At 40.9% G+C, this 115343-nt stretch carries 101 protein-coding genes, 9 pseudogenes and 3 riboswitches; of the genes and pseudogenes, 39 read left to right on the top strand and 71 right to left on the bottom strand.

The window, feature by feature from the left end; genetic code table 11:
• Nucleotides 1-163 precede the first annotated feature (163 nt).
• The 7 genes from V7K79_RS04015 to V7K79_RS03985 all read right to left on the bottom strand — a co-directional run bounded on the left by V7K79_RS04015 (nt 164) and on the right by V7K79_RS03985 (nt 8350).
• Nucleotides 164-286 (bottom strand): hypothetical protein, encoded by a 123-nt coding sequence (locus V7K79_RS04015; RefSeq protein ID WP_335044929.1) that lies wholly within the window; start codon nt 284-286, stop codon nt 164-166.
• A 159-nt stretch (nt 287-445) separates the two neighbouring features.
• Complete coding sequence (locus tag V7K79_RS04010; RefSeq protein WP_335044927.1) at nt 446-1585, bottom strand: NAD(P)/FAD-dependent oxidoreductase; 1140 nt, start codon at nt 1583-1585, stop codon at nt 446-448.
• 18 nt (nt 1586-1603) lie between these two features.
• Nucleotides 1604-2497: an isopenicillin N synthase family dioxygenase gene (locus tag V7K79_RS04005; protein ID WP_335044924.1), complete on the bottom strand. Its 894-nt coding sequence runs from the start codon at nt 2495-2497 to the stop codon at nt 1604-1606.
• A gap of 4 nt (nt 2498-2501) precedes the next feature.
• The gene (locus V7K79_RS04000) at nt 2502-4538 is read right to left on the bottom strand and encodes a bifunctional metallophosphatase/5'-nucleotidase (protein ID WP_335044922.1); all 2037 of its coding nucleotides are present in this window, start codon (nt 4536-4538) and stop codon (nt 2502-2504) included.
• Nucleotides 4539-4686: 148 nt separating this feature from the next.
• On the bottom strand, nt 4687-7716 hold the full coding sequence (locus tag V7K79_RS03995) for a UPF0182 family protein (protein ID WP_335044920.1): 3030 nt from the start codon (nt 7714-7716) through the stop codon (nt 4687-4689).
• A gap of 11 nt (nt 7717-7727) precedes the next feature.
• Entirely contained in the window at nt 7728-8132 is a 405-nt protein-coding gene (locus V7K79_RS03990) for a type II toxin-antitoxin system VapC family toxin (RefSeq protein WP_335044958.1), read from the bottom strand.
• Nucleotides 8133-8134: 2 nt separating this feature from the next.
• The gene (locus V7K79_RS03985; protein WP_335044918.1) at nt 8135-8350 is read right to left on the bottom strand and encodes a hypothetical protein; all 216 of its coding nucleotides are present in this window, start codon (nt 8348-8350) and stop codon (nt 8135-8137) included.
• Nucleotides 8351-8589: 239 nt separating this feature from the next.
• Between V7K79_RS03985 and V7K79_RS03980 the strand changes: the two are divergent.
• Nucleotides 8590-8766 (top strand): annotated as a pseudogene (locus tag V7K79_RS03980) (IS4 family transposase); the annotation flags it as partial.
• Nucleotides 8767-8862: 96 nt separating this feature from the next.
• On the opposite strand, the gene V7K79_RS03975 reads toward V7K79_RS03980, so the two are convergent.
• From V7K79_RS03975 to V7K79_RS03935, 9 genes and pseudogenes are all read right to left on the bottom strand, one after another.
• Nucleotides 8863-10641 carry a TonB-dependent siderophore receptor gene (locus V7K79_RS03975; RefSeq protein ID WP_335044917.1) on the bottom strand — a complete coding sequence of 593 codons (1779 nt, stop codon included), beginning with the start codon at nt 10639-10641 and terminating at the stop codon, nt 8863-8865.
• Between the two features lie 301 nt (nt 10642-10942).
• Nucleotides 10943-11188 carry a hypothetical protein gene (locus V7K79_RS03970; RefSeq protein ID WP_335044915.1) on the bottom strand — a complete coding sequence of 82 codons (246 nt, stop codon included), beginning with the start codon at nt 11186-11188 and terminating at the stop codon, nt 10943-10945.
• A 78-nt stretch (nt 11189-11266) separates the two neighbouring features.
• On the bottom strand, nt 11267-11521 hold the full coding sequence (locus tag V7K79_RS03965) for a hypothetical protein (protein WP_335044912.1): 255 nt from the start codon (nt 11519-11521) through the stop codon (nt 11267-11269).
• Nucleotides 11522-12185: 664 nt separating this feature from the next.
• Complete coding sequence (locus V7K79_RS03960; protein ID WP_335044909.1) at nt 12186-12449, bottom strand: hypothetical protein; 264 nt, start codon at nt 12447-12449, stop codon at nt 12186-12188.
• Nucleotides 12450-12571: 122 nt separating this feature from the next.
• A complete protein-coding gene (locus tag V7K79_RS03955; RefSeq protein WP_335044906.1) occupies nt 12572-12823 on the bottom strand; it encodes a hypothetical protein in 252 nt (83 codons plus the stop codon).
• Nucleotides 12824-12901: 78 nt separating this feature from the next.
• Nucleotides 12902-13162, bottom strand: coding sequence for a hypothetical protein (locus V7K79_RS03950; protein WP_335044903.1), 261 nt, complete (start codon nt 13160-13162; stop codon nt 12902-12904).
• A 399-nt stretch (nt 13163-13561) separates the two neighbouring features.
• Nucleotides 13562-13788 (bottom strand): annotated as a pseudogene (locus V7K79_RS29920) (IS5/IS1182 family transposase); the annotation flags it as partial.
• Nucleotides 13785-13964 (bottom strand): hypothetical protein, encoded by a 180-nt coding sequence (locus V7K79_RS03940; protein WP_335044899.1) that lies wholly within the window; start codon nt 13962-13964, stop codon nt 13785-13787. The pseudogene V7K79_RS29920 and the gene V7K79_RS03940, both read right to left, overlap by 4 nt.
• 797 nt (nt 13965-14761) lie before the next feature.
• The gene (locus tag V7K79_RS03935; protein WP_335044898.1) at nt 14762-14905 is read right to left on the bottom strand and encodes a hypothetical protein; all 144 of its coding nucleotides are present in this window, start codon (nt 14903-14905) and stop codon (nt 14762-14764) included.
• Between the two features lie 34 nt (nt 14906-14939).
• Here V7K79_RS03935 and V7K79_RS03930 point away from each other — a divergent pair, with 34 nt between their 5' ends.
• On the top strand, nt 14940-15485 hold the full coding sequence (locus V7K79_RS03930; protein ID WP_335044896.1) for a hypothetical protein: 546 nt from the start codon (nt 14940-14942) through the stop codon (nt 15483-15485).
• 100 nt (nt 15486-15585) lie between these two features.
• Here V7K79_RS03930 and V7K79_RS03925 read toward each other — a convergent pair whose 3' ends face one another.
• Nucleotides 15586-15705, bottom strand: coding sequence for a hypothetical protein (locus V7K79_RS03925; protein ID WP_335044895.1), 120 nt, complete (start codon nt 15703-15705; stop codon nt 15586-15588).
• Nucleotides 15706-15738: 33 nt separating this feature from the next.
• On the opposite strand from V7K79_RS03925, the gene V7K79_RS03920 reads away from it, so the two are divergent.
• Nucleotides 15739-15876: a hypothetical protein gene (locus V7K79_RS03920; RefSeq protein WP_335044893.1), complete on the top strand. Its 138-nt coding sequence runs from the start codon at nt 15739-15741 to the stop codon at nt 15874-15876.
• 258 nt (nt 15877-16134) lie between these two features.
• On the opposite strand, the gene V7K79_RS03915 is transcribed toward V7K79_RS03920, so the two are convergent.
• From V7K79_RS03915 to V7K79_RS03890, 6 genes are all read right to left on the bottom strand, one after another.
• Nucleotides 16135-16902, bottom strand: coding sequence for a phosphatase PAP2 family protein (locus V7K79_RS03915; protein WP_335044891.1), 768 nt, complete (start codon nt 16900-16902; stop codon nt 16135-16137).
• Between the two features lie 35 nt (nt 16903-16937).
• The gene (locus V7K79_RS03910) at nt 16938-18179 is read right to left on the bottom strand and encodes a hypothetical protein (RefSeq protein WP_335044957.1); all 1242 of its coding nucleotides are present in this window, start codon (nt 18177-18179) and stop codon (nt 16938-16940) included.
• Nucleotides 18180-18737: 558 nt separating this feature from the next.
• A complete protein-coding gene (locus V7K79_RS03905; RefSeq protein ID WP_335044889.1) occupies nt 18738-19478 on the bottom strand; it encodes a glutathione peroxidase in 741 nt (246 codons plus the stop codon).
• Nucleotides 19479-19555: 77 nt separating this feature from the next.
• Nucleotides 19556-20485, bottom strand: a complete 930-nt coding sequence (locus tag V7K79_RS03900; RefSeq protein ID WP_335044887.1) for an alpha/beta fold hydrolase — start codon at nt 20483-20485, stop codon at nt 19556-19558.
• Between the two features lie 22 nt (nt 20486-20507).
• Complete coding sequence (locus tag V7K79_RS03895) at nt 20508-21332, bottom strand: SDR family oxidoreductase (protein ID WP_335044886.1); 825 nt, start codon at nt 21330-21332, stop codon at nt 20508-20510.
• A 109-nt stretch (nt 21333-21441) separates the two neighbouring features.
• The gene (locus V7K79_RS03890) at nt 21442-21927 is read right to left on the bottom strand and encodes a glutathione peroxidase (RefSeq protein ID WP_335044884.1); all 486 of its coding nucleotides are present in this window, start codon (nt 21925-21927) and stop codon (nt 21442-21444) included.
• 789 nt (nt 21928-22716) lie between these two features.
• Between V7K79_RS03890 and V7K79_RS03885 the strand changes: the two genes are divergently transcribed.
• A complete protein-coding gene (locus V7K79_RS03885; protein ID WP_335044882.1) occupies nt 22717-23172 on the top strand; it encodes a DUF2141 domain-containing protein in 456 nt (151 codons plus the stop codon).
• Nucleotides 23173-23261: 89 nt separating this feature from the next.
• Here the strand turns inward: V7K79_RS03885 and V7K79_RS03880 are convergent, their stop codons facing one another.
• Both V7K79_RS03880 and V7K79_RS03875 read right to left on the bottom strand, forming a co-directional pair.
• Entirely contained in the window at nt 23262-24392 is a 1131-nt protein-coding gene (locus tag V7K79_RS03880; protein ID WP_335044880.1) for a peptidoglycan-binding protein, read from the bottom strand.
• A gap of 193 nt (nt 24393-24585) precedes the next feature.
• Complete coding sequence (locus V7K79_RS03875) at nt 24586-25653, bottom strand: DMT family transporter (protein ID WP_335044878.1); 1068 nt, start codon at nt 25651-25653, stop codon at nt 24586-24588.
• A 768-nt stretch (nt 25654-26421) separates the two neighbouring features.
• Between V7K79_RS03875 and V7K79_RS03870 the strand changes: the two genes are divergently transcribed.
• The 3 genes from V7K79_RS03870 to V7K79_RS03860 are packed head-to-tail and all read left to right on the top strand — an operon-like array spanning nt 26422 to nt 29889.
• Entirely contained in the window at nt 26422-27327 is a 906-nt protein-coding gene (locus tag V7K79_RS03870; protein WP_335044876.1) for an amino acid ABC transporter substrate-binding protein, read from the top strand.
• A gap of 42 nt (nt 27328-27369) precedes the next feature.
• The gene (locus tag V7K79_RS03865) at nt 27370-28521 is read left to right on the top strand and encodes an MGDG synthase family glycosyltransferase (protein ID WP_335044874.1); all 1152 of its coding nucleotides are present in this window, start codon (nt 27370-27372) and stop codon (nt 28519-28521) included.
• A 24-nt stretch (nt 28522-28545) separates the two neighbouring features.
• A complete protein-coding gene (locus tag V7K79_RS03860) occupies nt 28546-29889 on the top strand; it encodes a cytochrome P450 (RefSeq protein ID WP_335044872.1) in 1344 nt (447 codons plus the stop codon).
• Between the two features lie 69 nt (nt 29890-29958).
• On the opposite strand, the gene V7K79_RS03855 is transcribed toward V7K79_RS03860, so the two are convergent.
• From V7K79_RS03855 to V7K79_RS03835, 5 genes and pseudogenes are all read right to left on the bottom strand, one after another.
• Nucleotides 29959-30702 carry a hypothetical protein gene (locus tag V7K79_RS03855; protein WP_335044871.1) on the bottom strand — a complete coding sequence of 248 codons (744 nt, stop codon included), beginning with the start codon at nt 30700-30702 and terminating at the stop codon, nt 29959-29961.
• Between the two features lie 130 nt (nt 30703-30832).
• On the bottom strand, nt 30833-32101 hold the full coding sequence (locus tag V7K79_RS03850) for a bifunctional sterol desaturase/short chain dehydrogenase (RefSeq protein WP_335044869.1): 1269 nt from the start codon (nt 32099-32101) through the stop codon (nt 30833-30835).
• A gap of 384 nt (nt 32102-32485) precedes the next feature.
• Nucleotides 32486-32824, bottom strand: a pseudogene (locus V7K79_RS03845) (Uma2 family endonuclease); the annotation flags it as partial.
• Nucleotides 32825-33353: 529 nt separating this feature from the next.
• Nucleotides 33354-34694, bottom strand: coding sequence for a M10 family metallopeptidase (locus V7K79_RS03840; protein ID WP_335044867.1), 1341 nt, complete (start codon nt 34692-34694; stop codon nt 33354-33356).
• A 116-nt stretch (nt 34695-34810) separates the two neighbouring features.
• Nucleotides 34811-36253, bottom strand: coding sequence for an MFS transporter (locus V7K79_RS03835; RefSeq protein ID WP_335044866.1), 1443 nt, complete (start codon nt 36251-36253; stop codon nt 34811-34813).
• Between the two features lie 309 nt (nt 36254-36562).
• Between V7K79_RS03835 and V7K79_RS03830 the strand changes: the two genes are divergently transcribed.
• Nucleotides 36563-37084, top strand: a complete 522-nt coding sequence (locus V7K79_RS03830; RefSeq protein WP_335044864.1) for a phosphoribosyltransferase — start codon at nt 36563-36565, stop codon at nt 37082-37084.
• Nucleotides 37085-37097: 13 nt separating this feature from the next.
• Here the strand turns inward: V7K79_RS03830 and topA are convergent, their stop codons facing one another.
• Nucleotides 37098-39266 (bottom strand): type I DNA topoisomerase, encoded by a 2169-nt coding sequence (gene topA, locus V7K79_RS03825; RefSeq protein ID WP_335044955.1) that lies wholly within the window; start codon nt 39264-39266, stop codon nt 37098-37100.
• A 167-nt stretch (nt 39267-39433) separates the two neighbouring features.
• Between topA and V7K79_RS03820 the strand changes: the two are divergent.
• The 4 genes and pseudogenes from V7K79_RS03820 to V7K79_RS03805 form a co-directional block, all read left to right on the top strand.
• A pseudogene (locus tag V7K79_RS03820) lies at nt 39434-39638 on the top strand (pentapeptide repeat-containing protein); the annotation flags it as partial.
• Nucleotides 39639-39872: 234 nt separating this feature from the next.
• On the top strand, nt 39873-40898 hold the full coding sequence (locus V7K79_RS03815; RefSeq protein WP_335044863.1) for an AAA family ATPase: 1026 nt from the start codon (nt 39873-39875) through the stop codon (nt 40896-40898).
• Nucleotides 40899-40943: 45 nt separating this feature from the next.
• Nucleotides 40944-41162 carry an AAA family ATPase gene (locus tag V7K79_RS03810; protein ID WP_335044861.1) on the top strand — a complete coding sequence of 73 codons (219 nt, stop codon included), beginning with the start codon at nt 40944-40946 and terminating at the stop codon, nt 41160-41162.
• Nucleotides 41155-41817: an RloB family protein gene (locus tag V7K79_RS03805; protein WP_335044859.1), complete on the top strand. Its 663-nt coding sequence runs from the start codon at nt 41155-41157 to the stop codon at nt 41815-41817. Before V7K79_RS03810 ends, V7K79_RS03805 begins: the two co-directional genes overlap by 8 nt.
• 369 nt (nt 41818-42186) lie before the next feature.
• Here V7K79_RS03805 and ftsH read toward each other — a convergent pair whose 3' ends face one another.
• Complete coding sequence (ftsH, locus tag V7K79_RS03800; RefSeq protein WP_335044857.1) at nt 42187-44097, bottom strand: ATP-dependent zinc metalloprotease FtsH; 1911 nt, start codon at nt 44095-44097, stop codon at nt 42187-42189.
• Nucleotides 44098-44438: 341 nt separating this feature from the next.
• On the opposite strand from ftsH, the gene V7K79_RS03795 reads away from it, so the two are divergent.
• Entirely contained in the window at nt 44439-44984 is a 546-nt protein-coding gene (locus tag V7K79_RS03795; RefSeq protein ID WP_335044855.1) for an NADPH-dependent FMN reductase, read from the top strand.
• Nucleotides 44985-45854: 870 nt separating this feature from the next.
• Here the strand turns inward: V7K79_RS03795 and V7K79_RS03790 are convergent.
• The 8 genes and pseudogenes from V7K79_RS03790 to V7K79_RS03755 all read right to left on the bottom strand — a co-directional run bounded on the left by V7K79_RS03790 (nt 45855) and on the right by V7K79_RS03755 (nt 50648).
• Nucleotides 45855-46750: pseudogene (locus V7K79_RS03790) on the bottom strand (IS630 family transposase).
• Between the two features lie 277 nt (nt 46751-47027).
• Entirely contained in the window at nt 47028-48143 is a 1116-nt protein-coding gene (locus V7K79_RS03785; protein WP_335044853.1) for a ferrochelatase, read from the bottom strand.
• Between the two features lie 345 nt (nt 48144-48488).
• Nucleotides 48489-48680, bottom strand: coding sequence for a DUF3137 domain-containing protein (locus V7K79_RS03780; protein WP_335044953.1), 192 nt, complete (start codon nt 48678-48680; stop codon nt 48489-48491).
• A gap of 271 nt (nt 48681-48951) precedes the next feature.
• Entirely contained in the window at nt 48952-49134 is a 183-nt protein-coding gene (locus tag V7K79_RS03775; protein WP_335044851.1) for a hypothetical protein, read from the bottom strand.
• Between the two features lie 307 nt (nt 49135-49441).
• Nucleotides 49442-49765, bottom strand: coding sequence for a type II toxin-antitoxin system HicB family antitoxin (locus V7K79_RS03770; protein ID WP_335044849.1), 324 nt, complete (start codon nt 49763-49765; stop codon nt 49442-49444).
• Nucleotides 49752-50036 (bottom strand): type II toxin-antitoxin system HicA family toxin, encoded by a 285-nt coding sequence (locus tag V7K79_RS03765; RefSeq protein ID WP_335044847.1) that lies wholly within the window; start codon nt 50034-50036, stop codon nt 49752-49754. The genes V7K79_RS03770 and V7K79_RS03765 overlap by 14 nt, the downstream gene beginning before the upstream one ends.
• 66 nt (nt 50037-50102) lie before the next feature.
• A complete protein-coding gene (locus V7K79_RS03760; RefSeq protein WP_335044846.1) occupies nt 50103-50243 on the bottom strand; it encodes a hypothetical protein in 141 nt (46 codons plus the stop codon).
• Nucleotides 50244-50474: 231 nt separating this feature from the next.
• Nucleotides 50475-50648 carry a hypothetical protein gene (locus V7K79_RS03755; RefSeq protein ID WP_335044844.1) on the bottom strand — a complete coding sequence of 58 codons (174 nt, stop codon included), beginning with the start codon at nt 50646-50648 and terminating at the stop codon, nt 50475-50477.
• 209 nt (nt 50649-50857) lie between these two features.
• Here V7K79_RS03755 and V7K79_RS03750 point away from each other — a divergent pair, with 209 nt between their 5' ends.
• The 3 genes from V7K79_RS03750 (at nt 50858) to ilvB (ending at nt 54869) form a co-directional block, all read left to right on the top strand.
• A complete protein-coding gene (locus V7K79_RS03750) occupies nt 50858-51430 on the top strand; it encodes a hypothetical protein (protein ID WP_335044843.1) in 573 nt (190 codons plus the stop codon).
• A 154-nt stretch (nt 51431-51584) separates the two neighbouring features.
• Nucleotides 51585-52847, top strand: a complete 1263-nt coding sequence (locus V7K79_RS03745; RefSeq protein ID WP_335044841.1) for an MFS transporter — start codon at nt 51585-51587, stop codon at nt 52845-52847.
• A 126-nt stretch (nt 52848-52973) separates the two neighbouring features.
• A complete protein-coding gene (ilvB, locus tag V7K79_RS03740; protein WP_335044839.1) occupies nt 52974-54869 on the top strand; it encodes a biosynthetic-type acetolactate synthase large subunit in 1896 nt (631 codons plus the stop codon).
• A 1042-nt stretch (nt 54870-55911) separates the two neighbouring features.
• Here ilvB and V7K79_RS03735 read toward each other — a convergent pair.
• The 3 genes and pseudogenes from V7K79_RS03735 to V7K79_RS03725 form a co-directional block, all read right to left on the bottom strand.
• Nucleotides 55912-56175: a hypothetical protein gene (locus V7K79_RS03735; protein ID WP_335044838.1), complete on the bottom strand. Its 264-nt coding sequence runs from the start codon at nt 56173-56175 to the stop codon at nt 55912-55914.
• A 142-nt stretch (nt 56176-56317) separates the two neighbouring features.
• On the bottom strand, nt 56318-57352 hold the full coding sequence (gene egtD / locus V7K79_RS03730; protein ID WP_335044836.1) for an L-histidine N(alpha)-methyltransferase: 1035 nt from the start codon (nt 57350-57352) through the stop codon (nt 56318-56320).
• 365 nt (nt 57353-57717) lie between these two features.
• Nucleotides 57718-57798, bottom strand: a pseudogene (locus V7K79_RS03725) (ergothioneine biosynthesis protein EgtC); the annotation flags it as partial.
• A gap of 1 nt (nt 57799) precedes the next feature.
• Between V7K79_RS03725 and V7K79_RS03720 the strand changes: the two are divergent.
• Entirely contained in the window at nt 57800-58561 is a 762-nt protein-coding gene (locus V7K79_RS03720) for a nucleotidyltransferase domain-containing protein (protein WP_335044834.1), read from the top strand.
• A gap of 136 nt (nt 58562-58697) precedes the next feature.
• Here the strand turns inward: V7K79_RS03720 and V7K79_RS03715 are convergent, their stop codons facing one another.
• The 3 genes from V7K79_RS03715 to bchM form a co-directional block, all read right to left on the bottom strand.
• Nucleotides 58698-59078: a DUF423 domain-containing protein gene (locus V7K79_RS03715; protein WP_335044951.1), complete on the bottom strand. Its 381-nt coding sequence runs from the start codon at nt 59076-59078 to the stop codon at nt 58698-58700.
• Between the two features lie 80 nt (nt 59079-59158).
• Nucleotides 59159-59638: a hypothetical protein gene (locus tag V7K79_RS03710; RefSeq protein ID WP_335044832.1), complete on the bottom strand. Its 480-nt coding sequence runs from the start codon at nt 59636-59638 to the stop codon at nt 59159-59161.
• Between the two features lie 204 nt (nt 59639-59842).
• Nucleotides 59843-60529, bottom strand: a complete 687-nt coding sequence (bchM, locus tag V7K79_RS03705) for a magnesium protoporphyrin IX methyltransferase (protein WP_335044830.1) — start codon at nt 60527-60529, stop codon at nt 59843-59845.
• A gap of 326 nt (nt 60530-60855) precedes the next feature.
• Between bchM and V7K79_RS03700 the strand changes: the two genes are divergently transcribed.
• A complete protein-coding gene (locus tag V7K79_RS03700) occupies nt 60856-60990 on the top strand; it encodes a hypothetical protein (RefSeq protein WP_335044829.1) in 135 nt (44 codons plus the stop codon).
• A gap of 49 nt (nt 60991-61039) precedes the next feature.
• On the opposite strand, the gene V7K79_RS03695 is transcribed toward V7K79_RS03700, so the two are convergent.
• Both V7K79_RS03695 and V7K79_RS03690 read right to left on the bottom strand, forming a co-directional pair.
• Nucleotides 61040-63700, bottom strand: a complete 2661-nt coding sequence (locus tag V7K79_RS03695) for a TonB-dependent siderophore receptor (RefSeq protein WP_335044949.1) — start codon at nt 63698-63700, stop codon at nt 61040-61042.
• 241 nt (nt 63701-63941) lie between these two features.
• On the bottom strand, nt 63942-64910 hold the full coding sequence (locus V7K79_RS03690; RefSeq protein WP_335044828.1) for a helix-turn-helix transcriptional regulator: 969 nt from the start codon (nt 64908-64910) through the stop codon (nt 63942-63944).
• Between the two features lie 143 nt (nt 64911-65053).
• Here V7K79_RS03690 and V7K79_RS03685 point away from each other — a divergent pair, with 143 nt between their 5' ends.
• Nucleotides 65054-65287: a hypothetical protein gene (locus tag V7K79_RS03685; protein ID WP_335044825.1), complete on the top strand. Its 234-nt coding sequence runs from the start codon at nt 65054-65056 to the stop codon at nt 65285-65287.
• Nucleotides 65288-65486: 199 nt separating this feature from the next.
• On the opposite strand, the pseudogene V7K79_RS03680 reads toward V7K79_RS03685, so the two are convergent.
• From V7K79_RS03680 to V7K79_RS03660, 5 genes and pseudogenes are all read right to left on the bottom strand, one after another.
• Nucleotides 65487-66860: pseudogene (locus tag V7K79_RS03680) on the bottom strand (TonB-dependent siderophore receptor); the annotation flags it as partial.
• 12 nt (nt 66861-66872) lie between these two features.
• Complete coding sequence (locus V7K79_RS03675; RefSeq protein WP_335044822.1) at nt 66873-67298, bottom strand: TonB-dependent siderophore receptor; 426 nt, start codon at nt 67296-67298, stop codon at nt 66873-66875.
• A complete protein-coding gene (locus V7K79_RS03670; RefSeq protein ID WP_335044820.1) occupies nt 67270-68040 on the bottom strand; it encodes an AraC family transcriptional regulator in 771 nt (256 codons plus the stop codon). The genes V7K79_RS03675 and V7K79_RS03670 overlap by 29 nt, the downstream gene beginning before the upstream one ends.
• A 108-nt stretch (nt 68041-68148) precedes the next feature.
• Entirely contained in the window at nt 68149-68325 is a 177-nt protein-coding gene (locus tag V7K79_RS03665; protein WP_335044818.1) for a hypothetical protein, read from the bottom strand.
• A gap of 96 nt (nt 68326-68421) precedes the next feature.
• The gene (locus V7K79_RS03660) at nt 68422-69657 is read right to left on the bottom strand and encodes an ABC transporter substrate-binding protein (RefSeq protein ID WP_442938886.1); all 1236 of its coding nucleotides are present in this window, start codon (nt 69655-69657) and stop codon (nt 68422-68424) included.
• Nucleotides 69658-69679: 22 nt separating this feature from the next.
• A riboswitch (cobalamin riboswitch) is annotated at nt 69680-69822 on the bottom strand.
• Between the two features lie 226 nt (nt 69823-70048).
• Here V7K79_RS03660 and V7K79_RS03655 point away from each other — a divergent pair.
• Nucleotides 70049-71194: a PepSY-associated TM helix domain-containing protein gene (locus V7K79_RS03655; protein ID WP_335044816.1), complete on the top strand. Its 1146-nt coding sequence runs from the start codon at nt 70049-70051 to the stop codon at nt 71192-71194.
• A 543-nt stretch (nt 71195-71737) separates the two neighbouring features.
• Here the strand turns inward: V7K79_RS03655 and katG are convergent.
• Nucleotides 71738-74104 (bottom strand): catalase/peroxidase HPI, encoded by a 2367-nt coding sequence (gene katG, locus V7K79_RS03650; protein ID WP_335044814.1) that lies wholly within the window; start codon nt 74102-74104, stop codon nt 71738-71740.
• Nucleotides 74105-74214: 110 nt separating this feature from the next.
• Here katG and V7K79_RS03645 point away from each other — a divergent pair.
• From V7K79_RS03645 to V7K79_RS03615, 7 genes and pseudogenes are all read left to right on the top strand, one after another.
• A pseudogene (locus V7K79_RS03645) lies at nt 74215-74437 on the top strand (IS4 family transposase); the annotation flags it as partial.
• A gap of 475 nt (nt 74438-74912) precedes the next feature.
• Nucleotides 74913-75302 (top strand): hypothetical protein, encoded by a 390-nt coding sequence (locus V7K79_RS03640; RefSeq protein ID WP_335044812.1) that lies wholly within the window; start codon nt 74913-74915, stop codon nt 75300-75302.
• A gap of 289 nt (nt 75303-75591) precedes the next feature.
• On the top strand, nt 75592-76617 hold the full coding sequence (locus tag V7K79_RS03635; protein WP_335044810.1) for a helix-turn-helix transcriptional regulator: 1026 nt from the start codon (nt 75592-75594) through the stop codon (nt 76615-76617).
• Nucleotides 76618-76715: 98 nt separating this feature from the next.
• Nucleotides 76716-79283, top strand: a complete 2568-nt coding sequence (locus tag V7K79_RS03630) for a TonB-dependent receptor (RefSeq protein WP_335044807.1) — start codon at nt 76716-76718, stop codon at nt 79281-79283.
• 272 nt (nt 79284-79555) lie between these two features.
• The gene (locus tag V7K79_RS03625) at nt 79556-80521 is read left to right on the top strand and encodes a helix-turn-helix domain-containing protein (RefSeq protein ID WP_335044806.1); all 966 of its coding nucleotides are present in this window, start codon (nt 79556-79558) and stop codon (nt 80519-80521) included.
• A gap of 111 nt (nt 80522-80632) precedes the next feature.
• A complete protein-coding gene (locus V7K79_RS03620; protein WP_335044803.1) occupies nt 80633-83326 on the top strand; it encodes a TonB-dependent siderophore receptor in 2694 nt (897 codons plus the stop codon).
• 267 nt (nt 83327-83593) lie between these two features.
• A complete protein-coding gene (locus tag V7K79_RS03615) occupies nt 83594-84217 on the top strand; it encodes a Uma2 family endonuclease (protein WP_335044801.1) in 624 nt (207 codons plus the stop codon).
• Nucleotides 84218-84293: 76 nt separating this feature from the next.
• On the opposite strand, the gene V7K79_RS03610 is transcribed toward V7K79_RS03615, so the two are convergent.
• Both V7K79_RS03610 and V7K79_RS03605 read right to left on the bottom strand, forming a co-directional pair.
• Nucleotides 84294-85166 carry a (2Fe-2S) ferredoxin domain-containing protein gene (locus V7K79_RS03610; RefSeq protein ID WP_335044798.1) on the bottom strand — a complete coding sequence of 291 codons (873 nt, stop codon included), beginning with the start codon at nt 85164-85166 and terminating at the stop codon, nt 84294-84296.
• A gap of 43 nt (nt 85167-85209) precedes the next feature.
• On the bottom strand, nt 85210-87324 hold the full coding sequence (locus V7K79_RS03605) for a TonB-dependent receptor plug domain-containing protein (protein ID WP_335044796.1): 2115 nt from the start codon (nt 87322-87324) through the stop codon (nt 85210-85212).
• Nucleotides 87325-87633: 309 nt separating this feature from the next.
• Nucleotides 87634-87783, bottom strand: a riboswitch (cobalamin riboswitch).
• A gap of 82 nt (nt 87784-87865) precedes the next feature.
• Between V7K79_RS03605 and V7K79_RS03600 the strand changes: the two genes are divergently transcribed.
• The 3 genes and pseudogenes from V7K79_RS03600 to V7K79_RS03585 all read left to right on the top strand — a co-directional run bounded on the left by V7K79_RS03600 (nt 87866) and on the right by V7K79_RS03585 (nt 90899).
• Nucleotides 87866-88834, top strand: coding sequence for an AraC family transcriptional regulator (locus V7K79_RS03600; protein WP_335044794.1), 969 nt, complete (start codon nt 87866-87868; stop codon nt 88832-88834).
• A gap of 397 nt (nt 88835-89231) precedes the next feature.
• Nucleotides 89232-90688, top strand: a pseudogene (locus V7K79_RS29915) (TonB-dependent receptor domain-containing protein); the annotation flags it as partial.
• Nucleotides 90689-90731: 43 nt separating this feature from the next.
• Nucleotides 90732-90899 carry a PepSY-associated TM helix domain-containing protein gene (locus V7K79_RS03585; RefSeq protein WP_335044791.1) on the top strand — a complete coding sequence of 56 codons (168 nt, stop codon included), beginning with the start codon at nt 90732-90734 and terminating at the stop codon, nt 90897-90899.
• Here V7K79_RS03585 and V7K79_RS03580 read toward each other — a convergent pair.
• Nucleotides 90896-91036 carry a hypothetical protein gene (locus V7K79_RS03580; RefSeq protein ID WP_335044789.1) on the bottom strand — a complete coding sequence of 47 codons (141 nt, stop codon included), beginning with the start codon at nt 91034-91036 and terminating at the stop codon, nt 90896-90898. The genes V7K79_RS03585 and V7K79_RS03580 overlap by 4 nt on opposite strands.
• 1 nt (nt 91037) lies before the next feature.
• On the opposite strand from V7K79_RS03580, the gene V7K79_RS03575 reads away from it, so the two are divergent.
• Nucleotides 91038-91178, top strand: coding sequence for a hypothetical protein (locus V7K79_RS03575; protein ID WP_335044788.1), 141 nt, complete (start codon nt 91038-91040; stop codon nt 91176-91178).
• A gap of 76 nt (nt 91179-91254) precedes the next feature.
• On the opposite strand, the gene V7K79_RS03570 is transcribed toward V7K79_RS03575, so the two are convergent.
• The 8 genes from V7K79_RS03570 to V7K79_RS03535 form a co-directional block, all read right to left on the bottom strand.
• Nucleotides 91255-92664, bottom strand: coding sequence for a serine hydrolase (locus V7K79_RS03570; RefSeq protein ID WP_335044786.1), 1410 nt, complete (start codon nt 92662-92664; stop codon nt 91255-91257).
• A 252-nt stretch (nt 92665-92916) separates the two neighbouring features.
• Nucleotides 92917-93258, bottom strand: a complete 342-nt coding sequence (locus V7K79_RS03565) for a hypothetical protein (protein WP_335044784.1) — start codon at nt 93256-93258, stop codon at nt 92917-92919.
• A complete protein-coding gene (locus tag V7K79_RS03560; protein ID WP_335044783.1) occupies nt 93255-93710 on the bottom strand; it encodes a hypothetical protein in 456 nt (151 codons plus the stop codon). Before V7K79_RS03560 ends, V7K79_RS03565 begins: the two co-directional genes overlap by 4 nt.
• A 181-nt stretch (nt 93711-93891) precedes the next feature.
• The gene (locus V7K79_RS03555; protein WP_335044780.1) at nt 93892-94740 is read right to left on the bottom strand and encodes a class I SAM-dependent methyltransferase; all 849 of its coding nucleotides are present in this window, start codon (nt 94738-94740) and stop codon (nt 93892-93894) included.
• Between the two features lie 18 nt (nt 94741-94758).
• Nucleotides 94759-95223 carry a hypothetical protein gene (locus V7K79_RS03550; protein ID WP_335044778.1) on the bottom strand — a complete coding sequence of 155 codons (465 nt, stop codon included), beginning with the start codon at nt 95221-95223 and terminating at the stop codon, nt 94759-94761.
• Nucleotides 95207-96265 carry a cobalamin biosynthesis protein CobW gene (cobW, locus tag V7K79_RS03545; RefSeq protein WP_335044775.1) on the bottom strand — a complete coding sequence of 353 codons (1059 nt, stop codon included), beginning with the start codon at nt 96263-96265 and terminating at the stop codon, nt 95207-95209. The genes V7K79_RS03550 and cobW overlap by 17 nt, the downstream gene beginning before the upstream one ends.
• 415 nt (nt 96266-96680) lie before the next feature.
• Nucleotides 96681-96824, bottom strand: a riboswitch (cobalamin riboswitch).
• A gap of 504 nt (nt 96825-97328) precedes the next feature.
• Nucleotides 97329-98729 (bottom strand): AtzE family amidohydrolase, encoded by a 1401-nt coding sequence (locus V7K79_RS03540; protein WP_335044773.1) that lies wholly within the window; start codon nt 98727-98729, stop codon nt 97329-97331.
• Nucleotides 98730-98829: 100 nt separating this feature from the next.
• Nucleotides 98830-99018, bottom strand: a complete 189-nt coding sequence (locus V7K79_RS03535; RefSeq protein ID WP_335044771.1) for a DUF4089 domain-containing protein — start codon at nt 99016-99018, stop codon at nt 98830-98832.
• Between the two features lie 294 nt (nt 99019-99312).
• On the opposite strand from V7K79_RS03535, the gene V7K79_RS03530 reads away from it, so the two are divergent.
• Nucleotides 99313-99477 carry a hypothetical protein gene (locus V7K79_RS03530; protein WP_335044770.1) on the top strand — a complete coding sequence of 55 codons (165 nt, stop codon included), beginning with the start codon at nt 99313-99315 and terminating at the stop codon, nt 99475-99477.
• A gap of 294 nt (nt 99478-99771) precedes the next feature.
• Nucleotides 99772-100215: a hypothetical protein gene (locus tag V7K79_RS03525; protein ID WP_335044769.1), complete on the top strand. Its 444-nt coding sequence runs from the start codon at nt 99772-99774 to the stop codon at nt 100213-100215.
• Between the two features lie 549 nt (nt 100216-100764).
• Here V7K79_RS03525 and V7K79_RS03520 read toward each other — a convergent pair.
• The 3 genes from V7K79_RS03520 to V7K79_RS03510 form a co-directional block, all read right to left on the bottom strand.
• Complete coding sequence (locus tag V7K79_RS03520) at nt 100765-101151, bottom strand: hypothetical protein (protein ID WP_335044767.1); 387 nt, start codon at nt 101149-101151, stop codon at nt 100765-100767.
• A 536-nt stretch (nt 101152-101687) separates the two neighbouring features.
• Nucleotides 101688-102881, bottom strand: coding sequence for an MFS transporter (locus V7K79_RS03515; RefSeq protein ID WP_335044765.1), 1194 nt, complete (start codon nt 102879-102881; stop codon nt 101688-101690).
• Between the two features lie 64 nt (nt 102882-102945).
• A complete protein-coding gene (locus V7K79_RS03510) occupies nt 102946-104295 on the bottom strand; it encodes an MATE family efflux transporter (protein ID WP_335044762.1) in 1350 nt (449 codons plus the stop codon).
• Nucleotides 104296-104468: 173 nt separating this feature from the next.
• Between V7K79_RS03510 and V7K79_RS03505 the strand changes: the two genes are divergently transcribed.
• Nucleotides 104469-104963 carry a DUF6174 domain-containing protein gene (locus tag V7K79_RS03505; protein ID WP_335044759.1) on the top strand — a complete coding sequence of 165 codons (495 nt, stop codon included), beginning with the start codon at nt 104469-104471 and terminating at the stop codon, nt 104961-104963.
• A 230-nt stretch (nt 104964-105193) separates the two neighbouring features.
• Here the strand turns inward: V7K79_RS03505 and V7K79_RS03500 are convergent, their stop codons facing one another.
• Nucleotides 105194-105649 (bottom strand): DUF4288 domain-containing protein, encoded by a 456-nt coding sequence (locus V7K79_RS03500; RefSeq protein ID WP_335044757.1) that lies wholly within the window; start codon nt 105647-105649, stop codon nt 105194-105196.
• Nucleotides 105650-105698: 49 nt separating this feature from the next.
• Between V7K79_RS03500 and V7K79_RS03495 the strand changes: the two genes are divergently transcribed.
• The 3 genes from V7K79_RS03495 (at nt 105699) to V7K79_RS03485 (ending at nt 109549) form a co-directional block, all read left to right on the top strand.
• The gene (locus V7K79_RS03495) at nt 105699-105962 is read left to right on the top strand and encodes a hypothetical protein (RefSeq protein WP_335044755.1); all 264 of its coding nucleotides are present in this window, start codon (nt 105699-105701) and stop codon (nt 105960-105962) included.
• Nucleotides 105963-106292: 330 nt separating this feature from the next.
• Nucleotides 106293-106661, top strand: coding sequence for a hypothetical protein (locus V7K79_RS03490; RefSeq protein WP_335044754.1), 369 nt, complete (start codon nt 106293-106295; stop codon nt 106659-106661).
• A gap of 296 nt (nt 106662-106957) precedes the next feature.
• Nucleotides 106958-109549 carry a chloride channel protein gene (locus V7K79_RS03485; RefSeq protein WP_335044752.1) on the top strand — a complete coding sequence of 864 codons (2592 nt, stop codon included), beginning with the start codon at nt 106958-106960 and terminating at the stop codon, nt 109547-109549.
• 163 nt (nt 109550-109712) lie between these two features.
• On the opposite strand, the gene V7K79_RS03480 is transcribed toward V7K79_RS03485, so the two are convergent.
• Both V7K79_RS03480 and V7K79_RS03475 read right to left on the bottom strand, forming a co-directional pair.
• A complete protein-coding gene (locus tag V7K79_RS03480) occupies nt 109713-109994 on the bottom strand; it encodes a hypothetical protein (protein WP_335044751.1) in 282 nt (93 codons plus the stop codon).
• Between the two features lie 21 nt (nt 109995-110015).
• Nucleotides 110016-110225, bottom strand: a complete 210-nt coding sequence (locus tag V7K79_RS03475) for a hypothetical protein (protein ID WP_335044750.1) — start codon at nt 110223-110225, stop codon at nt 110016-110018.
• Between the two features lie 147 nt (nt 110226-110372).
• On the opposite strand from V7K79_RS03475, the gene V7K79_RS03470 reads away from it, so the two are divergent.
• Both V7K79_RS03470 and V7K79_RS03465 read left to right on the top strand, forming a co-directional pair.
• Complete coding sequence (locus V7K79_RS03470) at nt 110373-113852, top strand: leucine-rich repeat domain-containing protein (RefSeq protein ID WP_335044748.1); 3480 nt, start codon at nt 110373-110375, stop codon at nt 113850-113852.
• Nucleotides 113853-114096: 244 nt separating this feature from the next.
• Nucleotides 114097-114714, top strand: a complete 618-nt coding sequence (locus V7K79_RS03465; RefSeq protein ID WP_335044746.1) for a hypothetical protein — start codon at nt 114097-114099, stop codon at nt 114712-114714.
• The last annotated feature ends 629 nt before the right edge of the window (nt 114715-115343 follow it).

Genomic DNA, 115343 nt, shown 5'->3' with positions numbered 1-115343 from the left:
GCCTTATACAAAAAAGTTTGTTTTTTATTACAAAAACAAACTTTTAAGATTAAGCTTTGTTAACTTTATAAAGATTCTTATATCTATGTAATGTGTTATATAAGAACAAAATCTTTCTCTGCCAAGAATATCTTTGATTCTAGATAGTTAAAAACTGCTATATTTATGCAAAATTCTGGTCGATGCTAAATAGATAGCTGGTTAACACAGCAATAGTTTTAATTATTAAGCCAGGTTGAAATGTTCCACCTACACTGCTATTACTCAGATACAGCAGTCGAAGCATAGGTTAAGACTATGTTAATTGCTGAAACCTTTGATAATACTAAGTTTCTACTTAGCACGGGCTAAACCTTAGCTATCCGCTAACAGCACTCAGCACTTTGCTATATAAGGGGGTAACAACGCAATTAAAATCACAGCCAATTACTTTTCAAGCAACCTCTTAGATTAGCATTTGTGTAATAATTTCATCTTCCTGGCTAGTTGCAAAATTAGCAAAGCGCTTTGCCAAAGGTGGTATCAGTACTAAAGGATTACTAAACCCAGAGAAAACATGAACGCTTTTAAATCCGGGGATAGCACCAATTAATGGGAGTTGATTGCTACTAAATGCCACTAAGCAGTGATACAAAGTCGCTGGTAAATTCTCCAATGCTGGTAAAACTTGACCAACACTTTTTCGCAACCATTTTTCGCTTACGTCTGAGTTTACCTTGGCTTGAGGATCTGCGATCGCCCGGCTAATTTGACCGATGCGAATACTGCCATCTTGAAACTGAATCGCACCCACATCTAAAATCGCTGGTACTAATTCATTACCAAGTTCATCCCATAATTCATCAACTTGAGTAGATTCAGCTTCTAGTTGAAACCGTTGCAGATTCGCTGGCATAACTAAGGTGCGTAACCTGATATCAACGGGTGGGGTTTCAATGATTTCTTCGTGGGTAAAATACAGCTTGATAGAAACACCAGCAGATTTGAGTAGCTGGCGGCCCAGTCCACCTGCACAAACGACAACGTTAGCGCTGTGGAAAGTTGCAGTGGTGGTTTGAACGCCATCCTGCAATATTTGCAATACTTGAGTAATCTGCATTTCACCTCCAGCACGCTCAAAAGCTTGGATGTAAGCTTGTGCTGTTTTTTCTGGGTGAATATGACCGTGTTTGACAGTTAAAGCCCCAGCTATTGCTTCTCGATTTAGCTGCGGTTCCAACTCACAAGCTTCTTGAATGCTAAGTAAACGGGGTGGAATGGCAAATTGATTATATGATGCCGCAGTTGCTTCTGGGTCATTATCGGCTGAAATAGTCAGTAATAAATCTAATTCCCGAAATTGGATATCAGCGTCTAACTCTTGAGATAGGATATGGTAACGTGCGATCGCTTCTTCGCACAATAACCGAGTTAGTGGTGTAGTACCCGACCAATAGGCAAGCCCACCATAACTATAGCGAGTTGCATTCTGTGGTCTGCTGTCTTGCTCCAACAAAAGTACACAAAAACCAGTTTTAGCCAGTTCATAAGCGAGTGCAGCACCCGTAATTCCAGCGCCAACCACAATCCAGTCATAGGTTTTCATATTAAATATCTTTCTTAATTACGAATTACCATAAGTTGCTTGTAAACGTTGTAAAAGATATTCTCCCGCCAGGATAGGGGGATAGATAGGCGATTGTTCTTTCTGGCAACTCTCCAAACAAGTAATTTCTGTATCATCATTAGGATGACAGAAAAAAGCCATAGAATACCGAGACTGATTTACCCTATGATCAGTGGGAATCATCACTCGATGCTTAGTTGAGCAAAATCGATGATTTGTCCATCGTTGCATTAAATCGCCAGTATTGACTATTACAGTATCAGGAATTGCAGGCGCGGCAATCCACTCTCCAAATGCTGTCTGTACTTCTAACCCGCCAATGTTATCTTGGAAAAGTAAGGTAATACTGCCATAATCGGAATGCTCACCAGCACGCACTTGTCCGGGTTTCGCTGGTGTCTGCGATGGGGGATAGTGTAATAGTCGCAAGGTATGATTTTGTTGATTATGTCTGATAGTAAAAAAATCTTCTGGCAATTCTAATGCCAACGCATAAGCTTGTAATATCGTGTTAGAAAGTTCTGTACAGCGATCGTAAAAGCTGACAATAGAAGCATCTATCTCTGTAACTGCTTGTTTGTTGACATTAAACGCCTCTTTTAAGTCGCCTGGTTTGTTGGGATCAAGACGTTCTCTCTCAATCCCAACGTAACCCATATTACTAAATTCATCACTCCAAGCTTGCTTTTGCTTGACTTCTAAAGGTAAATTGAACAAAGATTTGCTGTGAACGAATACTTGTTTGATTGAGTCTTTTGATATTCCGGAATTTTGTAAGTACACGAAGCCAATTTCATGACAAGCTTCATAGATTTGTTTGATGACAGCTTGCCGATTTATGGCGTTGCCCTTAGTAAAATTAGTAAAATTAATTACTGGAATTGTCACCATTGATTCAAAACACCATATCTTTACGCAACTTCAGATTTTGAATGCGAGTATCTTTGGTAGCTGGTACATCTTCCTGAGCAAACGGAATCTGCTTAAAGTTAGCAGCCAGATATTCTGCTAATGCATCTTGTTCAGAACCATCAGTAGCAAAAGTAGCTAAACCTGTGCGTTTAGTATCTTTTGATATCAAATCAACTCGTTCTGTTTTTGGAAAAGAATAGCCATCACCACCATTTGCTAGGAAGTTTAGGGTGACAGTGCGGAAGATGCGATTAGAGTCACCCACTAACTCTGCATTTTTCACCACTACATCAATAATTTTGCCTTTGCCATCTTTGATAGCCAGGGATTTAACACGCTTACCTGCTGGCAAATTTGGGTCAAAGCTAAAGGCTAATCCCGCTACTTGGGGAAAACTGCCAGGGGTAGCACCCGGCGCTATGCCTGCTACACTGTGTTCAATTATTGCTACTAGTTCCTTCGCATTCAAAGTAACTAAAGTCAAGCCATCGTTAAACCGTAAAGCATTGGTAATATCAAGTTGGGAAATTTCTTTTTCTTTCTTGCCTGCTACAGGATTTGCTTGGGGTGGTAGTTTGATAACATCCTGCGAGCGAGTCGAACCTGGGGGAAAAGTATATATACCGATATTGTCACGGATACTACCACCATTTTTAATGGAAATGACAGTTTTAGGATCGTATCGTTTAGCGATCGCTAAATTAGCATCGGCTGTTAAATTCCCGAAATTGGTTTCTTGGGTGCGGACATCACCCCGCCAGCCGTTAAGGAAAACGTTGGTTTTGCCAAAAATCTGACTATCTTGGGCAATAATCACTTTTTTGAGTGCTTCTGTAATCGCAACAATTTTGGCATCAGGTTTTCCACCTACAGCAGCTACACCTTGAGCATCAGTCGCATAAGCACCGCTGATTTTGGGGTCAATACTTTGAGGAATAATTACTCCATTAGTATCAAAATCAACTACTAAACGACCAACATAGCGATAGTTACCATCGGTATTAACTACAGCTATCGGATTACCATCTGCGGCTTTTTTGATAATTGGATAAGTTCCAACACATTTATCACCCACTCGCAGACGGTCTGTTTTGTCGGCTAGTAAGGTATTGGAACCGCCAGCAACAATAATATCTACTTTCGTGAGTAATGTTGCTAGCTTTTGCTCAATGGCAATTTGCTGCATGTGTGCCAATAAAATGACTTTATTAATCTTGGGATTTTTTGTCAGGAGTGTATCAACAGAAGTTTGAATTTCAGCAGCTAAAGCGGCGATATCTGCGGCATCATGGTCATTAAATTCTTTAGGCAACACAGTCACACCACCGGGAGAAGAAATAGTCCGCAGTGTGGGAGTTGTTGCCCCAACTACACCTATTTTTTCACCATTGACGGTAATAATAGTGCTACGGGCAATTTTATTCGGAATTTTACTTGCTTCTTGTCCATCAGCAGTGACTAATTTTGCCAGGTCTTTATCAGTGCTGAAGTTGAGATTTATGCTGAGATAAGGAAATTTTGTTCCTGGGTAATCTTCTTTAGCGCTAAGTAAGTCGGCAACGACACCCGTACCTAAGTCAAATTCGTGATTACCAAAGGCGATCGCACTAAACCTAAGAGCATTTAGAATTAAAATATCTCCTCGTCCCTGACCACCAAAAGCTGTGTCACTGGCAAATAAGAAGGGACCAGGAATATAAGTATCTCCAGATGAAAGAATTAAGGTATTAGGATAATCAGGCTTACCGTCACGATTAGCATCCTGATTTTTGAGTGCATTCAACACCGCCGAAAAGTTCGGTGCATCTTTCAGCGCTGGCACACCTGCTTCTTGGTCGGAAGTATGTAAAAGTTGTAGTGTGAACTTTGACTTATGTGCTGTTTTAACTTGTACCACACTACCAGTAGTTCCGAGAAATAAGAAGATGCTAGATATAATCAGCCAATTTAACTGGCTAGTCTTTAAATCTCGGCAATTAAACTTACTGAAAAATCGACTTTTCCGATCTAAAAAAGACATAATAAATTTTCTCGCTCATCAGTGGTGAATAATTTTTTACTGTATGATCAATATTCCATTCAATTAATAATTGCAACACATCTTTCGGTAAAGACGCGATGAATCGCGTCTCTACAAGTGGTCTATTTGTCGCATTCTTTTTTATCGCTTAACCCGGCGGGGCTGCTTCAAAGGGACGGATAATTGCTGGAGCTGGTGTAACTTCTTGTTTAAAGATTCCCTGTAATGCTTGTTCTAAGGTTTGCGCCATGACAATCCGGTTTTCATAAGCCACTACTACCCGTACCAAGGTTGGCAGACTATTCTGTGTAGCTTCTAGATAGATTGGCTCGACATACAGCAGCGATTGCTCAATGGGAATTACCAGTAAATTGCCTTGAATAGCTCTCGAACCCTGGCGATTCCACAAGGAAATTTGCTGAGAAATTACTGGGTCTTGGTTAATTCGCGCCTCAATTTGCTCTGTTCCGTAAATCAGGCGTTCTTTAGGAAAGACATATAACACCAACTTACCGTAGTTTTTGCCATCCGATCGCGCCGCTAACCAAGCAATTAAATTAGTTCGTTGTTTGGGAGTATAAGGTAGAAGCAGAATAAATTCTTCTCTACGAGAGGCTTCTCTACGAGACGCTACGCGAACGCCAACAAAATCTACAGTCGGTAGACTAGTAATCAAATAATACGGATCTACTGGACGGGGTTCGCTGCCATAAATTTCATTAGGAATTTGCCACTGGTCTTCCCGGTTGTAAAATACTTGAGGATCGGTCATGTGGTAGGTCATCAACCGCTCAGATTGAATTTTGAAAAAGTCCTCTGGATACCGAAGATGAGTGCGGAGATTGACTGGCATTGTACTGAGCGGTTTGAACATATTGGGAAATATCGCTGACCAAGTAGCAATAATCGGATCGCTGGCATCGGCAATATAAAAGTTAACAGTGCCGTGATAGGCATCAATTACTACTTTGATAGAATTACGAATGTAATTGATTCCATCGCTACCAGTGTCTGAGTAGGGATAGCGATCGCTCGTTGTATAAGCATCAACAATCCAGTAAAGATAACTAGGATTACTTGGTAAATCTTGATTAGCAGTAGCAGCCACTAAATAAGGATTGCTGTCAAATTTCAAAAAAGGTGCGATCGCTTGAATTCTTTGCTTGACATTTCGTCGCATTAGCACTTTTGTATCTGGCAAAAAGTCCCGTGTCAGCACCATCTGCCAATCTTTCAAATACATCGCAAATAGCCACCGTCGCCATGCAGAACCGATTTCAACGCCACCTAGACCTTCGTAAGAGTTGTAAACATTATCACTACCGCTAGGATAGTCTAGCTCTCTAGCTTTCGTGCCAGTCATTACATAAGTATTATTAATTTCACCGTAATAAATCCGGGGTTGCCCAATCGGAATACTTTCACGAACGGCTTGATTAGAAGTTGTGAGGGCGCTACTATTAGCGCTAATATCTTTAACAAAATATTCTGGTAGCCCACCCGGCCCTACTGTATTAACTGGACTAACAGTAAACCCGAAACCGTGGGTATAAATTAAATGGCGATTAACCCATGTTTGAGCTTCCTGTGGTACAGCAGTGTAATCTAATTCTCGTGCGGCAATCAGTACCTGCCGCCGTTCTGTTGATTCAACTGGTTCCTGCTTCGGTTCTGGCGGCTTTTCGGCAGAGGGCCGGGGTGAAGGTTCATCAGTTTTGAGAGTATATCGATCGATATCGGCATCAGGGAATCGATAATACGGGCGAATTTGTTGCAGTTGACGGTTAGTTTCTAACAGTGGTCGCTGATCCCACAGGCGAATATTCCGAATTGTCGAGTCATTCTTTTGAATATCAGCTTGAGTCAATGTTCCTTGGGGATTGAAGCTTCTAGAATCAATTGCCTCTAAATCGAATGCTTGGCGAGTCAAGGCAATAGTCCGCTGAATGTAGGGTTGCTCTCGTTGCAACTCATTAGGTTGGACAATTAAATATTCCACCACAGTAGGTAAAACAACATCAGCAGCTACAACTATTACTAGATAAACCCCTAACCCATAAAATACAAAGGGACGATACTGAGATTTGGGTTTCCAGAAAAATGTTCGCCAAAGTAGGTAAAAGGCGATCGCTACTGCGACAATGCCCAATCCGGTGTAAGCTGGCAATTGGGCTGTGACATCGGTATAGCTAGCACCATAACTCACACCACGGCTAGAATACACGAGTTCATAGCGACTTAGCCCATAACTCAAAGCTACTACCAGCATCAACAAGCCACCCATAGCGAATAAATGACGCTGCTGTTGGGGCGAAAAACCAGGGAAAATTCCCTGACTCAAACTATCGCCCGACAAGAGATAAGTAAGAGTAACGGCGACAAAGCCATACAAACATAATCCCATTAGCCAGAGTTCTAGTAGTTCCCAGAAGGGTAAGGAAAATACGAAAAAGCTGATATCTCGACCGAATAAAGGCTCAGTGCTGTTGAAAAGCGTGGGGTGGAAATATTGCAGCACCTTCGGCCAGTGTCGGAATATGATGAAGGCAAAAATGGGACTGGAGAGAATTGCGATCGCAGTGAGTAAAAATTGAGGATAGATTAAGATGGCGATCGCTACTCCCCCAATTAAACCGAGATACCAGACTTGAGAGACAATCTGCCTCAAAAGTTGCCAGATTGTCTCCGGTCGAAATCGGGCGGGAACGGGTAGAATAGCCTGATTAACTGGAGAATGCCAATAGAAAAGAGCAATTTGACCATAGTGAATCAGCATTAACCCGATTAACAAGCTCAAAACCAGAGTTAAGGGTAATAACCAGTGTAATTTTAATGCTTGAAAGCGTTGCGGTTCAAGTATCCGGGTTTCGTTGCGTCTTAGATAACTAGGACTGAGAAAATTTGTTAATTCACTGTTGAGTTCTGCTTGCTGAATCTTTAGAGACTGGGAATATTTTAGCCGTTGTGCCAAAGCCAGATTTAGCAGTAGATAGGCAGCAGTTATTCCAGCCACGACTACCCACAAAATACCGCGAGTCAGCAGCCTCAACAAAAATACTTGGAGATAGCCGACTTCTTGAAACCAAAAAATCTCTGCTCCCAAGCGGCAACCAAGATCCAGAAGTAGCCATAGCCCCAAGAATACAATTAATAGTCTAAAGCCCGATTTCCAATACATTAATAACTAATTTAAGAAGAACGCCAATTCTCTATTTGCAAGCTAGGTACTCTTTGAAATTCTCGAACATTAGATGTTACAAAAATATGATTGTGAGTTAGTGCTGTTGCTGCAATCAGTACATCATAAGAACCGATAGGAGTACCCGCTGTTTTCAAAATACTTCTAATTTGGGCAGCAAGTTCTGCTTCTTCCACACCAAAAGGTAAAATTGTAATCGAACCTAATAACGCTTCAATCAATGATTGAATTTTCAAGGCACGTTGGGGATTGATTGCTAATCCATACTTCACCTCCATTACTGTTAAGGAGGAAATAAAAATATCTCTGGGAGGAGTAGACTTTAATAGGTTGAGAGTATTTTCTTCTCCCTTGACAAAATCACTAATTACGCAGGTATCGAGTAAATAACCCATCATTACAACTGGATTTCGTTAGGTGGTAGCAGTTCGTCTCGGTAGGACTCAAAAATAACACTTTCTACTACACCTTGATGTTGCATAATCGTTTCTGGCCAAGTCATGAGTTTTGTTTCTAAGAAAGTAACAAAAACTCTGCTCTCAATAATACCTTGTGGCGTTTCAGCTAGTTCGATTTTGCCATTTTTATATATTCCTTCAATGGTTCGTAGCATTGTTGTTTAGCTCCTATCTAATTTCTAATAGCATCTATTGCTGCTCTAGTGGGGCTTGGCTAATTGTATGGAGTGCTTGTTCCAGAATGATTATACATAATAAGTTCTGGAATTATTTCTTGCAGCTTTTGCGTCAGAACCTCAATCGTAGAAGCTTTTGTTACATTGTAGGGGCACGGCACTGCCCATTGGTGTTAACTTAAGCTTGAAGTAAGCATAAAATGTTCTTAGATTACATCATGAGTAGAAAACGCCCAGCGCGAATAGTCAACCCAGATTTGCGGCAACAAAAACATCTACCAACACCGCCAATTGAGGAAATAGAAAAAGAAATATTTTCATTGCTATCTCCTGCAAGCTTTAAACCCATGAGATTGTACGATGATGAACAAAAGAAAAAATTCCGCGATCGCATCGCAGATACCCTAGTTAGTACTGTAAAAAGGCGATCGCAATCTCAGTTATGATGTTGATAATCTAGTTAATCCCTAGAAAATGTGAGTTAGGGGTGGTCAAAACTCCCATGAAATTGTCCCCAGAACAGTAAAAGGAGCGCCAGGAGTGATTTGGTCTCTGCTGTAGGTATTCTCAATGTAGTCCACATTGAAAATATTTTTGAAGTTAATTCCCGTCCGCCAGTTATTTCTCTTGTAAAAGATGCTGGCATCAGTACGCAGATATCTGCTTAGTTCATACGTGTTCTCCAAGTCGCCTTCCCTTTCACCAACGTAAAATAACCCCAAGCCAAAGCCTAACCCCTGCAAATCACCCCGCTGGATTTGGTAGGTTGTCCACAAACTTGCCCCATTATAGGGCACATCTTCAAATCGATTTCCTTGTAGGGGACTATTGTCTTTTGAGACTTTAGCATCGGTGTAGGCGTAGTTGGTAATAATATTCCAGCCCGGAAGAATTTCTCCACCAACATCCAATTCAATACCCTGACTTGTTTGTTCTCCTACCGGAATGCTATAATCTGGATTATTTGGATCGGTTGTAGCAACATTACTCTTGGTCAAGTGATAGGCAGCTAAATTGGCTGAGAGTCTGCTGTTAAAAAACTCTCCTCTAATCCCCACTTCGTACTGAGTGCCGCGCTCCGGTTCTAAGATTGAACCATCAACTGTTGTGGCGGAATTTGGAGCAAACGACTGGCTATAACTGGCATAAAGTGACAGTGGCGGTATGGGTTGGTAGACAATGCCAACTCTTGGTGTGAAAGCATTGTCCTCTTGCTGAGTATTAGTGTTAGCCCCTGCACTGCTTGTAAAGCGGCTTTCTTGATCTACAAAGTCGAAGCGCCCACCCATCAACAGTTTCAAATTATCAACTAGGGCGATCTGATCTTGTAGATAAATACCTAGAAAGTCTAATCTCTGATCGAACGTAACTTTAGATGGAAGCTCTGTTCCTCTAGGTATAGGGGCAAGACGATAAACTGGGTTAAAAATATTAATGCTGGGAGCGCCACTACCAAAGTAGTTATCTAGGTCGTTAATATCGCGATTGAGATCGACACCAAATAAGAGGGTATGTTTGACTGAGCCTGTGGCAAACTTACCAATCAAGTTGGTTTGGAGACCATAGCTTTGATTATTTCCATTATTATCGCTCCAACTCCTGGTCAAGTTACCAGTGGTTTCATCAAGGGTGTCAGACCTTGCTCCAATAAACCTCTGATCGCCCGAAGAAAAGCGGAAAGTATTGCGGAGTGTCCAATTTTCGCTAAAGCGATGTTCTAGTAGGTAACTTGCGCTCAACTCATTCCTAAAAGAGAAATTGTCTGGCTCATCCACAACGCGACTATAGGGAATGTCTGCAATCTTTCTGCCAATTGGTGGGATTCCTGTGATGTCAAACGGTCGCGTGTCATCCAAATAGGAAAATTCAAAGGTCAAATCGGTGCGATCGCTAATCTTCCAAGTCAGCACAGGCGAGACAAAAAACCGATCAACGCCTTGGTCAAAGTCGCGAAAGTTCCCACCAGTTTCATAAACGGCATTCAATCGATACAGCAACGTGCGATCGCTATTCAACGGACCAGAAAAATCAATGCTCGGTCGAACAAGACCAAAGCTTCCTGCTTGCAGTTCAGCAGAGTAAAAAGGTTCTGATAAGGGTTGCTTCGTCACCAAGTTAATGATCCCACCTGGTTCGACGGTACCAAACAGTACCGAGGCAGGTCCTTTTAGTACTTCGATTCTTTCCAAATTTGCGGTTTCTCTGATTGTTGTCCGATTTACAGAGTCATAGAGTTTCTCACTTTTGTGTCTACCCAAAAAGGGCATCATCTTCGCTAAAAGGACTTTTTACCCAACAAACATTCGCCCTGTGTGATGCTTTCGGCAAGGCTTCGCCAACGCACTTAAATTTACTCCTTGAAATAGTAATTTTTTGATTGCAGACTCCCAAAAATTTCTGGTTGATGCTCTTGACAATAAAATTTTAAAGCCCTGACTGAAATGAATATGCATTTGCATCGCCCCATTAGCGACATTACAAGCACGACGTGAAAAAATGAAGGGCTAGAGTCAAATTTTAACTCCAGCCCTAAATATGCAGCTTTAGGTAATGCCTAAAGTATCAAGTTGTCTACTTGGGTGAAGTCCTACCCACAGTAAATGTTCCAATCTCAAAGCGGAAAGCTTCTTCGCTACCAGAAAAGAGAGTTCCAGTGGTTGTATTGGTAAACGATGATCCACCATTATTAATAAAAGCTACGCCTAGTCCTGTGGTTGCTCCAACAACTTGAAAACCACCATGAACAGCGTCTAAATCTATAACTGATACTTCTTCAAGCAAGCTAGATTGTAATTCAGCGATTTTGATATTAGTCATAATTTCCTGTTTGAGTTTTGTTGGTAGTACGTTGAGGTATCTTATTTACTATGCTTGGAAAATTTTCTCTGATGATTTTTAAGAAGGGGAAGACCCTGATAAAGCACTAGTACCATAAGTAGCGCTGAAAAATCGCGATCCACTCCCTCCTAGAAAGGTACCAAAAGATTGAGTAGCGTTGTAAACACTTCCCGATCCAACAGTTATACCTGCGGCTTGAGCAGCTCCACTTGTAGTAAATTGGGAACTACTAGCTCCTCCATTAACTAACCGTAAATCGGCATCAGAAAGTTTCTCGAATTGGCTTTCTGGCAATTCAGATATTTTTATCATAGCTATAGATTCTATCTATTCAAAAGAGATTAATTGAAATTTGAGCAACATTAGGTCAATACAATAACTATAAACAATTTAGACAATTTTGCAACATTTTCTTTTATAAAATTTTATAAATTTGCTTTTAATATATTTACTAATAAACAACAATTTAAGTGAAATGTAACTCCACCTGAATTGTTAGCTTATTTCGGATTGTTCGGAATAATTAATATGCAAATTAGAACTGGATTGATAATTCACTTTTAGAGGAATTATCTAAAATACCAGCACTATTCACATCATGATTTATCTAAAAGAAAAGTAAAGCAAAACTACTTGAAGCCTAAGTGGTAAGCAAGCGAATTGTGATTTTATTTGACTATAGAGTTAGCTTGGCATCCGTTTTTTAGGAAAGTGAATACTATTTCCAAAAGTTTTTTGCAACATTAGTGTTACTTTTTTAACTTCATCGGTAGTTTGTGAAGTTAAAAAAGCATTTGCCCAAAATCTAGGGTTTTTACTAGATAAATAAAACCGAGTTTTGATTTTTGATAAATTCGAGTTAAGAGTATGTTTGCGAATTCAAACATACTCTAACAGTCAGATTGCTTCGGTTAAATTCTATTGCGAAACTTGAAAAAAGGTATTTGAGACTAACGAGGCTAATGTGGTACTCGTGTTATTTTTTATTGATTGGTTTTACTGTTACTTGAACTAAAGTTCCACCCACTGCTTTTTTATTACCAAAAGCGTCTACTGTTATTGAAGCAGAACTGATACTACTAGCGTCTATCTTAGCTCCGGTGTCGTCATAAACACCCACTGCTCCACTTGTCAATACAAAAAATGTAGTACCAGCGCCTGCAATTAAGTTGTTGACTTTCTCATCGTTTAGAAATTCTAAATAGCTCTCCTGGCAGTCTAGATCACGAATTTTAAGCATACCTTTTCCCTTGTTAACTTCCTATTTAGGATTATTGTTTGAGTCCAATCTAATGAAGGGCTAAAGTCAAACTTTAACTCAGCCCTAAGCAGCTTTATGTGATGTCTAAAGCATTAAGTTGTCTACTTGGGTGAAGTAAAACCCTGGGTTGCCGTTCCAAACTCTATGTCAACACTTTTTGAGTCACCACTAAGGAAACTGTAGCTATTTGAAATGATAGTTGCTGTTCCACTACTAGCATAACCAATACCGCCTCCTGTGGTTGTTCCATTAAATTGAAGACCACGTGCACCCCCATGAACAGCATCCAAATCTATAACTGATACTTTTTCAAGCAAGCTAGATTGTAATTCAGCGATTTTGATATTAGCCATAATTTCCTGTTTGAGTTTTGTTGGTAGTACGTTGAGGTATCTTATTTACTATGCTTGGAAAATTTTCCCTAATATTTTTTAAATAGGGGAAGATCCTGATAAAGCATTAGTACCATAAGTAGCGCTGAAAAATCGCGATCCACTCCCTCCTAGAAAGGTACCAAAAGATTGAGTAGCGTTGTAAACACTTCCCGATCCAACAGTTATACCTGCGGCTTGAGCAGCTCCACTTGTAGTAAATTGGGAACTACCAGTTCCTCCATTAACTAACCGTAAATCGACATCAGAAAGTTTCTCGAATTGGCTTTCTGGCAATTCAGATATTTTTATCATAGCCATAGATTCTATCTATTCAAAAGAGATTAGTTGAAATTTGAGCGATATTAGGTCAATACAATAACTATAAACAATTTAGACAATTTTGCAACATTTTCTTTTATAAAAATTTATTAGTTTACTTTTAAAATATTGCCAAAGAATAACGATTTAAGTGGGATATAACCTCACCTAAGTTGTTACCTTAGTTCGGAACTTTTGGAATAATTAGTATGCAAGATAGAAGTGAATTGATAATCCACTTTTATATCATGTTCGCTTAATTAGTTATTATTCTGGGCATCTATCCAAAAATATTAAAACCCTGTTTCTCCTTGCTCCCTGCCCCCTGCGGTTTTAATGATAAGTCTTTTACCAAACATGATATTAGAGGGTGTTTGAAAAATTTTGAGGGGTCAAATTTTAAGCCAACCACCTAACCATAATACGGATCATGGCAAGATAAATAAACGTCTTTGATTGTTTCTGGCAATAACTCATAGTGCCGAACCAATCGCCGACACCCCATCAGCTAACGAGCGAGTCCTTTCCACGACCCATCGCTTTTTCATTAGCACAAATCCCTTAGTTTGCTGTGGACGCAGTACTACTTGCACAATTCAACAGCAGACATCCATCACCCACATTACGGAAGAATAGTTTCAATGTTGTGACGCTTGTTGTAATTTATATTGATTTGCGATCCGTTCAACAGATGTTGAGAAAATGGAACTTCCTTATAAAATTTCGCAATCATTGAGTCTAGGAGTGCGTCTACACGCGATCTGAGTTCCGGTTTTATAGACTGACCAATAGGCTTGTTCATTTTTGACAGAATTGATTATTTTCAATGGTTTGAGAACTTTGGGAAGGGCAAAATCAGAAACTGGCAATCAAGAATGCTGGTGTTTCAGAATAGTTTTTCTTGTTGCATCCAAAAATTACCTATTTTTCTAATCTCTCCTTATCTACGGGTTTTACCTTAAGTTAGTGCATTCAAATCTTACTTAAGTTGCGTTAAGTAGAATATTTGGTCGTTGATATTATACCAACTTCTCTGGTAATAAATCCTATACCAATCTTATGAGAGAAAATGTAACACAAGATACACTTTTTGATTTATGTCTTGGAATCCCTATTGAATCAATCGGTTTTTTTAATTTAGTCAGGACTTACGCAACTGGCACAGTGCGATCGCAATTTGTTAGTAATTCTGTACTAAATAACAAGTAGCGTATTCAGAGGAGATTGCTGAAATGAGTAGTAGTAATCAATTAACCCGGCGTTGCGGATTATTGATTGGTGTGTGCTTGTTACCATTCAATTCATGCGATGCCTGCGGCGGGCTACGCCTACGCGTGCAACAAAACTCACATGAATACATACTGTTGCTAGATTATTTCTATGATGGTGTTTACTCGTTTTTAATTAATTCATCTCGCAGATATGCAACGTCTAACTCTGATTATTCCAGTAAAAGTAACATATTTAAATAAATTTTGCCTACTTAATTGGTAAACTAATTAGGTAACTAGAAATTAGCACACACAAAACTCACCTTAAAAATATGGAGTCATAGATATCCTTCATTGAATGAAAATGCACAAGTCAGAATGACGGTTACTAAAGTTGATTTTGCGCTTTGAGTTGCAGATATCGCTCAACCAACTGATCGGCAATTTCATTTGCTGGTACTTTCCAAAAGTGGGCGCACACGCGGTAAAATTGTTTTGCAAATTGGCACAGGAGCGGCTCGGTAAGGCTCACATTCCGGTGCTGTAACTGAGGAAAATACCCAATTATGAATAGCAAAACTAAATTCTTGACTTTTGTCACCGTAATCCTAACAGTTTCTTCTTTGACTGTCAGCACAGTTGTAGCAAAAGCGAAACTAACGAATCAGTCAAAACTTTTTATCAACGGCATCGGCACAGTACAAGTTGGCATGACTGTCCCTCAAGCGGCCAAGGCTGCTGGTACTGAGCTAGTGGGCGATGCACCAAATAACAATTGCTATTATGTTAAGCCACAAAATGAACCGAAAAATCTTTCATTTATGGTGACAAAAGGTCGGATTTCTAGAGTAGATATACGGCAAAATACTCAGATTACTACCTTCAAAGGTGCAAAAATTGGCGATACTGAAGCGCAAATCAAGTCCCTTTACCCAGGCCAAATTAAAGTTACACCTCATAAATACGTCCAAAACGGACATTACCTAACTTTTATCCCGAAAGACCGTGGCGATCGCAACTATCGTCTAGTCTTCGAGACTGATGGTAAGCTTGTCACTGAATTTAGAGCGGGTAAATTGCCAGAAGTCGAATATGTTGAGGGTTGCTCTTAATTTAATTATCTTGCAAAAAAGTTTTGTAGTACATTGAAGCGTTTTTCAGCAAAAACTTTTAGCGATTCTGGTTAAGTTATTCGTTTCTAGCTGACAATTCTCAATTTGCGTCAATCTTAATATTGTTGGCTTCAAAGGCTTGCTGTACCCGTAGACGAAACTCTCGCCCAACGCTCCATTGTTCCATAGGTGCAGTTTTAATCCAAACGCGCACTAACATACCTGTATGGGATAGGTCATCAATACCCAACACTTGGGGCGATTCTGGCAGGCGATCGCTTCAGTAAATTTTCCCGCATCCGTCAAAGCCGATACCGTGAATGCCCTTCGCCCTGTGGGTAATCAACCCGGCAATTATCGCGATCAAAATGGTCGTGCTGCCTATCGATAAGCTGGACTGGGCGACAAGGGACAGATTTATCGCCTTGCCACTGAGTTGATTTATTGACATAGATAGGACTTACGCAAAATATCTCTCAAACTCTGATTTCTGAGTGCCGCGCCAGTTCCAGTTGCTTTAAGTCGGAAAACCGCAAGGACGCACTGGCTTCTCTGTGCCTCGGCGGTTCGTTATTCCGTAACTTGTGCGTAAGTCCTAATAGATATGAATTGATTGACAGATATTATAAGTGTTTAACCGAACTTGATATTACTCCTCATTTATCGACTTTATTTCTTCTGGTAGTAAAGTAGTTTCATCTTTAAGACGTTTGCCATCTACGGATTTGGCTATAGTTGTATACGGTTTGATAATCAGACTGACACCAATTGTCCAACCTAATGAAACCATCCAACCTGCGAGAATGTCACTGGGAAAATGAACCCCCAGATAAAGACGACACCACGCAATCGCTATGATATATAAGCTGCCGAAGATGAGAACTAACCAGCGCCAAGAGCTAGCCCAAGTTAAGAATAGCAAAATTGCTATTAGTGTTACACTTGTCATCGCATGAGCGCTGGGAAATGCAAAACTAGACTCAGGTGCAATAGATTGCCACAATTGTGGACGCACTCGATGCATTAATTCCTTGGCTGTACGGTTGATGATAATGCTTCCTGCTGAGGCGGTAAGTAGATAAGCTAGCGATCGCCAGCGTTTTTGAAATAGTAATATCAGGGCGATCGCACCCAAAATTAGTATCGCCGTCCAAGGCAACCCAATTGTAGCTAGGGTGACAGCTAAAACATCTAACTGTGGGTTTGCTGTAGAATGAACTGCTAACAGAATCGGTACATCCCACGGAAACCCCGCTTGATTCTCCCATATTTTTACAGTTAGGATTTCAAAAATCTGCAAAGGTAAATAGACTCCGAGCAAAAGGAGTAAGAGCGATCGCCAACGAGCAATTAACAGGTTTTTGAGAAAATCAAACGGCGACTGACTCTCTTTATTGATTTGTTTCGCTTTTTCCATATCTAAGTTAAAAAATCGCTCGACGGCTTCACTGATTACAAATTATTGGAAACTTGAGAAGTTCCACAATGTTTACAATACGACAAATGTTTATAAGTAAGATTATGACAGTTCTGACATTCAATGTACTGATAATAACCGCAGTGTGGACAGTAAGTATCAAGATGTTGAATTTTCTTAGCACAATTGACACAGCGTGAGTTTTGAACTCTGCTAGCTGCTTGGACTTTAGCGTTAAAGACAAATTTTTGAAAAAACTGGATGATTCCAAAACCAATAATTGGAATCAGCAAGATATAAACATAATTTATCAGGAAAAGTAACCCACCAAAAATGGCACTGACTATATCAAATAAAAATTTAAATATTGCACCTATTTGCAGAAATTCAAATATTTTGACTATTAATGGGATAAAAAAGATAACTAGCAAATGCCAGCTAATTAGCGAAATGAGTCCATATCCTCTTCTTTGGGCAAATTTATGAACTGATAAAGCAACGAAAATCAGTGGTAAAAGGAAGAGGGACTGAAAAGCAAATTGGATACTTGGATACCAAAATGATGCCTGCTGATATCCTTTGTCAACTTCTTGGAATCGACTGTCATCTTTAAGAAAGGTTATAAAACTAATACTTTCTGGTTGAGTAAGTAGTTCATTTTTAAGAGTAAAAATTTCTTGTTTAAGAGTAGAAATTTGGCGATTATTTTGTTCTAATGCTTGTTTAGCTTTTTCAGCACTGACTTGGTTAATTGATTGTTCGCTACTCTGACCTGCAATTTTTTCTAAGAGCGTTGAGTCATACTGAGATTTAATAGTGCTATTGGCTTGTTCCAGCCTACTAGTTTCTGCTTGTTTTTGCTCGATAGTTTTGATAATTTGCTGCTTTTCAGAATTTTTAATCTTATCTTTATAATCGGCATATTGCAAACACGTTTGAGAAACCTTACCCAGATGTCCTGCTTCGGCTTGTTGATAGTTTCCCCGAAAACTAAATTGATTGTTCGTGTAAGATGACAATGAAAGTCTAACAACTTCATAGTCTTTATCTGAATTAGTTTTTGTACGGTAATTTTGCCACTCTGAATAACATGGATAAGCCGCAGTCGGACTGATATGCCATCTACTAATATCATCAAGCCCGCTAAAAACATTAATTAAGATAAAAATATCAATTATAATAATCACAATCAAACTGACTTTATTCAGTGGTTCGTTGTTGATTGTTCTTGATCTGCTAAAAAATTGACTCAAAATTCTGCGGATTCTGGCAAACATATTATATTCAAAATAATAAAACTTCAATCCGAATCGATTTTATCTGATCGCTAGTAAATAACTGGACAAAAATACATCTATTCATCTGAAGATTTGTTAACTGCTGACGAAAAACAAAATCCCCAACAACTTTTACAAAATCGGGGATCTGCGGTTTTTAATTCTCACAAATCAGGCTACGGTCAAAAATATCATGACTTTCATCTGAAGTTGGTGCAATTGATGACTGTGTACCCCAACTCAATACCGTCCGGTTAAAAATATTCGTAGCGACTGTTTAAAAAATCAACCTGTGTACTCGGTTGCGGTGCGACAAACAAAGTTTGAAATACTCCAACACGACTTCGGAGTACCTCAAAACGATATCGAAGTACCTCAATATGACTTTAAGGTATCTGTATGTTGGTTTTTGTTTTTCAAACGCCACTTGCTTCTCCCTTGGGAGACGCTCTTGCTTCCCCAAAGGGGTACAAGCCGGGGAACCCGTCTAACGCAGTGGCTCCCCAACTTACACATTTCTATTTTTTAGGCAAAACCTACGCAGTATTGCAACCCTAATTAACCCTCTTTAGCAGCGAAGTAAGCTTCTAATGCCTCAGAACCACCAATTAATTTACCATCAATAAATACTTGGGGAACAGTTGTCGCACCTGTAACTGCTTTTAACGACCGGGTGGTGATATCCTTGCGCAAGGTAATTTCTTCGTAGTTGATGTCATGTTCCTTGAGCATTGACTTAGCACGGGCACAGAAAGGACAACCCACTTTCGCAAACAGGGAAACTACTTCGGGCTTCACTGCTTGGGGGTTGATGTATCTGAGCATTGTCTCAGCATCAGACACCTTAAAGGGATCTCCTGGCTCCTCTGGTTCAATAAACATCTGATTAATTACACCATCTTTCACCAGCATAGAATAGCGCCACGATCGCTTCCCAAACCCCAAGTCTGATTTATCTACCAACAGACCCATACCTTCAGTAAATTCACCATTTCCATCAGGAATTAGTGTAATATTTGCTGCTTCTTGATCCTTCGCCCATTCGTTCATCACAAAGGTATCATTAACAGAAATACAGATAATATCATCGACACCATTTGCTTTGAAAACCGGAGCCAATTCGTTGTAGCCAGGGAGATGAGTGGATGAACAAGTCGGAGTATAAGCACCTGGTAAAGAGAAGACAACTACTGTCTTATTAGCAAATAGCTGATCGGTTGTCACATCCAGCCACTCGTTGTTATTGCGAGTATGAAAAGTAACATTAGGTACTTTTTGTCCTTGATGATTAGGTAACATAGTTTTGCTTGCCTTTAGTAATCAATTCCAGTCATAACTTAGCATGGGAGAACTGGTACAATGTAACTATCAATCAGCTAAAAAACTTCATTGATGAATGGAGCGATCGCTGCTACAAATTCAGTGGTTGATTCATAGGGTAAAACATTACGTCCATTTATTTTTATACCTCGACTTTGAGGGAAACAAGCAAGGTAGTGAGCCAAGCGTTCATCTGGGGTTTCTTTTTTATTGTCTTGACTAATACTCGATGCAGTTTCTCCCATAACCGCTAATGTTGGTTGGTGAATAGAGGTAATAAAACTAGTATAATCATCTCGCCAAAACCCTGCTAAAAAAGAGAACACTGCATGACGGCTTGCAGGATTTTCTGCACCTGCAAGCAATGTATTTAACCACTCTGCATCCACAGCATTTTCAGAAGCAAAGAGTTGACGAATCGAGAAAGAACGTAAAAATTTTGGGGTGCGTGCATAGCGATAAAAAGCGCTGCCAAAAGGCGAATCTAACACATTCCAAAGGAATTTTTTCTGCCATTCTGGTGGTTGATTTGTCATCAAAGCCCACGTTGGCGGCCCAGAAAGTACCAGTCCAGCAATTAAATTTGATTCCTTTTGCACTAGTTGGATAGCAACTGGCAATAAAGCACCTTGTACTACAACAATAACCGGTTTTTGGATTACTGTTTGTAAAAAGGACTGCAACTGTTCTGCCCAATCACTAGGAGTGTAAGCTACATGGGGCATATTACTTTCACCACATCCTAGTAAATCAGGGTTGTAAATTAAATTACGCTGACCTTTATTATACCATTCGCGACAAAATCGCTGCCAAAATCGCCGCGACAATCCCACGCCAATTGGATGAATTAATAGTAAGGGAATGCCCTCAGATATCGTATTAATTGGTTGATAAATTTCGTAGGCACAACGGGAATTCTGCCAACTATAAAACTGGCTAGGAGATACTGTCAAATTGGTTGTGTTAGCTACAGTAGATGGTTGCATAATTCATAGTTTTTAATACTTGCTAAAAAATCATCTGTGGATGAATCAACTCGTATCCAGCTTCTTTGAGCTTTTCATTCGATACCCAAGCATTGTATGGGCGAGTATTCTTGATAGATGTGTCCCATTTTACTTTGGGTAAATTATGTTTTTCAAATAAACTATCTAGCAAGTTTCGGCTGGTGAGGTGTGCATCATCTACTAGATTATAAATTCCTTGCAACCGACGATGACGGGCAAATTCTATTGCACTAACAATATCATCTAAATGAATCCAATTTTTGATATCTTCGCCATTGCCTGGACGGGTTGTACCAGAATATCTACTAAAGATTTTCAACAGTTCTCTACCACTTCCATAAATTCCTCCTAAGCGAAAGATACAAACACGGAGATTTTCGCTAGATGCTGATAGCAACACATCTTCCGTTTTTCGGAGAATTTGTGCATTTAAATTAGGAGGTGCAAGCGGTGTTTCTTCATCTACCCATACACCATTTCTGTCACCATATACTGCATAACTACCTGTGTATATTAATTGTTTAACACTTTTAATCTGCTGTAGGCATGAAACTAAAGTTTGGGCAGTTTGTAGATAAGTTTGTTCATAAACTTCTCCACTTTTTGCCCCAACACTCAAAAGTACAACATCTTGATTGTGCAAAACTGATTTTAGACTATCTATGTCATTACCACAGGTAACTACAACTCTTTGAGATACTGATTGTAGTGCAGGGACACGCTCAGGCGAAGTTGTGGTTACACTGACAGCAAAATTCGTATCTTGCTGCCAATATTGAGCAATTTTATAACCAACATAACCACAACCAATGATTGCAACGTTCATGACAAATTAGACACAAATAAATTAAACTACTAATTGAGAATATATTCTCAGTTAAGAAACTGCCAAAAATCAATATCAATTGTAAAACCTAATGACTAATGACTAATGGCTATTTTGCTAATTCTTTCTCAATTATGACAATTAATTCTGGTGAATTTGGCTGAACACTACTATTAAATCGAGCTACTACTTCACCTTGCTTATTAACTAAAAATTTTTCAAAGTTCCAAGCAATATTTCCTGTTGGCTCAATGGCTTTAGTAAGTCGCTCATAAAGTGGATGCTGCTGTGAGCCTTTGGCATGAACTTTATCGAATAGTTCAAAGGTAACACCATATTTACTCGTGCAGAATTCCACAATTTCTTTATTGCTTCCTGGTTCCTGCGCGCCAAAATCGTTACAAGGGAAACCCAAAATACGTAACCCTGCTTTTCCATACTTTTGGTTCAACTTTTCTAACCCCTCGTATTGAGAAGTATAACCGCAGAAGGAAGCCACATTTACAATTAAGAGTACCTTCCCGATGTAGTCGTTTAATTGCTTATCTTCACCGTTGATAGCCTTGACTGCAATATCCGAAATTGTATTACTCATTTTGAATCTGATTTATAGGGAATATTGCCAAGTTTCCCATATTACAGGTACTCTGAACTTGGTTTCTTTAAGTAAATTAGGTTTGTTAGCTTTGTTGTAACAATTCTATGTAAGTCATGTAGTTACAAAACCCTATATTTTGTATGAATAGCTCGATCAATCTGCTATCTCTGGAGAAGCGTGATAAATATGCGTTATTTACTTCATAATAAAAGCCAAAAAACTGTATTTTTTGATACATTTTTTTGATTTGAGGAAATAGATAATTAGTCAAATTTATCTTTAAGAAAATCAATAACTGATATAGAGAATGAGATGATTATTTCTTAAAAGTATTAGCTAAAAGTTTAATATTATAGTTTTCTGTGTAACATTATTTGACAAACTTGGCACTGATGCGCCAGTGAGAGTTACCTCAATTCACTTAGTTTATAAAGTCTAGGGAACTCTAGCAGCAGATATATGGTCTGTTGTCCCTGGTATTTATTCGTGGTACGGCGATGCACTTGACCCAACAAAAGGTTTATTAGCAGGTGATGACCACCCTGCGGAAAGTCAAAAGTCGAAAATCGAAAGTCAAAAGTAAAAAAAATAATAAAGGATACAATGTTTTAGTTAGTAGCATCTTTTTGCTAGTAATAAAAGTTACTTAAGGTATTAGAGTATCTAAAGAAGAGAAATTAGAATCTCTATCCAAGTCAGAAAAGTAAGGAATTTTTATACCTCCTACTTTTTGCCTGATTAATGGTTTATTAATTTAGCGATCGCATTTTACCTTGTGAAAATTTTATGGTTAAAAGCTTAAGGTTTAGTATGCTGCTATTGGCAGTGATAGGAAATTTGGCATGGTCATTTAGTGCTAAGGCAAATTTGAACGGCAAACTCACCGTAGAAATTGATGGCTTGAAGAATAAGCAAGGACAAATATGTGCCAGTATATTTGCTAGCAGTGAAGGATTTCCTAGCGATCGCGATCGCGTCTTACAAAAGCAGTGTACCAAGATTACTGAAAATCCCTTATTCATTACCTTTAACAACTTGAAAGCAGGTAGCTACGCTGTTGCTGTCTTCCACGATCAAAATAATGACCGCATTCTCAATCGCAATATTTTTGGTATACCAAGGGAAGGTTTTGGATTTTCCAGCAATCCAGAAATTCGCACAAGAGCGCCTAAATTTAGCGAAGCAGCATTTTTAGTCGCAGGGCCAGATACCAATATCCAAATCCAGTTGAAATATTTTTAAGCTGACAGCAGATTCAGCTTAGTTCACTGCAAATTTTAGATTTTAGATTTTTCCTTCAATCTAAAATCTAAAATTAACTGACTCCTGGTTTATTGTTCTGAATCATTATCAGAATCTTCTTGCTGTTGTTCTGGCAAGCCACGTATTCGATTCATCTGAGTTAAAGCATATCGTGCTGTTGCTTGCACATCGGCATCAGGGTCTTCTAGCGCATGGTGCAACATCTGACTCATTTGACCCATCATGTCATAAACGCGCGTCAGGTCACGGATCGCATTTTGCCGCACTTGTGGACTTTCATTTTGAATTGAAGTTGCTAAAGCACGGTTCATCGGTTTGAGTGTGCGGATGCCAATTTCTGACAAAGCTGCTAAAATTAAGCTACTTTCTTGAGAATCAGCATCAATTATCAGGTCAACCAGATGCTGAATTGCCCGCGAATCCCCCTGCTGACCTAAATCCCAAATAGCCTTGCGCCGCTTCGTTGGGTCAGAACTATGTAAATCTTGAACTAATTCGTCAACAATATTGAGTTTAGCAAGACGGGAAGTTTTTTCTGGTAGCAGTAATTGTGTGGAAAGCGGTGGTGGTGGAGGTATTTGTAAACTAGTGACAGTCTCTAGCAAAGGTGGCGTAATCGGTTCTTTGTTAGCTTCACTCAAACTTTTAGGTTCTAATATTTCGGACTTTTGCACTTGCTTAACCTTCTGAAACTTCCTCAGCAGATAAATAAGTGCGCCAGTACATCCTAGAACTCCAATGGTAAATAGTAACCACCAGACAAAACCTCTTTGAGTTGGTTTGGGTTTTACAGAAGTTGGAGGAATAGAGGTAACTATTGGAGAGGTGACAAACTGCTTTTTAACTGCTAAAGCTGCTTGCAGTTTCTCCTGAGTCGCCGGGCCAGCAATCCCATCCACTTTTAAACCCTTTACTTTCTGGAATTTAGTTACAGCGATTTCCGTATTGGCGTTGTACTCTCCATCTACCACACCACTGTAGTATCCCAACTGCTTTAATTGAGTTTGTAATCTCTGCACATCTGATTTTCGACTACCATATCTCAAAACAGCCGGACTAGCAGTAACTGTCGAACTGGCTTGGGCAAGTTCTAAAATTTGAGGTGCTAGGTTAGGTGTGGCTACGCTTGAGCGATTTGGGTAAAAACCCACGCCAGAAAAACAGGTAAATATCAGAATTGAGGAACGGCATAGCCTCATATTGCAAGTTTCAGCCTGAACGTGCTTTTCAAATCTTCGATACCACAATAGCTTCTAGACGACCAAATGTTAAGTGTCATTTTTAATTGGAAATGGGGCATTGGGCATTGAGGATTGGGCATTGGTTATTAATTATTCTCCTCTGCTCCCTCATCTTTCTACCTAATTACGAATTACAAATTATTTTAACAAGTTAGGGTAATATTTTTGGTTCAGATTCTTTAACTTCTAGGCTTATGGAGTTCAATTTTTTAGCAGATGTTTCTAAAACTGGTTGCTGTATATTAGCTATCTCGCCGACAGTAACTGTGTCCTTTTGTCCTGCTAAAGTATCACGTTGGTTAATCAGATAGATGCTGATTAAAGTGAGAAATACTCCTACCCACTGCAACGGACTGAGAACTTCAGAGAGTAAAAGATTGCCGAATAGTAGCGCAAAAACGGGTGTCAGGAAGGTGAGAGAACTAAGACTCGTAAGACTGCCACTAGAGGCGAAGTAGAAGAATAACCCATAAGCGATCGCACTGCCAAATACAGTAGCATAACCCAAAGCCATGAAATCAGATCCTCCCAAATTTTCCCACTGCTGGGATTCAACGACTGATGAAATTCCCCATAGTGGCAATCCGCCTAAAATCATGTGCCATCCCGTAGCGCTTACAGGGTCAGCATATCGGCAGACAAACCGAATCAAAACTGTTCCCACTGCCATTGATAGCGCTGCTAACAGCATTAACCACTCACCACTAGCAAACAAGTCTTGCCAGTTACCGATTGTCATATTTGCGCCTGAGTCGAAAAAATGTAAAATCCACTCATCAGGTAAGCCAATTAAACTAATGCCTATGACTCCCAAACCAAGCCCCAGCCATCCCCAAAAACCAATCTGTTCTTGGAATAGCCACAACGACAGCAAGGCAACAGCCAAGGGTTGCGAGTCAATCATCACAGACCCTAACCCTGCACTAGTTCTGCCTAATCCCTCTGCCAAAAAGCCTTGAAATAGCGTCCCATCTATTAAGGCAAATAAGGCAATCCACAGCCATGCAGCCCAACCCTTCGGCTGGGGTTTACCCATAAATGCTGCTGCAATCAGAATTAACATCCCTGCTGGTATCAGACGCACACCTGCCATGAATAGCGGTGTGGTATGGGGTATCACTCCTTTCATGGCTACCATTGCCGTCCCCCATAGGAAAAAGGGGGCGATTAACAACAAGGGAGCGAAGGGAAGTCGAGATGCACTGAGTTTCAGTTGCATGGTTTGCTGATGCCTTTGTTTAACAAGCGCAAAAATTACTTTACCTAATTTTACCGAATTATGTAGTTTTGTATAGGCATTACCTTTGGCGTGTGCTTTGCACGCGTAGCGTCTCAGAGACGGTGAAACTCTCCAGCCTAAGTCTAGTGCGGGCGATCCTTGTAACTCGAACTGAGGAATTCAGGACTTACGCACAGGTAACAGAAAATCAAACCACAGAGAACGCAGAGAAGCCAGTGCGCCCTTGCGGTTAAGAGACTTGTTCGCGCAGAGTCTTCCCTTCTCCCAAAGGGAGAGGCTAGCGCCAAGGGAGAAGCAACTGGTGCGACACAGAGGAATAAGAGTTAGAGAGGTTTTTTACGTAAGCCCTGTCACTTTTCAGACATCCTCTTCAAGTTGGCTGCAATTTTTCTTTCACCAGAGTGATGAAAGAAAACTAATGTAAAGAATAGTTACTGGATAATCTTACTATGTACTTGATAGTGATAACTTCTTGAGCTTGATATATATAACAGATTGTAACTTGGTGAAGCACTTGCTGTCTTGGCGGTTTCCGTCGATGGCAAAGTGCTGAACCCGTAAGGGTCTTCTCCTAAGGGGAGACGCTAAGAGCGAATGAGGGTTTCCCTTATGAGCGACTGCTGTTAGCGACGCAGGAGCGTCACCCGCAGAGAATATGTTATGCCCCGTCAGTCGTGTACTTCATTTATCTGAAATACGCTGTCAATCAGATTTGATTTTTGAAAAAATGACCTACTCTTAAAGCTTATGTACGAAAAAATTGCTATTCCTGTTTTAAGTCTTATGTTTGCAACGCTCATGTCTAATGTGGTAGCTGCTGAGACTGTAATGAAAAAAGTCGCTAGAACAGGAGTATTAACAGCTGGTACTAGTAGAGATGCGCTACCTTTTGCCTATGTGGATAGTCAAGGAAAGTTAAATGGTTATTCTATAGATATGCTGACTCTAATTAAAGAGCAATTAGAAAAAGACACAGGAAAAAAAATTAAACTGCAATTAGTTGGTCTTAGCCCTTCTGAGCGGATTCCTAAAATAGTTAATCACCAAGTTGATATTGTGTGTGATGCTAGTAGTTTTACATGGAAGCGAGATAAAAAAGTAGACTTTTCTATAAGCTATGGTGCGACTGCAACCCAATTATTAGTTAAGAAAGGAAGTAATCTAGGTTCTCCTGAATCACTTATTGGAAAGAGAATTGGGGTGCTGGCGGGAACCACAAACGAGCAGGCGATCGCTCGTGTACAACCCAAAGTTAAGCTAGTATATTTTAAAACTAGAGCAGAGGGATACACAGCTTTGCAACAAGATACTATTGATGCTTTCTCATCCGATAGCATTCTTTTAGAGGCATGGCTGGAACAGCAAAAAAATCCAGATACTTTTGCGATCGTACCCGATCGCCCCTATTCACGAGAAGGTATCGCTTGCATGGTGCCAGAAGATAACTCCAAATTCTTGGATACAGTCAATTATTCTCTGGTAAAGTTCATGCAAGGATTTATCAATGGGAATCAGCGATATGTCGCTATTTTTGACCGTTGGTTTGGCTCTCAAGGTGCTGTAGCACTCAATCGAGATTTACGTGATTTGGTAGTGGAAACTATGCAATTAGGCATAGAATTTCGTGAGGAAATTCCTAAAAGTGAACTGTGAAATAATAGGTTTTCCCAAAGTCATTTTTGAAGAGGCCACTGGATGACAAGAATAGATTTGATTTTTTATAGTGGTGGTGGTGGACACCGCAGCACAGCAAATGCTTTGTCCCAAGTCATCAAGAAGCAACAGCCGAACTGGCAACCTAAGCTAGTCAATATTGAAGAAATTGAAAATATAGAGCAAGCGGATATGTTCTATAAAATGACTGGTAAGAATGGAAATGATATCTACAACCTGGTACTAAAAAAAGGCTGGACATTCCTCATTCTGTTATTTCCATTACTTCGGACTTTGGCAAAGGCAAACATTCGTCAAAATTCTTCTGAGCTGATAGCTCTGCTTGAAAGTCACTGGCGGAAGAATCAGCCGGATTTAGTAGTATCCTGCATTCCATTTTATAACCGAGTACTCAGGGAAAGCTTACAAAAAGCAATACCCACAACACCCTTCGTCACTATTCTTACGGATTTTGCGGATTCTCCTCCTCATTTCTGGATAGAGCCACAGGAGCAATTCTTAATCTGTCCTACTGAACAGGCAGTCGAACAAGCGCGCGCGTTGGGGCATCAGGAAAAGCGAATCTTCCGCACATCAGGATTGGTGATTAATCCCCGATTCTACGATCCCATTACTGTTGATCGCCGAAGCGAAAGACAACGCTTGGATCTAGATCCAGATTTGCCCACTGGATTGGTTCTGTTTGGCGGTTATGGCTCTAAGGTTATACTCGAAATTGCCCAACGTCTCGAATGTTTTCAAGACAAGCTCCAACTCATTTTTCTTTGCGGGCAAAATGAAGAGTTAGCTTCAGCACTCCGTCAAAGTCAAGGTTTTCAGAAGCGGTTTGTCACTACCTTTACTGAAGACATTCCTTATTATATGCATCTTGCCGATTTTTTTATTGGTAAGCCAGGGCCTGGTAGCCTCAGCGAGGCTACGGCGATGAAGTTACCTGTGATTACAGAACGCAATTTCTTCACTATGAGTCAGGAAAGACTCTCTTGTGAATGGATTACGGATAAAGAACTCGGGATTGTAATTTCTAATTTTCACAATATTGAGCGGGCTGTCGAAAAGCTAATTCAACCAGAAAACTATTCTCACTACCGGGCTAATCTCAACACCCTTAATAACCAGGCTGTATTTGAAACAGTTGATATTTTGGAAAAAATTTTGAAAGCTCCTATTTAAGTGTGGAATCTACAGGTAAATACTATGCTTAGTCAATTACCGAATTGCATTACTAGCCCTTCGTGGTGGCAACTAATCGGATGGATTGCCGATCCGATTGGATTTCAGCAAAAGTATAGTCAAGAGTATGGAGACATCTTTTCCATGCAACTGGGTGGACTTGGTTATTATGTAATTCTTAGCCATCCCCAAGCCATTCAAGAAATTTTCAGTCAAGATTCTAAATTTGATATTGGTCGTGCTAATAAACTTGCAGAGCCTTTGATTGGGCGAAATTCTCTGATGTTAATGGATGGTGCCCGCCATCGACGAGAACGAAAATTATTAATGCCCCCCTTTCATGGAGAAAGGCTACAGACTTATGCTCAACAAATCTGCTTAGTTACCGAGCAAATCGCCAGTCAATGGCAAATCGGTCAACCTTTTGTGGCTCGTTCTGCCATGCAGAAAGTTAGTCTAGAAGTAATTTTACAAATTGTCTTTGGTTTAAGTGAAGGGGAACGCTATCAACTAATTTTACCTCTTCTTACTAGTTGGTTAGATATGACTGATTCTCCTTTGCGCTCCAGTATGCTATTTTTGCCATTCTTGCAACAAGATTGGGGAAAATGGACTCCTTGGGGGCAGATGAAAAGTAAACAAAGGTATGCTTATCAGTTACTTCAAGCAGAAATTGAAGAGAAAAGAACAAAGAACAATCAGAGCCAGGGTGATATTCTGAGCTTGATGATGGCAGCACGGGATGAAAATGGGCGAGCAATGACCGACGATGAATTAAAGGATGAATTGCTGGCAATTTTATTTGCTGGACATGAAACTACTGCAACAACGCTAGCATGGGCTTTTTATCAAATTCACCGAAATTCAGATGTTCTCTTAAAATTGCAGCAAGAACTCGACAGCCTGGAAGAAAATCCTAACCCAATGGAAATTGCCCAACTTCCTTACTTAAACGCAGTTTGCCAAGAAACCTTGCGGATGTATCCAGTCTTGCCAGTGCTTTTCCCACGCATTACCAAATCATCCATAAATATTGCCGGATACCAGTTTGCTCCTAATACAACTTTAATGCCAAGTATTTACCTTTTGCATCACCGGGAAGACTTGTATCCTAATCCTCAACAATTTAATCCCGAACGTTTTTTAAGACGCCAGTATTCTCCTTGGGAGTTCATTCCTTTTGGTGGCGGAAGTCGGCGCTGTTTAGGATATGCCCTTGCTTTGTTGGAAATCAAATTAGTCCTTGCAACAGTTTTATCTAATTATCAACTTACCTTAGTAGAAAATAAACCTATTAAACTGCAACGACGTGGATTTACCCTTGCTCCTAATGGTGGAGTTCGGATGATGGCGATTAAAAAACGATAAACTTACTTTGCAGGAGCGTAGCGATCGCTGTTGCTTTCGTGAAGTCCTACATACGACAAGGAACATCTTTCATCCGACGGAACTCGTATCGCACGATTCTGCCCCAAGCGTTACGGCACGATGGATCGATATCCAATCCCTGACGAAGCTTACGTGGTGGTTGTTCTGCCCTGTGTTGCAGGTCGCCAAGAGTAGGAGTCGGTTCCCCGCGATCCTTCCCACGCTGTCCATGATCTCATTCAGCGTTGTCCGGCTAAGGATCTTCACTTTCGCGACCTGCGGAGCGTAGAGGAAGATTGGCACATAGCCCTTGAATGTGCCAGTTAGTTGACGGTTAGCACCAATCTCCTCGAAGCATTTCGCAGACATCTTCCAATCAAGATATGAAAGTGTGCCGTCAGGAGTTCTCAAGATAAGGCACATACTGGTGTCTCGTTCAGGGTAATATCCAGACATGCCATCGATTTTAGACCATAACTCAGGGTCATTGCTGATCTGCCTTGAGAAAGACAGCAATTCGCCATCGCTCCACGGCTGAATAATGACATTGGGCGCGTGGCTCGTCCCGTAGCGCAGTCCATATACCGTCCAGGCTCCGTTGTGAACCCAAGGAAGAAAACCCTGGCGCAAATGCGATTCAATGGAGAAGTCCATCGAAAGCACGTAGGGAACCTCAAGCCTGTGCGGTGTCAACAGAATGTGATTCTCAATGTCAATGCTGTCATTAACGGTTTTCGATCCGTGCCCGTTAATCACAAGTGCTGAAGAGCAGAGCAATTGAATATTATCCTTCGTCGGCACGACAGCATCCATCTCATCCCTCAACAACGTGACCTTCGGGTTAGTAGTTAGAAATAAAAATTACTTAACTATAAGTAATTATAAGAGTAATTTAGATGCGTTTGCCCTGGAATTGCCCCTACCTGAAAATCATTCTTTTTGACTATTGCTTGCCTAAGTCCTGTTCGCTTTTTGCTGTGCGGCTGAAGAGTCGATAGTATAGCGATGTACTAGTTTCTTTTAAGGGAAACAGCAGATAAGTAAGAGGATTTATTGCCACAATAATATTTCGGAAGTCTCGTCGGGCGAAAAATAAGATCGCACGAGCAACTTGCTGTGCAGACATCACTCCAGAAGGATTAAGTTGACTCTTAAATGGGCCAAGAATTAACTTGCGAATTACACAATCTCCGTCTAAACGTTTAAGGGTAACAATATCTCCTAACGCTCTTTTGCTGAGTTCATAAAGCGGACTCAGTGCTGGAGAAACCTCAGCTTCAGAAGTGTTTACCCAGATTTCCTTGGTTGCTTTTGCTTGTGGGCCTGTTACAGTTGTCGAAAATATATCTATCAATCGCAATGCTGAAAAGGTATTCACTTCATAAGAGGAGTTGATAGCCTCCGGTGTGCGGCTGGCATAGACATTAACTCCGTGATTGATAATTAAAATATCTACTTTCTCTAAACTATCCTTCAGATTGGCTTCGTTGCCCAACTGCCAGCAAACCACCTTTACCCCAACTTGCTCTACTAATTTTTCTGGATTAGTGGTTAATGCCACGACTTTAGCATTATTCTTTACAAGTTCAGCCGCCAACGCTTGCCCTAACGCTCCTGATGCTCCGGTTAAAGCAATGGTTTTACCTTTAAGAGATAGTCCTGTACCAAGAATTTTATCCACTAGGGGAAAGACGCCACTGTAGTAAGCGTTAACATTATCAAAATGATGCCGCCAATGGTAAGACCGATTTACCCACCAAATGGATGGAATTGTCTCTAAAGGACCAGGTAGGTGGTTGTAATCTGTATCAATTTTTCCTTGAAAATATCGCACAGACGCGCCATACAAAAAGGTGCAAGCGTAAGCTACTCCCAGCCATAACCCCTTATGCTGGATAATTAAGGCAATGACTATCAATACCACCAGCAGTAAACTCGATTCTAAAATGTCGTGATAAAGCTGAGATTCTTGATAAACTTTCAGGGAAACTATCGATAAATCGCGGCGATAAGCCATGTGGTGCTTGTTGTGCCATTTAGCAAGCCAATTGACTTGGTGACACAAAGCATGGTAACTGTCTCTCAAGACTTCAGCAAGTAAAAGTGAGAAAAGTGCCCAACTAGCAAACTCTAAGCTGGCATTTAGCCAAACCCAATTAATTTGTAAGCTTGTTTCAATTCCTATCAAATTTTCAGCTAGCATTTTTATCATGTTTGTCTATACTCGTTTTTTTTTATCATTCTTCATGATCTGATAAAGGTGCGTTCAGGTCGAGTCTAAAGCAAATTAAAATCAAAGAAAATGGGGAATGGGGACAAGGGGGATAAGGAGGAATTATTGAACAAGTCTCTGCCTTGTCTCTTTTCCATGCTCAATGCCCAATGCCCAATTACGAATTAGTGATAATATCCCAGTTTACTTTCAGATATCCAGGTTCAATGTGGGTAAAGTGTTTGCTCAATTGCTGATGTGCTTTTGGTAGCGCGTGGAACGGAATTGATGCGTACAAATGATGCTCTGCATGAAATGGCATATTTCACATAAAAAATCGTATACACCAGAGTGTGAGCGTTGTGCGCGTATTGGTGAGCAGAAAGGAATGGATGCAGCTTGACTTACAGTAGATGCTTTTTTCCATAGAGGTTCATTTATTAAATTAGGCTGATTTAGTATAAGGACATCTGGTGAATAAGCTGATTCGTTTTCAAGTGGTTTGACAAATACTGTTTTTGGGATGAGATAGAGAAGATTTAAGCGGTCAAATTCTACACTCAGTTTTCTGATCAAAAATCCTCTAACCTCTTCATGGTCGCCTGTTGGTTGTGCCATCTCAACAATTACTCCATCATGGAGTTCATAACGTCTTTGTGTGTTGTCTGGGTACTGAGCAACAAATTCGTTGAATGTAACTAGTTTGCGTAAAGCTTGAGTCATGGCTTTATTCCTTTAAGCAAAACTGATATGAGCGTGAAAGAAGCAGGAGTTAGGGGAGCAGGGAAGAGAACAAAGACTTATTCTAAGCATATTGCAGTTCAAAGGCTTGTTCAGCCTTTGAACTCTGTTAACGAGTATTTGAACCGGATGAATCTACCTCTGAACTCCGTTAACCTAGCTTTTGTACGAAATATTTTACCTTTCTTCAATCTCAAGTGTCACACTACGGCTCTTTGATGTTTGGAGACTGTAATTGGTGCGATCGCAATTATAATAAAGTTAAGCAAGTTAAAAATTAACTTCTGCCTTGACGTTTCAGTGTTTCGCGCAGTCTGTAGCAACTTCTGTATTCCCTGTAAGAGCTTCTGCCTTGACGTTTCAGTGTTTTGCGCAGTCTGTAGCAGCTTCCGTAGTAACCAAGTATTAATATAAGAGGATAATTTAACTCCAAATTAAGACATAAATGTAGGTGAGCAATGCCCACCCTACTTTAGCTGTTTTCTATAACGTCTACCTGCAACTAACCCCTTTAGACAATGTTGATGTCAAGTATAGGGACAAAACCAGAGTTTTGCTGTATCGATGCAAATTGGGTTCCATCAAAGTACAAAGATCCTGTGTAGCTCTCGAAGAAGAATTTATTGTAATCACCTACCCCAATGCCGAACCCACTAGCAGAAACCTGAATCTTATCCACATCCCAGTAGGCGAAGTCTGTAATCGTATCAATCCCTTCGGATAGAGAGTTAAAAACAAAGGTATCAGCACCTGCACCACCAGTCAGGCTATCATTGGCAAAACCTCCAACTAGGATGTCCATGCCATCGTTTCCAGTCAGAACATTATTAGCACTGTTGCCGCTAATTGTGTCATTACCCGAACCGCCGTTAGCGTTTTCGATCAGCGATCTAACATCACCGTTGTATTGAAGCGCGTTAAACACCTGGGCACGGGCATAATGACCGCTACCAAGATCGGCGCGTTGGAAGTTGCCACCCACATCAAGGTCAGACCAACCGCCTGGTGTCAGGTCGATTGCTAGATTAGTGGTGTAATTAGAGAAATCGTAGCTATCAATCCCGTCACCATCCCAGATCGTGCGGAAGATACGGTTATCACCCGGTGTTCCTTGTCCGATACCATCGACGAACATCTCCCCGGTGGTGGTTGAGAAGGTGTAAGTCGTGTTGTCACAGTTGTAGCCAAACCATGCACCGTACATCTGCTGGATCGCTGCGATGTCGTACATCATTAGCGACTGTGCATATCCCCAGGTTTCGTTCGATACGCTGTTTGCCAGTGCCCCCACATACGAGCGGTAGGTCATGATTGAAAACTCCATCGAGTCGCGATCGGAGTTCATGGCGACATTGCTAACACCGTCAGTCTGATTACCGTGCTTCAGACCTAGTGTATGACCAAGCTCATGACCGAAGGTGTAGTAAGCATAGTTACCGACGACCGGGTTGTTGTAATGGGTTGTGTTAAACCAAGCGTCGCCTGCTTGGACAGTGTTTGCAGGGGGATAAGCGAAGGCTGTGTCTGCTGATATTATCCCAAGAACGTCTGACATTGCCAAGCGAATAGTTGCATCGCGATCGCTAGCACTAGTCAGTTCAAATGGACTGAGATTGGAGACATTGTAGTACTCTCCCCCTTGCCCTATCCATCTTAGCGCAACAGCTCGCTGGGTTGGGTTTAGCATTTGGAAGTTAACTGCATGAATCGCACGGTATCGATAATCAGACTCATAGTCATCGATGCTGTCAGTGAATCTAAAGCTTACTGAGGGAGATGCCCACTTCACCCCTTTGAGTAAACCATCAATGTTATTGTCGCCAGTTGCTGTTACGGTCGTTGTTTGTGCCATTTTCTAACTCTCAATCACTTCAAAAGTTTTTAGCAAAAGCTGATTGACTAACTTCTATCAATACTCATGTTGGATTGGGCACATTTCTGCAAGTGGAGAGAAATGACAACAAAACATTACTTCTCCTGCCGTTCTTTGAGTTTCAGCATAATTTCAGCGTGCATCTCACGGGTAATTGGGTAAAAATACGTTAAGATTAAACCGAAAATCAAACAAACTGTCGGTATGGGCCCAACAGCAACGCGAATAGCAAACAGTGCTGATTCTGGTTGAATAGGTAGTGGTCTTCCGGCTATAGATTCTTTAAAACCGGCTACTTGCAAAGCATTTCCCACCAAAAATAGCCCCAAAGCCAAACCAAATTTTTGCAGCAAAACCATGAACCCATAAAAAATGCCTTCTCTGCGTTGTCCAGTTTGGAGTTCATCTAATTCAATTACATCTGGAATCATCGACCAGGGAATTAGATAAGCTGTGGATACACCAATACCAGCCATGACAGCCATTACGTACATTAAAACTATTTGACCAGGTTGTAAGAAAAATAGTCCGGCAGCTGCTATAATCCACAAACTCATTCCCAAAAAATAAACAACTTTTTTTCCGATTTTTTTACTTAGCGCCCCCCAGACAAATAGCATCAATAAAGCAGTTCCTTGAACTGCAATCAGTACTGGAGGCACATCTGATTCTTTTATACCCATATAATTAACTACAAAATAGGGAATAATGCTGGCTGTAATTTGCACACCTAGCCAAGAAAAAAGATATATACCAATAACAAATAAAAAAGGTCGGTTGCTGAAGACAATTTTTAGCTGTTCAAAAAAGGGGAGAGATGCAGGTTCTTCAGTTTGGATGCGTTTGGCCTCAAAAGCCAAGATGCGATCGCGGACTCCAAAAACGCACCAATATAATCCTAAAATCGAAATTACAGTACAAATTGCTGCTAAAAAGAGATATCGTTGTTGGCGATCGGCAATCAATGAAAAAACAATTTGCGTTAAAATCAACGACACAATACTGCCACCAATGGAAAATGTAAAACGGTAGCTGTTAAGACTAGTGCGTTCGTCGTAATCTTGAGTTAGTTCTGGAGTCATCGCCGTATAAGGCAAATTCACAACCGTATAAAAGGACTGAGATACAATCCCAATCGCTACGTAATACCAGAACAGCGGCCAAATATTCTCACTCTGATTTGCACCAAATTGCGGTACAATCCACTGCAAGAAAAAGAAAACTCCAAAAGGGATTGCTCCATAAAACATCCAGGGAAGACGACGGCCCCAGCGACGAGATTTCGTTTTATCAGTCAGGAACCCGACAAGCGGATCGTTTATGCCATCCCAGATTTTGCCAATCATTAAAATAGTGCCAGCTAAACCCGCAGGGATACCAGCGACACTGGTAAAGAAAATCAGTAGATAAAAGACGGAGATATTTGCAGTAATTGCCGGGCCTAAATCTCCTGCACCGTAAGCCAGTTTTGTTTTTAAGTCGAGTTTTTCACTCTGAGGATCTCGTTGGGCATCGCCATCAGCAGCAGAATCGTTCATAATAACTTGCACTCATATTAAATTGAACGAAGAATCCAGAAGTCAGAATTCAGGAGTCAGAACAAGAAAGTGCGGGATTCAGACCCACCACTAATTGTAGACCGTTAAATTTTTAATTTAGTGGGGATGCAAAAACGCCGTTTATTCATTCGCCACTCGCACAGAATTCCCCAACTGAATTCTGGCTCCTGACTCCTGAATTCTGCTTTGATAAAAAGTTTGCATAGGCGTAACCCGCACTTGGGCAAGCTCAGTGACCATCGTAGACATCGCCTTCAATACTAGCTATCTATAACTCCCGTTAGACTTATGCCAGACCTTTATGTTTCTTGGTCAGATTATCACCAAAAAATTGAACAACTGGCTATTCAGATTTATGAATCCGGTTGGGAATTCAACCAGATTATCTGTCTTGCCAGAGGAGGACTACGAATTGGAGATATTCTTTCCCGTATATACCAGCAGCCACTGGCAATTTTAGCAGCCTCATCTTACAGTGGCACTGGCAAGCAAAAAAGAAATAATTTAATTTTCTCCCGCCACTTGACAATGACTGCCGAAAAGTTAGGTTCGCGCATTCTCCTAGTGGATGACTTAGTAGATTCTGGGATCACACTCCAACAGACTATACCTTGGCTTAAGCAAAATAATGATTCCCCAATTGAGGAAATTCGTACTGCTGTACTTTGGTATAAAGCTTGTTCGGTTATAGCACCTGATTATTATGTGGATTACTTGGCTGACAACCCCTGGATTCACCAACCCTTTGAACACTACGAGCAGATGAACATCGCAGAACTTGCGCGTAAGGTAAATAAAGTCAGGAATTAGAAGTGATGAGTTATTAATTCTTAACTCCTAACTCCCCAAACTTAGGACTCCACCACCCTTTTTGCGTACTGAAATAAGCCACATCTTTATGTTTGGTATCCTGACGCTGTTGCGAGTCAGAACATCGCAACAGTGTCTTACTCTGCCCCTCTTTGATATAACTGTACTCTTCCAGAGGTTTTTTACATACTGGGCAGGGATATGCCGTCATCTTTACAGGAGGCTTTTGTTGATTCTCAGCTTGGACTGCTTTAGTTTGTGGTGGCTGCCAAGTTTTGTTAAAATCGCTCCAAAATAGCACTACATCACAGCCTTTTGTGCATTTGAGGAAATATTTCTTTTTGACCTTACTACTCGGAATTTTGGCGAGAAAATTTTTGCACTCAGGGCATCGAGTCTTAGAAGTTTCATATTTGCGCTCGCTTATCACATTAGCTTTACCTGTTGGGGAACTCGCAACTACAGTTTTAGCTTTGGAAAGTGCTGGTACAAAGTAATTCTGATTCCAACTAGTTAAATAATGCTGCCAAGAATTCTTTCCTTCGGAAATTGCATCAAGGGCATCTTCCATTTTCGCTGTGAATTCCGCCTCTAGTAAATCAGGCAGTGCTTTGAGTAAAAACGCATCAACTTCTAACCCTAACGCTGTCGGTTGCAGATGGTCTTTTTTCAACTCGACATAATTGCGTTTTTTTAAAGTAGCGATAGTAGGAGCATAAGTACTTGGGCGACCAATTCCTTTACGTTCCATCAATTGCACCAATTTTGGTTCACTATAACGCGGTGGTGGCTGGGTCTGCTTCTTCTCATGTCCCGCATTCTCCAGTTTCAATGTTTGTCCCTGTTGTAATGAAGGTAAAATACTATCCTTGCTAAGATTGTTCCAGTACCGAGCATAACCGTAAAATTCAATTACTTGCCCTCTGGCTGACCACAGTAGAGAACCAGATTGAGTAATTACCAGAGTTTTACGCAATTGGGCAGCACGACACTGAGAAGCAATTGACCGTTTCCAGATCATCACATACAGATTAAACTCATCATCAGGAAGTTGAGAGCGCAATTGAACTGAGGGACGAAATACATCCGTGGGACGAATCGCTTCATGTGCTTCTTGAGCCGATTTGCTACTGCGATGCTTGGCGACTTGCGGCGGAACATTCTGCGGATCATTTTGCTCCAACCATTTACGGGCGCTGGCACAAAATTCTGGACTCAACATTACTGAGTCTGTTCGCATATATGTTATTAGCCCTGCTTCATAAAGCTTTTGGGCAACAACCATAGTTTTATCAGGAGCAAACCTCAACTTTGAACCAGCTGCTTGCTGAAGGCTGGAAGTTGTAAAGGGTGGTGGTGGCTGGCGGTTAACGATTTTTCCTTCAAAATGAATCACCTGATGAGGATGTCGCTGTGCTTCTTCAACTAAACGTGTAGCCTCTGCTTCAGAAAGAACACGTTTAGATTCTGGTGTTTCTGGACTATTACCTACCTTTGCATCATCATGAGTTTCAGCTTCTTGCTCTGCTGCATCTTTTGCAGAATCGACCGTACCTTTGTAAAAAGCCCGGAATCCTTCAGCATAATCTACCCAGACACTCCAGTAATCTTGGGGGACAAAAGTCAGAATTTCGTTTTCTCGCTGACAAATTAAGTGTAAAGTCGCGCTCTGGACTCTGCCAACACTCTTAGCGCCGTTATTCAATGCCCAAACTAAAGGACTACCTTTATAACCTACCAACTTATCTAGGCAATCTCGGCACAACCCAGCACCGATTAAGTTTTGGTCTAGCTTTCTAGGATTAGCGATCGCACTTTGCACCGCCGATGCTGTAATCTCAGTATAAATTACTCGTTTCGGTTCCCTTAAACCCAGCGTTTCTTTGAGATGCCAAGCGATTGTCTCACCTTCCCGGTCTGGGTCAGTTGCTAAGACAACTTCATCAACCTGCCTCACCGCAGACTTGAGCTTTTGAATTGTTTCTTTCGCTCGTTGGTCACGCGGGACGTAATTGCACCGGACATTACCGCCGTCCATGACGAAGCCCAAAGAATCGTCCCCTTCATTGCTGAGTTCTCGGATATGACCACAACTGGCTAGAACTTTCCAATCCGAACCCAGAATTTGACTGAGTTTTTTAACTTTTCCGGGAGACTCGACCACAAGCAGGCGTTTGATCATAGCAACTGCATTCTTGATTCTGAGCAATAAACTGGCAATTGCTTTTGAGCGATGGCACAGCCAACGCCAAAGGCGAACGCCCATTCTCGTGATATGGATTTTCTAGAATACTGTACCAAAAAGCTTGGGAAATTGCTCAATTCAGTTTAGAGGTAAATGATGCTTGATTGTGCGATCGCTGTTGCAACTGGCTTAACAACCTAGTTAAATTAAGATTTAAGGACATCCGCCTGTGAGACGAACACTTACCAGGTATCATCTCTGCAATTGCTTGGTATCTAATGAAGTTTAGGTTTAAGTTACATTACGTTGCTTTTGTGGACAATTTTTCGCACAATTCCGGTATTGAACTTGCTAATTTATCTTAAGTAATTTTATTGTACATAAACATTTGCTTCACTTATAAGTATCTAACATCAGTTTTTGCAACAAAACCGCCAATCGTCCGGTGTGAGCGTTTATTATGCTGCATACCTTAATAACAGTACATTTGTACATGATAAAAACAATCTTTTAATTTAGCATCTTCAACCAATTATTGCTACTCTTAAGGCAGTAAATTACTATTTATTCACAGATTTCTGTCTGAAGCCTAAACTTCATGCTATGCTTATTGAATTTAGTATCGGTAACTACAGATCGTTTAAAGAGCAAGTCACCTTTAGTATGGTGGCAGCTGACCTTGTCGCAAAAGACAAAAAGCTCGACGAAAACAACGTTTTTGAAATAGATGATGATTTAAAACTACTTAAAAGCGGCGCAATATACGGTGCAAATGCTAGTGGTAAAAGTAACCTAGCTACAGCTTTAGGTTTCATGAGATGGTTTATGATTAATTCTTCTAAAGAGACTCAAAGTACGGAAAAAATAGATGTTGAGCGATTTAAACTCAGCACTGAAACCGAAGCTAAACCATCTTTTTTTGAAATAGTATTTTTAATGAATGGCAAGAGATATAGATATGGATTCGAGGCAACTCGTGACAAAGTTATCTCTGAATGGTTATTTTATGTCCCTAAGTCAAAAGAAACTAAACTTTTTGAGCGCAAACTGAACAAAATTAGTGTTTCTAAAACATATAAAGCTGATGGTATTCAGCAGAAAACAAGGCATAATGCTCTCTTTTTGTCTGTATCTGCTCAATTTAATGTCCAGATTGCAGAGAAAATCTTGGATTGGCTGGCAAACAGAGTCAAACTTGTCTCTGGTTTAGATGATAGTGGCTATAAAGGATACACAATTAGTTGTTTAACGAATAATAAAAATAAAAATGAAATTTTTCAGTTGCTCAAAAAATTAGATTTAGGATTTGGCGATGTCAAGGTAGAGGAAAGTGAAATTACTGCTGATTCTTTTCCTAAAGAATTGCCTGATGAAATAAAAAAATACATTATAAAAAATGGAATGACAAAAGTAACATCAGTTCAAACTATGCACCAAAAATTTAATATCGAAGGAAATCCTGTATCTACAGAGATATTTGATTTAGACAATCAAGAATCTGAAGGAACTCAAAAAGTCTTTGCTTTGGCAGGGCCTCTTATTGATACACTAAAAAACGGTAAAGTTCTAATTATTGATGAATTCGATGCTAGAATTCATCCTTTGCTCAGTCGTGCAATTGTGGAATGATTTAATTCTAACGAAACGAATCCAAATAATGCTCAGTTAATATTTATGACTCACGATACCAATTTGCTTAACAATAAGCTTTTTCGTAGAGATCAAATTTGGTTTACTGAAAAGAATAGGTATGGTGCAACAGATTTGTACTCTTTAGCAGAATACAATATAAGTAACGATGCTTCATTTGAGAGTGATTATATTCAAGGTAGATATGGCGCAATTCCGTACATCGGCAATTTGAATCATCTAATTGACTCTCATCATGTCTAAAAGAAAGGCAAACTCTCGTGGATATTCACCGAGAAAAGTTAATACTAGGGAAGTCAAGCAGAGATTCTTAATCGTATGTGAAGGAGCGAAAACTGAACCTAACTACTTTAGGAGTTTTCGTGTTCCTAAAAATGTTGCTGAAATAGACGTACAGAGTTTAGGAGAAAATCCCAGCAAACTAGTTCAAAGCGCCAAGGAACTGAATAAGCAAGAAGACTATGATCAAGTTTGGTGTGTATTTGATCGTGATTCTTGGACTACAGAAGATTTTAATAACGCTATTAAAAATGCTGAAGATCAGGGGTTTAAAGTAGCTTACTCTAATGAATCATTTGAATTATGGTATGTTTTACATTTTGAATTTCTCAATACTGGTATTCCTCGAAGTGATTATCTGAAGAAGTTAACTTCTTTATTTGGTAGGACATACCAGAAGAATAGCGAAACGATTTATGATGAGCTATTTGAGAAGCAATCTATTGCTATTAGAAATGCTGAAAATCTTCTTAAACAATATAATCCTCACATTCCAGCCAAAGACAATCCATGTACAACGGTGTATAAATTAGTGAAGGCACTCAACGAATTTATTCCGAAAATAGAATCAGTCTGTACAGTAAGTGGTAAACAGCCGTTGCTGGTAGAAGATTATTAATAATACATTCAATGCGCTACTCGATGGATTGCAGCATTGATATACGCTACTTTTTCGCTTTGGATTTGTTATTACTATCCAATTCTACTCAAACTTTGCGATGTCTACGACGGGCTACGCCTACGCACTACGAAGTGATGTCAAGCGACTCTGTATAAGTTAAGCTTGGGTAAGTATTTACGAACGGTTAATCTTAAATTGAAGGGTAAAAAAACCCGGCTTCTCTATCAAAACCAGGCTTTTAAGTAATGGAGTATTAGCTTTTGCCTATTCGCTAATAGCCATCTAGTTAAATTAAATATGCGTCATCCAGAACCCTTGTAGAGACATAGCACTGCTACGTCTCTACATTATTTACCACTCATATTTTTAATGAGATACAGCCAATTGTTCATCGGCTACCTGAACATAATCCTCAACAATTTTGCGGAATACATCACCTTCAATTGTTTCCTGTTCTACCAGCAAATCTACTAAACGCTCCAAAACTACACGGTTTTCTTCCAACAGTTCTTTGGACTTAATATAGGAATTGCTAACAATTTGGCGCACTTGTGAATCAATTTTGGCAGCAATTTCCTCGGAATAGTCTGATTTATTCATCCAGTCGCGCCCTAAAAATACCTCTCCACTCTGATTCTCCAAGGACAATGGGCCTAATTCTGACATCCCAAAGCGTGTCACCATTTGCCGCGCCATCCCTGTCACGTGTTGCAAGTCATTGCTTGCACCTGTGGTCACTTCTAGCTTACCAAAAACGATTTCCTCGGCGGCGCGACCACCCAAAGTAGCAGTAATCCTCGATTTAAGTTGGGAACGCGAAATTAATCCCTGTTCTTCGTTGGGAGTAAACCAAGTTAATCCGAGCGCTTGTCCCCGTGGAATTAATGTAACTTTCTGTACGGGATCGTGGTCTTTGAGCAATGTGCCTACTAAAGCGTGTCCAACTTCATGATAGGCAATCAAGCGCTTGCTCTTGCTGTCTACTAAGGCGGTACCTTCCATACCTGCAACAACTCGGTCTACAGCAGCATCAATTTCTAAAAGAGTAACTGCTTCTTTGCGTCTTCTGGCGGTGAGAATGGCGGCTTCGTTGAGTAAGTTAGCTAAGTCTGCACCAGTAAAACCAGGGGTGCGACGAGCGATCGCTTCTAATGATACGCTAGGATCGATTTTCTTATTGCGGGCGTGGACTTTCAAAATTTCCAGTCGTCCTTTAAGATCGGGTGGATCGACCATCACTTGTCTGTCAAATCGTCCCGGTCTGAGTAATGCTGTATCTAAAACATCTGGGCGGTTAGTGGCTGCAATAATAATGATCCCTGTGTTACCTTCAAAACCATCCATTTCGGTGAGCAGTTGGTTGAGGGTTTGTTCGCGCTCGTCGTTACCACCACCGATCCCAGCACCCCGTTGTCTACCTACTGCGTCAATTTCATCGATAAATATTAGACAAGGGGCATTCTCTTTGGCTTTCTTGAAGAGGTCGCGCACGCGAGATGCACCCACGCCTACGAACATTTCCACAAATTCCGAACCGGAAATACTAAAGAATGGTACACCAGCTTCACCTGCGATCGCTTTTGCTAGTAAAGTTTTACCAGTACCAGGGGGGCCAATCAATAGCACACCTTTGGGAATCCGTGCGCCTACAGCAGTAAATCTTTCCGGCTGTTTCAAGAAAGTCACAACTTCTTCAAGTTCTTCTTTAGCTTCTTCAACCCCGGCGACATCTTCAAATTTCACTCCAGTTTTTGCCTCCATTTGGAAGCGAGCTTTGGATTTGCCGAAATTCATCGCTTGGCTAGAAGCATTAGTAGAGCGCCGGAGGAACAATAGCATTAAAGCCCCCAATGGCAAAATCCACATCAAATTGAGCAACAGCCCAACAGCCGCTCGACTGTTAGCAGAGGAAACTTCGCCAAAATCAACATCCTTGTCTTTGAGAATGTTGATTAACTCTGTGTTTTGCGCCAAAAGTCTCACCTGTTGCGGTGGTGTATTATCTTTTTGCCCCTTGAGATAAACCTTTGCTAGCTGTTCGGTTTCGTCAAGCTCTACTTTCTGGACTTCTCCCGCCTTCACTTTCTCGATCAAGTCACCATAGTTTAGGGAGGTGGTTTCTGCTTTTTGTGCCATCACAGGAGTACTTCCAAAAATTCCTGGCAGCATAATCAGACTAGCAGCGATGCCTACGGCGGGCTGCGTCAACGCACCAAACCAAGCAACGCGCTTTGAAGACTGCCTTTTTATCAATGCTTTTTTTCCCAAATTTGTCATAATAATTACCCTTTGTCTGCTGGCACAAGTTAAGCGCTGGTTTTATGCCTATTCTTCTATCAAAAATTGTAATAACTGGAAATTACACTTTTCTTATCTAGTCTAACTTGCACACAAGCGACTGGGGACTGGGAATGAGGAGCAGGGGAGAAGAAGTTGCAGTAAGTTTTCCCCTCTACCTTTCCAATTCTCTGCCTCTTATACCCAATTCCCAATCCCCAATCCCCTTGATCTCAATTTGACACATTCCAGTATAAATCGCTAATATAAACATAGTCATAACGATTCCGCTTTTTAAGAAATCTGATAATAGTAGCTAGTTAGTAGTTTGTGGATTAATTATGGTGAAAATTATTGGCATCGGTGGTAGTTTAAGGCCCAATTCTTATACCCAGGTTGCTTTAGAAGTCGCAGCACAAAGGGTTGAAGCTGTAGGCGCAGAAGTAGAAATTCTCGATTTACGGCAGTTGCACTTACCATTTTGTACTGGCGCAAAGGAGTATCCAGAGTATCCAGATGTTCAGCGGTTGCAAGATACAGTTAGTCAGGCTGATGGGTTAATTTTAGCGACACCTGAGTATCATGGTGGCGTTAGTGGTGTCCTGAAAAATGCTTTGGATTTGATGAGCTTTGAGCAACTGTCTGATAAAGTGACAGGATTAATTAGTGTCTTGGGTGGTCAGTCTAATAGCAACGCTTTAAATGACCTACGGCTAATTGTACGATGGGTACACGGTTGGGTGATTCCCGAACAAATTGCGATCGGGCAAGCTTGGGGTGCTTTCAGTCCTGAAGGCAAGCTAGTAGATGAGAAACTCTCTCAAAGATTCGATCAATTTGCTCAGAGCTTAGTTGACAACACTCGCAAGCTAAGGGGCGTAAATTAGTTGTAGGGTGGGCAAAGCTTTGCCTACCCTGGACTCAATAATGGTAATGGTGAGTGAATTAAAGCTAGCAGCATCACGGAAATAACTATCTATTTGAAAAAGGTTAAAAAGCTTATACAATGTCCCCTTAAATCAATACCTTTGCCAAAATAAGAGGTTAAAAAAATTTTGGCAAAAAAGGCAAAATGACCCATATATAAGCGTTGAGCTTACAAGTTAGGTTGGATGCTCAAACCCTTTATAGTGCGGCAATACACTAAAAAAAGCGTTGCGAGAATCCTAGATGGAATTTTTAGCACTTATTGTTTTTGCCAAACCCTAGAGAAAAGAACGTTTATACATCAACTTACCCTCGTAAATTGGCAAAGGTATTGCTTAAATATAAGTCAATTGCGAGGGTAGGGACAGCGTAGCATGGTAATCTCAAACCGCAAGCGAATTGCGTCTCAAAGAGATGCAATTCGCGTTCACTCTACTCTGTCGCATACCCTACGGGAAGGCTTACGCCAACGTACTAACATATCATAAGGAATTAATCGAACTTGATGTCATCAGATACTGTAGAGAAAAGTACCCCGTCCCAATCTTCCCCTTGATAAAGAAAGTCACTTGCGTGGGCGAAGTTCCCCTGTTGAGCAAAGTGGCGTGAGGATTGAGTTGGGGTGAATGAGGACTTTCGCGTGAGGTTAAGTATTGCTCTTTAAAAACTTCTAGCCAAATATTTTGCAAAGCTTGTTGCTCTCATCAATAAAAAGTTAAAATTGCATCTCAGTTTTCAATATGTAATGTTACTTAAAAATTCTGCTCCTGCTATGGTAAAGAGCTTGCAATTTCAGTGAATATGCGATGTTATAGCAACCGCTAGGTTGGTTAGGACACTAAACTCAGAACATACTCCATCGCCGCTCGCAAGGTAGGGAAGTTCTTCAGTTGTTTGCGGATACGACTTTTTAGCCAAGACCAGCACCGCTCAATTTTATTTAGATCAGGAGAGTAAGGTGGCAAGTACCAGACCTCGCAACCAGCAGCCTGCACCAATTGGTCAATGCGTCCACCTTTGTGAAAGGTGGCGTTGTCAATCACCAACTTCTGCCCTGGTTTTAATGCCGGAATCAGGCATACTTCCAACCACGTCTCAAAGACTTGGCGCTTTCTTGCTCCCTCAATCGTGAATGGTGCTAGTAACTGCTGGGCACACAACGCCGCAATCATATTAACTCGCCCCGTTCTCCGACCTGACTTGAAATCATAGAAGCGGTTTCCTTGGAGGCTGTAGCCGTAACCATAGTCGTCGCGCTCATCCATGCCAGCCTCATCGGCATACACAATCAACTCAGGCTTAATAGTGGCTAGCTGTTGGAGAAACTCCCGCCGTTTGTCCTCATTCCGTTCGCTGTACCCATAGGTCTTTTTTTTCGCGTAAATCCGATTTTCTTCAGCCCTCGTGAGATGGTGCGTTAGCGAAGCTCGCCGCAGGCATCGCTAATATCACCCTCCCACAGTTGGGCCATCTCCACCTGAGTTTTGTCTCCGTAAGTTTCTACGAATGCTCGAAACTTCTCCCAGTCAGTGATTTTGTGCCCATTGCCCCGATGCTTTCTGACTTTGGCATTAAAGTCACCCGTTTCCCTCCGACGCTGAAACCATGTATTGATGGTATTACGACTGATGTTGAAGAATTCACTGGCTCAAGAGCGCTTCATCCCATTGAGTTCAATCGCCTCTATCACTTTTCGTCGTAGGTCATAACTGTAAGGGTTTGCCATAGGAATGCAGAAATCAATCACTTCTCTATATATCCTACGTCCTAACTCAGATGGCGACTGCTATAATATCGTAATTTTGCTTAGAAAATAAATTAAAAAAATAATTGTAAATTAGTACAGTGCGGCATAGAGAAATTCAAGCTTAAGTAACAGGCATAGAGAAAGCTTAGTTTCAATCAAAAAACTCCACGCTTGAAAGCGTAGGAGTGTTAATTGAGTAAACTATAAAATTTAGGGTAGGCAAAGCTATGCCCACCCTCCTAAACTCAAACTTTACTTAATGGTGGTGATGGTGGTGATGGTGATCCCCAGCTAGTTGGGAATTAACTGCCAAACTTTGTGACAACAGCTCTGCAATATGAGCATCAGCCCATTGGCCCGCCATAGCCAAAAATTCTGGATGGTCGTTGACGCAAGCCATTTGCACGTAGTTCGTACCAGGATGCTGTTTTTCCAAAGCATGGATGATATGGTGTACATCCAATAAAGTTTCGTGGTTTTCTGTGGCAAAGCCAATTGGCATAAAAATTACCACTTTTGCACCCAGTTGAATCAAGTTATTCGCAGCTTGTTCAGCGTTCGGCTGTGTCCAATCAATTAAGGGTGTATCATGATTGAGCCAACCTACGGAGATTAAGGGATAGCGGTTAATCAACTTATCCCGAACTAAATCGTACATTGCTTCACTTTCGGCAATCCCAGAAGTAAATCCTTTGGCTTTATGGGGACAGCCGTGATTCATTAATACAATACCGATTTGAGAAGGTAGATAAGCTGCGGCTAACTCAGCAATTTTCTCCTCAACTAAATGAGCCATCAAATCGATATAAGCTGGTTCGTTGAAGAAAGAAGGAATGTAGCGCTGTGCTTTAACCCAGTGTTCTCCACCATCAGTTAACTCAACTAGAGCGTTGTTAACTTGCTCGATCGCAATACCACTAGTAAAGATAGAATCAACAACCAGCAGTGGGTAAATTAGCAGCTTCTCAAAGCCTTGGTTTTTGATTTCTGCCAAGACTTGATTGGGTAGAAAAGGGGCACAGAAGTTGAAAGCCTTGAAAACTTGAACCTTATCGCCCCATTTTTCTTGTAAATTCTTCTCAATCCCAGCCCGTTGCTGTTCAAAAATGGCGTTGTGTGGGGAGATAAAATCGTGGTGTGTGTGTCCCCACTCATGGCGGTCAAATAGCGCCAAAAGTTTTGCCAGAGGCGGATAAATCCAGGTTGGTACTGGTGCGAACTTTGCTGTCAGTAGATTTAAAGCCTGTTCGTTATAGTTGGCGAAATCTTCGTAGCTTTCTACTTCGCCGTAGCCCATAAGCAATACGGCTACACGGTCTTTACCTGATAGATGCTCGTGGGTGTGTTGTACTTTTTCCGGCGTGGCAACCACAATTAGTTCCTCAATATAACCAGAGTGCAGAGAAATATAAAGTCAGGGAATAGTTTGTACATTTCCCCACTAGTAACTTATTATCCCATCCTGGGGGATAGGATAGGTGTGAAAATCAAGATAATACATCAAAAGACATACAAAACTTACGTAGGGCATTGGGCATTGGGCATTGAGCATTGAACCAATGCGGCATCTGCTATTTTGCTGGAATAGCGAAAGTGCTTAAGATGCCAAAAAGCCGCGTTTTCAGTAAAATTAATTTGGTGCAGCTTTTTGCTAAATGCGTCTATCAAGATTTAAGTCTTCAACGATTACCAACATCAAGTTGAAAGTCTCAAAATATTATTTTAAAGGCGCAAAGCTTAACACACTTTTATATAGATTAGGGTCAAATATATTATTTTCTATTGCTTCTTCAATGGCTATGTATATCATGTTATTAACAAAGCAAATATAAATATTTCTGTTAGTTTTCTTGCAAAAATTAACTATTTTGTCCATTAAACTAGTAGATAAGACATAACGTTTTTCTATTTGGTCATCACCATAAACAGTGAAAAACTTAGTAAATTCTGGCTCTTCTAATTTAATTTCCTATTTTTTAGTAAGATTAATAGTATGAATGTTAGCGTTAATAAATTTTGAACGATTGTAACAGGTTGCAGATTTTTGTTTAAATTAGCTTTAAAAAACTGCCGATCTAACGTTTACCTTGGGTGTGTAGATATGTTGAGTTTGTAGCGTACAGCATTCACGGATTCTACAGGCACTAAATAGTCAGACACCGAACAAAGTGCAATCACGGTTATTGTCTAAACCGTGACTGAAGATTAGCTGTATCTCTGGCTGTATTAGAACTTTGGCGCGTCCGTGACGGTTGATTTTCATTGTCAGACTGTAGACCCTGTAATCCACAGCCTACAATGTTTCGACACATGATTTGCATGACTGTTTGACCAAGATTAGCGTAGCTTGCCGCCGTAGGCATCGCCCTAATGCCCAATGTCCAATGTCCAAGGTTACGAGAATTGTATTTCTACCTAATGGAGCTATCGTCCGAATTTCTTACCTATCTCATTAACTATGTCAGTTTTTAAAGCTACAGGGTCAATCTGAACATCCAGAACTGTATTGCATTGAAGATTCGGGCATTTGTAAGAAACACAATGGAATTCATTTCCCACGCTTACTTTTCCATTTTTATTGGTTCGATATTTACATAACTAACCAATTATTGGCATTGTGGACATTTCCCGTACATTTGTGTTTCTATTGAGTTTTAACAATTAGCTAATTTAACTAGCATACAAACATAAACTTTTTTCGACCAAAGCGTTAAGGCTTTGCCCCTCTTTCTTTGCTTTAACTACAATTTTTTTGTGTAGTTCAGGATCAATTCTCACCATGAATTTACCTGAAAATGGCTTATCAGGCTCCTCCCCACGTTCTCTACAAAAATCTAAATAATCTTCCACTGAATCAGCCAAAGCTTGCTTTAGCTCATCTACGCTACTGCCTTGAAAAGTAATCACGTCACGAATATTAATTACTTCACCGTGAAAAATTTCTGCTTCAGCGTCAAATTCTACAATTGCCTCATATCCTTTATAATTCATCATTTTCAGTCCCCGTTTTTTTAATCCCCGCTTCTGTCAAAAATCGCCGCATCGACTTAACAGCGCCTTTGTCAGTTTCTTTTTCAGGGTGTGGTCTGTGAAATGTAGCTCTTATATCATTAAGAGCAAATCGGACTCTTGACCCTCTTCCTTCTGACACCTCTGCACCAAGAGCAATTAGTAAAGACTCTATGTCACTCCATAAAATATTGGATCTGGTGGGGTTTTGAAAAAGAGCATCCAAAGTTTTGTGGTGTTTACTGTTAAGTTCCATTTGGATAGTATCACCACATGATACTATCCTTTACTAAATTTGTTACACTTTGCAAAATCTTAAAGATTAAGGATGTTTGTGACCAACACCTAAAAAGCTAAACACTGTCCCGTCGCTGTTGCCATCGCAGTGTAACAAGGTCAGCAGTCGTCGAAACCTGAAAGATTTTTCACAAAGGGCGGCGATCGCACTTCGTAACCCTTTCAAGGGTAGATATTTTCAAATCAAGCAGTAGAGAGGGTGATTTGAAACACATGAGGCTGTGAAATGAAGGTGGGCCAAGGCTCAGGAAAAAAACTACCATTCGGTAATGGAACATGATTAAGAACGGCCGCCTTAATCACTAAAAATCCGCGTCGAAAACAACTTAGAGTACTCCAAGAAATAAATGATCCAGAATTTAAGCAGAGCTAGCAAAGATTTCAACAAACCATTTCTTCAAGTTTGGTAAACGTTGAATTTGTTTTTCAACTTCTGCCATCGCTCAATGTCGTTAGTTTTAACTACCTCCGCCATGAATTGTCGTCGGTCACTTCCCTTGAGCTTTTGTGCTGTCTTGATGTATAACGACCTCAGACTATCACTCAGTTGGATTAAAGATTCTGGAGACATACAGCAGATTGCACAATTATTATTCTCTGAGTCTTCCCGGTTTTTGGATCATTTTTTCCTTGGATTACTCTTACGAGTAATTCTCCGAATCAAATCGGATTGCTATAGCAGATTTAAGTTATTAATACTAAAAGCTGCTAGTACGATATACATCCGACTGTGCAGGCATAAAGATTTCTCTTCCAATACCCAATTTTCAGAATATACAGATGAGTATAATTATTTGCCCTGGAATTCATGAGCCAGATTTAACTGAAAGCTTTAAAGTCGAATTATTAGATATGATTTCTAATGGCGCGATCGCACACAATCCTGCAAACATACTGGTTTATCCGGGTAAAGACGTTTTGGTTTTATCAGCATTGCACATCTTGCAGTTTTTGGGCGACCGCTTAACCAACTCTCTAGAATCACCAATTATATTCATTAGCTTTAGTGCTGGCGTAGTTGGGGCAATAGGGGCAGCACATTTGTGGCAACTCTTGGGTGGTCGTGTCAAAGCGTTTATTGCTATAGATGGATGGGGAGTACCACTACAGGGAAATTTTCCTATTCATCGGATGAGTCATGATTATTTCACCCATTGGAGTTCATGTTTGCTAGGTAGTGGGCAAAATAACTTTTATGCAGAGCCAGCAGTGGATCATTTATCCATTTGGAAATCTCCCCAAACTGTACAAGGTTGTTGGGTAGATTCGTCCATTGAGATTATTCCACCCAAAGGTCGTCTGACAGCAACTGAGTTTTTGCTTATGCTGTTAAAGCACTATGAAGCAAATTAATCCGGACAATGGAGTAAGTAAACAGGAGTTAAGAGTGAGGAGTGATGAAGGGAATAGGTTACAGGTGACAGGAGATAGTCAAGAAAAACTATCCCTTATTCCCTATTCCCTATCCCCATGCCCTATACCCCATCTACCCAAAGAAAGTATCTAAATGTTTCCAACTGAACCTGCTGCTGTTAATAATGGCTTTGGCGCACTGCTAAAAAACCGTGGTTTTATGCTCCTGTGGATTGGGCAACTGCTGTCCCAGTTAGCAGATAAGGTCTTCTTCGTTTTGCTGATTGCTCTGCTGGAGAACTACCCACCGCTTCCAGGGTTGGCACGAAACTCAATGTACTCAACCTTGATGCTGTCGTTTACAATACCAGCAATTTTATTCGGCTCTGCCGGTGGTATCTTTGTTGACCGTTTGCCGAAAAAGCTGATTATGGTTGGCTCAGATATTGTGCGGGGAATATTGACACTGGGTCTTCCCTTATTGCCACGACAGTTCCTGATTTTGTTAATCCTGACTTTTGCCATTTCCACAGTGACGCAGTTTTTTGCACCAGCCGAGCAAGCAGCCATTCCCTTATTGGTGAAGCGAGAGAATTTGTTGGCAGCTAATGCGCTGTTTAGCAGCACGATGATGGGAGCTTTAATTGTTGGCTTTGCAGTAGGAGAGCCGATTTTAAGTTTGGCAAAAAGCTTGATGGGAGAAGAATATGGCCAAGAGTTTGTGGTTGGTGGACTATACATATTATCAGCTGCGATCATGCAGCCGATAAAGTTTAAAGAACCCAAACAACCAAAGGAACATCGAGCATCAAATCACCCTTGGGCTGAATTCACCGAGAGTCTACGCTATCTCAAGAAAAATCCTTTGATCTTAAACGCCATGCTGCAACTGACAACTTTATATTGCGTGTTTGCAGCCTTAACGGTGCTGACGATTCGATTAGCCGAAGAGTTTGGTCTAAAAGAAAAACAGTTTGGCTTTTTCTTGGCAGCAGCAGGGGTGGGTATGGTATTTGGTGCGGCGATTTTAGGTAACTGGGGTGAGAAATTGCATCGTAAGCCCCTACCTTTAATTGGATTTTTGATGATGGCACTAGTTTTAGGGGTATTTACTTTTACGCATAACTTATTGCTGGCGCTAGGACTCTGTGCCTTTTTGGGTATAGGTGCTGCCTTAATTGGTGTCCCGATGCAAACTTTAATTCAACAGCAAACACCACCTACCATGCACGGTAAAGTATTTGGCTTTCAAAATCATGCCGTTAATATCGCTTTGGCGTTACCTCTGGCCATTACTGGGCCCTTAACTGATGCTCTCGGTTTGCGAATTGTGCTGGTAGCAATGAGTGTTGTTGTCGTAGTTGTGGGTGTTTGGGCTTGGCAAAATACCCGTAAAGTCTTGCAAGACATAATTTAACTAATGTAAGCTAATAATCTAGCTTTATATTTAATATAAAAATTAATAAGATTTTGATTGAGCTTTTCAATTAAAATGAAATCTTAACTACAGAATTCAGCATTAACTTTAGCTATAGTCTGAGGTTTGACCGTGCGATCGCTTTCCCCAATTAGTCTCCCACAAACCGAGAATCACAAACAGTCTCGTGCTTCTAACCTGCCAGTCGTCCCCAAACGTGCATCTGGCGGTTTTGCTCTGCTTGACAGCCTTGTTCGCCACGGCGTTGATTATATTTTTGGTTATCCTGGTGGGGCAATCTTACCAATTTACGACGACCTCTATAAGGTGGAAGCAACTGGTGCTATGAAGCACATTCTCGTGAGACACGAGCAAGGCGCAGCCCATGCCGCTGATGGTTATGCCCGTGCCACAGGCAAAGTAGGAGTATGCTTTGGTACCTCTGGCCCAGGAGCAACTAACTTGGTGACAGGCATCGCCACAGCCTACATGGATTCAATCCCGATGATTGTGGTTACAGGACAGGTAGCACGTCCGTCAATTGGTACAGATGCGTTTCAAGAAACCGATATTTACGGGATTACCCTACCAATCGTCAAGCACTCTTATGTAGTGCGCGATCCCAAAGATATGGCGCGAATTGTCGCTGAAGCGTTCCACATAGCTAGTACTGGGCGTCCGGGGCCAGTTTTGATTGATGTCCCTAAAGATGTCGCTTTAGAAGAATTTGACTATGTACCTGTAAAACCAGGTTCAGTAAAGCTACGCGGTTATCGTCCCACTGTAAAGGGAAATCCCCGGCAAATTCATGCCGCGATCCAGTTGATTACTGAAAGTCGCCGTCCGCTATTGTATGTGGGTGGTGGTGCGATCGCCGCTGGTGCCCATGAAGAAATCAAACAACTAGCGGAATTATTCGATATCCCTGTCACCACAACTTTAATGGGGATTGGTGCATTTGACGAACATCATCCCCTAGCTTTGGGAATGTTGGGGATGCACGGTACTGCTTACGCTAACTTTGCCGTTAGTGATTGTGATTTGCTGATTTGCGTCGGCGCTAGATTTGACGATCGCGTTACAGGCAAGTTAGACGAATTCGCCTCCCGCGCCAAAGTAATTCACATCGACATCGATCCGGCAGAAGTCGGCAAAAACCGCATTCCCGAAGTGCCCATCGTTGGTGATGTGCGAAACGTGTTAGTAGACTTGTTGCATCGCTGTAAAGAAGCGGGGATTAAGGCTACACCTAATCAAAACCAAGAGTGGCTGAATCTAATTAACCGTTGGCGTGATGAGTATCCTCTGGTAGTGCCGCAGCATCCCGACAGCATTTCACCCCAAGAAGTAATTGTAGAAGTCAATAGCCAAGCACCCCACGCTTTCTACACCACAGATGTCGGACAACATCAAATGTGGGCAGCACAATTCCTCAAGAATGGCCCAAGGCGCTGGATTTCTAGTGCTGGTTTGGGAACGATGGGTTTTGGCTTACCTGCGGCAATAGGCGCGAAAGTGGCGTTTCCTGATGAAGAAGTCATCTGTATTAGCGGTGATGCTAGTTTCCAAATGTGTTTACAGGAACTAGGAACAGCCGCACAGTATGGAATAAATGTCAAGACAATAATTATCAACAACGGCTGGCAAGGGATGGTGCGCCAGTGGCAGCAAGCCTTTTATGGTGAACGTTACTCGTGCTCCGACATGGAAGTAGGAATGCCAGACGTAGAGTTATTGGCAAAAGCTTATGGCATTAGGGGGATGATAATCAGCGATCGCAGTCAATTAAAAGATGCGATCGCCCAAATGCTGGCACACAAAGGGCCAGTAATCTTAAATGTCCACGTCACTAGAGACGAAAACTGCTATCCAATGGTAGTCCCTGGTAAGAGCAACGCTCAAATGGTCGGCTTACAGAAGCAAGCACCAAAAGCGGCAGCCGAGCCAGTGTATTGTAGCCATTGCAATGCCAAAAATGCTCCCACCCACAATTTTTGTGCTGAGTGTGGGACAAAGCTGTAACGCTTTTTGATAATTCAGACTAGAGAAGTAAGGGAGCAAAAAGAATGGGAGAAAGATGCTGAAATTTCCCCTAATTCTTGCCCCCTTTCTTCTTGCGTAGGCATTACTTAATCTTCTTAATTAGGTTGAGGTATAGCCGTAGTCACATAGGTTAGGACATAAGGATGGGGTGAAAGAAGAGAGTTAGCAATAGTTTTACCTCCTGCCCTCTGCCTCCTGCCCTCTGCCTCCTGCCCTCTACCTCCTGCCCTCTGCCTCCTGCCCTCTGCCTCCTGCCTCCTGCCTCCTGCTATAACAGTTTATTTCCTGGTTCTTTTCTCTTTTGCAAAATATTTTGTTAAATCACAGATTCTTGCATAATTTCCTCTCTGAAAAGCTGTGTAATCAAATTTTTGTCCAACTGTTAACCAGTTAAAACCTGTATATAAGCTGATATATTCTGAAAACTACTTCATCAAACTTGGGTTTTATTAAAAATTCATATACTTTTTGCTTTAGTTAGTTAAATATGCGAGTTAGAGTTGATTTTATATAAATTAGTTTTTTAAAAATTTCAGTAACATTCCTCTTTTATTTAAAGGTTAAATACAAATAAAATATTAATAGTTGTGGTGGCTTAGTTAATTAAAAAACATCAATAATTATAGGTGTATCTTTTTGCTAACTTTATTTCAAGCAGATTCAGTAGTCTTAAAATAATCGTTCTCTTTCTTTTTACAAAAGAGAGTTTAGCTTCCTCTTGACTGAGGAAAATTAAATTGCTGTTAGCGGACTAATCTACTAAGCATTAATAGTCTGTTCATTTAGAAATTGCTGTGTTCAAGTTTTATTAGAAAACAGCGTCATAATTTCTATGGGAAAATTGCAGTTTTATTTCTAACTGAGAATAAACACAACTTCTTTAAGCTTTGAATATTTATCAACCCATTTTACCAATCTCTATGCAACAATATATTTCTCATCTGCTCCTACTGATATTAGGAACAAGTTCAATTTTCCTAGTTACTCCATCTCAAGCTCAAACTCCGGTAAAAACCAACAGTCAAAATCCTGAGAATGTTACTACCATATCTTCAAGTTCACCTTTAGCTACCCAATTGAGTGATTTTGCCAATTCTACTAATAGCAAACCACCTCTCCTTTCTGAAGCAACTAATAACTCTTCTGATACTAATGCTAATATAACAGCAAATAAGCCTCGTCCACGGGTTCCTATATTCAGCAGAATTTTTGCCGCACCTTTGATGCAGCAATAATTAGCAGCTAAACATTTAGTTTGCTTGCTTGGGTTGATCGGAATTTGCACTCATACGTTTTAACCTCTCTCCTAAAAGGAGAGAGGCTTTAAGTGTTACTTCTTAATGCTTGTAGGGAAAAGCTGTTTTTGTTTGAGATATATTGGACTCAACTGAGAACCTCTATATATATGAGTCATACTCTAATTTGCTTTATGCTTGCAGCTGACAGAGCATTAAGCCAAACCATTGATTTGGATCTCTCCACACATGAATAGGTAATAAACCTTGTGCAGTTAGTTGCTGTTTGATAGTATTAAGGTCAAATTTGCGAGAAATTTCAGTGAGGATAGTCTCACCTGGTGCAAAATTAACCTTAAGATTAAGAGCGCGTAATTCTACAATTTGCGATCGCAGGCTGCATAAATGCATTTCTATTTGATGCTCACTTTCATTGTAAAATGCTCGGTGTTCAAACTGGGTTGTGTCAAAGTTACCCTCAAATCGCTGATTTAAATGTTCCAGCATATTGAGGTTAAATGCAGCTGTCACTCCCTGGCTGTCGTTATAAGCTGGTTCCAATATCTGTTTTGGCTTTTGTAAATCTATCCCCAATAAAAAATACTCACCTACTTGTAGAGCATTGGTAATTTGAGAGAAGAAGACATCACACTCATCAGGGGTAAGATTACCTAAACTGCTACCAATAAAACAAATCATCCGACTGGGTAATTGCGTCGGTAGGAGTTTTGCAAGGGCTAATTCATAGGTTCCCGCTAGTGCATAAACTTGGAGTAAGGGATAATCTTCTAATAACTGCTTGGCACTACTTTCTAACATACCCGCAGATACATCAATTGGTAGGTAATGCAGAGGATAGCTTAGTTGCTGGTAGGCATCTAGTAAAACGCGGGTTTTACTAGAACTACCACTGCCAAGTTCTACCAATTCACAAACACCAGTTATCTTAGCAATTTCACCAGCATACTGCTGTAAAATCTTTGTTTCTGTGCGTGTAAGATAATATTCTGGTAAATCACAGATTTGCTCAAACAGATTAGAACCACGGTCATCATAAAAGTAACAAGGGGGTAGAGATTTAGGTGTTTGAGTTAATCCCTTCACCACATCACTCCCAGCACTAGGTGCAAGTATTTGAGTTGCTTCTATCAAACGCTCTATCTGCAAACGTTTTTCAACGTTGCTTTGAGAAGTAACCTTGCTGTTAACAGCTTTAGATATCGACATGAAACCTCCGTTTGCTCGGCGTAATAGGTTACTTTGATAGCAGACCTTTACCCCAATCAGTGAAACACATAGCTATAGCTAATAAAATCATGCTTAAGCAACATACCTCAAGCTTTAAAGTATTTTTCGACATTTTCTCCTCAGAATAATCGCAAGTAAGCACCTAAGTGCTATGTTCTAGCAGCGATAAAGATTTGATATAGGTAACATGAGCCAACAGCAGATTAAGTCAGAATGAGGTTGATTAGAGAATGTGGCTTCGTCCATATCTTGAAATAGCGCAAAAGTTTTCGAGCGAAATTTATCGAAGGCTAGCCACCTGCATTTACTACCCCAAAGGTTATTTCACGGGGTTGATAACTCTAGACCATAAGTGAGTGTTCTGGTTTATACAGAAGATGTTCTAAAGAAATAGGCGAACTGAGGTAAGCAAGTAAACGGCACATTATGAATATTCCAACTTCTATCAACACAATTATTAGGCAACAGCCTTACCCACTTTTATTCACTATCATTAGTGGTTCCCACTTATATGGTTTTCCTTCACCTGATTCTGATTATGACTTACGTGGTGTGCATATTTTACCAATTCAAGAAATAGTCGGATTAAAGACTAAAAATGAAACTATTGAAGTTTCAGAAGTTCGCGAATCTTTAGAGATTGATTTAGTCACTCATGATGTCAAAAAATTCTTTCTGATGTTACTTAAAAAGAATGGTTATGTGTTAGAACAATTGTATTCTCCTTTAATATTAACAACTTCACCTGAACATAAGGAATTGAAAATTATTGCTAAAAATTGTATTACTCGTCATCATAGCTACCATTATATTGGTTTTGCCGCAACACAATGGAAACTTTTTGAAAAAGAACATACCTATAGAATTAAGCCATTGCTTTATGTTTATCGAGTCCTATTAACAGGAATTCACCTGATGGAAACAGGGATAATTGAAGCTAACTTAATTAATCTAAATGAGGTTTTTAACTTATCACATATTTCTGATTTGGTCGCTCAAAAAATAGCAGGTACAGAAAAGTCTATATTGTCAGATATTAATGTAGATTTTCATCAAAGAGAATATGAACGTCTGCGTAATAAATTACAGGAGGCATATCAATATAGCCTATTACCTGAAACGCCTTCAGCTAATGCATATCTGGATGATTTATTAATACACTTGAGAACAAAGAGCTATAAATTATAAGTTTTTAACTCAATTTTTGGCCATTAAAATAATAAGTATACCATAGCATATTTTTATAGAATATGTTGTAAAAATTAGGTAAATGCTCTGATAAAAAATGGAGTTAAGAGTTTTTAACTCTTAACTCCTAACTTTTTTACAACTTCAAATTCCAAGCAGCAAAAGCTAAAGCACCCCAACCGGCAAGAAAGGCTGCACCACCTATTGGTGCGATCGCTCCCAAGGATTTGATACCGCTTAAGCTAAGAGCGTACAAGCTACCGGAGAAAAGAGCTATACCAATGATAAACAGCCATCCACTGGCGATGAGAATGGGTTGAGGGGACTCGGTACGACTAATTAGGATTGCTACTAAAAAAAGTGCTAGAGCATGATACATTTGGTAACGAGCGCCAGTTTCAAAAATTTCTAGCGATCGCTCACTAATTTTTTCCCGCAAGGCATGGGAAGCAAAAGCACCACTAGCAACCGACAAACCGCCTAAAATGGCAGCTACGCTCAAAAAAATCTGCGTCATTAGACCTAGCTGTAAGTTGGTAAAGTAGTCATTAGTCATCAGTGAATAACAAATGACAAAGGACAAATGACTAATGACAATTAGACATCAAAATGATATGATACAGCCCCTTCTTCGTTCACCTTAAAATTTGCATTGAATTCTTTAGCTTTTTGATCTAAATATTGTCTGGCGTGGGCTGCGGGTAGTTGTGACTGCATGGCAAAACCTAAAACAGTTACGCGTCCGTGATTTTCTTGTAGCATCTCATAAAAAATCGATTGTAAGCGATCGCTAACTTGTTGCTTGATCGCCTTTTTTTCCTGCCGACTTTGACGGTACAATCCCAATGCTAACCATGTACCTAGTGTTAAGGTAGGAACGCCAAAAATTAGACCGCCAGCAGCAGCATTATTATCTTCATAACTAGCATTCGGTGCGTTATACTCATACTCACCCGTGGGTGTTGTGATGGCTTTACGTGTAGCAAATTTTTCTAATGTCGCTGTTGCTGATAGAGTTACAAACATGAATCCGAGTGTCAATAGCCAACCAGCAGCTAATTTTTCAGCAGTCTTCATAGTTTCACTTCAGATTTACACTTTGTTTGCGATTTTAACCTTACTTTCACAAAGATTCCAATATATCAATTTACTCCCAGTAACAGTTTATTTAAAGAAAAAACAAAGCTTGATGCCAACGCAATATCCACCATATCTCAGGTTTGAGATGTCAAATCGCAGCAAGATATTTATTATACCTTTGCTGCGATTTTAAATTTCATCCTAATTGCGTGTAGCTTCCAGTAGGCAAGAAAAATAGAAGCGAGTCTTCGTCATTGCCCGTCGTTGCAATGAAAAGCCATTACTTTCCAATATTTTCACCACATCAGCCTCACGATGCAAATATGCACGAGTGGCTTTACTTGGTCCAGGAAAGAAACTACCAATTTTCTTGAGTATACTCAAGGCGCAGGTCTTCGGCGCAAAACTGAGAATTATTCGTGACTGTGCCAAAGAACAGAGGTGAGATATCATCTTATCGGCTTTTTCTTGAGGGTAATGGATGAGAACATCTAGGCAAATAACGGTATGGTAGTTACCATTCAATGATTCCAAATCCTGCACAGCAAAAGTGGGATTTTCGGCATTTCCCAAAGTTTGCTTTGCTCTATTCCTGCCTTCTTCTACCATTTTTTCGGAAATATCGGTGGCATAGACTTTGGCACCATCTACTGCTAGGGGAATGCTGAGACTACCGACACCACACCCAGCATCACAGATTGATAGCTCTGGTAAATTGTTATCAGCCTTTAGCCAACTGAGAACTGTATCCACAGTTTGCTGGTGTCCATTGCGGATATCTAATTGGACTTTGTTGACTTCGCCATCGCCGTAGATTCGTTTCCAACGGTCAAACCCTATGGAATTGAAATACTCGCGAACAATCGTTTTGTCGTCGGCTGCATTCATAAACTTCGATTTTTAGGAGTTCTCAATGCTTAAAATTATCATTGATAGGAATCCATAAGAGCGGTCTTCCAGAATTTTCTAGATGATAATTCACCGATAAGCAAGGATACTTTCGTACACAGTCTATATATATTTTTGTAACTGGCGCAAAAACAAGACATGGTTGCACATTCACGATAGTCTGCCTTGATAGACAAGAATCAAACTCCAACGCCATCCAAGTTTTTCGCGATGTTTGATAACCCGTAGGTGTAGCCTGCCGCAAGCACACTTATATGGCATAAATGAGAACTATTATTAATAATTTATTGTCAAGGAGTTTCTAGATGAAGTTAAGCATCCAGGCGGAAAACATCTTGGATGCGATCGCGCTCCAGAGTCGAAAAGTGTTTCATCCCGGCGATGGTGGAAAACTCTCCTCGCCTATAAGCTTGTTCTCTCTAATCTATTACGTTACCTAGTGAATGCTCTACGCTTCAATCCGTTAAGATGAAGCGTAGGATACCCAGTTCAAAACTGCCAGGAAATTGTGCCCTTTATTGTCAGGGGATCGCCAGGTATAATCCGATTTACGTTTTGTGCAGAGACAAAATAATCACTGTCGAACAAATTCTTGATATTGATCGCAGCTCGGTAATTGTCCCGCTTATAATAAATAGCTGCATCTGTGCGTACATAACTAGGTAACTCAACCGTGTTGTCTAAGTCGGCTTGCCGGTTTCCGTAGTAAAAGGCTCCTACACCGAAACCTAATCCTTTTAAACTGCCGGATTTAATTTCGTAAGTTGTCCATAAGTTGAGCGCATGTCTCGGCACATTATTCAGTTGATTACCGACTGGTAAGTCGTTGTCTTCTGTGATTACTGCATCAGTGTAGGCATAGCCAGCAATGATGTTCCACCCCGGCGAGATTTCGCCAGAAATATCAAATTCAATCCCACGACTGCGCTGTTCCCCAACTATAATTGTTAATCGAGGATCATTTGGATCTGACGTTGGCAGATTGCTGCGAGTCAAATCATAAAATGCCAAGGTAGCAGCTAATCGGTCAGTCAAATCTGCTTTAACCCCGATTTCATACTGCGTTCCTCGCTCCGGTTCCGATGGAGCTGCACCCAATGGATATAGCCCCTGACTGAATGAACGGCTATAGCTGGCGTAGAGTGAGATCGGTTTAATCGGCTGGTAAACAATGCCAACACGGGGGCTAAAAGCTTCTGCTTGCTTAAAGTCGGTTGTCTGGTTCAATAAATCCTGAAACTCTTGATTGGCAATATCAAAGCGTCCACCCAAAAGTACTTTCAAGTTTTCTGCTACGGTAATTTGATCCTGAAGGTAAAAACCTAATTGTTGGATCGTATTTTTGATATCAAAATCTGGAAGACTAGCTTTTGTAGCAGTTCCATACACAGGATTGAAAACATCGAGAGGAGTAGTGCGATTAAAAAGAGCTTTGGAATTAGTGTCAGTTTTATTCAAGTTAAATCCAGCGACTACCTCATGCTTGATACTACCTGTTGTCAACTTAGCGACCACATAATTGTCTAGATTATAATTATTTTCATCGAAGTCAAAATTCTCAACGCCTCTATCTATGGTACGCAAATTATCTTGTAATCCCAAAGGAGCCACAATATTTCGTTTTAGGCGATACAAAGAAGTCTGAAAAACGCTACGCGCTTGCCAATTTTCACTAAAGCGATGTTCAAAGTTATAACCAATCCGAAATGCACCATTAGAGGTGTCATTCAAATTAGGCTCACTTAAAAAACGATTACGAGGAATTCTTCCATTGGGGTTAGGCAGGACGCTTCCCTGTGCGGGTATCCCAAAATCATAGGGACCCTCTGCAAGGGAATAGCTTGCTTCTAGGGTCAGTTTTGTTCTGTCACTAATTTGCCAGCTGATAGTAGGTGCAATTAGATATTGCTGTTGATCATAGAAATCAATAAAGCTTTCGTTCGTTCCAGCAGAAGCATTCAGGCGATACAACACCGTTTTACTATCATTCAACGGACCGGATAAATCAATTGCACCGCTATAGGAATTGTAGCTACCAATAGAAGTTTCTACGAAGTAGAATGGATCGCGCAATGGTTGCTTCGTTACTAAGTTGACTTGGCCGCTGAGTCCGCCTTGACCGAATAAAACCGAAGCGGGTCCTTTGAGCACTTCAACGCGCTCAATATTTGAGCCAAACCCAACACTCCCGATTGAACGGTCTTGTATCCCATTGACTAGAGTCTCCGAAAAAGCATCAAAGCCGCGAATATTAATGACATTAAGAGGATCGCGAGGGCTTCTACCTCCTAGCACAACACCCGGCACATTTTTTAACACATCTGTGAGACGAGTTGCTTGCTGGTCTTTAATGACCTGTTGCGGTACCACCTGAATCGACTGGGGAATATCACGCAAAGGTGTGTCAGTTCGAGTGCCTATACTACTATCAGGTACGCTATAGCCGTCTTGCTCACCTGTCACGACTAATTCAATCGGCTCATCACCCTGTGGTGTCTGGGTTGGTGTTTCACTCGCTGGCTGCTGTTGCTGAGGCTGTTGTGGTGGAGATGTTGCAATTGCAGCAGAAGTTATACCAAAAACTAAACCTGCATCATCATCAAGTAGCTCAACTGTTGGTAAAGCCGCAACACCCATCACCGTCACTCGCACAGTATTTTCATTGATATTTGTAACTGTAATTTCAGTAATTCCCGCACTTGGTTTCTCCGAACGAAATGTAAAAGCATCGCCTGATGGTAAACGCAACTGCCCACCAGATACATCGACGATAAAATTATTACCCGTACTCCGATTTGTAACTTGCAGTTGAGTACCAACAGCTGTCTCTAAAATCACCTCTATGCCTTGGGGAGTGGGATTGGCTTTAACTCCAGTAATTGGTATAACTGAACTTCCTTGAGAAGGAGGGTTATTTGGTACTGGCGACTGCACTAGCATTCTAGCGCTAGTGCTGGGGCGCTCAACTTCACTCAATTGTTGAATTTTTCGAGTCAGCAGTTTTATATTTTCCTGGCTTTGAACTTCCTGCTTCCCAACCGTTGATTTAATTTCTGCCCATCCAGGTTCAATGGCAACAGTACTCAAGCATCCTGATAGACTAACTAAAAACCACAGTCGAATATTAACAAATAACCACCAACGCTTCATCACAACTCCTGACACCAGCTTGCAGAACTTTGCTTAATTAATCCGCTTTGCAGTCATACCTTTTAATACTTGCCACTTGCAAGGAGAAACACGAAAATCCGTTCCCTGCTTGTTGAAGCAGAGTTCTCAGGTAATATGAATCCATTTTTTCAGACCAAAAATGGATTAGTGCAAATCGTTTCTAATTCAATGAAGCTGAGTATAGAGAATTAATGGCAACTGTGTCTACTCAAAAACCGCATCACGATCCCAAAACCGACTTTTTACCAATTAAACTTTGACTCGGTGTAATCCCGAACCTGCGTTTGAAAGCAGCTGCAAAGTGTCCCAGATTAGAATAGCCAATTCGATTACCAACCTCAGCAATAGTCATGTTTCCTTGACGCAATAACTGTTCTGCCCATTCCATACGTTTCTCACTTAGGTAGCTAAATGCTGTTTTGCCAAACAGTTCTTGAAATCCACGTTGCAGGGTGCGATCGCTTACTCCCACCATTTGCGACAATTCCAGTATTGATGGCGGATTTTCCAAACGGGAGCGCAAGATTTCTCTAGCATGATGAATGCAGGCGATAGTTTCTGGCTTCAATCGTGGCGGCGGTTGCAGTTCCCCTTTATCTGCCAAGATTGGAGTTAATTGCAAGCGGATCAGTTCTTGCACTCTCGTCTGCAAAAACATCCGCTTGGTGATTCCTTGATAGGGACAGTTAATGATTTGCTGTGCCACACAGTTGATAGCAGCAGTCTTTTTGAACTCTAGCATTGTCTGCCAATCATCACCCTTTGCTAGTAGGCTGAACTGAGAAGGAATTTCGCCGTCCACTGTCGGGAAAAAAGTTCCCAATAGTTCAGGTAGCAGATGAATCTCAATGCTGACAATCCGTTGGAATTTCGGAGTCTCTAAAGTAAATTGGCGTTGAACGCCAGCACCAGAGATCAGTGTATCGTCTGTGGTATTTCCTAAAAGCCAGACACAAAATTGTAGTGAATGATTCCATTCAGGAATTTTCAGCAATACATCATCGTGATATTCATAATCTCTAATTGTCAGCCAGAGATCGGGATACACTTTAATCTCTCGCCTATAGCCTTTGCCAAGAAGTGTTGGCATTTGACAAATAAATTCGTCAGGTTCTGGGTTTTGCAGGCTGTTCATTTCAGCTTCGTCCCACAGTTCCCATTCCTCATTCATCGTCAAACTAATTGTCATAACTACTGTTAATTAATGATATTTTTTATCAAAAATTTTATCGCATATTACCTTCACTCTTGATTAAAAATATTACAGATTCTAAATAAATTCTTGAAAATGATTTATATTAAGCTCAAATTTTGTCCAATCTGCGATCGCCGATGCTCATATCAGAAAGTGCAGATATCTTTAGCTTGACTTTATCCAAAAATAAGACTGGGTTTTCTTTATCCGGCAAAAACCCTAGCTTTTTGGCAAATACTTTTTCCACCTCACAGATTATCGATGAAGTTAAAAAAGTAAAACTAATGTCCCATAAAGGTTTCAGTTTAAGCGATCGTGCAACAACTCCGCAGGAGTATCGTGTTGGGAAAAAATGGATAAAGTTGAGCTAATGAGTATGAATTGATGGTAAGAATTCAGCACTTCTTGAGTCAGAAGTCAGAATTTAAAAGGAATGCAGTACGATAGGAAAATTTATGTATGAAGTATTATTCTGATTCTTTAAGTATTCTGACTGCTGAATTCTGCCTCCTGAATTCTTACAATTGATGAGCTATATACTTAGAAAGGACACAGGAGGATAATGGGGGATTAAAACTCCCAAGAAATGGTTCCTTGCACCGTGAATGGATCGCCATAGTAAACGTTTAGGTCGCTTCCAGCCGACTCAAAATAGTCAACATTAAACAGATTCTTGAAATTAAGTGATGCCCGCAAGTTATTCCGCTTGTAGAAGATGGCAGCATCAGTACGGAAATAACCGGGCAATTCAAACGTATTATCTAGATCTCCCTTCCTGTCACCTGTGTAAAACACCCCGCCACCCACGCCAAATCCCTTCAAGCTACCCGATTGAATTTCATAAGTTGTCCAGATATTAAAGCTGTGTTTGGGGATACTATCCAACAAGGTGCCAACCGCAATGGTGTTATCTTTGGTCACACGGGCATCGTTATAGGCATAACCAGCAATAATGTTCCATCCAGGCAAGATTTCACCAGCTAGATTCAATTCAATGCCTTGGCTTTGCTGCTCGCCGATTTGAATCGTAAATCCTGGTCTGTTCGGATCTTCAGTGTCTACATTGGTGAGAGTGAGGTCATAAAACGCTAGGGTTGCAGAGAGTCTGTCGCTCAAATCTGCCTTGATTCCAACTTCGTACTGCTGACCATATAGGGGTTTAGGAGTTACCGTAGATTGGAAAGCTTGAGATGGTTGAAATGATTCACTGTAACTGGCGTAGAGAGAAATAGCTGGAATTGGTTGATAAACAACACCGACTCTGGGGCTAAATACTTCCTGTTGTTGAAACTCAGTGCTTGTAGGTAAAGGAAAAATTAAATTTCTTGTCTGGTTTGCAATATCAAAGCGTCCGCCTAACAGCAATTTGAGATTATCAAACAGCGCAATTTGATCCTGGATATAAAAGCCAAAAGTATTGATATTAAATTTTGTTGCGGATGTCTGAGTGAGAGTACCTTGGAGTGGTTGACCATACACAGGATTGAACAGATCAATTGGAGCCGCTAGCGCGAAAAACCTAGGTAACTGTTCGGCATCATACCTAGTGTAATTAAACCCGGTGACGAGTTGATGTTTAATGCTGCCTGTAGCAAACTTACCGACTATATACGTGTCAACGTTGAAACTTTGCTCGTCAGTACCACCTTTAAAGTATCCTCGGTCAAGGGTGCGGTTATCGCTAGCTAGCTCAAGGTTGGCGGTGTAGTTATCCCTTAAAGCAACCCATGTACCTCTGAATGCATTATGTAGCTGCCAGTTGTCGCTAAAGCGATGCTCGAGAGTGTAGCCAACTTGAAACACCTGTAGATGTCTTTGAGAAGAATCTTTATTGTAGTAGCGATCGCGAGGAATTTTGCCGTTAGGGTTTGGCAGGACAGTACCCACAGAGGGGAGTCCTGTTTGAGCATCTTGACGTTGCTCGAAATACTGTGCCTGTAGAGTTAGCTTGGTGCGTTAGCGTAGCTCGCCGCAGGCATCGCTCAATTGCCAGGAAAGCGCAGGTGCAACAAAATATTGCTCTGCATCATAGGAATCAATAAAACTTCCAGTCGTCTGAGCCGCAGCGTTTAAGCGATACAACACAGTCTTATTACTGTTGAGCGGACCCGAAAAGTCAACAGCGCCACGATAGAAATTAAAGCTTCCAGCCGTCGCTTCCACCTCGTAAAAAGGATCACTGAGAGGTTTTTTAGTAATGAAATTGACGCTCCCTCCCAGAGAACCTTGACCATAGAGAACGGAGGCAGGTCCCTTGAGGACTTCAATCTGTTCGATGCCAGCAGCATCAAAGAAGCCAGTTACATAATATGTGCCATTTTGCAACCCATCTGTCAAAACATTGCCTCTAGAGTCAAAGCCACGAATTGTTGTTCCAGTCAAAACTGAGCTCTACTAATAAGGGTGGATTTTCTAAATGAGAGTGCAAAATTTCTCTAGCGTGATGGATGCTAGCAATAGTTCCTGATTTTAACTTCGGTGATGGTTGCAATCCTCCTTGATGCGACAAAATCGGGAGTAATTGCAATGTCATCAATTCCACAACCTTCGCTTGCAAATACATTCGTTTAGCTATTCCGTGGTAAGGACAATTAATTATTTGCTGCACCACTCCTTGGATAGCTGGTGTAATTTCCGGATAAATTAAACTTTGCCAATCATTACCCTGGGTTAAGAAACGCAACTGGGGCAAAATTTCACCATCTGTTGTTGGGAAAAAAGTTCTCAACACATCAGGGGACATATGAATATCTACACCCACATATCGCGTTTGCAGAATTTTAAAGGACGTTTGGCGTTGGATACCACTACCAGAAATGCAGGTATATCCGTCTCCTAACTTCCCTCCGTATTCATCTATGGTGCTACCTGAAAGCAAAACGCCAAATTTCAAGGGGTGTTCCCATTCGGGAATTGGGAAAATGATGTCATCATGATATTGATAGTCCATAATCGCTAGCCAGATATCGGGATGGACTTGTACACCACGAAAACCACCTCTACCCAGTTTATTAGGCATTTCATGGGTAAATTCAAAGGTTTCTGAGGTAATATCACAGACAACACTCTGAGCGGCCTCAGCCCACATTTCCCCTTCTTCTTGCGCTGTCATTGTAAAAGTCATGGCTGGCGATTGATGGTAAATTTATTGCTAATAATTAGCATTAATTTTACAGTAACTAGGGGAAAATTCCAGAGGTTACTATCACTCTTGATTGAAAATGTTAGAGCTTCAAGATAAATTTATTGAGAAAATTTTATCAAACTGAGATTTTGTACAATTTGCGATCGCAGATACTGCATAAAGTGCAGATATTTTTAGAATAATCAACACCAGATAAACTCTCTCATTTGCGGCTGTATCAAAAATTGATTCTGTGAAGCGATGCAAGTTTTCTCTCACAACCATGAATAAATCTATGAGAAGTTTGAGAACTGGGCATATACCGCAAGCTAAAAATGGGTTATGTGAACGGAAGGGAGATTATCGGTGAAAGTTCGATGTTTAAATAAGTTTGCGGTAATAAAACAATTGATGATTGAATAATATTTCCGGATGAAATATTTTAATTAAGTCTGCTAAAACGATATCTGGATTATTAATACCACCTTCCCAGTAATCATTACCTTCACTTTCATTGACACGAGCATTATTATTATAAAGATTGCCTGTTTTCATCGCTTTAAAATCAGCATAACGATTATCTTCATTCAATAAATCTTGTAACCTCTGCCAAGATTGGCTAAAATTCAACCAGTAATCAGCGTTTGCCGCACGTTCCAGAACAACTTCAAAAGATAAAGGTAAACTACCAGAAGATTTATCATCACTCCAGAGATAGTTTGCACCTGCATCAGCAAGATATTTGGCTACATAACTTTTACCACCAGGCATAAACCAAGTACCTTTAAAGTTAAATCCGACGAATACTGTAGGACGATTTTTTACAGATTTGACTTTTTGAGCTACTTGTTCATATTTACGAGTGATTTCTTTAAATATCTTTTCTGCTTGTTCTTCTTTATTAAAAAATAAAGCGGTAAATTTCAACCATTCACTTCTTCCTAATGGCGTATTTTCCATATATTCAGCATTTATCCCAACTTTCAAACCTGCTTCTGTGAGTTTGGCATAGTTATCAGTTTGGGAATTACCTGTGCCAAAAGTTGTTACCAAGTCAGGATTTAATTCTAATAATTTCTCTATATTTAGATTAGCATTATTACCTATTTGCGCTACTTTACCTGCTTTGATTCTTTCTACCACATCAGGCGTATTGACTTGCTTAGTATCACTAAGTCCAATAAGTTTATCAACTACTCCTAATTTAGCTAAATGTGGTAAATGAGTTGTAGATAAAGAAACTATGGAATTAATCGGAACTGTAATCACTTGTGCTTGATTGAATCCTTTAGGTGTAGGAGTTCCACATTGAACCAAAGCATATTGAAACGCTGTTTTCGCATTCTGCCAAGGATTTTTAATGGTGACTACTTTATAATGTTTGTGATATTCTACTGCCAAACCTGTGGCATGAGTAATTTTGATTTTAATTGGGAAATAATCAGTATCTTTATCGTACTTTTGAATACAACTACTATTAGTATTTTTAGATATGTTGATTGCTGTACTATGACAAGCAATGATTAAAGTGACAATTAATAAAAATTGACTTGCGCTTACAGCAATACGAAAAACCAGCTTGCGATGACGAAAAAGCCGCGTAACTATAGCCATCATCCGTACCTCGCAGATGGTGTGAACAATAAGTTAACCATCGGCGGGCATTCTGACTCAAAGGCATGAGCCTCTTCACAGTTGCGGGACAGTGCCGGATTTGCACCGGACTTTCCCCCTTGCGTCTGATGGGAAGAAGCCATCAGAACCGACCTCTGCATTGAAGCATATTTTGAAGCGTGCTATATGCAAATGCAACAAATTTTTAACAAGTCTACCGTTTATACGGGTTGATAAAGTTACAGGCGAAGAGCAACCACAACTATCTGAGCGATCGCCCTTGCCTTTTATACTCCAGTCAGGCGATTCTATAAAGATACAAATTATTCTCATTTAAGCGTTTTTCTGCAACGATCTCCATTTGATTCTAAGTCATAGCTCAGGAGCATTTTTCATGAAATCTAAATCACTCCGAAACATTGCATTTTTCTTACACCGCTACCTTGGCTTAGTTGCAGCGTTAGTGCTAATCATTGTCGGCTTAACTGGTTCTTTGTTGGTATTTCAGCACGAAATTGACGAATTTTTAGTAAATCAACAATTCGGACAAGTTATTCCTAAAGGCAATCTCCTCCCCATAGAATCCGTATTAGAAACCGTAAAAACTGCCTATGCCAAGCAACCAGACCTCAAAATCTCAAGCATTAACACACTCCCAGACCCTCACCTTCCCTATAGTTTCTGGCTACAAGCCCCAAATGATAAATCTCTGCAAGTTTTCATCAATCCCTACACAGGTATAGTTATGGGTTCTCGTAACTGGGACGAGACAATTATTGGCTGGACTTTTAAACTCCACTACCAACTTCTTGCAGGTGAAATCGGCACAATCATTGTCGGTATTGTGGCTTTTATGCTGTTGATTCTTAGCATTACAGGAATTGTATTGTGGCCTGGTTGGCGCAAGTTAATCTCTGGTTTCAAAATCAAGTGGAATGCTCATCCCAAGCGAGTCAACTTTGATATTCACAAAGTATCAGGCATTGTTGCGGCTGTCTTCTTAACTTTTATTGCCTTTACAGGTTTTTGCTGGAACTTCAACAATTTTGCTCAACCTGCCATCCATGCAGCCACCTTCACACCAATTATAAAAGATCCAGTTTCTAAACCAATTCCTGGTAAGTCTGGTTTGACACTGAACAAAATTTTACAAAAAGCTGATGCAGCGCTACCTGGTGCTGCTACAACTTATATTAGCTTTCCTCAAAAGCCAGAAGAGGTTTACACAGTCGGCAAAAAACAACCGCAAGAAACAGCAGAGTACGGTTCTAGTCGGGTTTATCTTGACCAATACACAGGTAAAGTGCTGCAATTACAGAATGGGCTGAAGCCGACACGGGCAGAAGCAGTGTTGAATTCATTTTCACCACTGCACTATGGCACATTTTGGGGACTACCAACACGGATTCTCTATATTTTCGTGGGACTTTCACCGCTAATTCTGTCTATCACTGGCTTTGTAATGTGGTGGTATCGCTACAAAGGAAAAAATCGCCAACAGCAGACTGTGACAATAATTGAGCATTTAGGTAAAAGTTAGGGTATTGGGCATCGGGAAAAGGGGAAAGGGAAAAGGAAAGAATTTTTCTTTTGCTCCCCAACTCCTTTACCCCCCTGCTCCCCAGTCTCCAGTCTTCTAGTTCATAACGACTACTTACTACTCACAATGACTATCACTATTTCAGCGAATGCTCACTGGGAAGTATTATTAAAAACTTAAGACACTATACGCCTCTACGATCCCTCCAATTCATTAGATATTCTTTGGCAGCACCCGCCTCGACTCGGTGAGGGACAGTATCAATTTATTGAATTGCGAGATGGGTTTGAACTATGGATTAGTAACTATCAGCTTCATGACACTGTAATTACAAAAGTCAAGGAGCGTAAACATCGTCTGGAATATAGTTTCGTCCTTTCAGGAGTTGCAGAAACTCGGCATATGTATCAAAAAAGTTTTATGACCTTTAATGACGGAAAGTATTTTTTTACTGGGAGTGGTCTTGCACCTAGTAGTCTGCCAAGTGTGCCTCTATAGTTCGTTTTCTACACCTCAAAATTAATGGGACAGATCATTAGTCTGTTAAGCGCAAACGTCGAAGCGATCAAGCATCATTACCTTGTTCCAGACCGCGACGAAGTCCTTAACCATACGCTCGTGACCGTCATCAGCGCCATAGACTTCAGCAATTTGACGAAGCTCCGCGTTCGAACCGAAAATGAGATCGCAACGTGTCGCGGTGAACTTCGTTTCGCCCGTTTTGCGATCGCAGATGTTAAACAGCATCTCGCGATTGTCTATCGGCTTCCACTCATAGTCCATACTGGTCAGGACACGGAAAAAGTCATTGGTCAAAACACCGGGTCGGTCAGTAAAGCTACCGTGCTTTGAATAGTCCCAATTCTGATCGAGGGCACGAAGTCCGCCGACCAGAGCCGTCCACTCAGGCGCAGTCAGCGTCAAGAGCTGCGCCCGATCGAGGAAGATCCGCTCCGGTTTCACTTTATAGCCGACCGCCTCATTGTGATAATTTCTGAAACCGTCCGAAACTGGCTTCAACCAGTCAAACATTTCAACATTTGTCAGTTCCTGAGTCGTATCCATCCGACCTGGAGTAAACGGGACGGCAACAGAAAACCCAGCGTCTTGCGCGGCCTTCTCGACCGCAGCACAGCCACCGAGGACTATAAGGTCTGCCATCGAGATTTTTTTGCTGCCCGACTGAGCAGCGTTAAAATCCGCCTGAATTTGCTCAAGGGTTGATAGGACCTTGCCGAGCTCCTGCGGGCGGTTCATTTCCCAGTCTTTTTGGGGATTGAGACGAACGCGCCCTCCGTTTGCGCCGCCGCGCTTGTCGGAATGGCGGTGGCTTGATGCTGATGCCCAAGCGGCTGACACAAGTGCCGAAACAGAGATCCCACTCGCTAAAATTTTATCCTTGAGAGAATTGATATCGGCGACATCAACGACCTCGTGATCCAGTGCTGGAATTGGATCTTGCCAGATCAAATCTTCCTCTGGGATTTCCGGACCAAGATAGCGCGTTTTCGGCCCCATGTCTCGATGGATCAGCTTATACCAGGCGCGCGCGAACGCATCGCTGAAGTAATCGAAGTCACCCAAGTAGCGCTGACAGACCTCGTAATAGACCGGATCGACCTTCAACGCAATGTCCGAAGTCATCATCATTAACGGGTGCTCAACGCCCTGTTGATGGGCATCTGGTGTCTTTGGTGCATCAGGATTGCTCGGCTTCCACTGAATGGCACCTACTGGACTCTTTGTCTGTTCCCAGTCGTACTTAAAAAGATTGGTTAGGTAACTGTTGTCCCACTGGATTGGGTTTGGAGTCCACGATCCTTCGATCCCGTTCGTCATCGTATATTCGGCAAACCCAGTGCCTTCAGGGTTCTGCCACCCCATGCCCATAGCCTGAATCGGCGCGGCTTCCGGTGCTGGACCGATCTTGTCCGGCGAGACCATGCCGTGACTTTTGCCAAAGGCATGACCACCTGCAATCAGCGCGACAGTCTCTTCGTCATTCATGCCCATCCGCGCAAACGTCTCGCGAATGTCTCGCGCCGAGCCATAGGGGTCGCCTTCGGCGTTTGGACCTTCTGGATTGACGTAAATTAGCGCCTGGTGCGAAGCTGCTAGCGGGTTTTCAAGGTCGTAGTATTCCTCATTTGGCTTCCCAACCCACCGAATCGTGCGAGTGACCATCTCGTCAGGATGACCAGGGTGTTCTTTGATATCCTCAATTGGATCGCCGTTCCAGAACTCCGGCCCCCAGTATGTCGCGCGGTCTGCCTCCCAGGCATCAATGCGACCGCCACCAAAACCAAAGGTCTTAAACCCCATGATTTCGAGCGCGCAGTTGCCAGTCAGACTCATCAAATCAGCCCAGCTTATTGCCGCACCATATTTCTGCTTGATGGGCCATAGCAGCCGTCGTGATTTATCTGTGTTCCCATTATCCCACCACGAATTGATTGGTGCAAAGCGTTGCATACCCTGACTCGCTCCGCCCCGACCGTCTGCGATTCGGTAGGTGCCTGCGGCGTGCCACGCCATGCGAATCATTTGAGGTCCATAATTACCATAGTCGGCTGGCCACCAGTCCTGCGAATCGGTCAGCAGCGCTTTGATATCGCTTTTCAACTGTTTGAAGTCAATCTTCGCGAAGGCTCCCTTGTAATCGAAATCTTGCAGCGGGTTAGCTTGGGGCAAATTTTGGTGAAGTAGCTCGACCTGAAGTCGGTTCGGCCACCAATCATCAGTTTGCGGCTTGGAGCCAAGCGCACCACCAATGCGGCTTCCACGGAAAGGACATTGTGCAGGAGTGGTAAGAGGGTTGTTATTCATAAAATCCAGTTTCTTCTGAATACCGTTGCCAAAATAAGAGGATGAAGAGGTAAGGCGTTTCGTAGTAAAGTTATTGTCTCTCACAACAACAATTCAAAAACCACTTGCCGCCCATGCTCGATATCTTATCATTGTTACAATGCCTCTTGCCACAGATAAAAGCTACAAAGATGCGTCAATTGAACCAGATAATCTTGGTCAATTTATCTTATCATCAACTCTTAGATTTTCGTCAACACAATCGTGACTCCGGCATTATTAATCTTAAGGCTTACTATCGTGGGTTTCAATATGTTCGTGAAATGTTAAAAATGCGAAACTGAAATCCCTGAGCCTATTTTATTAACCCAGATTTTTGCCAGGCTTACTTTTTTAGGTCGTATTCATCCCGTTTCTACAAGCGTTGAACCCTCGTAAATTGGCGAAGGTATTGGTAAATCAACTAAATTAAATATAAAATGCTCAGGTGCTAGATTCCCAACTTTTTTAAAAAGTCGGGAATCTGAGTATTCAGATATCTAAACACTCGTGCCAAGAAAAGACTTTTGTGTTTTGTGCAGCCAAAAGCAACTTCTGTCGTCTTGGAAGTAACTTCTGCCGTGACGTTTCCGTGTTTTGCGCAGCCAAAAGCAACTTCTGTCGTCTTGGAAGTAACTTCTGCTGCGACGTTTCCGTGTTTTGCGCAGCCAAAAGCAACTTCTGTCGTCTTGGAAGTAACTTCTGCCGTGACGTTTCCGTGTTTCGCGCAGCCAAAAGCAACTTCTGCTTTGACGTTTGTTTTAGAAAGATAGAAGTTATTTTTTTTACATAAATCAATAGTTTTACGTATGACAATCTGGGAAACAATTGTCCACTATAGAGTTATGAGAAGTTTAAGAAATAAGTATCAATTATGGCAAGACACAAACGCAATTCAGGTGTTCTCAATAAAGCTCAGATGCGTCTAGCCTGTGTTAAATCCATTAGTCCAACGCTAGATGTTGGAATAGGTTTAACAGTTAAAGATTATACTGATAAAATTGCAGACCTCAGTCAATCTCTGGAAACTTACAATACTATTCTCTCTACTATTGATGTCTTATCAACTCAGATCGCTGAAAAAGAAAAAGATTTAGCAGACTACTCTCAGCAAATTTTGCTTGGCGTTGCTTATAAGTTTGGTAACAATAGCCATGAATATCAAATGGCTGGAGGGACTCGTAAAAGCGATCACAAGCGTACTGCGCGTCAAACTAATATCGATTATACCACGCACTCAGCCACTCCTGATGCGTCAAGCTGATTCGTAGTGACAATTTGATGTGTGCATTGAGCCGCACTAATTACTAAAATGTGATACATGCGTAGGCGTAGCCCGTCGTAGACATCGCTATAAAGCAACAAATTTTAAACAAGTATACCGCTTATATGGGTTGATAGAGTTACAAGCCAAGCAAGCACTGATAGCGATCGCCCTTGCCTTTCATACTCCTACACCTAGATTTATATTTGTCAGGCACAGTTTATAATTTTCTTATTGAGAATATTTACTAGCTTTTCTTGCAAGTCAAATTTATTGATAAGATATCTTGATGGAAACCCTGACATTTGAGGAAAGTAATAACCTATTCCAAGAACATTTAGAAAAAACGGAAAAGGAACTTTTTAAATGCAATGGATTTGACTATGCTGTTAAATCTAAAGATAGGTTTTCTACTGGTTTGGTTTGTGCTGTTGAGCTACGTCCAGGACTTTTGCTTGTTATTATAGACGAATATTTTGAGCATGATTTAAGCGTATGGGGTCATCATGACGAACAACCTTTTCCTTTAATTTCTCATTTTCACCTTTCCAGTAATTTGCAAACAATTACTCCAGGAATGAAAGAAATTCCAGATGATTATATAGAGTATGTTGGGAGAAATTACTTATTTTATTTACCAAACTTAGATGAAATTGAGCAGCATTCGGCTGGGGAACATCGCTTAGATATAACTATATACATTTATCCTGATTGGCTCAGAAGTTTTAGTAAAAGCTTTGAATTACTACCTGCTTCATTGCAATCTTTTTTAAAAGATAAATATCCGCTGAGATTTCATCACACTGTTGGAGAAATTACTTCGGCAATGTTTGCTGTTTTACAACAAGTGTTAGATGCTCCCTATCAGGGAATGATGAAGCGGATGTATTTAGAAAGTAAAGTGATTGAACTACTGGCGCTGCAATTTAATCAGCTTTTATATAAAGAACAGACAATTCACTTATTAGTTAATCTCAAACCAGCAGACGTTGAAAAAATTTATCATGCTAGAGATATCTTAATCTATCGAGTAGATAATCCTCCCTCATTGCTCGATTTAGCAGAGATGGTTCATTTAGGAGAACGGAAGTTGCAACAAGGTTTTAAAGAAATTTTTGGGACTACTGTTTTTGGCTATTTGCATGACTATCGCATGGAACAAGCAAAAATCATGCTAAATGGGACAAAAATGCAAGTAGCAGAAGTATCAAACGCTGTAGGTTATGCACATTTAGGTTATTTTGCTCAAGCTTTTAAGAAAAAATTTGGGATTACACCAAAAGAATGTCAACGTGGAAAAAAGCCGCTAAAGTGACAAAAAATTGCAGCTTTACAGATAGACACGGTTATTGAAACTCCGTAAGGTGACTTCAAGAGGTACTTGAGAATATCTGTCTATTGGTAGAGCTAGTTATGAGAAGATTACAGAGGATGCTTGCGGGTTGTAAGTATGTTAGTTGGCAATTGTGGGCGATCGCTTTAGTTTTACCGATGATGCAACCTGCTTGGGGAAATGAATTTCCGGGTATCAAGCAAGCTCAAAGAGGTTTTTCTACCAATGCAGCTGATTTGTTAGCACAAGGGAATGTTGGAGTTACAGAAGTTACTGGCGTTAAAGTTAATTCAACTTCCACAGGTATTGAGGTAATTTTACAAACATCTCAAGCTCAGGCGTTGCAAGTTGTCAACAAAAGTAATGCCAACAGCTTCATTGCCGATATTCCCAACGCACAATTACGTTTACTGCTTGGTAACTCCTTCCGGCAAGAAAAACCAATTGCAGGAATTAGCCAAATAACAGTAACAAATATTGATGCAAAGACTGTGCGGTTGACGGTGGTGGGTGAGAAAGCTTTGCCCACGGTTGAATTATTTGATGATAATGTCGGGCTGGTTTTTGGTATAGGTTCACAAGCAACGGCGACTTCTCCACAACAGCCACCCCAAACACAGCAGCCAGAAAATCAGACACAACCAAAACCATCAGCAGAAAGTGATAAACCAATTGAGTTGGTAGTCACGGGTGAGCAAGATGGGTATCGTGTACCGGATGCTTCCACTGCTACTCGAACCGATACTCCCCTGCGTGACATTCCCGCCTCAATTCAGATAGTACCGCGACAGGTGTTACAAGACCAAAAAGCAGTGCGGTTACAGGATGCAGTGCAAAACGTGAGTGGGGTTACTCAAGGGGGTAACTACGGAGGCTTAAATGCAGGTAGCTATATCATTCGTGGTTTCGAGCAGGATGGAAATTTTAGAAATGGATTCCGCGATAGCGATTTCTTCACATTATCAGACATCGCAAACTTGGAACGAGTTGAGGTACTCAAGGGACCAGCCTCAGTCCTTTTCGGTCAGGCTCAACCGGGTGGGATTATCAACCTTGTCACAAAGCAGCCGTTAAGCGAACCCTATTATGCGGCTGACTTTACTGCTGGTAGTTACGATTTTTATCGACCGACTTTAGACATCTCTGGTCCATTGAATACAGACAAAACTCTGTTATATCGCTTGAATGTTGCCTACCAAAACTCCGGGAGTTTTCGTGACTTTGTTGATACAGAACGTATCTTCATCGCGCCATCTCTAACCTGGAAAATCGGCACTAAGACAACATTAAACTTTGATTTCGAGTATCTAAATAACGATACTGGATTTGATCGAGGCATTGTCGCTGTTGGCAACAGACCTGCCCCCATTCCGATTAGTAGGTTCTTAGGGATTCCAGGAGAAAATGATTCAAAAAACATAGTTTACAGAGCTGGTTACAGATTAGAACATCAGTTTAGTGAAAATTGGCAGCTTCGCAATGCCGTTTCCATTACTATAAACAAGTCAAATAATTTTTATGCAGAACCAGATAGCTTAATCAACGATCAGTTTTTTATCAGGTATTATGAGAATAGTAAATTTGAAACTGACAACTACAGTCTTCAAACTGAGCTCATAGGAAAGTTTGTAACTGGGTCAATTATCCACCAACCGCTTTTGGGAATAGAGCTAAACCGAAGCGACGGCCCAGTAATTTTTAGAGATGCTATTTTGCCACCTCTCGATATTTTTAGTTCGGTGAATAACAGCGTTATCCCTACCGATCCTCTAGAAGCTACTTTCAAGGCTCGACTTCGTACAGACAGATTAGGGATTTATCTTCAAGATCAGGTTACTCTGCTGGATAATTTGAAGCTACTGGTCGGAGGGCGTTTCGACTTTACCGAGCAGAAAAATGACGATTTGCTTGCCGGAACTAGCATCAGTCAATCTGACCAAGCCTTTAGCCCGCGAGTTGGCATAGTCTACCAGCCGATACCGCCAATCTCGCTTTATGCCAGCTATAGCAGTTCTTTCGTTCCAGCCATTGGGAATTCAGCTAACGGTTCTACATTTGAACCTACACAAGGTACACAATACGAGGTGGGTGTTAAAGCCGATTTGAGTGATAGACTGTCTGCAACTCTAGCTGCATACCAGATTACAAAAACCAACGTCCTGACCACCGATCTGAATAATCCCAGTTTTTCCATTCAAGTCGGAGAGCAACGTAGTCGAGGCGTTGAACTCGATGTTGCAGGCGAAATTCTCCCCGGTTGGAAAGTTATTGCCACTTACGCTTATACCGATGCCGAAATTACCGAAGACAATCAATTGCCAGTTGGTAATTTGTTGAAAAACGTTGCTCCGCATAATGCCAGTTTGTGGACAACCTATGAAATCCAACGTGGGAGTCTACAAGGTTTGGGATTTGGATTGGGACTGTATTATGTAGGGGATAGACAAGGCGATTTGGCTAACAGTTTTATTTTACCCAGCTACTTCCGCACGGATGCAGCACTTTATTACAAACGCAATAACTGGAAGGCTGCAATCAATATCAAGAATCTCTTTGATGAGAGATATTACGAAACTAGCCAGGTAAGAACCGTCATCTATCCTGGTGCGCCATTGACTGTGTTGGGCACAATTTCGTGGGAGTTTTAGCTGTGCAACTCCTATCCCCAAGCTGTAAAAGTTAGTCTTATTAAGAGTTGACGTTTTGATATTGCTAGGGCGTGTTTTCAAACTTGTTGTATCCTCAAAAAGTAGCGATCGCATTCTCAAACCTTACCTTTTAGGGGTGCCTTCAACATCGCTTGCTGCGATCGCGGTTGTTTTTCGTACATGATGAGCCAATGTCGTTGAGTTAAAGATAAATCGCGGTAAGATTATTGAAACTTATTAGCATTAATTTTACCATCTACTAGTTGCCAACTATGACTATTACTCCCACAACAGCAGAGCTGCAAGAATGGTGGGCAGAAACTGCCAAAAATAGTCCGCAAAATCCATTAGAGCCATTTGAATTATATCGTCAAGTACCTAAACAAATCGGCAAGGGCTATGAGCGAGATATTGAAGTGTATCCCCAAGTGTTGCTTTCAAATTGGGACTGTAAATATCACGATGATATATCGCAGAAAGAACCTGAATCGAATCATCCACTGCAATTTCATGTCCAGCTTTTAGGAAATAACGCAGACAATACACTGATCTCTGGTGCTGGCGTTCAACGCTCATGGATGTCGATAACTCCAAAATCACGAAGTGTGGGCATGAATATTCATCTGCCACCTGAGCTATTGGGAACCTTTTTCCCGATAGCTGGCGGTGAAATTCCTTCCCAGTTCAGCCTATTGGCGAAAGGTAATGATTGGCAGACAATACTAGAGCCTAAAAAGACTAGTGCTGTCAACTCTGTGGTGCAACAAATTATCTATTGTCCATATCAAGGAATCACCAAGTTGATGTTCTTGCAGGTAAGAGTGCTGGAACTGATCCGCTTGCAGTTAACTCCTCTATTAGTGGATCGAGGTGGAATGCAACTATCCCTACGACAAAAGCCTGAAACTATCGCCCGCATTTATCACGCTAAGGATATTTTACTCTCCTGTTTGGAGAATCCACCTTCAATAATAGAATTAGCGCAATTGGTAGGGTTGAGCGAGAGTACCCTGCAACGCGGATTTCGTCAATTGTTTGGCACAACAGTATTTGGTTATCTGACTGATAAACGTATGCAAAGAGCAGAACAATTACTGCGAAGTAGTAACTTAAGTGTTGCCGAAGTGGCAAATTTATCAGGTTATGCTCACCTCGGACACTTTGGTGCTGCCTTTAAGCGCAGGTTTGGGATTACACCGAGTGAATGTCTTTTTGGCAAAAAGCTTGTTTCGGGATAGTGTGCTTGTTTTGGGATAGACAAAGCTGCGATCGCTCCTCTAAACTAAGCTTGATTGCAATTAATAAATATCTGCAATAAGCCTTTTAATCTAAACTGGGTGGAGAGTGGCGTGAAAAGTCGGCAGTTCAATATCTATTTATGGCTGGTAGCAACTTTAGTGGGGATTATCTCTACTCTAGTAACTCAAGTAGCTTCCGCAGAGGTGAAAGTTGAGAATAATAGTCAAAAAAACTCTGTTTTGAATGAAGATGCTCTTAATCAAAAAATCCCACAACTGGGCGAGTTAGAAATTCCTCTCACCAGCGCTCAAAATTTATTAGTGCAGTCGCCCACACCGCAAACTACACCCACGCCGACAATTCAAATAACGGGGGTAAAAGCCAATCCTACCTCTAAAGGTGTGGAGGTGATTTTAGAGACACCTGTTGGTACTCAACTACAAGTAACAAATCGCAGTACGGGCAATAATTTTATTGTAGATGTAGCCGGTGGGCAGTTACGCCTACTTAGTGGTGAAGCTTTTACATTCCGTTCTCAAAAACCAATTGAAAGAATTACTGAAATAAGAGCACAGAATCTTGATGCAAATACTGTGCGAGTAACGGTGGTGGGTGTTGCAGTTTTACCAACGGTTGAGTTATACGATGATGATGCAGGGCTAGTTTTTGCAGTAGCAACTACAGCAACGGCAACTTCTCCACAACAGCCATCTCAAACACCCCAAGCACAGCAACCGGAAAACCAGACACAACCAACTCAACCATCAACAGAGGGTGATCAGCCAATTGAATTGGTGGTGACAGGCGAGCAAGATGGGTATAAAGTCCCTAATGCAACAACTGCGACGAAAACCGATATTCCCATCCGCGACATTCCTCAGTCAATTCAGGTTATCCCCCGTCAAGTGCTGGAGGATCAACGAATTACGCAACCAAGGGAAGCAGTTCAGAACGTCAGTGGAGTGACTCCTGGCGGATTCGGTTCTCAATCTGCGATTGGTGAAAGCTTTATTTTCCGAGGGTTTCAGGGGGGCGACACTGGTAGTACTTTTGTCAATGGTTTTAGGAGATACAGCATTTTTAATCGCCAGATAGATGTCGCTAACATTGAACAAATCGAAATTCTCAAGGGACCAGCATCAGTCCTTTATGGTCAGGGCGAACCGGGTGGTATTCTCAATATTGTGACCAAGCAACCTCTAGCAGAGCCTTTTTATGCTGTTGAAGGAACAATTGGTAATTTTGATTTTTACCGTCCGACATTTGATATTTCCGGTCCACTCAACGCTGACAAAACGATTCGCTACCGTTTGAATGCGGCATATCAAAACTCTGGTAGCTTTGTGGATTTTGTGAAAACAGAGCAAGCCTTTGTTGCGCCAGTCATTAGTTTTGAGCTTGGTAAGAATACAAACTTAACATTGGAAGCTGAGTATCTCAATACCTCAAAAGTAGAGTACTTGGGTATTCCTGCCGATGGTTCTGTTCTTAATAGCCCTTTTGGACGAGTCCCCCGCTCTCGGTATGTCGATGACCCAGATTTGAAACTAGAACGTGATTTTGTGGCGCTCGGCTACCGCTTTCAACACAAATTTAGCGATAACTGGTCAATCCGCAATGGGTTCAGAGCTGAACTTGAAGATTATCAGGAGGCTTTTGCCTTTAATTTTGGACTGCAAGCAGACAATCAGACAGTGGATCGTGGCGCTAGAGTGGATAAAGCTAGGTCACGGAATTATTATTTGCAAACTGATGTTCTTGGAACTATCCAGACTGGTATAGTTAAGCAGGATTTACTCTTCGGCTTGGATTTAGGTAGGATTAATTACATCCGCAAGATATTCTCTTCAACACCCGCCTTGCCACCCATCAATTTCTTTAACCCAAATTATGACCGACCTTCACTTCAATTTGATACAAAAACTGAAGACACAGAAAGTCCTCAAAATTTGATCGGTGTCTATGCCCAGGATTTGATCTCAATTGGAGATCAGTTCAAGATTTTGCTAGGTGGTCGCTTTGATTTTGCACAATCCTCCTATGAGGATACAGTAAGTGGTACCTCAAACGATCAAGAAGATAGTGCCTTCAGCCCTCGCATTGGCATTGTTTACCAACCCATTCGACCAGTCTCTTTATACGCTAGCTATAGTCGCTCATTTCAACCCTCTGACGCATACTTCAGAAATGCCGATGATACTCCATTTGAGCCAACTACGGGCGAACAATTTGAAGTTGGGGTCAAGAGTGAATTTTTGGATGGCAAACTTGCAGCAACTTTAGCCGCTTACCAACTTACCAAGCAAAATCTTGTTGTCAGCGATCCAGTGAATCCGCTAAATAGCCTCCAGGTGGGCGAACAACGCTCTCGTGGCATTGAGTTTGATGTCGCTGGAGAAATCTTGCCGGGATGGAAAATCATTGCCAGTTATACCTATATCGATCCGGAAATTACTGAAGATACCAGACCAGAGTACCAGGGAAATCAACCGAATAATGTTGCCCGAAACAGTGCTTCTTTATGGACAACCTATGAAATCCAAACTGGAGGTTTGAAAGGTTTTGGATTTGGCGGGGGATTATTTTTTGTAGGTGACAGACAGGGAGACTTGGAGAATACATTCACATTGCCCAGTTATGTGCGAACCGATGCACTGATTTATTACCGCCGTGACAACTGGCGAGTCGGGCTGAATATCAAGAACTTGTTTGATGTGAATTATTTTGAAAGTGCCTATGGTAGAAACTATGTGTTTCCTGGCGCGCCGTTTACAGTACTAGGGACAGTATCATGGCAGTTTTAACGATCGCATTCCATCTACTGTTATCCTTGTGTGAATTTCGGGTTAGCCAAAGGCTTGTACCAATGGTTTAGGCAGGGCTAACCCAGAGGTTTTGATCGAAATACAGACAGGGGCGATCGCGTCAAACAGAATTTAGTAAGTAGCGGTGTTCAATAACTTTATTCGCTTTCACCCAATGTTCATTCGGAACTTGAGTGGAGGCTTTGCACGCTAAAATTATAGGGGCAGTTATGCTTAAAAACTAATGAATATCAATTAGGAATAAATATGACTCAAGTACTGCCAAAACAAAAACTATTAACCATTCAAGAATTTTTGGAGCAAAAGCCAGGAGAAAATCGCTATGAACTGCATAATGGAATAATTATCGAGATGGCGCAGCCTTCAGGTAAGCATGAAAACGTAACAGGTTTTTTAAGTGTTCAGATAGGAGTTGAATTTACCCGATTGAACCGCTCTTACAACATCCCAAAAACTGGATTAGTGGCATTTTCAGATGAGGAAACCAGCTTTGCTTACTGTCCCAACGTACTGGTTATCGATCGCACAAACTTAAAAAATGAGCAGCTATGGGAAAAATACTCGACCGTACAGCAGCCAGAATCAATCCCTTTAGTGATTGAGGTGGTGAGTACAAACTGGCGCGATGACTACTACAAAAAATATGCCGACTACGAAAAAAAGGGCGTTCCTGAATATTGGATTGTCGATTATGCAGGGCTGGGAGGGCGTGATTTTATCGGAAATCCCAAACAACCTGGTATTTTTGTCTGCGAGTTGGTTGATGGCGAATACGTCAAAACTCTATTTAGAAGTAACGACCGAATCGTTTCTCCCTGTTTCCCCGAGCTGAAACTTACCGCACAGCAGATTTTTGATTCAGCCCTGTAGCTGTTACATATAGAATTTCTATTTAATTTTTACGAAGCTAGGTACAACTCGAAGAGGTGATGGTATAAGTCCTAATTTAAACAGATTCCGGTGGATATATATTTTCAGATACTTTATTACCTTTCACCAAATGTTCATTGACGATAGTTTTAGCTACATTTGAGTTAACGCGAGTGTACCAAGTCCGATCATCTGAATAAAATACTACTGGCCCTAATTGGCAAACTTCCAAACAGCCAGATGTTCTTACTTCCACGCCTACACCTGCTTTCTCAACGGCTGATTTTAAAGCGTCAAATGTGGGTTGCCATTTCTGGGAAGGAAGACAGCGAGTAGAAGTGCAAACACAAATATAAGAATGTTTCAATGGGTTTTTAGTAAAAGGAATTAGTTTGTTACCTAATACATAAATCTCTCGTAATTCCTGATAAAGAGCTAACTTGGATAAATTAGGCTTGCCTTCTGGTAATAAGTTTTCACCTTCTACATACGGATTTGGCAAGAAAATAGTCATGAGGTTTTCATCTGCACCATTCCAAAAATCGATACCCCAATTTCTAGGAATACCTTCTGCATTAAACCGTCGATAAAATGCAGCGCGACTAACTTGACGATGTTGCCTTAATTCCAAAGGAGTCTTACAATGAGGCCCACCTAAATTAGCCTCAATACATAGGTGCAAATGCCAGCCTTCTGTGACTACTGTAAGATATCCATCATAGAGAATACAAATTTTGGGTGGAGCATTAAATTCTAATTCTAATACACCTCCTTGGACAATATGCCCTACCCCTACCTGTTGCCAATTTTGCTGAAATAAAGTATAGAGTAATGACGATAAAACATCGGTACTCGAATCAAAATATTCGTATTCAATAGACCCCCCCGTAGATAAAATCTCAGTTACAACCTTATTAACTGGAGTTACCCAACAATTAAACTCAGTCATTTAATACTCTCCTCTGCATCTGTGCGTAAAAAAACTCTTTCCCTCAAAACGTAGAACTCAACCCAACCTGAAAAACCCTCCCCCCATCAGGATAACCCGGAAACAACTGATAACGCTGGTCAAAGAGATTATCTACACTACCTGTAAGTATTAAGTTATCACTCAGAAGTAAGCGGATTTTAAAATCAAAAGTAGTGTACCCAGACAAAAATTCTGTATTGGTGTTGTTTATGGGATACGCACCCAAAGAATGCATCAGTATTCCAGCATATAAACCTTGAGAAGTTTCATAAGAAAGTCCCGCATTTAAACTGTCTGCACCCGCAAATCGTAATTCTTTATCGACTTCGGTAGAGTTTGTACTTTTTAAAATCTGCGGATCGTTTGCCGTATAACTAACAAAAGCATAGATATTCTTCGCTAGCTGCAAATTTAAAACTGCTTCGATTCCTGTAGTGCGAACCTTACCGATATTTTCATAAGTAGCTACCGGAACAGCAAAGTTATAAGCGATTAAATCTGATATTGTATTGTTGAAATAGGTTAAGCGCAATAAACCAAAATTGCCTAGCTTCTGGTCAACTCCAACATCATAACTATCGCCTTTCTCTGGACGAAGATTAGGATTGCCAACGTAAGTGCTACCATTCGCATATAAGTTGAAAAGATTCGGTGCACGGAAATTCTTGATATAATTAGCTCTCAGGGTGGTAGAATCTGTAAGTGCAAATTTTGTCCCAATACTTGGTGATGTAAAAGAGCCATTTGTCAAGCTGCTAAAATCCTGGCGTAAACCTAAATTGGCAGTGAAACTAGGAGTAAAATTAATTTCATATCTAGCAAATAGCGCTCCTTGACTAATACTATCGTCGTAAGTGACTGTTTTTGTATCAACAGAAAAGTCGAATGTACTATTAGTAGCTGAGACATTGCGGTAATCAAAGCCATAAACTAGGGTTTGATTATTAGCAAATTTCCAACTGTGTTGTGCTTGCAATCCATAAGAAGCTTGCCTGTTATCATATCGTGCTTGGGATGAATTGCGACTATCAAAGCGAGTGTTGAGGAAATCTGCATAAACTCTGGCTGTTAGCAGCGAATCATTTCCACCTCCTAGTTTTGAGTTCCAAATTAAATCGGTGAGAACTTGATCTGTGTATTTGCGATCGCTATCAGTCAACGAGTTAAAATAGCCTTGACCATACAATGGTTCGGGAATCGGGACTCCTCCTGGTACTCCTTGGTCTTTGCCTAAGTACAAAGTTGAGAGAGTTAGAGTATTACGAGAACCTAAATCCGCCTCTAACTTGACATTAAAGTTGTTGTAGAGAACATCATTATTTTCCCTGGTTCCCTCGAAATTCGCCTCTGGAATCGAAAAATGATAATTATTTTCAGCTTGGGTACGGTTATAACCTACAACCCAACCAATATCTCCTATTTTTCCGCTACTATTGATAGTCTGCTGATTCAACCCATACGCGCCAAAATTAATACCTGCTTGTGTCGTCACTTTTTTTGTAGGATGACGAGTGATAATGTTAATCACCCCTCCAATTGCATCGGAACCATAAAGAGTAGAACCACCACCTGGTAGGACTTCGATTCTCTCAACAATATTGGTAGTAAATTCTGAAAGGTCAAAACCACCAGAACCAAGTTCGTTAATTGGCCTACCATCAAGCAAAATCAAGACTTGTGCAGAGTTAGAACCTCGAATAAATTGACCGCTTAAGGCGTTTACTTCTGTGCCAACTGTACCATCAGGTAAGATACCTGGAAGGAATTTTAGCGCTTCTCTGACAGTTTTAGCACCTTGCGCTTCTATTTCTTCACCTGTAATCACGTAAACCGGACGGGTGGAATCTTTCACTGTCCCCTCGTGGCGAAAGGGTGAGTAAACAGGTTCATTGAGTAGTTTGTCGATGACTGTTAGTTCAATATCTGGTTCTTCTGTGGATGCTGGAGTATTTTCAGGTGTTACTTGTACAACTGGTTGTAAGTCTCTTGCAGTACCTTGGTGCTTGGGAAATTCAGATATTTGTGGGACTTGATTAGCGATGGCTATATTTCCTCCACATACAATCCCATAGATTGCGGTAAAAACGAAGATTTTTGAGAAAGATTCACAGGAAGTAACGACACGGAAAGTAGACATGAAATTCCTCGTTTTTAGTAAATGCAGATATTGATGTGTGCTATTGAGTTTTGAGATTTAGGCTTGAACTTGCTCGCTACAATGCATTGCCATACCTAAATCATGGTGGATACTATTTGGATCGCAAAAAAGACTCTGTGGTATTCCTGATGGATACCCAAATTCCTATCGGACAATCCAGAATTAAGTGTCGTTACTAACAGCGAAGCGAATCAGTAAAACTTGCAAAGGGTACTAGATTAAAACAGTATTTGTACCCATAAAATTTCTTAATCAAATGTATCATCTGTGCCTCGCAGATAAATGTTTTGTATTTAGAGTGAGTCGGCGGGCATTCTGACTTAGAGACACGTTATCTTCGTCTCATTACAGCTGCGGGACAGCGCCGGATTTGCACCGAACTTTCCCCCTTGCGCCTGATGGCTGCTCCCCATCAGAACCGACAGTTATGTGTCAGATTACCATAGTTGGTGTCTGCGTGTAAATTTAGTTAGCGACAATTTTGATAAATATTATCTAAATCTGCTATTAATCGCCAGCTATGACCATCACCTTGACATCTAGAGAGTGGGATGAACTTTTGGCAGAAGCTGAAATGAGCAGCCTGCAAAATCCGAAACCTGATGAATTTATTCGTCAAATGCCAAGACTTCTCGGCAAGGGCTATGAGCGAAACATTGAAGTCTATCCTAAGCTTCTGCTTACAATTGACGACTTGGAATATCACGATGATTTATTGGTGAAATTTCCTGAATCGAATCATCCTCTGCAATTTAGTGTCGATATTTTAGGAGTTAACGCAGACAACACACTTATTTCTGGTGCTGGTATTCAACGCTCATGGATTGAGGAGAATCCGAAATTTCAACGGAGTGTGTTTGTTAATATTCATATGCCACCTGAGCTATTGGCAACCTTTTTCCCGACAGCAGATGGTGAAATTCCTTCCGAGTTCAGCTTTCTGGCAAAGGGTAATGATTGGCAGACAATGCTACAGCCCAAAAAGACGGATGCTATCAACTCTGTGGCACAACAGATCATCAATTGTCCCTATCAAGGAATCACCAAGCGGGTTTTTTTGCAGACAAAAGTGCCAGAACTGCTCGGTTTGCATTTAACTTCTATTCTCGTGGATCGAGGTGGAGTGCAAAGGTCGCCACGACTGAAGCCCGAAACTGTCAGCCGAATTTATCATGCTATGGATATTTTGCACTCCCGTGTAGAAAATCCGCCGTCGATACTGGAATTAGCGCAACTGGTGGGTGTGAGCCATCGCACTCTCAAACGTGGATTTCGAGAATTGTTTAATACAACGGTATTTGGTTATTTGACTGATAAACGTATGGAACAAGCAGAACAACTGTTACGTAATAGCCATCTGACTGTTGCCGAAGTTGCCAATTTGGTAGGTTATACCCATCTAGGACACTTTGCTGCTGCCTTTAAGCACAAATTTGGCATTTTACCCAGTGAATGTTTGTCGGGTAAAAAGTGCCTGACGGGACTATGATGGCCTTTTCGGGATAGACCAAACCACGAGTCCCGCTTTAGACTATTCTTCATTGCAATTAATAAATATCTGCAATAAGTTTTTTAATCAAAAGTGTATGAGAAGTGGGATGAAAAGTTGCCAGTCTAATATCTCTATATTGCTTGCAGTAAGTGTAATCGGAATTATCAGCACCCTAGTAACTCAAGCAGCTTGGGCACAAGCAAAACTGGAGAATCGAGAACAATTGTCCCTTAAAGGTGTTGAGAGTTTAAATCAACAACTCAAAGCTCAAACTGATGCCTTGACAACGAGGGTGAAGCAGGGCAAAAAAGTTCAGCTTTTGCAAACAGATGCAGGAGAACAAAAAATCTGGCAATTGAGCGACTTCAAAATCCCCATTACCAACGCAATACCATTATTAGTACAAACACTCTCCCAAGGGGAGAAACAGGGAAGTTCAGTTATACCAATAACGTCCGTGAAAGCTAATCCTACAGACAAAGGTATAGAGGTGATTTTAGAGACACTTTTGGGTACTCAACTGCAAGTGATAAATCGCAGTACTGGTAATAACTTTATTGTAGATGTATCTGGGGGTCAATTGCAACTGCCTAATGGCCAGGCTTTCACATTTCATTCCGAAAAACCGCTTGCTGGAATTACTGAAGTAACAGTTACGAATATTGATGCAAATACTGTGCGAGTGACAGTGGTAGGTGAGAAAATTTTACCAACAATTGAGTTATATGATGATAATGCAGGTCTGATTTTTGCCGTAACAACTACAGCAACGGCGACTTCTCCACAACAGCCCCAAGCACAACAGCCAGAAAACCAGACACAACCCACTCAACCATCAGCATCGGGTGATAAACCAATTGAGTTGGTAGTGACGGGTGAGCAAGATGGATACAATGCCTCAGATGCATCAACTGCAACCAAAACCAACACTCCCCTACGCGACATTCCGCAAGCGATTCAGGTTGTGCCGAAACAAGTTATCCAAGATCAGAACGCGACTCGCCTGAACGACGTGGTAAAAAATGTACCAGGTGTGAATCAGGGAGCTGGATCGTCCCGTAATAGTAACGATAACTTTTTGATCCGAGGATTTGACGCAACTAACAATATCCTTATAGACGGAGTAGCGGCTTTCAGCAAAGCGAGGTTTTTAGCCCTCGTGTCGGGATTGTCTATCAACCGATTCCGCCGATCTCCCTCTACACCAGCTATGGTCGCTCATTTGACCCCGCTCCAGGTTACGGTATATCAGCGCCCCCACAACCCCAGCGAGGTACACAATACGAAGTGGGCATCAAAGCAAATTTAAGTAAGCAACTCTCTACAACCCTGGCATTTTACGATCTAACCCGCACTAACGTGCCAGCCACTGATCCCAATGATCCCAATTTAATCATTCAAGTGGGTGAGCAGCGAAGCCGGGGTATCGAGTTTGATGTGACAGGTGAAATCCTTCCCGGATGGAACATCATTGCTGGCTATGCTTACACTGATGCCGAAATTACAAAAGACACTGCATATCCCGTTGGCAACCAAATTAACCTTGTTCCTAAACATAGCTTCAACTTATGGACAACCTACAAAATTCAATTTGGCAGTTTACAAGGACTTGGGTTTGGTTGGGGATTCTTCTTTGTGGGAGACAGGCAAGCCGATCTAGAAAACACCTTTGAATTGCCAAGTTATTTCCGTACGGATGCTGCTATCTTTTACAAACACGGGCCATTGCGGGCAGCACTCAATTTCAAGAATTTTTTTGATGTAGGCTATTTTGAAACTTCCTCAGATAGGGTGCGTGTTATTCCTGGCGATCCGTTCACAGTACAGGGAACAATTTCTTGGGAGTTTTAATTACAATTTTTCATTGGTGTAAAAAACTATCAACAAATACAAATTGCATTTTGGTACTTTTGGTGGCTTACCGACCCGTATTCTCTACGTTTTTGTTGGGCTATCACCCTTAATTTTATTTATCACAGGTTTTGTTATGTGGTGGTATCGCTATCGGGGAAAAACTGTAGTTAGCCGCACAGTAGAGATATCACAGTCAGGTCAAAATTAACTGACAATTGATTGTAATAAAAAATGGTAAGTTTGTCTGCCAAAATTGTAATGCATAGATGTAGTTGGCTGTAGGCGATCGCTATTGTTTTGTTGAGGTTTAGTAAACACTGTATCAATTTCTGCGATCGCCGACACCGTGAAGACTCCCTATGCTGACAAGCCCTATGTGGTGAGGTTGCAGGATGGGTTGGATCACTTTTTGCAAGTGTTTGTAAATCAGCATACCTGGCAAGTGATGAGCGATCGCCATTTTCCTATTAGTGGGATAGATTCGTAATGATGGCGTTAAACCCTCCCGTGCTGATGTTAAGGCTATAAACAGCAGTTTTGCATTTCGTTTAAATCTAAATTCCTTAAGGTAGCTGGGTTAATTTTGGTTGGTCTAGATATGTATACACCAGTCGGGAAACTTGACGAACAAAATCCCTACCTCTAATGTCATTGTAAGGTCTTCTAACAAAAATCCCTGCTAAGTAACGCTTGCCATTAGGCATTTCAACAATACCTGCATCTCCAATTACAAACCCTATGTCTCCTGTTTTGTGAGCAATTAGCGCTCCCGAACCCAAACCAGCAGCCAGCAATTTTTTATTATGGCAATGACTTAAGATATCTAAAGCCTGAGAGCGACTTCCATCTGAAATTAACTTATGATACTGAATCAATGCTGATAATTTTACTAAATCTGCGGGACTGGTCGTATTAGTTCCCTTGAAATCTCCCAGTAAATGACGAATTACAGTATTTTTCAATCCCCAATTGCGAAACCGTTGATTTAATATTGCCTTACCACCCAAACGGTCAATAATCATATTTGTGGCGGTATTATCGCTGATACTAATCATTTTGTTTATGGTTTGTAGCACAGTCAACTTGGTTCCCACACGTTGATACTGCAAGTCTCCAGAGCCACTTGCAACCAAGTCTCGCCGCATTACCAGGGTGTCATTTAGCTTGACTTTACCAGCGTCTATTTTCTCAAATAAAGCAATCAAAATTGGGAATTTAATTGTACTTGCGGCGGGAAATACTCTGTCGCCACTAATATCCAAATAGTTACCCGTCTCTAAATCCACAAAAAACATCCCTGGCTTTAGGAAACTATAACGAGCCATCAATGCATTAATTTGAGATTTTAGTTGTAGTATCTCCTCACCTAAAGGAACTACCCCAGCAAACATAGAAGCATTGATTGGTTTAGTGAGTATATCTGGTGGACTCAGTTTATTAATAGTTGCAATATTTTGTAAAGGCGCTTTACTTTGGAATAAGAGAACTTGGCGTTTTTGCTGGAGATTAGGGGTAATAGAAATTGGTTTTTGGGAGGATTGTTCGCCAGTCCCTATTCCCCATTCCAAAATTCCCGTTGCAGGTATTTTTTCAATTGATGATAGTTTGACGACCCAATGAGAGCCAGAACCTCGCTGGACTATTACACTTTGAGGAGAAACAGTGTAACCAGGTGCTAATTCAATTACGAGTCGGGTTGTCTGAGGGTCAAGCTGTGCTACCCGAATTTCTCGAATTGCCCTAGCAAAGTTTTGTTTGGTTGTTGGGTAGTCTAAAGTAGTTCCCGATAAGTCAATCACAAGCCTTTTGGGGTTATCAATTAAAAAAACTCTCGGTTGAATACCTGAATCGGTGGTTAGGTCAAGCTGATTATGAATGGGGTCAAAGTGCCAGGATTCTAATCGAGTTGCTCTTGCAGGAGAAGATAACAGCAAAATACTAATTAAGTTCAGGAATAACCAGCGTAATTTCATACAGTATAGTGAGGATAATCTTGAATTTACTGACACAGATTTTCGGGAAGTAAACCAAATCATAACTGATTGAAAATCATAAGCAAGGAAATATATAATGTCAATAATTTTGGATAGAAAATAAAAACTTATAAAGTAAAGATAAATTCGGTTTTATAAAGTTTAGTATAATTTAATTCACACCAGTTTAAAAAACGGGTGGATAAAGCCTTCTCAAATTACTCTAAAAGCACCTATTAACTTGAGATTGTACTATTGAGTATTAGTAGATTGAGAATCATTTTGGATTTTTTTATCTGTACAGGGTGTGATTTTATCTGCTGATGGAAGATACTCACCTTCAACTCCGATAGTGATTCCTATTGTCTGACGTAACGCATTTATCGCTTTTGGACAGTCACAACCAAATTTAGCGTTAGCGTTCGCGCAGCGTCTCGAAGAGAAGCTTACCGTTCGCGTAGCGTCTCGCAGAGAAGGTATCGCAGCATCACTTTCTTCATCTGTCATATTTAGTTCTATCACCTTTTGATTATCAGCTTTTGCCATAAAGAGGCGATTGAAAGTTGCCAGATTTTTATTTTGGATGAGCATCATTGTGTTTCTACTTTTATTGAGAGGGTGTGCTGAGGTTGAAATTCTGCCCATTCTTTGCATACAGTTTGGTAACATTGAGGTGGTGTGATTGGTAATTTAGTTAAATAGAAAAAACCAGCTTGATAACCGTATTCCAATAAAAATACAATATCCTTTTGGGGATTATACTTATCTACAGCTTCGAGAATATGAGCATTCATGAAGTGTGTTTGTAACAGTACGGTATCGGGTGTTGCTAACCAAGCATTTAAGAAAGCTGCAAGATTTTTACGCCCGATAAAATGCGCTTTGAATGTTTCGCCAGCCATACCTAAATGCGGAGAATTGGTACTGCAAATTACGACACCACGTTCTCCTGTTAAATAACCTATCCAAGCGTTGTAACCAATTGCTAATATATTGGTGGCGATAAAAGCTTGTTGCCAATCTTGGATGTTTGTTTCTGGGGTCATCTTGATTAAACTCCTTGTGATATAGCCGTAGTCACATAGGTTAGGACATTTTAAAAGAGTGAAAGCTAGGAATAGTAATAATTTTACTTTCTGCCTTCTCCCTTGGCGCTAGCCTCTCCCTTTGGGAGAAGGGGAGACGCTAAAAGCGATCTGCCTTCTGCCTCCTGCCTCCTGCCTCCTGCTATAACTGCCAGAGTTGGATGGAATAACATAAATGGCTCTCAAAAATTGCGCGTGCTGCTAAACCCTCGACAACTAACTTTTCCAGCCAGCGCTTAAATGCCCAACGACCTAGTGAATATAATGGTGGGAGTGCGATCGCTATAACATCAGCAATATATTTAACTGTACTCAGCCCAAAAGTACGAAAGTTATCAACACACAAGTCAATCGTTGGTGCAACTTGAGTGGATATATCCTCAGTCTTAATTAACTTAAATCCAGTCTGCATCAATGCTGTTTGAAGCTCACTGGCGACATGACAATTAGAAAAAATACCTTTTCGATATTCAGCATCAGAACGCATCATATCAGCAAGCAGCAAATAGCCACCACTACTTAGTAAACGAGCCGCACCCTGAGCCAAATCGTCAACAGCAATATATTGACTGCTTTCGCTGAACAGAACTAGATCGTATGAGTATGATTTGTGAAAATCTTCAAATCTCGTTAAGTAGAAAGGTACTTGCCCGTTGGTATTGTGAATAAATCTCTCTTGCTGAAATGCATCGGGTGCTAATCCCTCAACACTGAAACCGCGATCGCACAAATATGCTGCATTACCACCAATTCCACAGCCTACGTCAAGTACAGTTTTTATCCCTTTTGGGATAAAACTCAAAAGTTTGGCTGTATATGCAGCTTGCGCCACACGCAGGCGAGTTAGAGTTAATTCTTCACCCACAGTAGGTAGTGGTTCCCAATACCCGTAATGGAGATAGTCGGAATTTGTGAGTCCCATGTAATAATCTATCGCTGCATTTTGGTAGCGAGTTGCTTTGGGAATATTGCTTGATTTTGGCTTGAGCATTGAGAACTAAAGTAAGTTTTAGGGTATTAGGCTTGGTTTAAATTCTGACCATCGTTTGCAAATTTGTTCGTAGCAATCGGGTGGAGTAATTTTTAGTTTGTGTAAAAAATTAACCTCAATTTGAGGTTCAGCTTTTAGCACCAGAAGAATATCTTGATGAGGATTGTATGTTGTGACTGCTGGGGAAATTGATGAAATCATCGATGAGCAGATTGATTGCGATATAAATCCACCATCCTGAAACGATCGCAAGTAAAACCTAATTAGATCGGAAGGGAGAAATTGCAGGGTGAAGGAAACTGTATCAACACTTGTATTTGTCGGGTGAGTAACTTTAGTATCCACATCACAAATAACAACTCCCCGCCCAAATGACTGAAATCCTTTCCATCCTGTGTAACCGATTACCAATATATTCTTATGGATAAAGCTGTTTTGCCAGTAGCCGAAATTTCCTTGCCAAACACTATTGGATGGTCGCATTCACTTCCTCTCCCAAGACAATTGACTCAATGCGAACCTGCTCAAGCTGTCGTCCAATCAATACTAATCGCGTTTGACGGGGTTCGTGGAGTTGCCAAGGACGATCGTAAAAGTAGTCAAATCGATTACCAACTCCCTGTAATACCAGACGCATGGCTTTGTTTGGAACTGCTACAAATCCCTTAATTCGATAAATTTCTTGCTGTTGCACTAATGTTTGCAAGCGTTTAATCAAGACAGTTGGCTCAAAAGCTTGGTCTAGCAATAGTTGCACTGCATTAATTTCTTCATCATGTTCATGTTCTTCTTCAGTATCGTGGTGACTGGGGCGACTATCTAGGTTGTCTTCTACAGCAGCATTGAAACCGAGTAACAAATCGCCACTGATTTTACCGTCTTGACAAGGAATTACTTTTACACCAGGGGATAAGTTCTGTTTGAGCCAATCCTGCACCCTGACTTGCGTTGGAAAATCAACGCGATCGCTCTTTGTCAACAACACTAAATCAGCACAAGCTAGCTGATCTTCAAACAGTTCCTCAATCGGTGTTTCGTGTTCTATGCTAGAGTCAGCTTGTCGCTGTGCTAAGAGGGCTGCTAAATCGCCTACATATTGATTAGTTGCCAACGCTTCACAGTCCACCACAGTAATTACACTGTCAACTGTCGCACCTGTGCGAATATCGGGCCAGCGAAATGCTTGTACCAATGGTTTTGGTAGTGCTAGTCCAGAGGTTTCAATTAACATACAGTCAAGGCGATCGCGCCGCTTCAGCAATTCCTGCATTGCTGGTAAAAATTCCTCTTGCACCGTGCAGCACAGACAACCGTTGGTGAGTTCAACAATATTACTATTGGGGTCTTCTTCATCGTCACAAACTTGGCAATCACGCAAAAGTTCGCCATCAATGCCGATCTCTCCAAATTCATTCACCAAAACAGCAATGCGTCGCCCTTGATTATTTTGCAGTAAATGGCGAATTAATGTCGTTTTACCTGCACCTAGAAATCCTGTAATCACTGTGACGGGAATTTTATGCATATAAAGTGTGTTGTTTGTTGATTAATTTTGCGATCGCTAAAAAGAAGTCTTAACCGCAGATATCACACAATAGAGAAGTATTAGTGTAGCAAGATAAAGTACAGCATAGTTTAATTTCACTTCTCTACTAATTTCCAGGTGATGTGGGAAGTAATTTAATTTATTGGGCGCGAACATTAGCCAAATAAATAAGCTTTTCCTTCTTTTTTATGAATAGTTACGCCAAAAAATTAGCGTCAGCGATGTCTACGACAGGCTGTTCGCAGACGCAATTTGTACCCGCAATTGACCATCTACCTTATAGAAAGCCGTAACCTGTAGCGTCTTGATATGTGGAGCTATGAGAATGTTATAAAGCTTAGTGATTGTAGAAATGTTCATAAAGATACTCAATCTGTGCCTCGCAGATGTACACAATTTACAAGTCAACTTCGGCGGGCATTCTGACTCACAAGGCAAGCCTTGATTACAGCTGCGGGACAGCGCCGGATTCACACCGGACTTTCCCCCTTGCGTCTGATGGCTGCTCCCCATCAAAACCGAGATTCCTTTGTATATTAACACACTATTTAGATTACATGAATTGTTGCAACTAAATTGCGAGAAAATTGCAATAATTTAAAATACTTTTTGCAAATTATGGAAATCATTTCCTACGAGGAATATATTGAGCGCAGTCATAGGTGAAGCAAGCTCACCAACAGTCGAGTTATTTGACAGCGATGAGGGTTTGATTTTTGGGTTGACAACCGTTTGCAACACAAGTTAAGTGAAAACTGGTCAATCCGCAATGGGTTTAGAGCTGAATTTGACAATTTTGATGAGGACTGGCCAAGTGCTTCTAACCAAATATCTAAATCAGCCATTCCCTGAAAATCTAACACTGCCTCGACTTTATCCAAAATTAAGAGCTTGGTTTTCTTTACCCGACAAAAACTTTAACTTTTTGGCAAATACTTTTTTCACGTCACTAATTATCGATGAAGCTAAAAAAATATAACTAGCGTCCCACAAAGGTTTCAGCGATAGCTTAAAGGTTGCGAAAAAATGGATAAAGTCGAGCTTAAATAAGGGATTTTAAAATTACTGGTGCTGAAACTACACCTTTTGCTTCTAACGCAGCTGCAACCCGTAAAATTAAGGCTTCATTATATGGATCTGCTATTAGTTGCACGCCTAAAGGTAACGTATTTTGGTGCTGAATTGGTACTGATAAAACGGGTAAACCAATAAAAGATAATGGTTGAGTAAATAGCCCTAAATGAGGACGGACAAGAATTTCTTCGCCATCCAAAATCATGGTTTGTTGATTAATTAGCGGTGCAGAAATTGGTGTAGTTGGGGCAAGAATTACATCGACATTTTGAAACACTTCCCGAAGGCGATCGCGATACCATTTTCTAAACCGTTGTGCTTGGAGATACCAGTTACTTGGAATTAACGCCCCAGCTAAAAAGCGATCGCGTGTCGCTGGATCAAAATCTTCAGGACGCGATCGCAATTTATCCAAATGCAGATTTGCGCCCTCGCTAGCTGTAATCACAAAAGCTGCTGCACGGGCGCGATGTGCTTCTGGTATGATTACGTATTCAGTGACATTTAAAGCATCAGCTACCTTTTGCACTGCTGCTAAAGCTTCTGGTTCTGCACCTTTGGTAAAATAATCAGCAGCGATCGCAATTCTGATATCAGAAATATCTTGTTTGAGTTGTGGTAAACATAATTCAGGCGGACGCTTTGTACAAATTGGATCGCGATCGTCTTCTCCTTGCAGCACATCAAACACCATCGCGATATCCTGCACCGAACGCGCAAAAGGCCCAATATGGTCAAAACTGCTAGAAAATAAAGCTACCCCAGCACGAGATAATCTTCCATAAGTAGGCTTGAAACCAAAAACGCCACACAACGCCGCCGGAACGCGAATTGAACCATTAGTATCAGAACCCAGCGTCAGCGGTACTAACCCAGCCGCAACCGCCGCCGCCGAACCACCCGATGAACCACCAGCAACTCGCTGTAAATCATGGGGGTTGTGAGTAGCACCGTAATGGGAGTTTTCTGTTACAAATCCATAAGCGTACTCATCCATATTCAAAGCACCAATCAGCACAGCACCCGCTTGCTTCAGCTTTGCTACTGCGGTTGCATCTTGGCTAGCTGCTGGGTTTTCTGCATTGATTTTTGATCCCGCCAGAGTTGTAAAACCAGCGATATCGAAAAGATTTTTTACTGCAAAAGGCACACCAGCAAGTTTTCCAGGATGATTACCTTGAGCAATTTCTCGATCAATCAGTGCTGCATCAGTTAAAGCTGTCTCAGCAGTTATAGTGGTAAAACAGTTGAATAGATGATTGTGCGTTGCTATTCGTGCTAACGCAGCTTTAGTAACTTCTACTGCGCTAATTTTACCTTCACGTACAGCAGTTGATATTGTTATAGCATCGGCTAAATTAAAATTCATGCTGAAATATTAACAGATAGCGCCTTTAGCTTTTTGAGTAATAGTAGTCAGCAATAGTTTTTGCTTTACTACGATATCAACATAACTATTCTTGAAACAATTATGGTTCAAAAACTGGTGCAACTTCAATTTCCTCTGGTAAAGGGAAAGAATTCACAAGATTAGCGATCGCTCTAATTCTCTCAAAATTTGCTACCACACCATCTCGATACTCATCTTTTAACTGCAAATCCAACAAAAATCCCATTTGATCGACATATTCACCTATATCAAACCCTTCTCTTATCATCTCTCTTCCTTTGCACCCTTTGCGGTAATCTGCGACAAGCCAAAGCGTCTACCTTATCTTAAACTTATAACTTCTTGCAACAACTGAAATGCAATTCATTTTATACAGTAAACCCAGCTGTTATTTATGTAAAGGCTTGCAAGAAAAGCTAATACCGTTTCTGTATGAAGGTGCGCTATATAAAAAACAAACCGCCAAGGGCGCAAAGGACGCAAAGGGGATTGAGAAATTACATTAATTTAGTTTTCCATAGTAGATTCCTTTGCCGTCAGTGCCAATGAAAACTAGCCCGAATTGCTGTCTGCTAGCTTCCATCACGTTTGGGACATTGCCGATGGGATCTCTGATTCTTTGCATTATCTGCAAACGGCATCTCTGCATGAAGACAAAAATCATCTCACTTACCGTCCAAAATCAACCACGCCTAGCAGTGTTTTACAGCTATTTTCAGGTAAATAGACCAGGCGGTAGGGGCGAAAGTAGTAGCGCTTTTACGACAGGTGTGGTTCAAATATATGAAAACTGCTGTAATTAAGCATTTTTTGAAATATCAAAAATACCTCTGAAGTCAGAGATATATTCTGTGCTAAGGTAGAAGATTTTTTGATTCAGTTTTAGTATCTTGTTAAATGTCATATAAACCAAATTTGTTGCTATTCTGCTAAAGCTAGTTCTTTTAGGTGAGAGAGAAATAATTCTTGGAATAATATTGACTTGTAGTGAATAATTCGTCATCTATTAAAAATAAAAAACATGAATAACAAAAAGAAAGCTGATAGTACTAAAAAAAATTCAAATCGAGAGACAAAAAAGGCTGAAACTAATAAAAAATCATTATCTAACGAATCTGAACAGTCAACTAAAACAATAAATATAGATGGTCAGCGTCCAGTCGATCCAAGTAATATTGAGGTTAAGGAAACAATTGATATAGATGGAGAGCGGCCAATTGCAAAAAATGATAATTATAGCGATAAAACAATTGATATAGATGGTCAACGTCCAATCGGTAAGAGTAATTTTCAAGAAAATGAGATGCTAACTGTAGACGGCGAACGTCCAATTGACCCTAGTGATTTAGAGGTTGAGGAAATTCTTGATATAGATGGTCAACGTCCGATCGCTAAGAGTAAATTTCAAGGTAAAGATACTATAGAGATAGATGGTAGCCGCCCAATAGCTTCAAATAACCAATAGCGTTGATTCGTAAATACTAACAGATTATGTAAACTAAAATTACAACCTTTCTTAATACTATAAAGGGGTGAAGATAAAACAAGGAAACTCAGTAATCTACGTTGTTAGCATAAAGTAACGCTAGAGGTGAAATGTGAGTGTTGAATCAATACTTTTCGGTTAAGAACTAAGCAGTATTAATAATGGAAAAATTGAGTGGCTGGCGCTGAGTACCAGTACCACGATGAACAGACTTTTTAGACAGAAATTTGGAACCAGTTTTTTGACTAGCCGAGGATTGTTTCTCTCCTGCCAAGGCGGAATCTTCTCATCCAAAATCTCCATAATCAACCATGACCAAAAAAAGGGAGATGTTCGGTGGAAGTAGTCTGATTAGGAATAGCAGCACGAATTACCTTGAAAATGCCAGTAAAACCTAAACGAAGATTTGCACAGAGCAACACGCAGTAAAGGCGCACAGATGTGCGCCCCTACGAAAAACCTAACTTAGATTCAGACTTGGGAAGGTTCAGCTATTGTTGCTTTCGCCTTAACTTACGCTCCTCTTGATCAAAAAACACGGTAATACACATCATACGTAGAGCCACTTCCAGACACACGCGTTATTGCCTGACCATTTGTTGCCCCATTGACAGTAAAACCACCTAGAGAATCATCAGAGCCGTTTAAACCGCCGTCTTCATCAAAAAGTTCAATCCTTGCAGGGAAATCAACGCCTAAACCTCGGTTAACTCCAGATGTCTGTCCGGTAGAAAAACCATTAGCTCCCCAGATTTGAGTACCATTGACTGTGATATAGGTATCGTCATCGCCGAATGTATCTGCATCAGCATTGATAGCCTGAAGTTGATCTATAAGAAGGAATCCGCCTCCTCCTTCTATAACAGCCCCTTCTTCATGAGTTAATTGAGCGAATAGTTGTTCGTTATCGATCAAATAAATGTCAGAATTAGGTGTCTTTTTGTTGATGCCTAACATGATTTTTCCCCTTTTTTAATTAAGTGTATACAGAAATAATTAGGTAAGTTTTAATTCACTAAATTGGCATTACATATTTGTGAGATGAATTGGCAATTGTAACCATCAAAAGTTCGTTCCGTAATGGAATAAATCATCTGATGATTCAGCAACATCCCAAATTTGCACGCTTTTTGTGATACTTCCTAAGTGAACCTCTGTACTATGATTCTTACGATGGCTTTTAGGCTTTATGCACTGAGAGCAAAAAATTTGTTCAAAATTCGTAAAATGGTTATAGAGCAAGAAGTTGGGCTTATGCTATTGGCATCCCTCGTAAACTCAAGCTGTTGATTCAGCTTTGCATTTGGAATGCGTAGGCGCAGCCCGCCGTAGGCATCGCACTTTTACTTGCTACGATTATTTAATAAGAGCATCCCAATACAATGGTATGTCTCCATCTCCTGTCACTATCATGTCTATGATAAATTGCAGATATTATAGCATCGCCATAATTATTTATTATTTATGCTTGCTATTGTGATTTTGGGTTTGACTATAACAATAAATGCAAGCAAAGTAAAAACTAACATCTGCCAAGTCACCAAATTCCAGCCACCAAAATGCCAGCAGAATAGACCAATGCTAGTACCTACAGCACCACCAATAAAATAGGTAGTCATATAAACTGTGTTGATGCGACTATTCGATTGAGCATCAAGAGTATATATTCTGGCAACATTAGTGACTTGAATTGCCTGTACACCTACATCTAGTAACAATACAGCAAAAGCGATCGCTAGCGCTGAACTAGAAGCAATTTTAGCAATTACTAAACTTGCAATCACCAGGGATACAGAAATAGTTAAGGAACGTTGAGAATTACCTTTATCGGCTAATTTACCAAAAATTGGAGCCATTAATGCACCTGCGATCGCTACAAAGCCATACATCCCAATTGTGTCAGATTGAAAGTTAAAAGGTGCTCCACTTAAATGGAAAGTCAACGTTGTCCAAAATGAGCAAAAGACACCAAACATTAATCCCCCAATTAAAGATGCTTCTCTCAATAAAGAAAAACGTTTTAATTGTTGAAGCGTTGATTTTAATAAATCAAAATAATTACCACTATATTCATTATTTACATTCGGCAAGTAAATCTTGAGCAAGAAAGTAACAATTAAAATCATTACTGCTGAAAATCCATATACATAACGCCAACTCAAGTACTCAGCAATATATCCACTAAAAACTCTTGCTCCTAAAACTCCAATCAATATACCAGTAAAAATACTGCCTACAGTTTGACCTGTAGTTACTCTATCTATACTTGCTGCTAAGGGAAGAATAATCTGAGCGGAGACTGTTGTAATTCCAATTGCTACGCTCAATATCCAAACCTCGGCGATATTTTGGGAAAACGTCATGAATATCAACAAACAGAATAAACATATAAGTAAGGAAAGAATTAATGTTTTTTTGTTGATTTTATCGCCCAAGGGGATTAAAAAGAAAAGCCCAAAACCGTAACCAACTTGCGAAAGCACAGATATGCTACCCGCTTCACCTTCACTAACTCCAAAAGAAGATGCAATATCTTTGAGAATTGGCTGATTATAATAAACGTTAGCAACACACACACCAGATGCGATCGCCATAATCAGTACCTGAATTTTAGTTAATCCGTTACTTGAAATTTGTTTTTTCATTCAACCTAAGTCGTTATAATTTAGTTGCTTGAGGACTTTTCCCTTGAGTTTCATCTCGTGTTTATCAGTTATTAGTTTTCCTGGTGCTAAACCGCCAAGTTAGGATTATTGCAGCGATCGCTAAACCAATAGCCAATCCCCACCAAAAACCAATAGCTCCAAACCCCAACGAGATCCCAAAAATATAACCAGTGAATAAACCAACACACCAATAAGCAAAAATTCCAATCAACATCGGGATTCGAGTGTCTTTTAGTCCGCGTAATGCTCCAGCAGTAGTAACTTGCACACCGTCAACTATTTGAAAAATTGCTGCGACTGCTAGCAATTTCACCGCCAGTGCAACCACATCTGCATTATTCTGATTGTTGATGTCAATATAAAGAGAAATAATCGACTTTGGTATTAGCCAAAATGCAAGGGCTACTACACTCATAAATAAAGCTGCAATGGCAATGCCTATATATCCAGCTATACGAGTGCCAACTAAGTCATTTTGTCCGGCTAACTGTCCAACACGAACTGTTGTCGCTATAGAAATGCCTAGTGCCATCTGGAATGACATCGAAATTGTTTGTAAAGCAATTTGATGAGCAGCGAGGGCAGTTGTTCCCAATCGTCCGATGAAGAAAGTGACAACAGTGAACAGTCCGGCTTCGACCGCAACCAGACCCCCGATAGGCAATCCAACCTGAAAAATTTCGCCAACAATCCGGCGATGTTCGAGAGGAAAAGCTTTGTAAGACGAAGGTTGAAAAATACCGTAAACTGCAAAGCGAGGCTGATTACATATATAAACTGTCAAAGCAACAAACATACTCCAAAGTGAAAGTGTGCTTGCCCAACCGATACCAGCTAAACCCAGCGCTGGGAATCCCAGTTTACCAAACATCAGCACATAGTTAGCTGTGATGTTCAACAGAGTACCCAAAACCACAGTTACGATCACTAATTGCGGTTGCAATAGAGCAGAAAGAAAGCTTTTAAGTACTGCAAAGCCTAAAGCAGGAATAAAACCCAGTGCCATCGCCCTTAAATAAATTTCTGCTAGTGTTACTGTGTTAGCATCCTGTCCTAGTAAAAGTAGTAAAGCACCTCCATTGTAGAGCAGCAATGTAATTGGTATTCCTAGCACCAGAGATATCCCTAGTCCAAGCCGGACAATTGTGCCAACTTTTTCTCTATTTCCGGCTCCGTATGCTTGGGCAGCTAACGGACTGACAGCAGAAACTATACCATTAAGAATAAACAGACAAAAACTAAAGATAACAGCTCCCAAACCTCCAGATGCAATGGTTTGACTTCCCAACCAGCCCATCATTACCGTATCCACAAAACCAGTTGCAGATTGAGCCAGTTGTGCTGCTGCCAAAGGTACAGCTAACATCAGACATTTTTTAACTTCAGAAAACATATATAGTTGATAAGCTAATGCGCCTATATATTGCCCTATTTTCCGTATAGACTGTCATTAGTCATTTGTGCGTAACATCTTACCAGCTTTGAGTGTCACAAATAATTTCAATGTTTTGGCAATCATCTTGAAGCTACGTTAAAGTGAGCAGTTGGAGTTAAGAATGAATTTATATGCGCTTACCAATTGCAATTAGTGCTATTTTAATGGCATCTTTAGGTTTTAGTGTACCTGTAATATCTCAACCTCCTCCTGTACAGGTAGCTAAAACACCCGCCCCTAGTAGTTTAGCCTTAGAACAATTTAAGATTAATTACCGATTATGGAGACGGCAAAAAATTTCTAACTATCGCTATGAATTCACCAGAAGTTGTAATTGTTTACCGAAAGCTACAGAACCAGTGATTATTACAGTAAGCAATCGAGTTACAAATTCTATTACTTATAAAGCGACGAAACAGCCAGCTAACGCAGAATTGTTTCAACAATATAATACAATTCCTAAACTCTTTAATATCATCAGGGATGCGCTCATTCGGAAAGCAGCAAACTTGACTGTACAATACGACCCAATACTTGGTTATCCAACTCAAATTAATATTGATTATAATAGCCAGATCACTGATGATGAAATATTTTTGACAATTAGCAATCTGCAAAAAAATTAATTAACTATGGTTTCTTGAACAGATTATAAAACAACCGAATGGCGTACTTACCATCGCCTGTGTTTGGAGACAGGGGCAATTCCACTTGCCCCAACACGAGGCTTATACGCACGGTATGGATTCGAGTATCGAGGCCCTGCTGACTACATTGATGACCAGAACAGCGTATTTATCACCTTAGCTTTATTGTAAAAGTTTAGGATGGCGAATGCACTGTTGGGCTGAAGTTTTTAAAGTCTTTCAATAACACCATCGCCACTGATCATTTTTGCGACTTCATCCATAATTTCTTTACTCGTATAGTCTGGCTTAGATGGATCTATTGGTTTTAACGGACGAAAAATAGCTAGCTGAGATTTTGGAGTTAGCATTTGTTGTAACTCGCTTTCACGTATACCAATTTTTTCTTCAAACATCAGTTCAGCACCATGTTCTAATTCATCATGAATCACATCGAGATGCCGTAAGCCTTTATAAGTAAAAGTTACGGTTTGATTTTTGGGATTAAGATATGTGTCGTTACTTTCATAACCAAGTTCTTCCGCTTTCTCAAAAGCCTCTTCTGCTGAAGAAGCACGGACAAGAACAATATTTACATGAACAACATTATGTGGATTTCCCTCAACTTTACACTCAATTACCAATTCAGCGATATACCACTTTGCATTCTTTGGAATGTATGCCATTGCTTATAAAACCCCAAATTTATACCACCATACGCTAAAGAATTCAAAAATGATAATAAATCATTCTTGGCGCGAGCTACGTGTCGGCGATCATATTTGTATCTTGCAATTACCACAAATAAAAATGCTTGAAAATACAAAACAACTATACCAGCGACTTATTGCCGAGCGTGCTATTTTGAGAATTAGTGAAATTGATCGGTGGGGATATCCTGTCATCTACTATAGTTTTCAAAACGAGCAAGGAGGAGAAGAAGCTCATAGTCTGGCAATTGATGAGTATGATATCTGGCAAAAAGTCAATATCATATAGCCAGCTTTGAAAGCTTGTAGCTATATAATGCCAAGCTAGGAAATCTAGAGACTTTGATGGTAAAGCTAAAAATTAATCGGCGCTGTTGTGTCCATTTGTCTTATTTTACCAACGTAGTTAAGCATCTTCACATTTAATATATAGCAGTTCTTGTTGAAGCAACGCGCCCCTACACCTTGCGATATAACGTTGTAATGCATCTGAATGGGAACTGTTAGATGTACTTTCAATTACATTTGCGTTAATCAACTTTGTGAATTCTGAACTATATAATTGCTCAACTTAACTATTAAATAAAATTATTACCAATAGTTTAGGAAAAGCAAAGACGTGAACCGTTTCAAAAAGCTATCCTCAATTGTGTTCCTGTTATTAGCCTTCATGTATCCACCTACTTTGGTTGAAGCCAAAGATAATACTCTAAATAACGTTCTCAAGGAACAGAGTCTTGATGTACAGACAAAATTAGCAAAAGAGCAAAGTGAAGAGTTTTTGTTAGCTCACAGACGGACTCCACGACGTTATCATAGACGGCATCGGACTGGAAAATATTATTATCAACGCCAGTGGAATCGACGACATTATTATAGGCGACACTATCGCTCTATACGTTATCACGGACAACGATATCGTCATGGAGATTGGGAGCTTGTGCGCGATCGCCATGGACGATTAATGTATGATTGGCAACGTTACTAGTAAGCTTTACACCCAATTTTTCTAAAGAATCTTTATGCGTAAATTCTAATCTAGCCAGATTCGCTGTATTGCTAGTACGCTACGGCGTAAATAGCGTAACCATTTAAGATCCCTAAAGAGCTTATTCCATAATACTTTTGACTTCCGCCTTGCGCTACTACTGCATATATCTATCTTTAGGTATAGAAAAATTTCATTATAATTTCATTTTTTTATGAAAGGCTATAAATAGAGTGAACGGTAAGATATTTCAGACATTTATATACCTTCATTGATCACAAGTGATTGCTAAAAATATGTTAGCCAGGGGTAAAATTCTCTGGTTGAGGCTTTCCCGTCTCCTGCTTCAACCGAGGCGGTTGGCTTTTGTGGAAGCTTGCTTGATTGGTCTAGTTTCTGGGTTAGCAGCAGTTTTATTAGGACAGACAGTGGATTGGGCAGGTGCATGGCGAGTGCATCTTTCTTATCATTGGTCTGCCTATTTGGTGCTACCAAGTATTGGATTAGCAGGGGGACTTTTAGCTGGTTGGCTAGTAGAGCGCTTTGCACCGGAAGCATCAGGTAGTGGGATGTCTGAAGTCAAAGCTGTATTGGCTCGTGTGCCGATGCCATTAAATCTACGGATTGCTTTGGTGAAGTTGATCAGCGCTACATTAGTGTTGGGTTCTGGAATGCCTTTAGGACGAGAAGGGCCGACTGTGCAAATTGGGGCAGCCTTGGCAAATCAACTTAGTAACTGGGCACCGACTTCACCAGAGCATCGTCGCCAACTGCTCGCCGCCGGAGCCGGGGCTGGGTTAGCTGCGGCTTTTAATGCACCGATCGCAGGTGTGCTTTTTGTAGTAGAAGAATTACTTCAAGATGTATCAGATATAACTCTTGGTACTGCGATTTTGGCTTCTTTCATCGCTTCAGTCATTTCCCGGCTCTATGGTAGTCACAGCCTGGATCTGAATCATGTAAATTTAGGTCTTCCCGATACAACTTTTTTTGCTCAGGAAATTCCTTTTTACTTGATTTTAGGAGTGCTGGCGGGACTTCTAGGCATTTTATTTAATAAAGGTATTCTTGAGAGTCTAGCAATTAACCGCCGTTTGTTACACCTGAGTTTACCCTGGCGAATTGGAATCGCTGGGTTAATTAGTGGAGCGGCGATCGCCTTTTTACCTGCTGCCTTTCGCGATCATGCTGGGCTGAGAGAAATTTTGCTTGCGGGTAATGCTAATTGGTCATTTGCAGCGATCGCTCTTTTAGTTCAGTTTACCCTAATTATTTTTACCTACGGCTCTGGAGCGCCAGGGGGTTTGCTAGTTCCCACTTTGGCCTTGGGGGCTGCCCTTGGTTACTTAGTGGGTGCTGTAGAACACAGTTTGCTGGGAATGAGTGCTGCAACAGTCTATGCTCATGTTGGCATGGCTGCCTTTTTTAGCGCCGTCTCTAAAGTTCCAATTACAGCAGTTGTGATTGTGTTTGAGATGACAACAGATTTTAATCTGGTGCTACCGCTAATGATTGCCTCTGTGATTGCCTATTTAGTAGCGGAAAAAATCGATCAGCGATCGCTCTACGACCTTTTACTAGAGTGGAAAGGGATTCACATCACCAAAGAGCCTGGTACAGAGGGACTTCTGGGACAACTGAGTGCTGTAGATGTGATGCAACGGCGTGTGGAAACTCTCTCTAGTCAAATGAGTACTGATGAAGCAGTACAGGCATTTTCCGACTCTCACCATCGCAACTTTCCAGTTTTAGAAAATGGTAAAGTTGTTGGTATTGTAACTCAGAAAGATTTAGTTAATATTGCTTCGCAACAGTCAGGTAAAGATACAACTGTTAGCGAGATTATGACACCAGAGCCTGTGACAGTAAATCCCACAGCAACACTGGCTCATGTACTACATATACTCAATCGTTATCACCTTAGCTGTTTACCCGTTACAGAAAATCGCAAGCTCATAGGAATTATTACTCGTAGTGATATTATCCGTGTAGAAGCAGAGCGACTGAGTGGTAATAGCGCACAAAGAGAACCCAAATCAGCACCTTCTTATGTGGTTTACCAAACTCGCGCTCCGGCTATAGGCAAAGGAAGGTTGTTAGTACCACTTTCACATCCTCAAACAGCTGAGACTTTACTAGACATGGCAGTTGCGATCGCTAAAGATCGCAATTATGAAATAGAATGCCTACAAGTGATTATCGTTGCGTCTGGCCGCATCCCATCAGAAACACCAGTGCAAATCAGCAAAAGTCTTCAACTTTTCCAACGGGCAATACTATTAGGAGAAGAGTGGCGGATTCCCGTTCATACCGAGATCCGAGTTGCCCATAATGTTGCTGGGGCAATTTTAGAGATTGTTAAAGCACGACACATAGACTTGGTGCTGATGGGATGGAAAGGCAGTACATCAACTCCTGGTAGAGTTTTTAGCCGAGTGGTGGATACGATAATTCGACAGGTTCCTTGTGATGTTATCTTGGCTAAATTGGATGATAAAAGATCCTTTGACCGTTGGTTGTTGCCAATGGCAGGCGGCCCTAACTCCAGCCAAGCAATTAAGTTATTACCTGCTTTGGCTTCTTTAAGTACATCACCCCAAATCAAGCTATGTCAGGTTTTCCAGCCGACTAACTCGACTCCTGACACCACATTACTAGATAAATCTGTTCGCTTTCTGCAACGCCGAGTTAGTGGTGAAGTGATGGCTACTCCCGTTTGTGCTAGTTCTGTTTCTGAAGCTGTTCTTAATTGTGCCAAACAAGACAACAGTGATGTGATTGTCTTGGGAGCTAGCCGTGAAAGTCTACTGCAACAAGCGATTCAAGGAAATATTGCCGAGAATATTTCTCGCAAGAGTAATTGTACAGTGATTATGGTTAAAACTTAATGTTGAATTACCCCCCTTAATCCCCCCTTGGAAAGGGGAGAAAAAAGAAATCTAGTTCCCTCCCCAATACATACGGGGAGGGTTAGGGTGGGGTAAAACCCAGGTTAATCAGCTATTTTAGACTTGTGTATACACTGTGGCCTTAGTAAAGGAAGCGTTTGCTTTACTCAAAAATAACAAATGCGATCGCCGAATCAACAAATGCGATTGCCAAATCAACAAATGCGATCGCCATATCAACAAATGCGATCGCCATATCAACAAATGCGATCGCCGAATCAACAAATGAGTTCGCCAAATTAACAAATGCGATCGCCAAATCAACAAATGCGATCGCCGAATCAACAAATGCGTTCGCCAAATCAACAAATGCGTTCGCCAAATCAACAAATGCGTTCGCCAAATCAACAAATGAGTTCGCCAAATCAACAAATGCGTTCGCCATGATTGCAACAATTTAGCTTTGTCACGCCAGCGTAACGCACCCTTCGGGTTCAGCAGTCGCCTGCAAAGGGAAACCCCCCCGCAGCGCGGCTTCACCGCAAATCTTTAGTGGATGAAGTTTTTCCGACTTACGATCGCTCGATTTTGTAAACAATGCCAAAAATTGATCGCAAATATAATCACACAGAGAGCTAGAAACCAAATTTAGATATGTGCGATCACCATATCTCATTCGTTATATAGCACTTCTTGTTTGAATGCAGTACACCCCGATAAACGGTAGGGGCACAGCATTGCTGTGCCCCTACGAACTTTTACTTAATCAGTTAAGATCATCTCATTATCAATCTTCTTTCCTTTTACCCTTATCCTTGGAATTATGACGCAGGATGAGTTGTTGGTACTGATAGATCGCGCCGTGGCTGAGGGTTGGCAAGAGTTAGACTTGTCGGGACAGGAGTTGACTGAGTTACCTGTAGAAATTGGTAAGTTGCAGCAGCTTGAGTCTTTGATTTTGGGAAAGAAGGTTGAAGGTTATGAAGAAGTAGGAAACCGCTATCTCCAAAAGGTTTCGGGCAATAATTTAAAAACGCTTCCACTCGAACTATTGGGTTTGCCTAATTTGCGTAAGTTGGATATTAGTGGCAATCCTTTAGAGAGCATTCCCGATGTGGTAACGCAAATACTACATTTAAAGGAACTTATCTTAATTCGAGTAGAGTTAACTGAAATACCTGATGCGCTCGCTAATTTAACCAATCTGACGCAGCTTGGCCTCAGCTCCAACCAAATAACCCAGATTACAGAGGCAATCGCTAAATTAACCAATCTCACCCAGCTTGACCTCCGTCGCAACCAAATAACCCAGATTACAGAGGCAATCGCTAAATTAACCAATCTCACCCAGCTTGACCTCAGTTCCAACAAAATAACCCAGATTCCAGAGGCGATCGCTAAATTAACCAATCTCACCCAGCTTGACCTCCGTCGCAACCAAATAACCCAGATTACAGAGGCGATCGCTAAATTAACCAATCTCACCCAGCTTGACCTCAGTTCCAACCAAATAACCCAGATTACAGAGGCAATCGCTAAATTAACCAATCTCACCCAGCTTGACCTCCGTCACAACCAAATAACCCAGATTACAGAGGCGATCGCTAAATTAACCAATCTCACCCAGCTTGACCTTAGTTCCAACAAAATAAGCGAGATACCAGAGGTGATCGCTAAATTAACCAATCTCACTTACCTTCAGCTCAGTTTCAACCAAATAACCGAGATACCAGAGGCAATCATCAAATTAACCAATCTCACTTACCTTCAGCTCAGTTACAACAAAATAACCGAGATACCAGAGGCGATCGCTAAATTAACCAATCTCACTTACCTTCAGCTCAGTTCCAACCAAATAATCAAGATACCAGAGGCGATCGCTAAATTAACCAATCTCACTTACCTTCAGCTCAGTTCCAACAAAATAACCGAGATACCAGAGGCGATCGCTAAATTAACCAATCTCACTTACCTTCAGCTCAGTTCCAACCAAATAACCGAGATACCAGAGGCGATCGCTAAATTAACCAATCTCACCCAGCTTGACCTCAGTTTCAATCAAATAAGGGAGATACCAGAGGCAATCATCAAATTAACCAATCTCACTGACCTTCACCTCAGTTCCAACCAAATAACCGAGATACCAAAGGCAATCACCAAATTAACCAATCTCACTGACCTTCACCTCAGTTCCAACCAAATAACCGAGATACCAGAGGCGATCGCTAATTTAACCAATCTCACCCAGCTTGACCTCAGTTCTAACAAAATAACCAATATTCCATTAGAAATTTTTAATTCAGGCCATACGAAAGAGATTTTGAATTACTTGAGGCAAATTTGCACAAGTGAAACTCGACCATTACACGAAGCCAAACTCTTGCTCATCGGACAAGGCAGCGTCGGCAAAACATCCCTCATCAAGCGATTAATCCGCCATAAATATGATAAAGATCAACCCCAAACCGACGGACTCAATGTGGAAACCTGGAACGTGCAGGTCAATAGTAAAGACATCCGCCTGAATGTTTGGGACTTTGGCGGACAGGAAATTTATCATGCCACCCATCAGTTTTTTCTGACTAAGCGCAGCCTCTATCTCCTCGTTTGTAATTGTCGCACCAGCGAAGAAGAAAACCGCATCGAATATTGGCTGAAACTAATCGAAAGTTTCGGCGGACAGTCCCCCGTGATTATCGTTGGCAACAAAAAAGACGAACAACCCCTCGACATCAACCGCAAAGCATTACGCGAAAAATATCCTAACATCCAAGCGATTATCGAAACCTCCTGCCAAGAGAATATCGGCATTGATGAACTTCGCACCGCAATTTTGCAGCAAATCGCCAAGCTCAAAGAAGTCTACGACCTTTTACCCCTGGCATGGTTTGAGGTTAAAGAACAACTCGAATCCATGACTGAAGACTTCATCAGCTACAACCGCTATATCGGCATCTGCCACCAAAAAGAGATTCCCGAAGAACAAAACCAAGAGCAACTAATCGACTTGCTGCATCGACTCGGCTTGGTTCTCAACTTCCGCGATCATCCCATCCTCAAAGATACCAACGTCCTCAAACCCAACTGGGTGACAGAAGGTATTTACGCGCTCCTGAGTGATGAAAACCTCAAAACTAAAACCAAAGGCATTTTCACCCACGCCGATCTCACCTGCATCCTCAATCCAGAGCGATACCCCACCGAGCGTCACAGTTACCTGATCGGGCTGATGAAAGAATTTGAGCTTTGCTTTGCACTAGAATGTGAGCCACCACAATTCTTAATTGCGGGACTTTTGCCCAAAGACCAACCAGACGAAACAGAATTCCACGACGAAACCCTGGAATTTCAATACCATTACAAAGTTCTCCCCGAAAGCATCATTTCCCGCTTCATCGTCATCAGCCACGAAAAAATTCATAATCAAATATATTGGCGCAGTGGCGTAATGCTGCAATATCAAGAAAACAACGAAATCTACAACATCGCTCGCATCAAAGCCGATCCCGAAGACAAAAAAATCTTCATCACCATTAGCGGACGTAAAGAAACCCGCCGCTTATTTCTCGGCATTCTCCGCGATGTCTTCCAAAAAATCCACAAAAGTCTTCCCAATCTCGAAATCACCGAATGGGTTCCTGTCCCCAATCACCCTGACCATCCGCCCCTTGACTATCAAGAACTCCTCGGACTCGAATCAATGGGTGAAAGCACAATCACCATCGGCAAACTAAAACTGAAACTCGATTTGCGTCAACTACTTGATGGGTATGAAGATATAAGAACTCGACAAAGACAACAAATAGACAAAGTAATTATTGAACCAGCCCCTATTAAGGAACCAATTATGTCAGAAAGCATCAGAAACCAAATATTTATTAGCTATAGTCATCAAGATGCAGAATACTTAACAGAACTGCAAAAACAACTAAAACCCTATATTCGTGCAGAATGTTTCATCGTTTGGGATGACACCAAAATCAAACCTGGCGCAAAATGGAAAGCCGAGATTGAAAAAGCATTAGCCACGGCTAAGGTTGCTATCCTGCTAGTCAGCCCTGACTTTATAAGCTCTGATTTCATCGACAGACATGAGCTTCCCCCCTTACTCAACGCAGCCGAAGAAGAGGGATTAACCATTATCTGGATTCCAATTAGTGCAAGCTCATACAGAAAAACCGACATCGAAAAATACCAAGCTGCTCACCCTCCAAATAAACCCCTCGACACTCTAAATAAGGCAGAACGTAACCAAGCTTGGGTGAAAATTTGCGAAGAAGTCGAAAAGGCAATAATAAAATAGAATCTATGTCAACATTTGATTTTCAGGTTTTACCGCCATCACTGTATTAACAAAGTGTTCAAATATTCCACTATTCTTGAATTAATTCATAATTAAGAGATTGTATTAGTTGGTAATTAGTAGTAATAAATCATTATATGATATTCTAATAATTAAAAATAATTTTTGTAGCTGTTTTTACATCAGAGTTTAGAAATTCCGAATCTAATGTATAGTCTTTCGTGAGTGGTATTGAGGAAAAAACGTGGAATTTCATAATTTATTGTATCTTTTTACTTTAGTAAATATTGCTACATTTGCTCTGAGTGTACCTGTATTTGCTCAAATCGCCCAGACTCCCTTTAATTCTTCACAGTCTAATTGTCGTGCAACTAAAGTAGATACTCCCATTTTCAAAGAACCTTCAACATCATCCAACGCTATTAGAATATTGTCGGCAAAAACAAGGGTTATTTTAGCATATATACCAGTTAGCGGAGATAGATTTGTCAGAATTAAATCTCCGACTTCCGGATTTATTCAAACAGCCGCGCTGAAATTTTGTCAGACGAATAACAACGCTCAAAACCTATGGAATAAACCTACTATTGGCAGTGTATGTCGGAAAATTGCCCGACAGGAAACTATACGTCGCCAACCAAGTACAAAAGAACCTTTTATTACAACACTTTATCCAAACACAATTATATTTGTGAACTTGGTTACAGGTAATATCGTTAAGTCATACAAATCTGAAAATTATATTTGGGTAGAAATCGACCTTTCTAAAAGTTTCCCTGGAGAACTATCGGGGAATGGTTGGATGGTCAACACTGACTTAATAAATACTCCTGGATTAAGCAGTCTAGCTTATTGTGGTTAGTAAATTATTTATAAGTATGTTATTACCCAGATAAAAAGCGTGTTTTAATCCTGAATTTTGATGTATATTCGCATTAATATAATAGTCACTGTTGAAGAAGCTAACAAAAGCATAATATCAACGAAAAAATGTGCTTCATACTTTACTTTCGTTCAAACACAAAAATAATAGAAATTGGTTTGTTTGTCTTGGGATCGGATGGCTCATATAAATTTAGCAATCGGTAATTCAAAGCATGGAATTCGTCGATCCATGATTCCAGGGTTCTAAAATACCAAAGAGTAGGGTAAAATGGTCGATCTGGATTTGGTTGCCATGAAGTTTCGCGCCACCCATTGGAGTATGGAGAGTCACCACAAGCAATTATCGGATGAAGTGTTTGAATAATTATTTTGCCTTTGTCTTCTAACAAGCTATGACCTGCCTTGGCGATTTCATCAAGAGCGCATTCGCCTAGAATTGAAAAGTTGCAGATAAAGCAAGAAAAATAGTTAACGGTAATAAATCAAGTACCAGTTCCGAGGTGAAAAAATTAAAGGGAGCATCCCACTTTGGCGGATATACCTTTTCTGGGAGAATGTATGAGAATACACAAGCCGTCCGTCTAAAGCATGAACCCGGAAAAACAA

The organism is Nostoc sp. (assembly GCF_036917575.1).
In the GTDB taxonomy this organism is placed as follows: domain Bacteria; phylum Cyanobacteriota; class Cyanobacteriia; order Cyanobacteriales; family Nostocaceae; genus Nostoc.
This window is presented reverse-complemented; position numbering and strand designations above follow the sequence as displayed.

What these genes read in the sequence shown, in the direction of transcription:
- V7K79_RS03565 (WP_335044784.1), bottom strand. Translation starts at nt 93,258, where the DNA reads ATGATGCTCATCCAAAATAAAAATCTGGCAACTTTCAATCGCCTCTTT.
- V7K79_RS03840 (WP_335044867.1), bottom strand. Translation starts at nt 34,694, where the DNA reads ATGGCACAAACAACGACCGTAACAGCAACTGGCGACAATAACATTGAT.
- V7K79_RS03475 (WP_335044750.1), bottom strand. Translation starts at nt 110,225, where the DNA reads ATGAGATATGGTGATCGCACATATCTAAATTTGGTTTCTAGCTCTCTG.
- V7K79_RS03665 (WP_335044818.1), bottom strand. Translation starts at nt 68,325, where the DNA reads ATGGTTGTGAGAGAAAACTTGCATCGCTTCACAGAATCAATTTTTGAT.
- V7K79_RS03855 (WP_335044871.1), bottom strand. Translation starts at nt 30,702, where the DNA reads ATGGATGCTGTCGTGCCGACGAAGGATAATATTCAATTGCTCTGCTCT.
- V7K79_RS03710 (WP_335044832.1), bottom strand. Translation starts at nt 59,638, where the DNA reads ATGAAGACTGCTGAAAAATTAGCTGCTGGTTGGCTATTGACACTCGGA.
- V7K79_RS03905 (WP_335044889.1), bottom strand. Translation starts at nt 19,478, where the DNA reads ATGTTACCTAATCATCAAGGACAAAAAGTACCTAATGTTACTTTTCAT.
- V7K79_RS03805 (WP_335044859.1), top strand. Translation starts at nt 41,155, where the DNA reads ATGTCTAAAAGAAAGGCAAACTCTCGTGGATATTCACCGAGAAAAGTT.
- V7K79_RS03700 (WP_335044829.1), top strand. Translation starts at nt 60,856, where the DNA reads ATGAAGTTAAGCATCCAGGCGGAAAACATCTTGGATGCGATCGCGCTC.
- bchM (WP_335044830.1), bottom strand. Translation starts at nt 60,529, where the DNA reads ATGAATGCAGCCGACGACAAAACGATTGTTCGCGAGTATTTCAATTCC.
- V7K79_RS03770 (WP_335044849.1), bottom strand. Translation starts at nt 49,765, where the DNA reads ATGATGAATTATAAAGGATATGAGGCAATTGTAGAATTTGACGCTGAA.
- topA (WP_335044955.1), bottom strand. Translation starts at nt 39,266, where the DNA reads ATGATCAAACGCCTGCTTGTGGTCGAGTCTCCCGGAAAAGTTAAAAAA.
- V7K79_RS03970 (WP_335044915.1), bottom strand. Translation starts at nt 11,188, where the DNA reads ATGACTAATATCAAAATCGCTGAATTACAATCTAGCTTGCTTGAAGAA.
- V7K79_RS03745 (WP_335044841.1), top strand. Translation starts at nt 51,585, where the DNA reads ATGTTTCCAACTGAACCTGCTGCTGTTAATAATGGCTTTGGCGCACTG.
- V7K79_RS04000 (WP_335044922.1), bottom strand. Translation starts at nt 4,538, where the DNA reads ATGTCTTTTTTAGATCGGAAAAGTCGATTTTTCAGTAAGTTTAATTGC.
- V7K79_RS03900 (WP_335044887.1), bottom strand. Translation starts at nt 20,485, where the DNA reads ATGCAACCATCTACTGTAGCTAACACAACCAATTTGACAGTATCTCCT.
- V7K79_RS03870 (WP_335044876.1), top strand. Translation starts at nt 26,422, where the DNA reads ATGTACGAAAAAATTGCTATTCCTGTTTTAAGTCTTATGTTTGCAACG.
- V7K79_RS03690 (WP_335044828.1), bottom strand. Translation starts at nt 64,910, where the DNA reads ATGACAATTAGTTTGACGATGAATGAGGAATGGGAACTGTGGGACGAA.
- V7K79_RS03505 (WP_335044759.1), top strand. Translation starts at nt 104,469, where the DNA reads ATGCGCTTACCAATTGCAATTAGTGCTATTTTAATGGCATCTTTAGGT.
- V7K79_RS03720 (WP_335044834.1), top strand. Translation starts at nt 57,800, where the DNA reads ATGAATATTCCAACTTCTATCAACACAATTATTAGGCAACAGCCTTAC.
- ftsH (WP_335044857.1), bottom strand. Translation starts at nt 44,097, where the DNA reads ATGACAAATTTGGGAAAAAAAGCATTGATAAAAAGGCAGTCTTCAAAG.
- V7K79_RS03910 (WP_335044957.1), bottom strand. Translation starts at nt 18,179, where the DNA reads ATGTTTGCCAGAATCCGCAGAATTTTGAGTCAATTTTTTAGCAGATCA.
- V7K79_RS03950 (WP_335044903.1), bottom strand. Translation starts at nt 13,162, where the DNA reads ATGGCTATGATAAAAATATCTGAATTGCCAGAAAGCCAATTCGAGAAA.
- V7K79_RS03510 (WP_335044762.1), bottom strand. Translation starts at nt 104,295, where the DNA reads ATGTTTTCTGAAGTTAAAAAATGTCTGATGTTAGCTGTACCTTTGGCA.
- V7K79_RS03480 (WP_335044751.1), bottom strand. Translation starts at nt 109,994, where the DNA reads ATGGCGAACGCATTTGTTGATTTGGCGAACTCATTTGTTGATTTGGCG.
- V7K79_RS03930 (WP_335044896.1), top strand. Translation starts at nt 14,940, where the DNA reads ATGAATAGCAAAACTAAATTCTTGACTTTTGTCACCGTAATCCTAACA.
- V7K79_RS03860 (WP_335044872.1), top strand. Translation starts at nt 28,546, where the DNA reads ATGCTTAGTCAATTACCGAATTGCATTACTAGCCCTTCGTGGTGGCAA.
- V7K79_RS03560 (WP_335044783.1), bottom strand. Translation starts at nt 93,710, where the DNA reads ATGACCCCAGAAACAAACATCCAAGATTGGCAACAAGCTTTTATCGCC.
- V7K79_RS03940 (WP_335044899.1), bottom strand. Translation starts at nt 13,964, where the DNA reads ATGAACAAGCCTATTGGTCAGTCTATAAAACCGGAACTCAGATCGCGT.
- V7K79_RS03640 (WP_335044812.1), top strand. Translation starts at nt 74,913, where the DNA reads ATGGCAAGACACAAACGCAATTCAGGTGTTCTCAATAAAGCTCAGATG.
- V7K79_RS03985 (WP_335044918.1), bottom strand. Translation starts at nt 8,350, where the DNA reads ATGCTACGAACCATTGAAGGAATATATAAAAATGGCAAAATCGAACTA.
- V7K79_RS03655 (WP_335044816.1), top strand. Translation starts at nt 70,049, where the DNA reads ATGAAATCTAAATCACTCCGAAACATTGCATTTTTCTTACACCGCTAC.
- V7K79_RS03600 (WP_335044794.1), top strand. Translation starts at nt 87,866, where the DNA reads ATGACCATCACCTTGACATCTAGAGAGTGGGATGAACTTTTGGCAGAA.
- V7K79_RS04005 (WP_335044924.1), bottom strand. Translation starts at nt 2,497, where the DNA reads ATGGTGACAATTCCAGTAATTAATTTTACTAATTTTACTAAGGGCAAC.
- V7K79_RS03875 (WP_335044878.1), bottom strand. Translation starts at nt 25,653, where the DNA reads ATGCAACTGAAACTCAGTGCATCTCGACTTCCCTTCGCTCCCTTGTTG.
- V7K79_RS03485 (WP_335044752.1), top strand. Translation starts at nt 106,958, where the DNA reads ATGTTAGCCAGGGGTAAAATTCTCTGGTTGAGGCTTTCCCGTCTCCTG.
- V7K79_RS03810 (WP_335044861.1), top strand. Translation starts at nt 40,944, where the DNA reads ATGACTCACGATACCAATTTGCTTAACAATAAGCTTTTTCGTAGAGAT.
- V7K79_RS04015 (WP_335044929.1), bottom strand. Translation starts at nt 286, where the DNA reads ATGCTTCGACTGCTGTATCTGAGTAATAGCAGTGTAGGTGGAACATTT.
- V7K79_RS03890 (WP_335044884.1), bottom strand. Translation starts at nt 21,927, where the DNA reads ATGAGTAATACAATTTCGGATATTGCAGTCAAGGCTATCAACGGTGAA.
- V7K79_RS03880 (WP_335044880.1), bottom strand. Translation starts at nt 24,392, where the DNA reads ATGAGGCTATGCCGTTCCTCAATTCTGATATTTACCTGTTTTTCTGGC.
- V7K79_RS03555 (WP_335044780.1), bottom strand. Translation starts at nt 94,740, where the DNA reads ATGCTCAAGCCAAAATCAAGCAATATTCCCAAAGCAACTCGCTACCAA.
- V7K79_RS03715 (WP_335044951.1), bottom strand. Translation starts at nt 59,078, where the DNA reads ATGACGCAGATTTTTTTGAGCGTAGCTGCCATTTTAGGCGGTTTGTCG.
- V7K79_RS03470 (WP_335044748.1), top strand. Translation starts at nt 110,373, where the DNA reads ATGACGCAGGATGAGTTGTTGGTACTGATAGATCGCGCCGTGGCTGAG.
- V7K79_RS03495 (WP_335044755.1), top strand. Translation starts at nt 105,699, where the DNA reads ATGATAATAAATCATTCTTGGCGCGAGCTACGTGTCGGCGATCATATT.
- V7K79_RS03955 (WP_335044906.1), bottom strand. Translation starts at nt 12,823, where the DNA reads ATGGCTAATATCAAAATCGCTGAATTACAATCTAGCTTGCTTGAAAAA.
- V7K79_RS03540 (WP_335044773.1), bottom strand. Translation starts at nt 98,729, where the DNA reads ATGAATTTTAATTTAGCCGATGCTATAACAATATCAACTGCTGTACGT.
- V7K79_RS03960 (WP_335044909.1), bottom strand. Translation starts at nt 12,449, where the DNA reads ATGCTTAAAATTCGTGATCTAGACTGCCAGGAGAGCTATTTAGAATTT.
- V7K79_RS03605 (WP_335044796.1), bottom strand. Translation starts at nt 87,324, where the DNA reads ATGTCTACTTTCCGTGTCGTTACTTCCTGTGAATCTTTCTCAAAAATC.
- V7K79_RS03815 (WP_335044863.1), top strand. Translation starts at nt 39,873, where the DNA reads ATGCTTATTGAATTTAGTATCGGTAACTACAGATCGTTTAAAGAGCAA.
- V7K79_RS03685 (WP_335044825.1), top strand. Translation starts at nt 65,054, where the DNA reads ATGCTCATATCAGAAAGTGCAGATATCTTTAGCTTGACTTTATCCAAA.
- V7K79_RS03630 (WP_335044807.1), top strand. Translation starts at nt 76,716, where the DNA reads ATGAGAAGATTACAGAGGATGCTTGCGGGTTGTAAGTATGTTAGTTGG.
- cobW (WP_335044775.1), bottom strand. Translation starts at nt 96,265, where the DNA reads ATGCATAAAATTCCCGTCACAGTGATTACAGGATTTCTAGGTGCAGGT.
- V7K79_RS03660 (WP_442938886.1), bottom strand. Translation starts at nt 69,657, where the DNA reads ATGATGGCTATAGTTACGCGGCTTTTTCGTCATCGCAAGCTGGTTTTT.
- V7K79_RS03990 (WP_335044958.1), bottom strand. Translation starts at nt 8,132, where the DNA reads ATGGGTTATTTACTCGATACCTGCGTAATTAGTGATTTTGTCAAGGGA.
- V7K79_RS03615 (WP_335044801.1), top strand. Translation starts at nt 83,594, where the DNA reads ATGACTCAAGTACTGCCAAAACAAAAACTATTAACCATTCAAGAATTT.
- V7K79_RS04010 (WP_335044927.1), bottom strand. Translation starts at nt 1,585, where the DNA reads ATGAAAACCTATGACTGGATTGTGGTTGGCGCTGGAATTACGGGTGCT.
- V7K79_RS03535 (WP_335044771.1), bottom strand. Translation starts at nt 99,018, where the DNA reads ATGATAAGAGAAGGGTTTGATATAGGTGAATATGTCGATCAAATGGGA.
- V7K79_RS03995 (WP_335044920.1), bottom strand. Translation starts at nt 7,716, where the DNA reads ATGTATTGGAAATCGGGCTTTAGACTATTAATTGTATTCTTGGGGCTA.
- V7K79_RS03570 (WP_335044786.1), bottom strand. Translation starts at nt 92,664, where the DNA reads ATGAAATTACGCTGGTTATTCCTGAACTTAATTAGTATTTTGCTGTTA.
- V7K79_RS03975 (WP_335044917.1), bottom strand. Translation starts at nt 10,641, where the DNA reads ATGATGCCCTTTTTGGGTAGACACAAAAGTGAGAAACTCTATGACTCT.
- V7K79_RS03515 (WP_335044765.1), bottom strand. Translation starts at nt 102,881, where the DNA reads ATGAAAAAACAAATTTCAAGTAACGGATTAACTAAAATTCAGGTACTG.
- V7K79_RS03550 (WP_335044778.1), bottom strand. Translation starts at nt 95,223, where the DNA reads ATGCGACCATCCAATAGTGTTTGGCAAGGAAATTTCGGCTACTGGCAA.
- V7K79_RS03925 (WP_335044895.1), bottom strand. Translation starts at nt 15,705, where the DNA reads ATGTTAGTGCGCGTTTGGATTAAAACTGCACCTATGGAACAATGGAGC.
- V7K79_RS03835 (WP_335044866.1), bottom strand. Translation starts at nt 36,253, where the DNA reads ATGAACGATTCTGCTGCTGATGGCGATGCCCAACGAGATCCTCAGAGT.
- V7K79_RS03765 (WP_335044847.1), bottom strand. Translation starts at nt 50,036, where the DNA reads ATGGAACTTAACAGTAAACACCACAAAACTTTGGATGCTCTTTTTCAA.
- V7K79_RS03850 (WP_335044869.1), bottom strand. Translation starts at nt 32,101, where the DNA reads ATGATAAAAATGCTAGCTGAAAATTTGATAGGAATTGAAACAAGCTTA.
- V7K79_RS03775 (WP_335044851.1), bottom strand. Translation starts at nt 49,134, where the DNA reads ATGCCTACGGCGGCAAGCTACGCTAATCTTGGTCAAACAGTCATGCAA.
- V7K79_RS03755 (WP_335044844.1), bottom strand. Translation starts at nt 50,648, where the DNA reads ATGTCTCCAGAATCTTTAATCCAACTGAGTGATAGTCTGAGGTCGTTA.
- V7K79_RS03610 (WP_335044798.1), bottom strand. Translation starts at nt 85,166, where the DNA reads ATGACTGAGTTTAATTGTTGGGTAACTCCAGTTAATAAGGTTGTAACT.
- V7K79_RS03670 (WP_335044820.1), bottom strand. Translation starts at nt 68,040, where the DNA reads ATGACTTTTACAATGACAGCGCAAGAAGAAGGGGAAATGTGGGCTGAG.
- V7K79_RS03695 (WP_335044949.1), bottom strand. Translation starts at nt 63,700, where the DNA reads ATGAAGCGTTGGTGGTTATTTGTTAATATTCGACTGTGGTTTTTAGTT.
- V7K79_RS03750 (WP_335044843.1), top strand. Translation starts at nt 50,858, where the DNA reads ATGAGTATAATTATTTGCCCTGGAATTCATGAGCCAGATTTAACTGAA.
- V7K79_RS03525 (WP_335044769.1), top strand. Translation starts at nt 99,772, where the DNA reads ATGAATAACAAAAAGAAAGCTGATAGTACTAAAAAAAATTCAAATCGA.
- V7K79_RS03885 (WP_335044882.1), top strand. Translation starts at nt 22,717, where the DNA reads ATGGTTAAAAGCTTAAGGTTTAGTATGCTGCTATTGGCAGTGATAGGA.
- V7K79_RS03865 (WP_335044874.1), top strand. Translation starts at nt 27,370, where the DNA reads ATGACAAGAATAGATTTGATTTTTTATAGTGGTGGTGGTGGACACCGC.
- V7K79_RS03795 (WP_335044855.1), top strand. Translation starts at nt 44,439, where the DNA reads ATGGTGAAAATTATTGGCATCGGTGGTAGTTTAAGGCCCAATTCTTAT.
- V7K79_RS03625 (WP_335044806.1), top strand. Translation starts at nt 79,556, where the DNA reads ATGACTATTACTCCCACAACAGCAGAGCTGCAAGAATGGTGGGCAGAA.
- V7K79_RS03635 (WP_335044810.1), top strand. Translation starts at nt 75,592, where the DNA reads ATGGAAACCCTGACATTTGAGGAAAGTAATAACCTATTCCAAGAACAT.
- V7K79_RS03830 (WP_335044864.1), top strand. Translation starts at nt 36,563, where the DNA reads ATGCCAGACCTTTATGTTTCTTGGTCAGATTATCACCAAAAAATTGAA.
- V7K79_RS03895 (WP_335044886.1), bottom strand. Translation starts at nt 21,332, where the DNA reads ATGAACGTTGCAATCATTGGTTGTGGTTATGTTGGTTATAAAATTGCT.
- V7K79_RS03915 (WP_335044891.1), bottom strand. Translation starts at nt 16,902, where the DNA reads ATGGAAAAAGCGAAACAAATCAATAAAGAGAGTCAGTCGCCGTTTGAT.
- egtD (WP_335044836.1), bottom strand. Translation starts at nt 57,352, where the DNA reads ATGTCGATATCTAAAGCTGTTAACAGCAAGGTTACTTCTCAAAGCAAC.
- V7K79_RS03500 (WP_335044757.1), bottom strand. Translation starts at nt 105,649, where the DNA reads ATGGCATACATTCCAAAGAATGCAAAGTGGTATATCGCTGAATTGGTA.
- V7K79_RS03965 (WP_335044912.1), bottom strand. Translation starts at nt 11,521, where the DNA reads ATGATAAAAATATCTGAATTGCCAGAAAGCCAATTCGAGAAACTTTCT.